The organism is Photobacterium piscicola, assembly GCF_900166965.1.
Classification (GTDB): Bacteria; Pseudomonadota; Gammaproteobacteria; order Enterobacterales; family Vibrionaceae; genus Photobacterium; species Photobacterium piscicola.
Window position 1 is genome coordinate 403,701 of sequence record NZ_FUZI01000001.1, and the last position, 115,343, is coordinate 519,043.

Consider the following 115,343-nt stretch of genomic DNA (forward strand, 5'->3'; position numbering starts at 1 on the left):
TGTTTATTATTCTCGCTATTTTTCTTGAAGTGAGATTAGCATTTTGGGTAATACTTGGGTTACCTTTTTGTTTTCTTGGCACGTTATTATTTATGCCATTTGAGATGATTAATATCTCCATTAACTTATTGTCGTTATTTGGGTTTATTCTCGTACTTGGGATCGTGGTTGATGATGCAATTGTTGTTGGAGAAAGTGTTTATTCAGAAGTAGAACAAAAAGGGCAAACAATTAATCATGTTATTCAAGGGGCGAAGCGAGTCGCTATTCCTGCAACCTTTGGGGTATTAACGACCATGGCTGCATTTGTGCCAATGCTGTTGTCAGATAGTCCTCGCACTGAATTTTTTAAGGCCATTGGATGGGTGGTTATTTTATGTTTAACTTTTTCCCTGATTGAATCTAAATTAATTTTGCCCGCCCACTTAGCCCGATCGCGTTTAGTACAACAACGATCTTGGAACAATCCCATTGTGCGAATGAAACAACGCTTTAATCAGGCGGTAAATAAGTTTATTCATGTCCATTATCGACGTTTTATTGGTTTGGCCATCGTGCATAGATATAGTGTCTTAGCGACATTTGTTGGTGTGTTGTGCTTAGCATTGGCGTTAGTGTTCAGTGGACAATTACGGTGGGTGTTCTTTCCTAAATTACCCTCTGACTATATTCAAGTCTTGGTAGAAATGAATGATTCTAATTCAAAAGCAAATAATATTAAGGTTATTAATCAATTAGAACAGGCGTTGTATGCAACTGATGAAGAAATTTATCAGCAGCAGGGCATGCATGTCGTGAAGCATAGCTTTGTTAATATGCGAGACAATAACAATATGTTTGTGTTAGTTGAATTAGAAAAAAGCGAAAGTTTACCTATAAGTAGTTTTGAGATTTTAAATAAATGGAAACACCATATTCCACCATTAGTTGGCGTCAAAACTATTGCTTATGAAGCGTCTATTGACCGCCAGAAAAGTGATATTCAATACCGTTTACAAGGTGAGAATAGTCAGCAACTTTTGCAAGCAGCTACAAAATTAAAGCAGCAACTTGAACGTTATCAAGGGGTGTTTAATGTTGAAGATGATTTATCTGCGCCAACGCAAGAGATTAATATTAAGTTAACGTCAATTGGGAAAATATTAGGTTTATCCGTCGCGAATCTGACCAATCAAGTTCGACATGCTTTTCATGGTATTGAAGTTCAACGTATTTTACGCAATAACGAAGAAGTGAAAGTGATGGTACGTTATCCTGCTGATGAGCGTCGTAGTGTCGGTTATTTACAAAATATGAAAGTGGTTTTATCAAATGGTACGTTGGTGCCATTTTCTGAAGTGGCAACCATTGATTTTATTTCAGCATTAAACAGTATTAATCGGGTAGATAAACGTCGAACATTGGTCGTTAGTGCAAATGTTCACAAAGGTAAAGCTTCTCCATCTGAGATATATACCATTATAAATAAAGATTATTTACCGTTATTACGTCAGCAATATCCAGCAGTTAACATTCAACTTGATGGGCAAGCAAAAGAAGAGTCTGAAACGAAAGTTAGTCTATTTCGTGATGCGGTATTAGCACTGGTTGCTATTTTTGCATTAATGGCGATTCCATTGCGATCATACAGCCAACCGTTGATCATTATGTCAGTGATCCCCTTTGGTATTATTGGTGCCATTGCTGGACACTATTTTGCGGATATTTCACTTAATTTACTGAGTGTGTTTGGTATTTTGGCATTGTCTGGTGTAGTGGTGAATGATTCTTTAGTGCTGGTGGTATTTATTAACCGTGCTTTGGAACAAGGTACTTCTCTTTATGATGCCGTTATTGATGCAGGGTGCTGTCGTTTTCGTGCCATTGTACTAACGTCACTAACCACCTTCTTTGGCTTGGCGCCTATTTTACTTGAAACGAGCTTGCAGGCACAAATAGTGATTCCAATGGCAACATCATTGGCATTTGGAATCTTATTTGCAACAGTAGTTACTTTACTATTAGTGCCTGCTCTGTATTTAATTTTGAATGACATTAAACAAGTTTGTCGTCGTTTATTTCATTATTGGTGGCGTCCACAATTGGATAAATAATGTCTTGTTTAAAAACCAAATCCAACCCCAGCAGCAATACCTGCGTCATGTTGGCTATCATCAGAAGCGGCTAAAGTGACAATACCGTGCTGACCGACATCGAATTTTCCTCCAATAGCCATTGCCGATTGGTTATCATAATTAGCGACACCCATACCAAGAGTATAGTGATAACCTTGTCGCATTGGGATTGATGTCATCGCCATTGCACTTGCAATACCCGCATTGGCTTGATTATGTACTTTTTCAATATTGTGGGAAAGTAAGTCGACTTTTTGATCCGTATATTCATTCGCGGCAGATAACGTAGCCGCTGATTTATTATTAGTATAAGTATTGGCTTGTTGTACGGCGTTGATACTTTGCTGATGGCTGTATTTATTTGCAGTGGTGAGTGTTGTTGCGGATTTATCATTAGTATAACTATTGGCTTGTTTTACCGCATTAACACTTTGTTGCTGGCTATAATTATTCGCAGTGGTGAGTGTTGTTGCAGCTTTATTATCAGTATAAGTATTAGCTTGTTGTACTGCGTTGACACTTTGTTGATGACTATATGTTTTTGCTTCGGTTAGTGTTGAGGCTACTTTTGTATTAGTATAATTTTCTGTTGCTTTTATACCTTTATTTAATTGACTGACATTCACCGCATCAGTACTCGCGATACCTGAATTTACATGCTCTAAACGACGTTGGATTTGATTATTACCAAAGGAGACTTGACCATCAATTGATTGTGATTGGTTACCTATTGCAATTGAACCTCGAGTACCTGTGGCATGGGCATAATTACCAATAGCAATATTGGAGGTTGATGAACGAGCGTTTGTACCTAATGCGGTAGAATAGCTACCATTAGCTTGGGCGCCAGAGCCAAAAGCAACGGCTGCATTACCAATCGCATGTGCTGTTGATCCAAAGGCTTCAGCTTGAATGCCTTTAACAATAGCCCCTGAGCCAAAAGAAGATGAACTATTACCGTGAGTATTTGCGTTTGAGCCAAAAGATGCAGATTGATCGCCGACAGCCGTTGCGGCAACACCTATTGCAACCGCAGCATCACCTTGAGCGATAGCTTGATAACCTTCAGAAACACTTGAATTACCCTGAGCACTGGCGTTAGGACCAACTGAAATAGACGTTGTACTGTTTTTTACATTGGCGTCATTACCAATAATGACATTATTTGATTGAGCCGTTGGCGTTTCAGCCATACTTGATGCAGATAAAGTAGCAAGTATTAAATAGGCTAAGTGATGTTTTTTCATAATAGAGCCCCTTGTTTCTATATAGAGATAGTAGAGCAAGAGGATGTATGAAAGTTAGTAGCAGAATTTAAATAACAGAAACCAAAACTGAACAAATCATAATCAATGGCAGAATGTGATTTTTTATGCTTTTAAAAACGGTATAAAACGTATTTAAATGGGTGCTTATGCATTTGTTGCGGGTTGATTTGTAATTTTTTCAGTATTAATAAATATTACTTGTTTCTAATTGTGGCTATTTAGTGCTCAAGGTGACTAATTATTGTTGTTTATCTTGTTGTGATGCTGATGCTTTTTTTTCGCTGCGTTTTTATGTGATAAACACTCACTATAATCATTAAAACCTTTTTGTTGGCATTCAATAACTTTATTTTTCATTTGATTTAATTCAGTATTATTACGGACTGAATAAATATTGCCGTTAGTACAAGTAATTGAAATTATACCATTGGGCTCAAAATGATAGCCTTCAATGTCACTTCCACAGGGGTTAAACCCTATATCTGCTTTTACGCTGACTTTAGTTGGAATAACTCGCACACTTTCAGTTACACATCCTACTAATAATAAACAAAACAAGGTTGTAATAATAAATTGTCTCATGTAATGAAAAGCTTTTTAAAGGTAATGAAGATGGCAATTATAAATGAAAAAAGTATGAATATCATGTTATGAAGAGCTAATTGATCACAGTAAAGCATACTAATATATTTGTCAGTATGCTTTAGTCTGCTGAAGAATAATTATTCTTCGTCACTATTAATGATAGTAACGGGACCATAATAATGATGGTGATGATGCGTTGTATAATGGTGATGGTGAGTATCTTTATGTGCGGTACCAACACCACCATGGATATGATGTCCATGTGATGGTTCATGTTCACGATATTGTTGGTGATCTTTATCATGTTTGTGTTTTTCATTATCAGTATAATGATGTTTCATTGTTTCATGCGTTGATTCTTTTGTTTTTTGAGTTGCCATAAATACCTCTATTTTATGATATATCTGGACTCAGTAAGCGTAGTTCATTTTTAAATAGAAAGGGTTGTTTGGCTTTTTTTTATGCACTTTTGCTATATAAATAAAATAATCTTAATTTCATTTTTAATGTAATTCATTGATTAATAATATTTTTCAAGTTTATTCGTGGTTATATTTAAAAGAGATAGTTATTCTTTATTATTTAAAAAAGAGCATTAATTAATATTGTTGCTATATGGAATTAATGTTTTACATTCAAATTGTTCGCAGAGTCACACGGTAAGTGCTATAACGTTGGCTGTTTAACGATGCGGAATACAACATGAATCTCGATGAATTTAAAATATTATCAGTAGTGCTGATTTTTATAACTACTGTACTTGCGGGATTGTATCCGTTTTTACGTAAATTTAAAACGACCCGACCATTAGAATCTCCGGCAGCAGAAGCCTTAGCATCAGGTGTTTTTCTAGGTGCAGGTCTTATTCATATGCTGGGTGATGCCTCTAAATCATTTTTAGATCATGGTATTGAATATCCAATTGCCTTTGTATTAGCCGGCAGCGTGTTCTTATTATTATTATGGTTTGAACACTTAGGTCGCCGTTTAGATGAACATGGCGACAGTAACAGTCCTGCATTCGCTATTTTAGCGATGGTCATTCTATCTATTCATTCGTTACTTGCGGGTACGGTGCTTGGATTAAGTGGTTCAATTACAATGATGGTTATGATCCTCATTGCTATTCTAGCGCATAAATGGGCAGCAAGTTTTTCACTGGCTGTGCAATTAAGTAAAAGCCGCTTGTCGTTGCGCCAATCTTTAACTATGTTTGCACTATTTACGATAATGTTGCCGCTTGGTGTGGGGTTAGGATCGGGTATTTTAGACTATACCGAAAACTATCCATTATTAGAGCCTATCTTTTATTCATTAGCTGCTGGTACATTTTTGTACCTTGGTACATTGCATGGTTTAAAACAGTCAACCATGGTTGATAAATGCTGTGATTTAAAGAATTTCACTTTTGTCGTTATCGGTTTTGTTTTAATGGCCGTGGTTGCTATTTGGGCTTGATTGTTTTATTACGCTAAATTCCACCTTATTGTCCGCGTTAGTTACTTCTAGCTAACGCGGAACTGCTTTATCTGGGTAATACCCTAACGTCATTACATCATCTTGTCTTTGAGTTAGAAACTGATGTGCTAATTATTTAAAAGTTGATCCCCCTCACGTGCAATGGGACAAATGTCCTCATCTTAGATAAAGATACCTTTTACAATTGCTTCAAATTATTAATAAGAACAAAAGGATTAACGGATGGACTTTCTTTCTTGGTTTGATATCAATAACACCCTTGTTAATTTTCCAATCGGTGACGGTTATGCAATGTCATGGATTGAAGCAATTGGTACTGTCTTTGGTCTGCTGTGTATTTGGTTTGCCAGTAAAGAAAAAACCATAAATTTCTTTTTTGGTCTTATTAATGTCACCTTGTTTTGTATTATTTTCTTTCAAATTCAATTGTATGGGTTGTTGCTATTACAAGTATTCTTCTTTGTTGCCAATATTTATGGTTGGTTCGCATGGACAAGACCAACTAGCGAGGGAGATAACTTAGAGGTTCGGTGGTTAAGTAAGCCAAAATTAGTCATGACCGTGACATTAAGTGCAATTGCGATTGGGTTACTAACGGTTTATATCAACCCCGTGTTTTTTGCTTTAGCTAATTTCGCTGTAGATATATTGAATGTTTTCGGTGCTAATTTAGCGGCTCCAACATTACAACCCGGCGCGTTCCCATTTTGGGATGCTACCATGACGGTACTGTCTATTGTGGCACAGATTCTAATGACACGTAAGTATGTTGAAAACTGGATTGTGTGGGTAGTTATTAATATCATCAGCGTCGGTTTATATGCAGTACAAGGCGTGTATGCAATGTCTATTCAGTATGCAATTCTACTCTTTGTTGCGGCAAATGGTGCCCGTTGCTGGATTGCAATTGCGAACAGAAATAAACCACAAGCTAAGAAGGTTATCGCATGAATCAACAACCTCATTTATTAATTAGTCACGGTCAAATTGCCACGAGTATTTTAGTCTGCGGTGAGCCTGATAGAGTAAATCGAATTGCGGAACGTTTTTTAACAAATAGTGTGTTAATTGCTGAAAATCGTGAATACCGTATTATTAATGGCGACTATCAGGGTAAACCCGTTACATTGTGTAGTACGGGGATGGGCGCACCATCAATGATTATTGCTTTGGAAGAACTTAAGCGATGTGGTGCTGAATATATTATCCGTGTTGGCTCAGCAGGGGCACTGCAATCAAATATTGGTTTAGGTGAACTCATTGTTGCCGAAGGTGCAGTGCGAGATGAAGGTGGCTCTAAAGCATATATTCCAAGTGAATTTCCGGCTATTGCTGATCATCAATTGGTTCACTTATTAAAAACAGATTTATCGCAACAGAATATTAACTATCATAGTGGCATTGTACGTTCTCACGATAGTTTTTATACCGATGAAGAAGATAATATTTGTGAGTATTGGCATAAAAAAGGCGTATTAGGGGCTGATATGGAGACTTCTGCCTTATTAACGGTGGGGCGTTTACGTCAACTAAAAACAGCCGCAATTTTGAATAACGTGGTGCTTTATCAGCAGAATGTAAGTGAAGGGATTAGTGCTTATGTTAATGAAGCTGAAGATATGATTAAAGGGGAACAGTTAGCTGCCCATACTGCGCTGAATGCCCTTATTAAGGTTGTTTAAGTCTATTTAATCACCAAATTAATAGCCCGATTGTTATAAATTGGGCTATTTTAATGTGCACTATACATTTTCCTATTCAGTGCCATAAAAACCCGCTATCTTGATTTAAAATGAAACAATAGTGATATGCGCAATGCAATTGACTCCTTCCTCCTCAACCCGTTTTAGTGATTACCTAACCCAACATTATGCGAGTTTTCGCCAAGCACTATATAAGTGTCAAATCGGCAGTAAACGCTACCAAATCGGCGATGCTATCATGCAGCAAGGTCAGGATATTACTCAGTTAATGATTGTGCCTGTTGGACGAGTGTCGATGCATATTTGTGCTGTTAATGGGCGTCGTTTTCAATTGGGAGAGATGGACTGTAACTATAATGTCTTTGGTGAAATGGAGTTCTTTACTAAAACATCATGCCAATGGTCGGTTATTGTTGAAGAAGCGATAGAAATTGACATTCTTGATATGAAAAAAGTAGAGAAATTACTGTTAGAACGCCCTGAGTTTAGTTTGTTTTTTGCTTCTGCATTGGCGCTTGATTACCAAGATTCGCTTGATATTTACACCTACCGTTTATTACATCCCATTACTTACAATATTGCATTTGATTTACTTCAGCACGCCCGTAATTCGATGACCCTTGGTCGATTTAATAAAGCAGATAAAGAAGCTGAACGGTTTGGCACATCAAGCCGTGTTTATCGACGCGCATTAAAGACATTGATTCAGCAAGGATTAGTTGAGAAACAAGGTTCTGAGCTTATTATTGTGGATCTGGCTGGGTTACAGAAGTTTGTAGATCACTTTGAAGATTATGAATTATCGTAAGTTGTTTCTGAGTTTTTAAAATAACAATGGCGACTGATTAAGCCGCCATTGTTTGATGTTATTACTTGATATTTATGATTACGCATAATGTTATGCGTTGATAACTTATTACGGTTCAGCTAGATTAATTTCTGTTCAGCCAATAGATCAATAAAGAACGCGTATTCAAGTGCATCTTCATGGAGAGCCTTAAAGCGACCTGATGCGCCACCATGACCTGCTTCCATATCTACTTTAAACAACAGACGGTTATCGTTCGTTTTAACATCACGCAGCTTAGCAACCCATTTCATTGGCTCGAAATACTGCACCTGCGAATCATGTAACCCCGTCGTCACCAATAGGTGAGGGTAGTCATGAGCGGCAATGTTATCGTAGGGTGAATAGCTCAACATGTAGTCGTAGTACTCTTTGTGGTTAGGATTTCCCCACTCATCATACTCGTTAGTTGTTAGTGGAATTGATTCATCAAGCATGGTGGTAACAATATCAACAAACGGTACGTGAGCTGCAACGCCACAGTAAAGCTCAGGGGCTTGGTTGATAATCGCGCCCATTAATAAACCGCCCGCAGAGCCACCGACAGCGAAGATCTTGTCTTTTGCGCCATAGCCTTGTTCTACTAATGATCGGGTAACATCAATAAAGTCATTAAAGGTGTTTTGCTTGGTGAGTTTCTTACCATCTTCATACCAAGGGCGGCCCAACATTTCAGAACCACGAATATGCGCAATCGCATACACAAAACCGCGATCTAATAAGCTTAAACGAGTTGATGAAAAGCTTGGGTCAATGATAGCGCCGTATGATCCATAACCATATTGATACAACGGGTTAGTGCCATCTTTTTTAAAGCAATCTTTACGATAAACCAGTGATACCGGAACGGATTTACCATCACGAGCGGGTATCATAATACGTTCAGAACGGTAATTATTCGCATCAAAATCACCGAGAATTTGTGCTTGCTTGAGTACTACATTACTGCCATCGTTCAGATTAAAATCGTAGTGAGTACCTGGTGTGGTCATGCTTGAGTAATACAGGCGTAATTTGTCTGAATCAATCTCTTTATTACCGTAAAGATAAAGTGTGAATGCTTCATCGTTGAAATGTAATTGTTGCTGCTGTTGAGTGTGCAGATCACGCACAGTAATGCGAGTTAAGCCATTCTCACGCTGCTGATATACTAGATAATCATTAAAGATCTCGTAATCTTCCAACATTGCGCCTTCTTGCGCAGGGATCACGTCTTGCCAATGATCTTTATTGGCGATATCAGTTGTAGCCACTTTCATTAAACGGAAGTTAACCGCTTCATAGTTAGTGTGAATATAGAACCAGTCATCAAGCTTAGAAATACTGTATTCCAAGCCAACTTCACGATCTAAGAACGATACAGCTTGCGCATTGGCATCGTTAGCATCAATGAAAGAAACGGCGCTAGTTTCAGTACTTGAATGCCAGATGTAAACCAGAGAGTTGTCTTTGCTTTTACCGATTGAGGTGTAAAAAGTCTGATCGGTTTCCTCAAAGATTAACTGATCGTCAGCTTGTGGTGTACCTAAGCGGTGACGATAAACCTGATAACCTAATAAGGTTTGTGGGTCTTTGTGAATATAGTAAAACGCTTGGTTATCATTTTGCCAAGCAACAGAGCCGCTAGTACCTGTAATTTCATCAGCAAGGTACTGACCTGTGGTGAGATCTTTAATTTTAATGGTGTAAATACGACGGCTTACCGTGTCTTCACCATAAGCTAATAAGTTTTCGTTAAGGCTAATGCTGACACTGGAAACATCATAGTAATCATGCTCAGATGCGAGTTGGTTTAGATCGAGTAAGACTTGCTTATCGGTACCCGAAAAATCAGTAGCGCGCACTGAAATAGGGTATTCATTATCGCCAGAGACTTCACTTGAATAGTAATAACTGCCTTGCTTTACAGGGACGGTATTATCATCTTTAACAATACGTCCTTTTAGCTCATCAAATAATGTTTGCTGTAATGCAGTGGTGTGTGCCATTACTGCATCTGTGTAACTATTTTCAGCATTTAGATGCGCGATGATCTCAGGATCTGTGCGGCTGTCATCTCGCATCCAATAGTAATCATCAATACGCGTATCATTATGGATGCTCATCTCATGGGGGATTTTCTTAGCAACAGGGGCGCTCACGGCCTGAGTGTTGCTATTATCATGAGATGTCGCTGATGCTGATGTTGTGTCGTTCAAAGTGTTGTCCTTTTGTGGCTACTGGGTGAGATAAACCACTGAGTAAAACCAATAGATACAGCAATATTATTTGCTTTGATGGTAATAACCTTGGGGCTATTGGTGGCTTTTTCAATCCTTCGTTTTACAAAATAGAATGACTAATGGCTACATGAATTGAAGATGCTTATTGAGAGGAGAAAGCAGAACAGTAATTGATGTTTTCATTATTGAGTTATCTAGCTGAAGTTATTGGTTTTTATGTGATTTATAAAAGAGGGCTACATTTCTATTCTTAACATATAAGAATGAATAAAAACGGCCAATCAAGCGTGATAAAGATCACAAAAAATACAGGGTAACTATTTATGATGAAATAAGATTATGATCGAATAAATTGTTATTAAATGAAAAAAAGACGTGTTATTGCAGTAAGTGTACTGATTTTTGCTGGGCTGATTGGTGTAAGAGATCTGTATATGACGTTAGAACCTCAACATGAGGTTAACGTTAATGGTAAAACACTACATTTAGGTCAGGTATATTCTCAACATTTATTGTCGACGGTTGTTATTACGAGTAATGAAGAAACACTGCTAACGGTAACCGCACCGATTACAACGATCGTTAAACAACTCACAACCGAACTCAATAATGATGTAAATGAGGCAAATAAAACGCTTTCTGCTGGTGAAAAAATGCAGTTATCAACAGCGTATTTTAATACCAATATTACTCTTCATTTATCAACCGTAGTGACTTATAACACTCAGCATTATGCGTCAGTTTCAATGCCATTAGAGACGGTAGCCGTTAATTATACCGTTAATGATGCAGTGCAATTTAATGATATTATTGAGTTAGTGCAACGTTATCAAAAGAGTACTCAGAAGATATTTAATAATAATTATGATTTTATAAACTAGAGATTTACAAGCAATCATAATAGGAATCAAATACCGTTATTAAATTGATTACCAGTAAAATTGTGATGATCGTTTGATTCTGAAATTTTATGATTGTTTGTTTTTAAAGACTATAGATACTTTCATTTACTTTTGATTTTAATTTAAAGAAAACATATGAAAGTAACTAGACGTTCATTTATCCATTATGCAGCTTCAATGTCTGTGTCTGCTGCAGCATTAACCAGTATGGGAGTGATGGGGCAACCGATAGCGCCTAAAAAGAATAATGTGTTGTTTATTGCCATTGACGATCTTAATGATTGGATTGGTGCTTTAGGTGCGCATCCACAAGCAAAAACGCCTAATATTGATCGTTTGTTTCATCGTTCAACTGCGTTTACCAATGCTCATTGCCAAGTGCCAGTGTGCGGACCTTCGCGTACAGCTTTATTAACGGGAATGAGCCCAACGACAACAGGGCTATACACCAATAAAGAGCTAGGTATCAAACCGTTTTCGCCTGTTGCTGAGTCTGTTTTAGGTAGTTCTCCCGTCTTACCACAGCACTTTAAAAGTAACGGCTATTACACCATGGCATCAGGGAAAATATCTCATCATGGTACTGCGGATTTTCGTCATGCAGAGCAGTGGCATGAAGAAGTTCCACTCTATGTTATCGGCCCTCGTGATGCGCATATTTTTGCCAATGGTTACGGCTATGGTTCATACGGTAAAGATGATCATAAATATTATCCATTCCCTGTTGGTGGGGGACAAATTATTCAATCTGAACACTACGGTCCAGGTACACCGGGTATGTCTTTGTGCAGTGGTGCGTTAGAACGACGGGATATTCCTAATGGTGGTGTTATGCCTGATGAATATTTTGCTGATTGGACGGTTGAACGGCTTAAGAAAACCTATGATAAGCCGTTTTTTATGGCGTGTGGCTTTATTCGTCCACATGTACCTTACACTGCCCCAAAAGAGTATTTTGATTTATTCCCACTTGATGATGTGATTGTGCCTGACACAATAAGCAAAGAAATGGCTGATGTTCCATTATACGGTAAAGCGTTAGCATTGGGGATCATTCCAAATGGTGATGCGGCAGCGGTTGAAAAAACCAAAATGCGTAAAGAGTTAGTCCAAGCTTATCTCGCCTGTATTGCCTTTGTTGATGCGCAAGTGGGAAAGTTGCTTGATACTCTAGAAGCTAGCCCACATGCAAATAACACCACCGTCATCTTTTGGGGCGATCACGGCCAGAACTTTGGTGAGCACATGAATTATCGCAAGCAAACCTTATGGGGAGAATCAACGCGAGTGCCGCTATTAATCAGCGAAGCAGGGCAGAAGCAAGGTAAAATATGTCGCCAAGCGGTAAGTTTGCTTGATGTTTATCCAACTCTGGTTGAGATGTGTGGTTTACCGAACGTTGCCACTAATGAAGGTATTTCACTGGTGCCATTACTTAGAAACCCAAACTTTGATCGTAAAATTCCTGTCGTCACCACTTATGGTTATCAATGCCATGCGATTCGTGATCAGCGTTACACTTATATTCGTTATCGTGATGGGGGTGAAGAACTTTATGATCGTAGCGTTGATGCTGACGAACATCATAATTTAGCCGCCGATAAACAATACCAAGCGATTAAAACCAAGATGGCGCAGTGGTTACCCAAAAATGAAGTATTACCGTTTGGAATGAAAGACTTTGATAATGAGAGCGGTGATTTTATTACCAAGATCCTAGCTAAATTTGAAAACAACGGTATTCCAGCATACTTACAGTAATTCCAAATTATGAAAAGCCACTGTGTTGTTGAAGCGGTGGCCTTTTATTTGGGGACAGCCATAACTTTGCATATTAACTATGAGCTACTACAGTTAAGCTTCAAGTTGCTTATGGTGAAACGAATGACAATCTCAAGACGAAAATTGATAGAACCTCAAATCACGCCCTTTTATCATGTGATTAATCGCTGCGTGCGTCGTGCTTATTTGTGTGGAGATGACCCATACAATGGCAAAAAATATCACCATCGTCGTGGTTGGATAGTAAATAAAATCAAACAATTAGCCTCTGTGTTTTGTATTGATGTTTGTGCTTATGCGGTGATGAGTAACCATTATCATTTAGTGCTTAAAATAGACACCGAACAGCAGCAAAAGCTAACGCCAGAAGCGGTGATATCACGCTGGTTACAGTTATTTAATGGTCATCCTATTGCGGTCGATTTTTTAAAAGAGGGTCAAATTGGCTCGGATAAACAACAAGCATTATCAAATTTAGTGGCTGAATGGCAACAACGATTAGGCAGTATTAGTTGGTTTATGCGCTGTCTTAATGAAGAAATAGCACGAAAAGCCAATAAAGAAGATCAATGTAAAGGCGCGTTTTGGGAAGGGCGATTTAAGTCTCAGGCACTACTGGACGAGCAAGCGTTATTATCTTGCATGATGTACGTTGATCTAAATCCAATTAGGGCTGGCATTACACCTTCATTAGAGCAGTCTGATTTTACCTCTATTCAACAACGTATTCGTGAATACCATCATGCTAAAGCTTCCAGTTCAAAGAAAACGCCATCAAGTACTAATCATTTTACATTATTACCTTTTGTTGGTGCTGAACATCAGGCAAAAAAAGCGGGGATAAACTTTGCTTTTGCTGATTACCTTGAACTGATTGACTGGACTGGTCGGTGTATTCGAAATGATAAAAAAGGCTTTATTGCACCTAATCAACCCAAGATTTTACAGCAAATGGGAATAACACCAGATGCTTGGCTTGAACACAGTGAACAATTTATGGAGCATTATGCCAATGTAAGCGGGAAATGGTCCCGAATGTGTGCATTCAAACAACATGTTGGTGGGCATTGGTGCAAAGGGAAGTCAGCGAGTCACCAGTTACATCCTAATTAGATATAGTTTCTTATTATCAGATGAAAATACCGCAATAACTGTCAGGATTGTGGGCTTTTTTGATCCTGAAATATGCTAACAGAACCGATTTAGTGATGAATTATAAACAATAAGCTGTAATTTTTAGAATTGAGAATTTATTGCTGGTGGAATGGTTTGTTTTTGGGGGGCTCTATTTAAGAGCTAATATATTTGGCTGTCCAGCATAAAGCACATAAACAAAAGACAACCCCTAAAATAGCAGGCTGTCTAATATTATTTTATTTTGTTGTTGAGACTAAGCCATACCGCTAACGCTTATAAACCCTGAACATATTGGGCATTAGTTGAGATAGGCACTAAATTATCCAGTTCAGCTTTAGCGTCATCATTACCAGCAAGTAGTGCTTCAAAGTGTTTGATTAGTTCTACTTTGTCTTGTTCTTGCTTTGAACCTGCACCGATGTTGGTTAAATCAATAAAGAACTCGTCAAACAAATGCGAGAAATCATTCACTGCATCAAAGTTTAGGAACTGCTCATGATTGTAAATACTTGGGTAGCCACCTTTTTGTTTATCAACCGCAAATGAAATACCTTTTACATTAGTAATGGTGGTCGCTTTTTCGCATTTCAGCATACAGCCAGCTTCAATGGCCGGTTTCTTACAGCCAACGGTTTGTTGGAAGAAACATTGACGGCTGGTCATCATCAGGATTGGATGATAAATGCTGTAACAGAGCTTAAAGTTTTCTGGACGGGTAATATTTCTGATTTGACCACGGTTGATCTCGTTAGAAATAAAGGCACCAGCACAGTTTAATTCTTCTTTTAACGTAAGAAGAGCGTGTGAGTTGGTGGTATTTAAGAACGGTCCTGCCACCCACTCGATACCCATTTCATAAGCTTTATAAGCAATACCCGTATTGTTAGTTACGATACGCTTAGGTTTCACTTGCTCAAGGATTTTGACTGATTCTAAATAATCTTTACCAATTAATACCGCTGGGAACCAAGGAATCAAACGAGGGTTTTCTTGTAATAACGTAATGTGCTTAAGACAGTTCTTTTTCAAGCTTTCAGGAAGTTTGAAGTAGATATCAGCATCTGTTACATCAGTAAGGTGTAAATCTTTTTCATTGGCAATCAGTAACGATAGTTTAGGTGTTGATGATACTTTATCGTGTTTAGGTAAAGCGGGTACATCAACATGCTTAATTACCTCACGAGAGCCATTTAATAAAAATGCTGCTTGGTTTTTTAGAACCGTAATTTCTTTAAACGGCACCGTTAAGTTAGCATCAAAGTTGTCAAAGTTCATTGGCGCTAGATCAAACGTTGCATTATTAAAACTACGGAAGCGTTTATCTAGCGTTTCTGATGTAATGGCAATTTCATCTGCTATGCGTAATAACGAATCAGTTTTTACTTCAAATGAGGTGTTACCTGCTATGATATTAAGTGTTAGCGGTGTGTTTTCTTTGGCAGTAAAAGCCAATGTTAGAGCAACTTTATCAATGCTTAGATCTTTAATCTTATCGGCTAGTTCAGCACCTAATGCATTTTTTTCATTATAAAGATCTTGTTTTACATCATGGATTTGAACAACAGAAATAGCATTGTTTTTTTCAACCGCATAATTAACACTGTTATCACGCGGGTTATCGGTAAACATTTTCTTGTTGAGATCGCCCTGTAAAAATGAGTTAGTGAAGCTACGGTTAAAGACTTTATGTAAATTGCTATCGTCAGCTAATAACTTACCTGATTCAATAAAGTTATTGATCTGTTTGCGCCATGTATCAACCACAGTGTAAACATAGTGGGCGCCTTTAATACGGCCTTCGACTTTTAATGAATCAACCCCTGCATCGACCAGTTCAGGTAAATCAAAGTAGGCTGAATTATCTTTTAAGTTAAGCGGGAAGCGATGACCTTCAGCGGTCACTTCGTATTCGTCACGGCAAGCTTGGCTACAACGACCACGGTTACCTGAGTTACCGACACTGACTGAACTTGAGTAACATTGACCAGAGAAAGCGATACATAATGCGCCATGGACAAAGACTTCAGTTAATACATCATGATCATGAGCGACGGTTGTTAATGCTTTAATCTCACCAAGGTTGAGCTCACGCGATAAGTTAACTCGTGTAGCGCCGATTTTGTGTAAGAATAAAATTTGACCTTCGTTGTGGGTTGTTAACTGAGTAGATGCATGGATATGTAATGATGGGAAATGCTTTTTAACAATGTTGAAGATACCCAAATCTTGTACGATGATGCCATCAATGCCACTGTTAACCAGTTTATTTAGCAAGCGTACCAAGCTAACAACCTCGTGTTCTAATATTACGACATTGAGCGTTAAGAAGACTTCACAGTTGTGCTCATGTGCCAGTCGTAATACGCCATTTAGCTCATCATATGAAAGATTGGAGGCGCGGTTACGGGCATTGAACATATCTAAACCACAGTAGACGGCATTTGCACCAGCAACAATCGCCGCTTTAATTGCTTCTACGTCACCACCCGGTGCCAATAATTCTATTTTTCTACTCATGCGAAATAACCTACTCAATGCTTTTCTTGTAATTTTTGAGAGGGCATTCTATCTGTATCTGTAGGGTAATACCATAAAATAGGCTTTTGTTGATATAAATCAATCAAAGAAATGTAAATGTATGCATGTAAAGTTAGATGAGAGGGTCGTTATAACGTTACATTACAATTGTGGATGATTACAGCAACATCAAGGTTACTTATAGCTGATGAATTACAACATATGGGTGTCCAATTATCTTAATCATCTTTTGGCTGTCCCATGATTTGTCTTTGATTTGTCTTTGATTTGTCTTTGATTTGTCTGCCCATGATTTGTCTATGATTTCCTGATTAACCATATTTAAAGCTTAAAGTTACTGGTGGTAAACGTACTAAAATATATGGCTGTCCAAGCTTCTTTATCAGCGAATGCTAAACATAATCAACGTAGAGATATTAAAACCATTCAAGATCAAATATTAACTGAGTTTGGGGTTGAGATTGAATCGATAGTTAATCAAAAGTATTTGAAATGTTTATTTGAATTAAGATCTTATGCTCGTAATGAAACAAAAGAATTAAAATCGCCAATAATGCGATTATTTCAAATTGAAGAGTATTTATTAAAACATATAGAGCGATTAGAGCGTTAAAAATTGTATAATAAAAATGATATTTAAATAAATTGTTGAAATAACCTCAGGCTATTTCAACAATTAATATTAGTGGTGAATTATTTCACATGTTAATCAATAACGACTAAACAGTTAGGTAATTCATTTTTTTCTTCCGTGTACGGTAGGGCGTTAGTTAATAATTTACCAGATTGCTGTAAACACTGAATAAAGCCTTCAAACGTTTTTCCTGCTTTAACATCTTTGGTGAAATCTCGGACTATGCTTTGCCATGCTTCATCACTGATACAATCATTAATGCCATAATCTGTTAAAATTTCAACATAATGCTCAGCTTCGCAAACAAAGATCATTACCCCTAAATGCTGTTTAGTACGATGAACACCATTGGCTAAAAACTGCTCACGAGCAACCAGACTTGCACGGCGATGTTTAACTACTTTTGGTAATAAACAGTACTTAATGGCTGGAATACGAAAGATCAATGTTAGAACAACAAAAGCAGCTAATTGCACTAATAGAATATCCGTTAGCTCTAACCATAATGGAGTAATGATTAACAGTGCAGGAACAAATAGCGCAATAATGGCAGCCCACAAGGTTGGAACAAAGTAATAGTCATCCGCTTTTGTTGCCATCACGGTAATTAATTCAGCATCGGTGGTTTTTTCCATATCACTGATGGTTTGGCTAATTGTTTGTAGTTGTTCATTTGTAAATAATTTCATTACCATCCTCCTGATGCACCGCCGCCGCCGAAGCCACCGCCGCCACCACTAAAACCACCACCGCTGCCGCCACTACCTCCTCCGAAACCACCGTCAAAGCCACTAGAGCCGCCACGGTGTGATCCAAAACCACCACTGGTGAAGACATCACCATCGCGGCCATAATAGGTTGAACGGTTGCGACGACGACGGCTAAAGGCAACAATTTGAATGATCACTACAAATAAAATAAACAAATAGAAATCGTAGGGTGGTTTATCTTCTGTCACAACAGGTTTGTATTCACCATGGATAGCAGCAATGATAGCTGTTACACCATTATCGATTCCCGTTGCAAACTTACCGGCTTTAAAAGCGGGTTTAATGTGATTATTTATAATATTAATCGCAATCGCATCAGGTAATGCACCCTCTAAACCATAACCGACTTCTATACGCATTTTTTTGTCATTTTTAGCGATAATTAATAATACGCCATTGTCATGTTGTTTCTGTCCAATTCCCCAAGTACGACCGAGTTGATAGCCATAATCGGCAATTGGAATGCCATTAGTTGACGGTACGGTTACTACCACCACTTGGTTGGACGATGATTTTTCTTCTGCGGCAAGCGTTTGCTCAAGTTGCTGAGTTTGAGCTTCATTTAGCATATGAGCGTCGTCGACCACTCTCCCTGTTAATTCAGGGAAAGTGATTGCAGCCAATGCACTTTGGCTGATGAACAACAAAAGCCCACAGATAAGTAGGACTTTTTTCATTTAGAATTCAACCTTAGGCGCAACATCAGCGTTAGGTGTTGTTGCTGTAAAGTTAGGTTTGATTTTTAGATCGCTATACATTGCCCAGTGCCATAAACGGCCAGGGAAAGTACGAATTTCAGTATTAAAAGCTTTTACTGCATTGATGTAATCGCGACGCGCAACAGCGATACGATTTTCTGTGCCTTCTAGCTGTGCTTGAAGTGCGATAAATTGTTGGTTAGCTTTTAGATCTGGATAGCGTTCTGATACAACCATCAATCGAGATAACGCACTGCTTAATTGACCTTGAGCGGCTTCAAATTTTTTAAAGGCTTCTGGGTTATTTAATGTTTCAGGCGTGACTTGCATCGATGAAACTTTTGATCTTGCTTCTGTCACTGCCGTCAACGTGTCTTTTTCGTGAGCAGCATAACCTTTAACCGTTGCGACTAAATTGGGGATTAAATCTGCACGACGTTGATAATTATTCTGTACTTGGGCCCAATCAGCATTGGCTTGTTCATCGAGAGTAGGGATGGTATTGATACCACAACCTGTTAATTGAGTAAGCAGTAATGCGATAAATAGATATTTGATTGATTTGAGATACTTCACCATAAGATTCCTTTTTTTATGCTTTCAAGTGATTATTATTACTCAAGTAAAGCATACATTGCACCATTGTTGGTAAATGATCACTGATAATTGTGACTAACTGATGGCAAATAGTCTTTTTTTTGTACAATGTTCGTTGGAGTAAGGAAATGGTGGGAATGTTCACATACCTTGTAAGAATGCGAGGTTTATCAACAATAACCCATGCTAATTATTAACTTCGCATGGGTATTGTGATGGAGGATAACTTAATGGTTAATCGTGAATAAGACGTACAATTAACGCCCCTGCGTCACGCAAAGCATCAGTATTGTGGCTTAATACAATGCCATCACGAGGAGCGGTATAACGTTTAATTTCATTACCAAACAGGTCATATTGTGTTGCGATAATATCGCCCTTACTTACAGGTGCTAGCATCTCAACATTTGCGAGTGTTAGCCCACCGATATCAGCGCGAATAGATGTCACGTTATCCGCTTCTATCGCACAAGGCGTCAAGGTCGCTGTTGTTAAATGGTGTTGGTTTTTAATAATTTGCATAACCCCTATAACAGCACGATTAATTAACGTTGGTTGAGTAATCTTACCACTACCCACTTCAATGGTGATCGCGCTAACGCCATGTTGATTCCAAACAGTTTCTAATACTCCCTGATCGCCAGGATCATTTAAGATCGCATCTGGTGTCATTAATCGTGCCATCGCCAGCGCTGATTCAATCCGGAAATCAGCAAACACATACAATGGGTAACAGGTTCCCGTAGTTTGAGTATGAAGATCTATCGCAATGTCGGCATTGGGTAATAATAAATATTGCCACAATTGAGCAAGGTAACGTTCAGCGGCATTACCTTGATTGTTACCGGGGAAATAGCGATTAAGATTCACAGTAGATAAATCTTGATCCGCGCCATGAAAATCACGATGGTGGTGAACAATACCCGATAGATTAATCGCTGGAACAATAATCACGCTGCCACAAATGTCAGTATGTTGTAGCTGACGGGCCAGTTGTTGCGCGGTTAAAATGCCATTGAGTTCATCACCATGAATGCCTGCGGTGATCATTACTTTCTTGCCCGCTTGCTTGCCTTTAAATACCCATACGGGTAAATGTTGATCTTGATTTAAGGCGTTAGTCGCAACGCTGAACCAAAACTGATGCTGACCAATGGCGAGATCGTCCACATTTAATGCTGAAATCACCGCAATATTATTAATAATGTCACCCGTGAGTTGGGTCGTGCTTGTCGTTGTCATGTGATTAATTAAATCCAGCTAAGTGAGCACAAACAACCGTCACACTTGAAGTAACGAACAATAGCAACATAAAGCGCCAGCTAAAACGGATCCAATCACCCCAATCAATACGACATACCCCTAATGTTCCCATTAATGACGCTGATGTTGGTACCACGATATTGGTAAAACCATCACCTAATTGGAATGCCAGCACTGTTACTTGACGAGAAACGCCCGCAATGTCGCCTAAAGGTGCCAGTAATGGCATGGTGAGTGCGGCTTGGCCTGATCCTGATGTCACAAAGAAATTAAACACAGATTGAAAGAGGTACATGATCCAGACTGCCGCTACATCAGGAATGCCACTGATTGCACCGCCAGCACTGTTTAAAATACTATTAAGTACACTGGGTTCTTCAGCAGAACCATCACCTAGAATTAATAATACACCTTTGGCACAACCAACAAGTAGAGCCGGAGCAAGCATGACGCCAGCACCTTCTTTAAATGAGGTCGCAATATCATTTAGCGTCATATTATTAAGTTTAAAAATAATACCGATAATACCGGCAATAAAGCCCATAGTGAAAAATTGCGATGCGATTTCAGGAATATACCATGCGTGTGCAACGACACCCCATACAACCCAACCTGTTGTGACTGCAACGGTAATGATCACTAAGGTATAACCGATACTCCACTGTGATTGTTTAACCTCTGCCGTTTTATCACGTAAAAATTGATCAGTTTTAAAACTATAAGATAATTCGGGATTGCGTTTGATTTTCGCCGCATAACGCATGGTAAAGATAACACCCATTAAAGTGAAACCCACCCATAATGGAATGCGAACCGTCATACCTGAAAGTACAGGGATGCCTGCAATACCTTGAGCAATAGCAACTGAGAAAGGGTTCATCCATGATGATGCAAAACCGACTTGAGTGGCGACATAAGTGACCATGACCGTTGTAATGCCATCGTAACCAAGTCGTAACATGAGTGGTGCGATAATAATTGCAAAGGCAATCGCTTCTTCACCCATACCAAAGACAGCACCGCCCAATGAAAACAAGACAAAGAGAACGGGAATGAATAAAAAGTCATTGCCTTTTGTTTTATGAATGAGGGCTAAAATACCAGCATCGATGGCGCCAGTACGCATAACAACACCAAAAGCGCCACCAATAACCAGCATGAACATAATCACGCCAACAGCTGATCCCCATTTATCACCAGAAACTAAGCCTTCGAACATAAAGTTCATTAAGCCAATACCGCCGCCGGCACTAAAAAATCCAACCGTGTTATAGATTTTTTCACCATTAGCATCAATGGCATATTTAAAAGATGCTGGATCAATGACAGCACGTGTTTTTTCTACACCATCAGCAATAAAGCTCACTGCATGTTGAGTAAAACTGCCTGCCGGAATGAGATAAGTGAGAATAGTTGCTAATACGCCAACGATAAAAATGATGATTAATGTGTCAGGTATTTGCCATGATTTTTCAGTATCAGCTGTTTTAGGATGATCTATTGAATTGTGCAAAATATAATTCGCTATAAATTGATAAAGTATGCACAAAATATCAATTATTATGCGTTATTTATCAATTTGATCTTTTTTTTATAACGATAAAAAATATTGCGTTATATATATGTTGATGGAATATTTATTAGTAATAAGAATAATACAAGGTTTTAATAAAGAATTTTTTATAAGAATATGATTATTAGTTGGTTTTTTATTATAGATATCCTATTTTCTCCATTATATTTAACTATAAACAGCCTGTTTAATTTTGTAATCTCAGCGAAATATCACGATTGTTCATGAAAGTTGCAACATAATAAATACGAATTTGACGATATAAATAACAAGACGTCTTTGCTATGACTTTTTAGGCGCGGTATCGCGTTATTAATTTGACTTGAAAAAGAGATTTTAGAATGAAAAAAATATTAATGACAGGTTTTGAGCCTTTTGGTGGTGAGTCCATTAATCCTGCATTAGAAGCGGTAAAATTATTAGATGGTGTGGTTCTCAATAACGGCATAATTGTTGCTCACCAAGTGCCCGTGACTCGCTTTAAAGCAATTGAAGTCGTGATTGAGGCAATTAAATACCATCAACCTGATTATGTTATTACTGTGGGACAAGCAAGTGGACGTGCTGCAATCACTCCTGAACGTATTGCGATTAATATGGATGATTTTCGCATCGCAGATAATGATGGGAATCAACCTATCGATCAACCAATTATTATGAACGGGCCCAATGCTTATTTTTCTACATTACCCATTAAAGCGATCACTCAAGCCCTTCAGCAACAAGGGATACCGTGTCAGGTATCAAATACAGCCGGCACTTTTGTATGTAATCATTTATTTTATGGTGTTCAGCATTATCTACGTTATACCCAGATTAGTCATGGTTTTATTCATATTCCTCTGTTGCCACAGCAAGCAACATTTGGGGATCAGCCGAGTATGTCGTTAGATCTGATCGTTGCAGGGTTAAAAATAGCCGCACAAGCGGTCATTGATAATGCTTTTGACATACCATTAAGCGGTGGCTCTATTTGTTAATGAATTAACTATAGTGGTAGATCTTCCTCAATAACATCTGGATAACGTTTCTGAATCAGTGTAACTTTATTGAGTGAATGTAAAATAGCATCAATACAAAGAGGATCAAACAGTGTTCCTGAGCCATTGATTAAATACAGTTCAACATCTTCTATTGACCATGGTTGCTTATAAGGGCGGTGGCTTAATAGAGCATCAATAACATCAGCTACTGTAACGATACGCGCTTCTAATGGTATATCGGTGCCTTTTAGTTTATCTGGATAACCATTACCATCATAACGTTCATGATGATGACGAATAATATTAAGGATGGTATTGAGTTCTTGGTTATTATCGTACTTAAAGGTGGTTAAAATATTCGATAAAAGCTGGCAGCCTAGATCTGGGTGCTGATTCATGACCGCTCTTTCTTCATCGGTGTAAATCTCTGTTGAATATAAAATATCTTCAGGGATTAAAGATTTTCCTATGTCATGCATATCCGAGAAATGATAAACAGATTCAACAAAATCACCATTACATTTTCCTCTTCTAGCTAAGTAAAGCCCAATTAAACGGCTATATTCAGCAACTCTTTTTAGATGATTCTGGGTTTCAGGATCTTTATGATGACTTAATAACAAAACAGTTTTTACAATCGAATGAAACGCTTTTTTATTATTAAAATTATCAGTAATAAGCAACGTGATCAAAATTGAGAAGGTGGTGAAATAATTAACTTTTTCACTAAAAAAATCTTTTACTTTAGCATTGATAAATAACACACCAATAAAGGTATCATTAGTATAAATTGGACATGCCATACTTGAAATACAATTACTTTGTAATAATCGTAAATGAATTTTTTTCACAGATGATTGATGAGAAAGCATATTATCAATAATACTTGGTTCTAATGATGAACGCATTTTGTTTAAACGCGGTGATCGACTTATTGATGAAATAAAAGTTGGAAAATTATCACCATAGTCAGGGCTACGATAAACAGAATAAAGATTATCGTCTTCATCTATTCGCGTAACTGCGATCCCAATAATTTCAGGATAAAGATTTTTAACAGAAGCTGTAAATAGATTTAAGCGTTCATTAAGAGTATGTGTTGAATTTAAAAATGAATACATCAATAAGTCCCATTCATAACTATATGCATATTGGTTTATATTCGATCAAATATAGTATCTTGTATAGTTATTTATTGATTTTTAATTTTAGTGTTTTTTAAACGGTTATTAACAAATAAATGAATAACCAGATTAACAAGTGAATTAATATAAATTATTGCCATTTCATTATTGTTAAACTGATCATTTTTAAGTGTATAAAAAATAAAAAGCGGATCAAAAGATCCGCTTTAATAGTTGAATTCGTGTATTCATGGTTATTATTACTTTTCTATATAACTATCAATACTTGGGCAAGAACACACTAAATTGCGATCTCCAAATACGTTATCAACTCGATTAACACTTGGCCAGTATTTGGCATTTTTAGTATGCACAGATGGGAAGCAAGCAATTTCACGGCTATAACAATGTGTCCATTCAGCGGCTCGTAAATCAACTTGGCTGTGGGGTGCATTGACTAATGGGTTATCTTCCAAAGACCATGCTCCGGTTTGTACCTGATTAATCTCTTCGCGAATGGCAATCATCGCGTCACAAAAACGATCTAACTCGGTTAAATCTTCTGATTCTGTTGGTTCAACCATTAATGTGCCAGCAACAGGGAACGACATTGTTGGCGCATGAAAGCCGTAATCCATTAAGCGTTTAGCAATGTCTTCTTCTGATATACCAGAAGCGGCTTTAATCGGACGAATATCAATAATACATTCGTGGGCGACGCGACCTTGTGTTCCTCGATATAACACTGAGTAATATGGGCGTAAACGTTCCATCACATAGTTGGCATTTAAAATGGCTAACTCGGTCGCTTGTTTTAGTCCTGCTTCACCCATCATTGAAATATACGCGTATGAAATCGGAAGAATGGATGCTGAGCCTAGTGCTGCTGCCGATACCGCATATTGATTGTTCTGTGGCTGTTGGTTATCAATATGTCCGGGTAAGAATGGGCTAAGGTGAGATTTCACTCCGATAGGACCCACACCAGGGCCGCCTCCGCCATGTGGTATGCAGAAGGTTTTATGAAGGTTTAAGTGAGAAACATCTGAGCCAATAAATCCAGGACTGGTTAATCCCACTTGAGCGTTCATGTTAGCACCATCAAGATACACTTGACCGCCAGCGGCATGGACACGCTCACACACTTGCTGTACGCCTTCTTCATACACACCATGGGTTGAAGGATAGGTGATCATAATGCAGGATAAATTATCACGGTGCTGATCAATTTTTGTTTGTAAATCATTAAGGTCGATATTGCCTTGTTCATCACAAGCGACCACAACCACTTTCATTGACACCATTGCCGCAGAAGCAGGGTTGGTACCGTGGGCTGAGCTTGGAATTAAACACACATTACGGTGATTATCGCCATTTGCTTGGTGGTAACGCTGAATCGCAATTAGGCCTGCATATTCTCCCTGTGCGCCTGAGTTAGGTTGCAGTGATACGGCATCGTAACCTGTGATGCTACATAACATGGTTGATAGCTTTTGGGCTAATTCTTGATAACCCAATGTTTGAGAATCAGGAGCAAATGGGTGTAACTGACCAAATTCAGACCATGTAACAGGGATCATTTCAGCGGCAGCATTAAGTTTCATGGTGCAGCTACCGAGCGGGATCATGCCGTGGGTCAATGAATAATCTTTATTTTCAAGTTGCTTCATGTATCGCATCATGTTGGTTTCACTATGATAGCGATGAAAAACAGGGTGCGTTAGGTAATTACTTTGGCGTTGGCAGCGTGTTGGAATTGCAGCAAATTCGTCATCGGCAATTAGGCTACTGTAATGATCAATCGATAAGGCTTTGCCAGTTAATAACGTGAGTAACACTTCAATGTCATCGGCTGATGTGGTTTCATCAATACTAATGCCGAGTTTATGCTCATATTTACGAAGGTTAATACCGGCATCTAATGCTTGTTGATAGAGGTTATCTGTGTTCTCAGCGGTGAGTAAAGTCAGGGTATCAAAAAAGGTGTTATTTTCAATGATAAAGCCATTATCACGTAAACCTGCGGCTAATATAGCGGTAAGGTGATGTACCCGCCGTCCTATTTTTTTAAGGCCTTCAGGTCCATGATATAACGCATAAAAAGCCGCCATGTTGGCAAGTAAGGCTTGGGCAGTACAAATATTAGAGGTCGCTTTTTCACGGCGAATATGTTGTTCACGGGTTTGCATTGCCATTCGAAGTGCACGGTTACCTTTGGCATCTTTAGATACCCCAATCACACGGCCTGGCATAGTGCGTTTGTACTGATCTTTGGTTGCCATAAAGCCAGCATGTGGTCCACCAAACCCCATTGGAACACCAAAACGTTGTGCGCTGCCAATCACCACATCGGCACCCATTTCACTGGGTGGGGTTAATAGCGTTAATGCAAGTAAATCACTGGCAACGGTAATTAAGGTTTTGTTGTTATGTGCGGTGGCAATAATATCGGTTAAATCATCAATTTGACCGTTGGTGGCGGGGTATTGTAATAAACCACCAAAGACATTGTGATCATTTAATTGTTGAGGTTCGCCAATAATGATTTCTACCCCAATAAAGTGCGCCCGTGTTTTAACAACATCAATAGTTTGCGGATGAACATTAGCGGCAATGAAAAATTGCGTGCTTTTACTTTTACCAGCACGAAGGCACAGTGTCATTGCTTCTGCGGCGGCGGTTGCTTCATCAAGTAGTGAAGCATTCGCCAGATCCATGCCCGTCATATCCATGACTAATTGCTGAAAATTAAGCAATGACTCTAAGCGGCCTTGTGAAATTTCAGGTTGATAAGGAGTATAAGCGGTGTACCAACCTGGATTTTCTAGAATATTGCGTAAAATTACATTTGGCGTATGGGTATTATAATATCCCTGTCCAATATAGCTTTTATTAACAATGTTTTTAGCCGCAATTTGCTTGAGTGATGCAAGCATATTCGCTTCGCTTTGAGCGGGTGGTAATGTTAATGGCTGGGGTAATGCAATGGCCACTGGCAGAGTTTGCTGAATGAGCTGTTCTATACTAGATGCGCCAATTGTCGCTAACATTTGCTGTTGTTGCGATAAGTTTGGACCATTATGGCGCTGAGCAAAATGAGTATCATCACTGAGAGCATTGAGCAGTGTGGTAGAAGTCATCTTTCTTTCCTTGATGTTAGTCTTCAGCAATGGAAGCAAGGTAAGTATCGCTGTCTATTAACTCGCTAAGTTGCGATAGATCGTCTACTTTAATTTTAGCAATCCAACCTTCACCATACGGGTCGTCATTAATCAGTTCAGGGCTATCATCAAGTGAGCTATTGGTTTCAATGATTTGACCACTCACTGGCGCATAAATATCAGATGCAGCTTTAACTGACTCGACTAATGAAAAAGTAGAACCAGCATCTGCGGCATCACCAATATCGGGTAAATCAACAAAAACGACATCGCCTAACAATTTCTGGGCATGATCTGAAATGCCCATTGTAATTGTGCCGTCACCATTATCACGTACCCATTCATGGCTAGTTGTAAATTTTAATGTCGTTTCCATGTATATACTCCTTACGTGGAATGTTTTATGAGCAAGACAGTTAATTTATCGTCTTATTGTTCGTTTAAGAATCTGCAATGTTAATTTATTGATATGAATACTACGTATTCGTTTGCGTATTGTCATGCCTATTTAACAATATTGCGGATTCGATCAAGATCTCTACCATTAGTTTTTCTGTTCTGGTGGTGTTTTTGGTAGGGTGAAATAATCATTGTTTAACTGCTGTTGCTTATTGGGAGTCAATCATTATGTCTCAACCTTTATTACGTACTCCGCTGCATGATCTACATGTCAATATGGGGGCGAAAATGGTGCCATTTGCTGGGTATGAAATGCCAGTACAATATGCATTAGGCGTTAAAAAAGAGCATTTACATTGTCGTGCAGAGGCCGGATTGTTTGATGTTTCTCATATGGGGCAGTTACGGTTACGTGGTAAAAATGCAGCTAAAATGCTCGAAATGTTAGTGCCTGTTGATATTGTCGATTTACCTGAAGGAAAGCAGCGTTATGCTTTTTTTACCAATGAAGCAGGGGGCATTGAAGATGACTTGATGGTAACGAATTTTGGCGATCATTTATTCATTGTGGTCAATGCAGCCTGCAAAACAGAAGATATCGCACACTTACAGGCACATTTATTAGCTGATGTAGAACTTGAAGTTATACACGATCGAGCACTGCTGGCATTACAAGGGCCAAAAGCGGTGGATGTTTTAGCAACATTAGCACCTCAAGTACGTGACATGGTATTTATGGATGCTGTGCGTATACCGTTATTAGGTCAAGAATGCTATATCAGCCGTTCAGGTTATACGGGTGAAGATGGTTTTGAAATTTCAGTGTCCACCTCACATGCAACCAGGTTAGCAGCCACATTACTTGAAGATAAACACGTTGAATGGATTGGACTCGGTGCTCGCGATTCACTGCGTTTAGAATGTGGATTGTGTTTATATGGTCATGATCTTGATAAAACGACCACGCCAATAGAAGCCAGTTTATTGTGGGGGATCAGCAAAGTACGCCGTACAGAAGGTGAACGCGCTGGTGGGTTTATTGGCGCTGATGTTATTCTTTCCCAAATTGAAATAAAAGCTGTAGATCGTAAGCGAATAGGGTTGATTGGCCAAACGAAAGCACCAGTACGAGAAGGAAGTCTATTATTTAATGCCGATGGTGAGCAGGTCGGGGTTGTGACCAGTGGTAGTTTTGGCCCTTCAGTATCTATTCCTGTTGCGATGGCGTATGTAACACCGCATTATAGTGCTATTGATACAGTATTATTTGCCGAAGTACGTGGAAAAAGATTGCCGATGACGGTAGCAAAAATGCCCTTTGTTGCTCAACGTTATTTTCGAGGTAAATAAGGTTTATGATTAATAAGAATAAGAGTTGAGAAAACGTCTTATTGAGGCGTATTAGGTACGCCTCATTATTGAGCTAAGCAACATTTATAATATTTTTTATACTTTATAAGTATTGTTAATATCTTTATAGACAGATCTAAACATTAATTGAAAACCTTCTTTTGTCAGTTCCTTTGCTTCAATTTTTGCAGCTGTTAATCGTCGGTAACATTCTGCTAATGCCTTAATAAACACATCTTTTTCTTTTGGAGTTAGGTGCTGGATATCCATCTTTCAAATCTTCTTTTAAGGGTATTGCGCTCTATATCTGAAATAAATTTTTGATAGTTGGATATAGAATTAAGTCATAGTATTTTATTGCTTAGTAACTGTAATAATATGAACTTCACGGAGTATATGCTATTTAGATTTGTTCTGATAGAGGCTGATTTCAACAATATTAGAGAATGAATTGTTAATAATTTTAATTTATTATTTAGTTTGATAGGTGTCTTTTTAAATACAATGTCTCACTTATTGTTACAATTAATAAAAATAAGAAAGACATTGTAGTGGATTTGTTTAACGCTGTTATATTCGTCTAATCTGCTAGTTATTACTGCATAAAAAAGTGTACATAAATTCAGTTATTTTAGTCATGTCATCAATAGTAATAAATTCTTCAGTTGTATGAACTTTACTCATTCCCGTCGATAGATTGACTGTTTTTAAGCCTTTGCCATTAAATACGTTAGCATCACTACCACCACCGGTTGACTTTGTGAATGGAGTTAGACCGTTTGATTTAAATGCCGCCATAATACTTTGTACGTGCGGGTCATTATCTTCAATGTGATAAGCGTTGTAAGAACGACTTGATTCAATATTGATTTGAGCACCATGCTTGGTCGCAGCGTGTTCAAATGTCTCAATCATGTGTGCTGTTTGGTGTTCAAGCTTAGTATCATTTAAAGAACGTGCTTCTGCAGCAAGGAACAGTGAAGGCATTACAATATTGGTTACTTGTCCACCTTGAACGACACCAATGTTAGCTGTTGTTTCTTCATCAATACGTGATAAGCGCATATTAGTAATAGCATCTGCAGCAACGGTAAGTGCATTAATGCCTTCTTCTGGCGCTAAACCAGCATGAGCGGGTTTACCTGTAATAGTGATTTTTAAGCTCTGCTGACCTGGAGCTGTCGTAACAATGGCACCAATAGCGCCGCCTGAATCTAAAACAATCGCTTTATTAGCCGTAATATAGCTCATATCAAATAGTTTTGAGCCTTGCAGACCACCTTCTTCATGCACAGTGAAAGCCAGTTCAATGGTTTTATGATCACGGTTATCAGCTTGAATGCAACGTACCGCTTCCATTATTGCTGCAATGCCTGACTTATCATCACCACCGAGAATGGTGTTGCCTTTTGAGCGAATAACGCCATTCTCAATAATCGGTTCAATATCATTACCTGGATTTACCGTATCCATATGACAACTAAGCGCAATAGTGTCGTTAATGCTGCCATCTAAACGCGCATAGATATTAAAGCCATTAGAGATTGCTTCTGGTACGGGAAGGCGATGAACACTGAAACCTAATTCACCTAATTGTTCTGCCAGTGTTTCGGCAATAGCTTTCTCATTACGTGATTCGCTATTGATTTTTATCAGTTCAATGAAATGGTTAATAAGGCGTTGCTGATTGATTGTAGACATAATTTAGCTTCAAGTGGACATTAGATGTTATGACTGTAAACGTAAACTGGCGATTATGGCTTGGGGCTAAATCAAATTTAATGGGAATTTATTAATAACAATATCAAATTATGTTAGCGGTATCTTGTTTTAAGGGAAGGATTTAGGTGTGAGGTGTGAGGTGTGAGGTGTGAGGTGCGAGGTGCGAGGGAGCGCAAAAGAGGTGAGTGGATACGGAATGATACAATGGACTTGTTATTAGCAATAAAAAACCACCGCTATTATTAGTAACGGTGGTTTTTGGTACTATCTACAAGCGAGATAGCAAAGATCTGTTAAGGATTAACCCCAAACGATCAGGCTGTAGTTCTTCTTACCACGACGGATAAGTGTGTAACGACCAAACAGTTTGTCAGCATCGTTAAACTTATAGTAAGCATCACTTACTTTCTCACCATTAACCATGATAGCGTTTGACTCGATGTGAGTTTTAGCTTGGCTACGAGATGTTGCAAGTTCAGCGTTAACAAGTACTTGTTGAAGATCATCTTCATTAGATGCTTGTGCAGTTGGCATGCCATCTTGCGCTAGTTGTGCAAAATCAGACTCTGATAAGTGCTCAAGGTCATTTTCAAATAGGCAGCGGGTGATGTTTTGTGCTGCTTCTAATTGTGCTTGACCGTGTACAAGTGCTGTTGCTTTTTCTGCAAGAATACGTTGTGCTTGAGGTGCTTTGCCGCTATTACGGTCATCTTCTTCGATCTGTTGAATTTCTTCTTCAGAAAGGAAAGTAAAGAAACGTAAGAAACGGTATACGTCAGCATCAGCAGTGTTCATCCAGAATTGGTAGAACTTGTATGGGCTAGTTTTGCTTGGGTCTAACCAAACAGCGCCGCCTTCAGTTTTACCAAACTTAGTACCATCAGACTTAGTGATTAGCGGTACAGTCATACCGAATACTTGCTGCTGGTTCATACGACGAGTTAGGTCGATACCTGCTGTGATGTTACCCCATTGGTCAGAACCACCAATTTGAAGTTCCATACCCATGTCTTTGTTCATACTTGCAAAGTCGTAAGACTGTAGCAAGCTGTAAGCGAACTCAGTAAAAGAGATACCTACTTCATCACGGTTAATACGTTGTTTAACAGATTCTTTACTGATCATTTGGTTAACAGAGAAGTGTTTACCAATATCACGTAAGAATGTTAGTACATCCATATTACCGAACCAGTCATGGTTGTTCACCATACGAGCAGGGTTCGTTGCGTTGTCAAAATCTAGGAAAGGAGAAACTTGACGTTGGATTTTAGTCACCCAATCAGCAACAATATCTAAAGTGTTAAGTGAACGCTCAGTCGCTTTGAAGCTTGGATCACCAATCATACCGGTAGCGCCGCCAACCAAGGCTACTGGATTATGACCCGCTTCTTGGAAGCGCTTAAGGCAAAGTAGAGGTACCAGATGACCTAGGTGCAAACTATCTGCCGTTGGATCAAAGCCGCAATATAATGTAATCGGACCTTTTGCTAAACGTTCGCTTAAAGCTTCTTCATCCGTAATTTGAGCGATCAGACCGCGATCTTTAAGCTCCTGAATTAAATTCAAATGATTCATGTGTTCTCCAATAATCATTTTATTTACGTTTAATTAAAAATAGGTACGGCATTATTCAATGTCAGTATCTGGTTTATTATGACTTGTAGACCAATAAATCCTACAACAAACAACGCCATATTATTTGTTGCTACATTATATTCAATTTGATGTTGTTTACCACGAAGTTTTCTAAGGGCAAGCACAGGAAAAAGAATTGCTAGGATTGTTAAGAAAATTGCTGCGGCACCTAAAGCTGGGACAAAGCCATTAGGATACACAAGAGTGAAAACCAAGGGTGGCAAGTAGCAAAGTACAGCAGTCATTAATCTGTCTGTTGTATTATTACCACGTTTGAAGGTACTTGCCAATGAATCAAATAACCCTAATGAAACACATAGATAGGAAGTGAACATCGCGATGGACGAGAATGCACCAATTAGGTAAATAATGTTGTTATTTTGAATAAATATTTGCATTTGTTGAAGCATTACACCAACACTTGAACCGTGTTGTGCAACATATTGAAAACTATGGTTACCAAATCGAGGTAATGAACCTAGCATGCTGATTTCCCATATAATATAAACAATCAATGGGATTAAACCACCCGCAACAAAAATATTACGTAATGTTTTTGGTTTATCACGACCAATATATTTCACCATGCTGGGCACACTGCCATGAAAACCAAAAGCAGTAATAAAGACAGGAATAGCGGCAAAAGCATATTTAACTGAATCGTGGTGACTGACTAAAAAGTGACCATGAAGATAAGGAATTATCGTAATAACAAGAATAAAGAAAATAACAATATTACTGGTAAATAAGACACGATTAGCAATATCTACCGCTTTAGTACTAATAAATACAATAGTTGCAATGATTAAAGTAAATATAATTGCGATAGTATGAGAAGGTAGAGTTATATTAAAATAATCACTGAAATCATTTTTATATATAGAAGAGGCACCCGCAATATAAGCACAAGATAATGCATAAAGTAATAATAATAGCGATATGTTAATCACCCATTTGCCTGATTTTCCAAATAAATCATAGGCAATTGCTTCAAGTCCAGTTCCTTCTGGGTAGTTAAGACAGATCTCTAATAACATTAGCCCTGTATAGGTCATGGTAGCCCATAAAAAAGCCAATAATAAAATGGTATTATAAATGCCCAACCCAGCAGAAATTAAGGGTAAAGCAAGCATTCCTGCGCCAAGCATTGTTCCGGAAATAAGCAGTGTCGCGCCAATAGATTTTACATTCATGACGTTTCTCCTGTAAATATACTGAATCGTTACCTAGGTTTTAGGTAATAATAAAATTAACCATCAATAATAAATAATCGACGGTAATTAATAGAAATATGGATTGCTTTCATTATTATAAAAACGCCAGTCATGAAGACTGGCGTTGGATTCCTTATTAAGCAGCAGTGTGTGCTAATTTCTGTTTGTTTTCTTCATCAATAATTTCACTAAGAAGACTTGTGAATACATCGCGAAGGTTATTCCAGTAATTATTAAAACGAATTTCATCACGTAGGAAGTGAGTCATTACCGCTGAACGAAGAATATAAACAGAACCGACAGTGTTCCACTCATTTTCACTAAAGCCACGGTTTTCAGCATAGATACGTGGAGTTTGACCATATTCTTCTTCTGATAGAGAAGTAGAAGAGGTTAAGAAGTCTTTAGTGTAGGTACGACCTGTTGCGTAAGAACATAATTCGTAAATGCGTTGGTTAAGTTTATTGTGAGCTTCTAAGCTGTCATTGCCAATTTCTTTGAAAGTAAAATCAACCATATGAAAGTCAGGGTGCATAAGAGGGCGAACCTCAAAGCGACGGCCATCAACAACAAAAGGTTCTGCTGTAGCAAGTTTTTTCGCAAACCAATCAGCGGTCACAATACCACGACCAATAACATGGCCGTAGCCACTGATATTTAGTGGAACAAGACGGTGTGCAGCCCAAACTGCTGCTGCCGTTGCACCTGCTTTAGAGCCTTCCATAATAGAAGATCCAAGCACGACTTGTTTATTTTCTTCATTATCATCGTCAGCTTCTTCAAAAACATAAGCTGCGTGGTAAGAGATCAAATCAACAATACGCTTATCTTTCATCGCAACAGCGCCAGCCGCATATTGAATGAAACCCACTTTATGTGGATCGACAGTGATAGAATCTGCTTCAGACATTGCCGCAAATGCATCATAAACGGCACGCTTAGGCCATACTACACCTTCTGGAATCACATCATCGTTACGATAACGTTCAATCAGTGCATCGTATTCCATGAATTGATTGTTATCATCAAGGAACATTGAGCGTACATAACCGCCGTATGCTGCATCAATATGAACGTAGAAAGAAGCACCGTATTTTTGTTCACATTCTTGACGAAGTTTCATCACTTCATGAACTGCATCAATAGAACCTTCTTCGGTTGTACCGACAACAGATACCATACCAAGAATAGGTGTACCTTCTTCCATAAGCTTAAAGGTGACTTCACGCATTTTTTCAATATCAGTACGGTAGTTACCATCAACATCTAGGGGAACAATGTGCTCTTGACCTAGGCCAAGGACATCCATTGCTTTCATCCAAGAGTAGTGTTTAGAACGAGGCACTAAGAACTTACCTAGTTTACCCGCATCAACCCCGACACCACGAGCTGTTAACGCCCTTACTTCTTCAAAAATACCGCGTTTTTTCAATTCATCAGTTAGATCAAGAATATCTTTAGACTTCATGTTAAGTAACTGATGTTCAGTCATGTCAGCGACAAGATCTTTTGATTTTTCACAAGCGGCAATAGCAAGAGGCATGGTTTTAAGGTTACGTGCAACCCAAACACCTTCATAGTTAGCAACCGTACCACCAGAAGTAATGTGTGCCCAAGATTTGTTAACATCGTAGCCAAACATGCGGCATAGGTCATGACCTGCAGCTAACTCAAGTTCTGTTGTCACAGGAGAAGCTTCGTGTGCACAGTTATTTGGGTTGTAAAGCATGGTCATCACGTATGCAAGGTTTGACACCATTAACGTATCAGCGTTCATGTGGCCAAGGTAACGAGGTGAGAACCAAGGCACTGACTGTGTTTTAAGGCGTGCTGATAAATCTTGTAGAATACCTTCTGTACGGTAAAGCGTATCGCGAAAATCTGGTTGGTGTTGAGTCACCGGTGTCATTAATGGTGCATCTTCTGGATGGAAATCTGAACGCCAGTGCATATGTTCACTGATTGCATAATCCATCATTTCTTTGAAAAATACTTGGTTTTCTGATTTTGGACCTAAAAATAGGGCATCCACGTTCATTTTGTCGCTCATAATAAAACCTATTTACTTATCAATAAACGCAACTCAAAAGACCGTTTATCAGTCGTAATGAATATCTTGTTTTAGTAGTTAATTTAATAATTTTTGGTCTGAGACCGCTAAATCGATTGTGATAAGAGGAACAGCCATTGCTGGTAAATATGAATGGTGATGGCTGTTCTCTTTATTTCCTGCGATAGCGTCGATAAACGTTAAGGAGGTTTAACTTAATTAGTGTGCTTTAACAGCGGCTTTAGCTAATTCTGCTTTGTTTGAGCGTTTACCCCATGCGTATACAATAATTGGGATAATAATCATGATAACTAAGCCAAAGAACTGGAAGTTGAAGTAGTCATGTGCTGTACCGACATAACTTGATGGTGGTTGGAAACCGAAGTAACCAGCTAATAGACATGTTGCGATACCAAGACCTGAACAAATCCACATACCGATATTGCCACCAGGAACCGTAAAGCTACGTTTGATATCAGGGCGTTTGTAACGTAAGTAGATAGCAGCAGAGAACATCAATAGGTAAGCAACGATGTAAACAAGAGACGTTAGACCCAATAGCATAAAGTAGAATGAATCTACGTTAGGCATTACACAGATAAGCACACCAACAATTGAGATTAGGATAGCTTGTAGGTAAATAAGGTTAACAGGTACGCCTTCTTTGTTAGTTTTTTGCAGTACTTTTGGTAGAGCGCCAGCGTTAGCTGTTGCTTGTAGACCACGAACAGGACCTAGCACCCAAGAGTTAACTTGACCCGCTAGACCGATAGCCATACAAATTGCCATAATAGGTGTTAACCAGCCTAGATCCCACATATTGAAGTACGTTTGGAAAGCTTGGATAAGACCCGCTGTCATTGAGATGTGCTTAGTTGGAATACCAATGAAGATAGCAAATGAACCAACAACAGACACGATAACAACAAACAGTGCGACTAAGAAAACTGCAATAGGGTAGTTGCGTTCAGCATTTTTAACATGAGATACGTTAGATGCTGATACTTCCATCCCCATTACTACGAATACGAAGCCAATAAACAGTGCCCAAGTACCTTTGTCTGAAAAATCAGGAATAAGGTTAGCTGTAGTTAATGAAAGATCAGTAACAATAGGGTGACCGCCAACAAGGTAAGCGACAGCACATGCTACAAGGACGAAGAATGGTAAAAACACACCCAAGATTACACAAAGAGTGGATACCCAACCTAGTGTTTTAACACCACGCATATTACCTAGCGTACATGCCCAATAAACCACTAAGATGACGGCAAGAATGTACATCTTGTTTTGTGCTAATGCAGGATCAAAAGCATACGCAAATATTGCACCGACAATCATCAGAATTGATGTCATGCCGAAAACCATTTGAATCCATTGCATCCATACTGCAACGAAACCCATACGTTCGCCAAATGCTTCACGAACCCAAATAAAAATACCACCATCTTCAGGCCAAGCTGTTGCAAGCTCTGCCGAAACAAGTGCCGTTGGAATCATGAAACAAATTGCTGCAGCTAGCGTTAAGAATATCGTCATCATTCCGGGCTGGGCTGTCATTGGGAGTGTACGTACACTCATAACAACCGCAGCGGTAATCATAACGAAACTAAATACGCCAATTTTAGCGGGTGAAGAATTGGAGTTAGCCATTATAGACCTCAAAATCTGTCAGTTAAGCAGTAAAGACTTAAAAAACGATACTCTGTAAGCTAATAAAAATATCGATATTTAAACTGTCTGTCCGTAAAAATCGATTTTATCTTAATGATCGATTTTGCATTTGTGAAGTGAATTAGCCGCACAAATAGTGATAGTTTAATTTGCATTTTTAAGCATTTGTGGTTGTGACTGTTGAGGTATATCGCAGCATGCTTTTATGGTATTAGCGCGGGAATAATCATGCGTTAACGTAATAGGCGGAAAATAAGAAGCAGAATAATACTTGCTGTAAATGCGCTAATAGTCGCAATGAATAGCGTAATTGCAGGAGATAAAATATACAGGGAAATATAATGGCTATTGGTATCACTGATAATGTTGATAACATAAGGCATTGTAATTGAAAAACATATACAAGTTATCCATGAAAAAAAGAGTACCCAAGCAGAGTATGATCGAATTTCTGTAAGGACTTTGTTATGGAAATATTCATATTGCTTAATAATATAATGAAATCCAAATAGTGGAATTAATGCCCACAAAATGATGGATAGGCTAAATATACCGTGTTGGTTATGCCAATTGAACATGATGATATTAATGATAAATATGCTAAAAATAGAATAAATACGGTAATTCATAAATAATAGTTAGTTAGACATCAGTGTCGAGTATTATATTTTTTATACGACATAAATAACGCTATATTGCTCATGAAAAAGCACGAAAGCGACTATTTCTAAATATTGTGGTTATAAATATAATATTTAGAGTATTTTAGTCTACATATAGTATATTAAGATGTCGCTATGGTATTAAAGTGTGTCGTAATGAATAGTTTAAGCTCTTAATTTTAAAGGCTTGCGTTCATCTCTGCATCATAAACTATCATTGTTGATTGAAAAGCTTGAGTGTTGTAGATAATTAACTATCTGTATTGAATGGTGCATTAATGCGCTACTAAATGGACGAGTTGAATTTTACGTGATTAGTTATTCACTTTAAGCGTATTAAATTAATAATGACATAGATAGAAACTGCATGTCTTTTCGTAGTATGTAGTGAGAATAATCATTCGATAATGATAAGTAATTGGCTTTTTTAAAGCTGTGTTTTGTATTTTATTGTATGTAATGAAGACTAGATAGTTGATATGAACAAAAACAACTTTGCAACCATAAGTGATAGAGTAATGTGTCAAATTCGGCATGACATTTTATGTGGTGAATTTGAAGCCGGACAGAAACTTATTCTGAGTGAGTTAAAAGAACGCTACCAAGTTGGTGGCACCCCTTTGCGAGAAGCAATGGTGCAATTGTCGTGGCAAAAATACGTTACCATGAAACCACAGAAAGGGTTTTGGGTAGCGAATGTTTCTCTCGATGAATTACGAGGTATTTTAAAAACGCGGTTAGCATTAGGTCATGTGGCGCTGCAAGATGCGATTAAAAAAGGTGATGAAGCTTGGGAATTGCAGATTTTAACGGCTTTTCATAAGCTTAATCGCTTAAATCCAGAATCTGCTTTATTTGATTATGATGAATGGGAATTGCGTCATAAAGAATTTCATTTATCGTTAATTTCATGCGAAGGCTCTGAATTTATTCGTGGCATGATTTCACATATTTATGATCAGCAAGAACGCTATCGCCACTTCTTATTGAATGCCCGTTTATCGCCAGAAAAACAGTATCATGATAACGGAGAGCACGAAGCACTAATGAAAGCCGTGTTAGCACGTAATGTTGAGCTCGCATGCCAGTTATTACAAGAACACAGTGAACGTTTATATTCTTTACTTGAAGCGGCACCATCGTTACAAGCATTATTACATTTGCCTAATGACAAAACCATGTGGTGATACAGTAATATTTTGATGAAGTAATAAGGGGAATATTAACGATGAAAGGTAAACATTGCTCTATTATGGTTGAGTTAATTGTTGCGTAAATTTCATCGTAATAAAGTTTACCTCTTATAATGACATTATATGATGTTGGGCGATGTTTAAGGACGTTCGTCGCCATTACATTAAAAATATTGATATTTAGATGATTTATGAATATCAAATGGTTGAGTCATTATACTCAAACTCTATAGTCAAACCTTTAATGATTTATCATTCCTATATGGATGGTTATTCTTAAACAAAGTGAGAATTATCATTTTTCTAATGACGGCTTGAAATTGAAATGCTAATTTAAATTCATGCCTCTATAAACGGAATTTGCTTAATGTTTTCACAACTTTCTCCCGCACAACCCGATCCCATATTGTCATTATCGCTAATTTATAATGCTGATCAGCGTGATCATAAAATGGATCTGGGTATTGGTGTTTATCGTAATAATCAAGGCCAAACGCCTATTATGGCCGCGATTTCTCAAGCAGAACAACGCTTACTTCAAACTCAAACGACAAAATCATATGTTGGTCTTGCGGGGAGTGAAGTTTTTAATCAATGCATGATTGATCTTTTATTAGCTGACACTTCGGCTCATAGTCGTACTGCGGGTGTTCAAACCCCTGGTGGTAGCGGAGCATTACGTATGCTTGCAGATCTGATGCACGTAGCTAATGAGAATACTACCGTGTGGTTAACTGATTTAAGTTACGTTAACCATCGACCAGTAATGGAAGCTGCTGGGTTAAAAGTGAAATATTATCCTTATTTTGATCGTGATACTAAACAAGTAAACACCGATGCAATGCTATCAGCGCTAGCACAAGCAGGGGCGAATGATGTGGTATTACTGCATGGTTGTTGCCACAATCCAACGGGTGCGGATATTAATTTCGAAGCTTGGCAAGCGATTACCGCATTAGCCAATAACAATGGTTTTATCCCCTTTGTTGATATGGCCTATCTTGGCTTTGGTGATGGTCTTGAAAAAGATGGCGCAGGCTTGAAATTCATGGCTGATAACATTGAAGAAATGATGATCGCCACTTCATGTTCTAAGAACTTTGGATTATATCGCGAGCGTACCGGTGCCGCCTTATTGGTGGGTGATACGTTGTCAAATGCGCAAAAAGCCAAAGGTCGAATTTTGACGTTAGCACGAGCCAGCTATACCATGCCGCCGGATCACGGTGCAGCATTAGTAGCTGATATATTAACATCCAGTATGTTAACCGCGGTGTGGAAGCAAGAGCTGATTATGATGCAACAACGCATTATTGGTTTACGCCAGAGCCTTGTAAATACATTGGCTGCTAAAGGGTGCGATCAATTTAGTTTTATTGCTGATCATAAAGGTATGTTTTCAATGACAGGTTTATCACCTGAGAAAATTATGCGATTACGTGATGAATTTGCTATTTATGCGGTGGGTGATGGCCGTATTAATGTTGCAGGATTACAAGAACAACAGATAGATGCTTTAGCGACAGCATTAATGACGGTTTCTCAGTAACGTTATTCTTGTGTTGTTAAAAAATAATAGGCTAAATATAACAAGAGGCACTCAATAGTGTGCCTCTTCGTCTTGCATTACAAAGTAAGGGGTTATTTCCCCGCGATCTTAGCGGCTAATTGTCCCTGCATTGTATAGATATTAGTTTTGCCATTAAATTCTAAGCTAATTGGATCATGTTGGCCTGAAATCCACAATTTTAATTCTGCATCTAGATCGAAATGGCCTGTGCTTTCAATTGTATACATAGTGATTGACTTATAAGGCACTGAGCGGTATTCCACTTTTCTGCCTGTCATTCCTTGCTTATCAATCAATATTAAACGGCGATCTGTTAAAATGATCATGTCGCGAATAAGTTTATAAGCTAATTCGATGTGCTCACCTTGACCAAGAATCGTTGATAATTCTTCAGTTGCCTCTTCAAGATCCATCTCGCCAGCATTACCTAAGATAGCATTAAAAAATCCCATGAATGATTCCTTTTAAAATAACAAAATAAGCACTAATTTATATCTTTAGAGTGTAATCGAATTGCGTTTTTTATACTAGTCACGATTTGAGCCTCCAGTTTGCTTTGCACATCAAGGTTTTTATTAACAATTATGTTTATTATGGCGTTTTGTTATTAATATGTGTGCTAATGCTTATGAAGTTATCCTATCTACATGCTTTTCGTGCTGTTGTTGAATGCCAAACAGTCACTGCAGCAGCAGAGTTATTGAATATTAGTCAGCCAGCCGTAAGCCGTTTATTATCCAGTTTAGAAGAACAATTAAAATTTAAACTGTTTATTCGTCAACGTAATCGATTGATATTAAGTGACGAAGGCCAAGCTTTTTATTTAGAAGTGGCCAAAGTTTTTGATGCAGTGAATGGATTAGACAGCGCAGCGGAAGCGATTCGAACCCATCATTTAGGATCATTAACTATTGCAGCTATGCCTGTGCTTTCTCATGCTTTTTTGCCGCGTATATTAGCCAATTTCTTACAACATAATTGTCAAACTAAAATTGGTCTCAAGACGTTCCGTTCTGAAGATGTTGTACGCCAAATTCAAGCACAAACCACAGATATTGGATTTGCGTTTACAACTGAAGATGTAGCTGGGGTCAATAGTCAGACAGTGACATGCGAGTGTGTTGCATTAATTCCAGCCTCATCGCCATTAGCACAAAAAACAACAATATCCGTGACCGATCTTGGTAATGAATGTGTGATTAGGCATGAAAAAGACATGATTCAGCGTTGTATTGATAATTTATTACGCCGTCACGATATTAAAATTAATAAGCAAATTGAAGTTTCACTAGCTAGTACTGCTGCCGCTTTAGTCGCAGAAGGGGTTGGAATTGCTATCACTGATCCGTTTACCGCGTATTTAGCTAATGAAACTCGTGATGTGGTGATGCGCCCGTTAGCATTTAATTTACCGTTTGAGTTTACTATTTTGTATCCAGGCTTAAGACCTATTCATCGTCACGCAGAACGGTTTATTGAACAGTTTATGTTAACCGCTGACAGTATGGATATTTACCTAAAAATAGGTCCTATGCATAGCTTGGCATAATGCTAACAAGGAACAGATCACATTGTATTGCAGATAATGGTTACAATGTTTTTTGTTTTAACTTGTTGTATTTTAGATGCTTATTTTTGTTTTATTGATGAGCTATAACTTAAAGACATAGCCTATTTAGATTACAGTATTATTTTTTAGTCATCATTTTTCTTAATGTGATTTTGTCTTATAACATCATCTTAAGGAATAATCATGACAACGCGTGTTGCTATTATTGGGTCAGGTAACGCAGGGCTGACAGCAGCATATCATCTGACACGACAAGGCGCAGAGGTGTGTTTATATGGTGCAGCAGGATTTGATCAACCACTCACAGACATAGAAGCGCAAGGTGGAATCACGGCATTAGCCTCGTGTAATGATGTTGAATTATCTTTTGCAGGTTTTCAAGCTATTGATACGATCACGCGTGATTTAAAACAAGCGGTTGATTACGCAGATATATTGATTTTACCCGTCCCTTCTTTTGCTCAAGAACCTTTGTTTCGCTCAATGCTACCGTATTTAAAGAGTGGGCAGTTAATCATGCTAATGCCAGGGAACTATGGATCGTTGGTGTTAAATAAAATCAAGTGTGATGAAGGCTACCAAGATGTTGATATTACCTTCGTTGATGCGATTTCTATTCCATGGGCGACACGTATTGTTGGTCCTGCCGAGCTGGCTATTTTAGGCATGAAAACGCATCTTCCTGTTGCAGCTTTGCCTGGCAGTCGCACCCAAGCAGCCATTGCACGTTTACAACCATTGATGCCATTACCATTAACGGCTTTAGAAAACGTGATTATGGCGGGATTAGAAAATATTAACTTCGGCGGTCATCCATTGCTCACCACTTTAAATATGGGGCTACTGGAAAACTTTGACGGTCAATTTAACTATTACAAAGACTGCTGTTCAGTATCTACGGCGCGCGCTGCTGCGGTAATGGAAGCTGAGCGATTAGCCATTGGTCAAGCATTGGGCTTGAATTTAAAGACTGAATTAGAGGCGATGAATGCACTATATGACATGGAGTGTAAAACAGTTTACGACGTTAATCGTACTTCTGAAACCCACGGTAAATTAAACAGCGCACCTAATTGTTCAAGTAATCGCTATATCACTGAAGATGCCGCTTACTTATTGGTTCCATGTTATGAATTTGCGCAATTAACAGGCATTGAAACACCGATTATTACTGCTTGTCTACATATTGATAATGCCTATAACAATGCTGATTATTTTAAAGATGGTCGTACATTAAAACAAATGGGGCTCGATGGAATGCCAACTGCTGACATGATGGCTTTCGTTGCATAACAAGAAGATGGCCTAACCATCTCTAGATGGGACGCTGGGAATAGCGTCCCAATAATTTAAGGATATCTGTATGAAAACGCTTAAATTTCCTTCAGCCTACACAATTTTAATGTTACTTACCGTCTTAATGGCTGCATTAACATGGTTGATCCCTGCGGGTCAGTATCAAATGGTCAATAATGAAACCTTGGGTAAGATGGTGCCGTTGGTTGGCTCTTATCAAACCGTTGAAGCAAATCCTCAAGGCTTTCTTGATATATTAATGGCACCGATTCAAGGGTTTTATGATCCCGCCAATTATATGGCACGAGCGGTTGATGTTGCTTTATTTGTACTGGTGATTGGCGGTTATCTTGCCGTGGTTACTCAAACGGGTGCCATTGATGCCGGTATTGCGAAAACCATGGCTCGCTTAGGGGGCAAAGAGCGTTGGATGATCCCTATTTTAATGGGGTTATTTGCGCTAGGTGGCACTGTTTATGGTATGGCGGAAGAGACCATTCCATTTTATGCCTTACTGATTCCGGTGATGATTGCAGCAGGTTATGATTCCGTTGTCGGGGTTGCGATTATTATGGTGGGCGCCGGAATTGGGTGTTTAGGTTCTACCATTAACCCTTTTGCAACGGTGATTGCCTCTAATGCTGCTGAAATTAACTTTGTTGATGGTATCTGGCTACGACTGGCTATCCTTATTATTGGCTGGCTTGCGTGTGTGATTTATGTGATGCGCTACGCCGATAAAGTAAAACGCGATCCATCACAATCTTTAGTTGCAGAGCAAGGTGAAGCGAATAGAGAATACTTTTTACATGGTAGTGGTGAAAGTGCACCTGAATTAACCTTAACCCGTAAAATTGTGTTAGCTATTTTTGGATTAACTTTTGCGATTATGATGTGGGGTGTTGCATCCCAAGGCTGGTGGATGGCTGAGCTTTCTGCATTATTTATTGGTTCAAGTATCGTTGCTGGTTTAGTCGGCAAATTATCTGAAGTGGAAATCACCGATAGCTTTATTAATGGTGCGCGAGATTTATTAGGTGTCGCGTTAATAATTGCTATTGCTCGTGGGTTAGTGGTGGTGATGGACGACGGTAATATCACCCATACTATTTTAAATTTCGCGGAAGGATTATTAGTTGGTTTGCCACAAATTTTATTTATTAACGCTATTTATTGGATAGAAGCGGTATTGTGCTTAGTTGTGCCTTCTTCTTCAGGGTTAGCGGTATTATCAATGCCTATCTTGGCACCATTAGCTGACTTTGCAGGTGTTGGGCGTGAGTTGGTGGTGACGGCTTTTCAATCTGCTTCTGGTTTACCTAACTTAGTAACGCCGACATCGGGTGTTGTGATGGGGGGCTTGGCGATTGGGCGTATAGGTTACTCAACATGGCTACGCTTTATTGGGCCATTGTTAGGATTCCTAACGGCAATGGTCATGGTGTTATTAAGTGTGGGCGTGATGCTAGGCTAATTTTTATTACAGTTTATTAATTTATTATGATGAATAGACTAGCAAGGGTATTGAGATCACCCTTGCTAGTTTTTTTATGTTTTTTAATTACGCATCATGATAATTTTTTTAGTGTAATCAATCACAAATTGCTGACAATCAACAGCTGTTTGTGGATCAAAATCTTGGTTGTGTAGATCAGTATTAGACAAGATACGAATACCAATAAAAGGCACTTTATAAGCTTGAGCGACTAATGCTGCTGATGATGTTTCCATTTCTTCAACTGAGGTATTGTATGTTTTATGGAGCCAGTTAATGCGATCAACTTCGCGATTCCATTCATCTGCGGTACCAATGACACCCGTCACCACTTTGCCTTTTGTGTAACTGTTCGCCATGGTGGTCGCGATATGCAGTAAACCTTTGTCGGCAGCAAAATTATTATGCTCAACTAACTTACCTTGCTCACGTAAACGCATCGTAACGCTAAAATTTTGCCATTTTGTCGGTGCAATACCTTTTCCTTGTGCGGTAAATTCTGATTTATATGCGCCCATATTGAAGCTGGTTTTGCCTATTACGATATCACCACGTTGTAATTGTGGATCATGACCGCCAGCTGTGCCTTGGTTAATGATTAAAGCAGGTTTAAAGCGTTCAATGGCAAGTGTTGTTGCTGCGGCAGCATTGGCAATTCCGACTTCTGTTCTTGAAATGATAACAGGGTAGTCGTTAATGGTTCCTTGCCAAAATGACCATGACCCCAGAGTGACTTCAGACTTTTCTTTTAAGGCGGCAATAAGTGTTGTGGTCTCTATATCCATGGCACCTTGAATTAAGATTGGGCCAGAAGTAGGCGTAGCAGCCATACTCATCGGTGAGAGCATGATGCAGCAAAGTAGAAGACCACGTTTGAGTAATAACATTAATGTTCCTTAAAGAAAGTAAAGAGAATAACTCTGTGCAATGTAAGCAAAGCAAACGTTTGCGTCAATGATTTTATGTAATTTAATTTAATATACATGGCTATGTTGTGATCTTTGTTGTTTATGCTTTTTGGGGGGAGGTTGCTATTTTTGATTAAATTTGAATAAAAAAAATCCCTCAACCGTTTAAGGAGGAGGGATTTTTTAATATCGGGTTAAAAATTAAAAGATAAATTGGTAAATAAATCCAGCACTGATAGCCATGCCAAGAATTACCACTAAGAATGCGATAATCATTTGATTCTTAAAAATTGATTTAAGTAAGATAACCTCGGTTAAACTTGCCCCCGCACTACCAATGATCAAGGCCATTACCGCGCCTAATCCCATGCCTTTTGCAGCTAATGCAGCACTTAATGGAATAACGGCTTCTGCACGAATATAAAGTGGAATACCAATTATGGCTGCAATGGGAATTGCAAATGGGTTATTTTCACTGGCAACTTTAGCCACAAATTCTGTTGGCATAAAGCCATAAATCATCGAACCTAAAGCGATACCGCCAATCAAGTAAGGCAACACTTTTTTGAAATCAGCCCATGTCGAGTGCCAAATTTTAAGCCATTTGTTTACTGGTTTTGGGATCGAACTACAGCTTGATCCACAGCATGATGGTTTTGGCTCGCTATAGGCTTCATCTTTGATGTATTTTTCAAAACCTAATTTTTCCAGTAAATAGCCTGCAATAATTGAGACACCCATCGCCATTACAAAATAAAATACAGTGACTTTTATGCCAAAAGTTACCGCAAATAAACCAACAATAATGGGATTAAGCAAAGGACTGGCAAATAAAAATACCATCATAGTGCCAAATCCTGCTTTTGCTCGCAGTAATCCTTTTAAAAATGGAATAGTTGAACATGAACAAAAAGGAGTAATAGCACCAAGTAAGCCTGCAATGAAATAGCCTTTACCATTTTTACCGCTAAGAATGGATTGAATTTTAGCGGGGGGAATATACACCTGTAATATGCCAACGAGGTAACTAATTGCAAGAAATAGTACTGTAAGTTCAACGGCAAGAAAACCAAACATTTGTAAGGTATTGGTTATCATCTCGGATGTTATTGTAAACATATTAATTCTCTATATTTCTAGTATTGTCGAAATATAAAGGTAAACGAGAGTGTTGTCAAAATTATATTTCTATAAGTGTGGAAATATTTTCATTAAGAAAAATATAAAATAATTAAGATATTGAAAATTAGGATTTTAGTTACTATCGTTGTTCGTCAATACAACATTCATCTTGTAAAAAACTGATGACACTGGTTAAAGCATCATATTGTGCGACACAAAAGAGTGTACGTCCTTCACGACGTTGGGTGAGTAACCCAGCCGAAGCAAGGCTAGAAATGTGGTGAGAAAGGGTTGAGCCTGGAATAGCCAGTTGCTGTTGAATATCCCCGACAGCAATGCCTTGATAGCCCGCTTTAATGACGCGCTTAAAAATGGCTAAACGGGTTGGGTGGCCTAATTCTTTAAGTGATTTAGCAATTTGGATGGTATCTATTTGATGACACGTCATAGTAAAGCTGACCTTTTATATTGGTTTTTATTTCTATTATTGTGGAAATATAGCGAATTCTGATAAAAAAAGAAAGCGAACAGAAGCCGCTATTTATCTACAATTATCACAGTAACAATATCAACAGTCATTTATTCTATCTTAAATCACTCATAATCGTTGCTATATAGATGTAATAGCATCAATCAATAGAGCTAATAGAAGATATAATGCCCAAAAAAATCATATTAGATACCGATCCTGGAATTGACGATGCGATGGCAATTTTATTTGCTGAAGCACATCCTGATATTGAATTGGTTGCACTTACTACTGTTTTTGGTAATGCAACTATTGAAAATGGTACTCGTAATGCGTTGTATCTTAAGCACCGCTTTAAGATGACGGCAGATATTGCTCAAGGGGCGAGTCAACCTTTGGTTCGTAGTCCTGTTGGTCCGACGGAAGTTGTTCATGGCATTACAGGCTTAGGCGATTTCCATGTGCCTGATGATTTTGTTGGTCATCCTGATCCACGTCCAGCTTACCAATATATAATCGATACTGTAAAAGCCCATCCTCATGAAATTACGTTGGTGGCTGTAGGTCCACTAACCAATCTTGCTTTAGCCCTACAAGCAGCACCAGAAATAGCTCAATTAGTTGGTCAAGTTGTGATTATGGGGGGAGCATTTGGTGAAAATGATCATCGCGGCAATGTCACTCCTTATGCCGAAGCCAATATTCATGATGATCCTCATGCTGCCGATATTGTGTTTTGTGCGCCTTGGCCTGTAACTATCATTGGACTTGATGTTACTGAAGAAAGTTTCTTTAGTGCTTATTATCTTGACCAATTACGCCATGATGCTGCTGATATGGGGGAATTCATCTTTACTATCAGTCGTTATTATTTACGTTTCTATTCACAGAAGGTAGGGCTTGATGGTTGTCATGTACATGATCCGTCAGCTATTGCTTATGTGATTGATCCTGAATTATTTATAACTCGAAAAGGGGCTGTACGTGTTGTTTGTGAAGGGCCTGCAAGTGGTATGACAATTCAGAAATTAGATACAAAGCAATACCAAACTGATGAATGGTCATCAATGCCCGCTCAAGAGGTAGGTATTAGTGTTGACTCCGCACAATTGTTAGACTTGTATCAAAAGACCCTTATTGATTATTCTCATAACCAATAAGATAAGCTGGGATATTAGTATAATAATAAAGGCTATCTATGATTGATAGCCTTTAAATTTATAAGGTGAGATATTACAAATGATTGTTTTTTTCGTAAACAAAAACTGTAGCAGGAGGGAAGTTAAGCCATACTTTTTTCATGTTGGTTTGCATCAGTTTATTTTCGCGAAGATTATCTGTACCAAATGGACAACGATTTAGATAAGTATATTGAATTAGTTTTCCACCATGTTCTAAAACGGCACTGATATCATTTAACGCCTTCGCTTTAGTTTCAGTTGAAAAATTAACAAAGGGAATACTAGAGATAACGGTTTTAACTTTTTGGTTTTGATGGCGTTGTCTCATTGTAAACAGATCTGATACACAGATAGTCTTATTAATTTTTACTAATGATTTGTGAAAAATAACGTTATTTTCATAGGTATAAATAGTCTCAATGGCTTGAATTTCTGCGAGTTTACGTGTGATAACACCAGAGCCTGCACCCAACTCAATAATCGTATTTTCTGGTGATATGTGTGAAATCATTTCTTGAACTAAAAATTGACTGCTTGATATAACAGAATCGGTATTTTTAGGGTTTCTTAAAAATTCAATTATCACTATAGGTAAACACCATAAAAAAAAGATAGTGCATAGTTACACTATAAATAGAAGAAAGCGGTCAAAAATGTGATGTTTTGTGAAATAGGCAATGAAATATCAACGAGGGTTTACATTAAATGGGTGAAGTCAGCCTAATAAGTGATTTCATAATAAATATAGTTTCCCATTGTTGAGCTATATTTGGACTCAGCAACTATGATGGCTGCTGAGTATTTAGTCATATTATTTATAGTTCACACTGTATTTTACTTGAATAAAGTTATTCGGAAAAACAATTGCTTGTGTTTGTTCTAATTCGATATCCTTGTGGGTTTCACCGAACAGTGAAATACCACTGCCTAGTAATATAGGAGCACGAGTAATAGTGATATGATTGATTAATTGCTGATTAATAAACGCTTGAATAGTCATTCCACCATCGACGTAAGCATGTTGATAGCCTTCAGTACTTAGTTTCGTTATTAAAATCTTAATATTACCAGCATACATTTCGACTTTGTCACGTAAGTTATCGGGAGCTTGGGTGATGGTTGTGCTCAAAACAATGATTCGAATATTGCCATAAGGCCATTGTTCTGGCGGTAGATCCATACTTGAGATAGTTTCCATACATTTACGTCCCATGATTATACAGTCAACTGAAGCGAGATATTGATTGAACCCCATATCAGCTTGATCGCTCATATCTGCATTTTTGTTACCTGCAGTCTGTAACCAATTGACTGAGCCATTTTTTCTTGCAATAAATCCATCAACACTAGTAGCGATAAATACAGAACATTTCATGGTTTATTCTCTCAAATAGTAAGAATTTTGATTCTATCATGGTTTATTATTGATGAATTGAACAATTAAATGCTGTTTTCTGTCTTTTAATCGCATAATTATGTTGACCTTCCCGTAGGAGGAATGTCTATCCTAAAACCATATTCCATAACGCATTTAGGTCATCGTATGTTTAAAGAAAACGTAAGCACAAGTAATGTAGTAAAAGCACTCATCGGTGGTTTTTTAGGTACATTAGCATTTACTTTAATGGGTAAATTTATTGCACCACATCTTATTGGGCATTCAATGAATGTTGCTGCGATTATTGCTCATATGTTAGGAACCTCTGATAGTGTCGGCTTAATGATGCACTTCGTGGTAGGTACAATTGTATTCCCAATCGCTTACTTATTAATTGGTTATAGTCGTTTACCTGGTTCTGGTTGGTTGCGTGGTTTAGTCTTCTTAATACCTATTTACCTTGGCGCGATGATTGTTGTGATGCCAATGGCTGGTAAAGGTATATTCTTCCATAGTGTGCCAATGTCAATGGTCGCTTTAATGGGGCATATGGTTTACGGTATTATTCTTGGACTTGTTGTTGGTACACCTAAAGATAATAAATAAGTTAGATGGTTATTTATTATTAAAAGTAAAAAGCTGAGAAATTAAATATCTCAGCTTTTTATTGTTATTATTTTGTTGTGTTTTTTGTATGTTTTAGCCATTAATTATTTTTGTAATTGTATCTCTATTATCACGACCATTCGCAAAAATAACTCCACTAATATGGATTAGCATAAATCCTACAACGCCCCACCATGAAAGCTTATGAAATGTTTTACAAGCTGAATATAGAATAAAATCATGTCCTAAGAAATGAATGACTAAACCTGTGATTACAATACTCGCTAAAAATAAATAGAAAGCAATGTATAGCAATCCTTGTAGACGATCATGCAAACTATTTTTTTTCAATGGGTTCGGCATAAATAGACCCACTTTTTTAGAGTAATATAATCGTATAAGCACTAGGATACCAATGAAGTATCCCACAATATAATGCCACTGAAACATTTCATTGCGGATTGATTTAGCAATTGTTATAGCTTGTTGTTGTGATATGGAAATATTATCACTTTGCAATCCAGATTGAAGGATCGTTGCGATATGTGTTTTGTCCATCCACGTTGAGCGTAATACAATAGTTAATAAAATAAATAGAATAGAAAATGCTAATAACCAATGTATTAAACGGTGCAGTTTTGGAAAATGAAGTTGTGAAGTCATAAAACGGCCAAAAGATAAATTTTTATTCCACAATCGTATCATGGATATCCTGAATGTTTAATGAATATTAATCATTATTAAATGCATAGGCATTAATTTGAATATTGAGTTGTTTTTTATTTACATTAAAATCAATGCGTTATGATTATGTTTGTTTTTTTATAATATTTTTAGTGAGTATGTATGAAAAATATTGTGCTGTAAAATACAGTGAAAATAAAATAAAGAATAAGTAAATAGAAGAAATGTTATTTTTCAAAAATATCTATATAGAATATAAATACAAGTAATAAATTAGCATTAATTACAAAATATGATCTTCTATACATAATAATGAATATAATTTATAACTTTTATTATGAATTATAATTTTTTTAGCATGCTATGTTATAGAGTTTTAAGTAGTTAATTGTTTTTTTTTGGTATATATTATAAAAAATATTTTTTAATAAAGAATAGTGATTAATGTATGCATAATGGTATATTTTTTATGTATCAGCCTAAATATCATAATGACATCTTGTTTGGATATGAAGCATTATTAAGAAGTGAAATTAATGGTGGTTTAAGTTGCCCTGATTTTTTAGTTGATAAAAATGTTAACAATATAAAATTTGATTGTTTTGTTATTAACAGCGTCATTGATAGCTTATCTAAAATATCAGATAAAGAGGTTATTAATAATATCATCTCTATTAATGTAAGCGGTGAGTTTATGTCAACGCCTATTTTATTAAGTGACATAAATATAGAGGCGATAAAAGCATTAAATTTACATCTCGAACTTGAAATATTAGAGAGTGATAAGATAATTAACTTCGAACAATGTAATGAAAATGTTAACTTGCTAAATTCTATTGGGATCAGTGTCAGTGTCGATGATTTTGGAAGTGATTATTCATCAGTCAGACGTTTAATAAATCTTCGCAATATTAATTTTATAAAATTAGACAAAATCCTCGTAAATGATATTGAAAACAACCCATCATTAATACAATCAATCAAAATTCTGTGTGAGTTTATTTGGAGTTTAAATTTTAAAATTATTGCTGAAGGTATAGAAAAAGAAACGACATTAGTATTATTAAAATCGATTGGTATTGAGTACTTTCAAGGCTTTTATTTTTCTAAGCCATTACGACTAGAAAGTGAGGTGTATCGATTAGATCTTTGATGAAAAACTGGCATAAAACGATAACTAGTTAGAAATAACGCCTATTTGTTGCGTTTATTTTGCACTAGCGGTATAAATATGATGCATATCATGTCAGTATGTAATAAATCAATTGATAAAAAATACAACTAATTGATAATGGAAGATTAAATATACTATATAAGAATTAATTGTGTGATTCAGTCCAACATATCTCTTAGTAACCATGCAAAAATCATTTATCCTGATAGTTTAGCTGGTAAATACTCACCATTATGGCGCTATCGAGTAAAATTTATTCTTCGTGCGATGTACTACCATAAAGCTTTCCAGCATATCACCTCTGAAATAGATCCTTCTTTGCTAGATACTTTATGTCAACGTAACCTTCGTTTTTTAGAAAAGCCATTCCGTCCTTATGTAATTTATGGAACAAATTCTATTGAACGCGCAAAATTTGTTGTAGAGCATTTTAAGTTTGTCTCTCAATTACCTGAACATATTCGTAATGGTATCTACAAGGATAGTAATGGCTTAACATTATGTAACTTTACTGTAGATGATGTTGATTACTGTTTTAAGTTAGCATATTACTCTCGTTATCAAAAAGAGGGTGATATGAGCTTAACGCTCTTTAATGATGTTGATGAAAATTTTTATACCCTCACATTTGCGATTCGGAATGTAAAAGGGAAGCGTCAATTAGTGATAGGTGGTTTGCAAGGCCCTGCGAGTAGCCCTGAAAATAACCAAAAAATAAAATTACTGACTAAAGCATTATTCGGGCAACGTCCAAAAGATTTAATGATTAAAATGGTCACACTGCTTGCTAATGCTTGGCAGGTAGACACACTGCTTGCTATAAAGAATAGTGCCCATACTTATTCAGCAAAACGTTACGCTACTGGAAAAATCAAGATGGATTACGATAAGCATTGGTTAGCATTAGGCGCAACTGAGTTTGATGAGCATTTATATCAACTAACGCTTGAAGATATTCGTCGTAATCCCGAAGATATTTCACGTCCTAAACGTGCGATGTATCGTCGACGCTATGAATGGCTAGATAATACAAAAGTGCTGATTGAGCAGAATCTTAAATAATTAATTGTATAACATTCTAATTTTAATAAGAGTGAGACAGTGTGTCTCACTCTTATTATACGGTCCTAATCTATTGTGTTATTTTTACATATTTGATGTAAGCATTGCGTAAATGTTGGATGTTTGCATTAAAATAGGCTTGGGTTAAGCGGTTTTGGCCTTGATATTGACGAGCGATGTTGTGTTGTAAATCATTTGAACCACCAAGCCCAGTATTAAGGTAATTAGCACCATCACCAACACGAGTTTGTAGCGTGTAAGTAAACTGATCAATACCTCGAACCTGAATATAGTTAGGCTTCATATCACGCCATGGTGTTAAAGGTATAGAGATACTTAAACTTACAAAATCTTCATAATCATTAGCACCTTGTGCTTTGGATGTTAGATAGCTAGCACTTAAACGAGCATCACCTAACCAATGGCTAGACGTTGCTTTGAAACCGGTATCACCTTGCCAAAATTCACCTGCTTGTAATTCAAGCTGCCAATCCCATTGCGGTTGAGAATATAAATAATGAGCTAAACGAACACCTTTATCTTTAGTATCTGGTAGATCATTATCTTCTGTTCTAAATTGGCTGAGTTTAAAGCCTACACTGTGCTGACCGTTTGGTGTAAACCAATTTGTTTCATTCATTCCCCCCCAATAATCGCCATATATATAACCGCCACTAAATTGGGTCATAATATTTTGTGGCAATTTAAAGGCTTGATGTAAGAAGATACGATCTATCTGAGAGTCATAAGCTGAGTTTTCCCAAATTTCACCCGACTTAAAGTCATCACTTTCGCTAATCGGTAACGTATGACGAATATCAATCGCAGCACCTTGCCATAGTGGGGTATAGAGGTTAGTGCTTAATGCTAATGAGTAATCAAAAACGCCGTATTCTGTCGCGGTTCTATGTGCTAATTGTGGTGATAGGATAATTTGACTGCGACCAAAGCCATTACTTTCTTTGTTGGTCAACCATTCTGTTCGTGTAAATGCAATCCGAGCATTATAACTACTGAACCACATTGAATCGCAGTTATCACCTGTTTCTAAAAACGCACGATAGCATCTCATATCACTATTAATGGTAAACATAGGAATACCATTTGTTAGCATAATTAATTCAACTTCTTGTTGTTTTGTTGACGGTGTGATCTTGGCAGTATCTTCAAAGTCAGCGAAAGTATCTGCACCTGTATTCGCCGCAATAATACCTAAAGCAACCCCAACTCCATCCATTGGATTATGATTATAACGACGGTTTTCAAGTGTAATGATTAACTTATCATGGCGTTTCCCCACTTGAATATTAAGGAATCCATCATTTTTTAATGCTGAAATTAAGCCTTGTAAGCTACTATTTTTATGATTATCTAACTGCTGGGTAAGAGCTTGCTGTAACCGTTGTTGCTGCTCAACAGAGAGTTGTTCTCGTTTGTTGGAACCATAGCCAAAGAGTGGAATCGTAGCATTAAGCCCCCAAACTGTTTGGTCACTATTTTGATGTCCAGTATAAAGCTCGTAATCTAAGCTTAATTGAGCGCCATAGGGGAGTAATCCTTCTGGTGTGAATAATTTAGCATTGGCATTAAATTCACTGGCATCATACTCACCGGTAATTTGCATGAATGATAATGGCTGCCATTCAGCGCCAGCAAAAGGTCCATCCATGATTCCAAACTCTAAATTTGATTGACCATAACCCGCACTTAAACGCAGCTTTAACGCATCAAAGGTTTTATCTGCAACAACATATTTAGTTTCAAAGTGATTACCTGTACCACCAAGATCTTGAATACCGACTGCGAGATTAAGCCCAGTGTAATCATAAACAAACGGTAATTGATATTTAACCGACATCGATAGATCTCTAATACCACAGTTATTCTCAAGATAGCTATTACAGTCATAAGACTGGGTAACAATACGCCCGCCAGCTTCTAGGCCTTTAAAAACGCCAGCACCAAAGAACCAATCATCGATACTGGCAATGCTATTTTGATGGGGAACACCTTGATGAAATGAGAGATTAAAACCCCCAGTATCAATAACTTGAGCATTGGGAATAAACATTAATCCGGTATAGCTTTGGCTTGAGGGTAAATTATCAACAGATGATGCCTGAGCGATAGAAGGCAAACTAGCAGCAATGGCTATCGTTAATAATGATAAAGGGCTAGCTATATGAAGAGGCATAATCGACTTCCATGTTTATACGATAAAATGATGAAAGGCACCTGACCAAAGGTGCCTTTTATTGAGTACAATATATTAAAAATAACGATTAATTAATCCGTTGCGCCGCCATCACCACCGCCAGTACCTGGAGTTGGTGGTGTTGGTTCTACTGGTGGATCTTCTGGATCGGGTAACTCAGTTTCTGGTTTTGTTGGCGGTTTTGTCGTTATATCTCCGATTACAGGTGGTACCTCACCGCCAGCAGCTTGATCAAAGTTATCTTTATCTGTTAATTCGTCACTAACATCGATAATGATGATATCGTTTGAGCCTTCAGAGGCTTTTGGATATGCTGGATTTTTATCAATAATATCTTTAGCAATCGTTTCGGTTACTGCGGCGATATCAGCAACAGTAACTGTTTCATCATCTTTTTGTGAGACTAAAACATCAGAAAGAACAACAGTTTTAGCGACGATGTCTTGAGCAATTGTTTTATCTAATTTCGCTAATGCTTGTTGTGGATTAGCTAATAATTCATCTTTTTGATCACTTGTTAATGAGCTGTCTAAGCCAAGAGAAGTAAAAACTGAATTTTTTGCTGTTGTGATGTCAGTATCACCCGTTTCTTTCATCGTTTTATCTATTAACGTAGTAAACGGTGTACCTGCTATATCCTTCTGGCCATTTTTGATTAGGCCTTTAGGAATGGAGTAGGATACTTTACTCATGTCTTTACCATTTGACATATCTACAGCTATGCCATCTTTAGGTACCGAGAATAGAACAGAACAAGATTCTGGTTTATCTGCAAAGGTATCGCTAAAAATAGTAACCTTGCCATAACCATCAGTTTTTGCTTCTGTTGTCCCTGTTTGATCACCATCACAAAGATATGTTGCAACCATGCCATTAATTGCACCATCAAAAGCCAGTACCGTCGTGGGCTTTTTATTTTTATCTGTGCCAGTGTCATCACTATCACTTCCACACCCAGCAAGAAGTATTCCTGCAATGATGGTTGAGATTAATTTAATTTTCATAGCTATCCTTAAATGTTGAATGTTATATTTGAAGGCTTTTTTTAATTACTATTAGAATAATAGTAAGAGCATTTTTATATTAGTATCAATCTTGTCAGTATATTTGTAATCTCTTAGCTTTTCTTTTGTTATATGTTCAATATAAACAGAACTCTTAATTATAAAGTAATAGCTGATAGAGTAATAAATAACACTGTATTGATGATTAATAACTAATAATGTGATGATACATGAAAGAAGTATATGTATAGTTAGTTATTCGTACTTTATTTATAAGGTATAAATTATATTTGTGACCAGAAGCGACATTATTTGCTATTTGATATTCACTGTTACATAAGGGAAAAATATCAATTATATCGACATTAAAGAACTGTCACAGATGGGGTTCTTATATCCTATTGTTTATTCTATCATTTAGTTTGTGGTGGCTCATTATAAGTGTGAACCTTGTCGCATATGTTATCTTAATGGCTTCTAATAAATAGATTGCTCTGTAATTATATTACAAAGTATTAAAATATATAATTTATAGAATAAAAACATATTTATTCTATTTTTTACACATCTTAATTTATATTAAAGCAATTGAGGGGCTGTAACCTTAGGGCGGTAGCATAATTAATTGATTATGTATTGATAATGAAACAACATTACTAAGATGTTCATTATTTACTAAGTTAATAATAAATAGAGTGTGTGTTTTTCCATGTGTATACCTATAAGTAGTCATTGATTTGGATTTATAATTTTTATGAGTGAAATACAAAAAACACCAATAGCTGCCAACCATAAAGTAGATGATATTGATTTTGGTAAATTGTTTGGCAGTCTGGTTGATGCCAAATGGTATATTGCTGGCATTACCGTATTATTCAGTATTATAGGTATCATTGTTGCTTTGTTATCTACGCCAATCTATAAAGCCGATGCGTTAATTCAAGTTGAGCAAAAACAAACAGGGGGGATTTCAACCCTTGTGAGTTCTAATATGGGGGAAATGTTCGATCAGGGTTCTTCTTCCAGCACTGAAATCGCTATTATCGGTTCTCGAATGGTATTAGGTGAAACTGTAGATGATCTTGATTTAACCACTGTCGTTACCCCTAACTATTTACCTTATGTGGGCAAAGGATTAGCGCGATTACGGAACCAACAAATCAGCATCAATGTTAGCCATTTTGTTATCCCAGATAATATGAGAACGGCAACTGTTACGTTAGTGATCACCGATATTGATTCAAATAATTTCACGAAAGGCCGCTATGAAGTAACCAATGCCCAAGGCAATATTTTGTTTAAAGGCAAAACGGGGCAATGGAGTGAAGGCCATGGCTACCGTTTATACGTTACCGATTTAAATGGCACAGTGAATGATAGCTTCACGGTAACTAAACGTGCTCGATATAGTGCGATTCAACAGTTAAAAGAAAACTTAACTATCCGTGAGATTGGTAAACAAACCGGTATATTAGAACTAACTTTTACTGGTGAAAACCCCGTTGAGATTGAACAAATCATTAATAGTATTAGCCAAAATTATTTAATGCAAAATGTTGAGCGTAATTCAGCTGAAGCAGAAAAAAGTTTAGCCTTTCTTGAACAGCAATTACCGAACGTCAAAGATAAATTGACTATGGCGGAAGATAAATTAAATGATTACCGTTCAAAAAATGATTCAGTAGATTTAGATCTAGAAGCGAAAGCGAAACTGACAGCGATGGTGCAATTAGATGGTCAATTGAATGAGTTAGTGTTTAAAGAAAGTGAAATATCACAACGCTTTACGCAAGAACACCCAATGTATATCGCGTTACAAGATAAGCGTGGTATTTTGAATGATGAGAAAAAGCGTTTAGAAAAACAAATTCAAAAATTACCAGAAACTCAACGTGCCGTATTACGCTTAATGCGTGATGTGCAGGTTAGCCAGCAAATTTATTTACAAATGCTCAATAAATCCCAAGAACTAAGCATTGTAAAAGCAGGTACGGTCGGTAATGTGCGAATTTTAGATAAATCTCAAGATTATTTTTCGCCAATAGCGCCTAAAAAATCATTTATTATAACTTTATTTATCATTTTTGGTTTTATACTAGTTGTCACGGTTATTTTTGGTTTTGTATTATTTAAACGTCGTATTGAAAGCCCTGCAGATATTGAAGCGATTGGTTTACCTGTCTATGCATCGATTCCTTTATCTAATGACCAAGTAGCGTTAGATAAAAAACAAACAAGAATGGATGAGGTTCATAAAAAGTTACTGTCAGAGGTTAACCCTGCTGATTTATCGATTGAGGCATTGCGCAGTCTACGTACTAGCTTGCATTTTGCGATGATGGAAGCAAAAAATAATATTCTGATGATTTCAGGACCAAGCCCAAGTGTTGGTAAAACCTTTGTAACTGCCAATATTGCGGCGATTATTGCCAATGCGGGTCATCGAGTATTAGTAATTGATGCTGATATGCGTAAAGGCCGCATGGGATATCAATTTAGTAAGAGCCAAAAGTTAGGTTTATCTGATTATTTAAGTGGTCAAAAAACGATAGCAGAGGTTGTTAAGCATCCTGCTATTGATAATCTGGATTATATTTCACGGGGTGATATTCCACCTAACCCGTCTGAGTTGTTAATGCATCCTCGTTTTAATGCATTAATGGAGTGGGCTGCTGAACATTACGATATGGTGTTAATTGATACGCCACCATTATTAGCCGTAACCGATGCTGCCATTGTAGGCGCTCATGCAGGAACGACTTTATTAGTGGGTCGCTTTGGTGAAAATACCGTTCGTGAAGTCGAAATTACTAAACAACGCTTTGAACAAAACGGCATTGAAGTGAAAGGCTTTATTCTTAATGGCGTATTACATAAAGCGAGCAGTTATTACGGTGGTAACTATGGCTATTATAACTATAGTTATGCGAGTGATAAGAAGTAGAGAGTAGTTATTGAGGGGCGAGGGTTTAGTGTCGAGGAAGAGCTTAAACTTTCGTTATTCCCTATAGCAAATGTACGAACTAACCCCGTCATTCCCTACAGTGAGGTTACGAACGAGATAGGGAATCTACTCACCATTGTCGTAGAATTGATAGTTTTGTTTATTTGAATATTAGGGGATGGATAATTCTCACCTAGACCCTAGACCCTAGACCCTAGACCCTAGACCCTAGACCCTAGACCCTAGACCCTAGACCCTGATTAATAAAAAGCATTAGTCTTAACGGCTAGTGCTTTTTTGTGCCTTAATTTTAAAAATAATGGAATATAATGATGGATCTTTCTGTAGCGAATGCTCGTATTGGTATTATTGGCTTAGGTTATGTCGGCCTGCCTCTCGCCGTTGAATTTGGTAAAAAACAGCAAACATTAGGCTTTGATATTAATGAAACACGCGTAGCACAATTGCGTGATGGCATTGATTTTACATTAGAATGTTCATCTGAAGAATTATCAGAAGCAACGTTTCTAGAATACAGTGCGAATATTGATGATTTAAAAATATGTAATGTTTACATTGTAACGGTTCCTACGCCAATTGATCAGCATAAGCAGCCAGATTTAACACCATTAGTAAAAGCGTCTGAAACATTAGGAAAGGTTCTAAAAACTGGCGATGTTGTTATTTATGAATCGACTGTTTACCCAGGTGCAACCGAAGAGGTTTGTATTCCTGTATTAGAGCGTGTTTCTGGCCTTACGTTTAACACTGATTTTTATGCGGGTTATTCACCAGAGCGAATTAACCCTGGTGATAAAGAACACCGCGTGACAACCATTAAAAAAGTAACGTCGGGTTCAACCTCAGAAGTCGCTGAATATGTTAATAGTATTTATCGTCAAATTATTACAGCGGGTACCTATAAAGCATCATCAATTAAAGTCGCTGAAGCTGCTAAGGTCATTGAAAATACTCAGCGTGATTTGAATATTGCGCTTATTAATGAGCTTGCAGTGATTTTTAATAAATTAGATATTGATACTGAAGAAGTATTAAAAGCAGCAGGTACAAAATGGAACTTCTTACCTTTCCGTCCGGGTCTTGTTGGCGGTCATTGTATTGGTGTTGATCCTTATTATTTAACTCACAAAGCACAAGCCGTTGGTTATCATCCAGAAGTAATTTTAGCGGGTCGTCGTATTAACGATAATATGGGTGCTTATGTCGTTTCTCAGTTAGTAAAAGCAATGCTACATAAATCCATTCAAGTGAAAGGTGCTAACGTATTGATCATGGGATTAACGTTTAAAGAAAATTGCCCTGATCTTCGTAATACTCGTATTGTTGACATTATTGCAGAACTGGCTGAATACAACATTGCTGTTGATATTTATGATCCTTGGGTTAGCCCAGATGAAGCCCAACATGAATATGGTGTTGCAGTATTAACAGAAAAACCTCAACAGCAATATGATGCAGTGATAGTGGCTGTTGCTCATGAGCAATTCAAAGCGATGAGTGCTGAAGAATATAAAGCCTTAACAAAGCCTGCGTCTATTATCTATGACCTGAAATATATACTTGAACCTCAAGTGTCTGATCTTCGTCTGTAGTTAACTCCTATACTTAATTTGGAAGCCACCTGTGTAAATAGGTGGTTTTATTTATATGACTCAATATCAAAATATTCAACAGCAATTATTAAATGTACCTAAAGTTTGGTTAGTGACAGGCGTTGCAGGTTTTATTGGTTCTAACTTATTAGAAAAATTATTATTACTTAACCAAAAGGTTATTGGTTTAGATAATTTTGCTACAGGGCATCAATATAATCTTGATGAAGTAAAAACACTTGTTGATGAAGCTCAATGGGATCGATTTACTTTTATTGAAGGTGATATTCGTGATTTTACAACGTGCCAGCAAGCAGTAAAAGGTGTCGATTATGTTCTGCATCAAGCGGCATTAGGCTCAGTTCCTCGTTCAATTAACGATCCGCTTACTACTAATGCGGCCAATATTACAGGCTTCTTGAACATGTTGACTGCCGCAAAAGAAGAGCAAGTGAAAAGCTTTACTTATGCCGCATCAAGTTCAACCTATGGTGATCACCCAGCACTACCAAAAGTAGAAGAGAATATCGGTAATCCACTGTCTCCTTATGCTGTGACTAAATATGTTAATGAGCTTTACGCAGGTGTTTTTGCTAAAACTTATGGATTTAAGACCATTGGCCTACGTTACTTTAATGTATTCGGCAAGCGTCAAGATCCAAATGGTGCTTATGCTGCGGTAATTCCAAAATGGACATCAGCCATGATTAATAATGAAGAAGTATTTATTAATGGTGATGGTGAAACCAGTCGTGATTTTTGCTACATCGATAATGTTGTGCAAATGAACTTATTAGCAGCGACAGCAAAAGATGAAGAAAAAGATGAGGTTTACAACGTAGCGGTTGGAGATAGAACAACACTAAATGATTTGTTCTATGCAATTAAAAATGCGTTAAAAGAAAATGGTATGGAGGTAGATACAGAGCCTAAATATCGAGACTTTCGTACAGGAGATGTGAGGCATTCACAGGCTAACATTTATAAAGCTAAAGAAAAGTTAGGTTATATAGCTAATTATAATATTCATACAGGATTGCTAAAGACAATGGCAAATTATGTGAAAGGGTTTTGTAATGGTTAAGTCAATAAATATAGTTATGAATCATAGAGGGAGTGTTAATACTGGTAGTGTAAGAATACCATTTTTAGCACTAGGCAATGCTTTAAGGCAATTGCCTATGGTCAATCTCCATATAAATGATTATGAAAACTATAGAAAGTATGATGTTGCAATATTTCATACTGACGACGATGACATATTTTCGGCGAGGAATGACAACCCTAATTTAATTATTGGTTTGGTTAAACCACATCATGAAAGAAGAATTGAACCACTATTTAATAGCCTCAAACTTAGAAGTTTAGTATATCAATCTAGATTGTTTTTTAATGATAAGCTTTATCCATATATAAAGAAGAGAAATGAAAAGCTAAAAGCGTCTGACTTTTTAATTGCAGATACTATAGATTTAAGAAATAAGTTTGAGTTTGAAGGGTACAAAAGTATATATTTGAAATTGGTCGAAGAGTTTCCTGAAGGGTTAACTCCAGATAATGGACTGAGCGAAAAGAGTGAAAATAGTATATATTTTGGATATCATGGAAATTATAGACATTTACTAGAAAGTAAAAGTTATATATTTCCCGCCTTAAACAAATTAAACGAAAAATATAATGTTAAACTGAAAGTTGTGACTAATTTAGATCATGTCCAAAAAAAATTGGGAAATGAATTTGATATAGAAATGTTCGAATATTCTTATCCGGAAATATATGATTTTTTAAGTGATGTAGATATTGGATTAGTTCCAAATAACATTCCATACAGAGGAAGAATATCCAAGTTTTTAATTTATGATGCTGGTTGCTACTTATGGATTACAGATAGAAAACATGATATGCAGTTAAGGTTTAAAGAAAGTGCAAATGCTGGAAGGGCTTATATTTTTGCGCAATTAAATATTCCTTTTATATCATGCCCAGTTCCAGAGGTTTCTAGTGTGTTTGGTGGGTTTATGCCTGATTGTATACCTGTTGGGGAAAAGTCTTGGTATATGTCCATAATAAAATTAGCAAATAACAAAAAAAGACGATTAGAAATATCCAAAAAATTAAATAAGCTAGTATTCATGGAGCTATCTCCAAAATTTGAAGCATTAAAATTAGTGAAATATATTCAAAAAGAATTTTATGAAAATAAATAGTCTGAGCATTAAAAGTTTTTTACTAAAAGATACTTTTTGGGTTGTAGTGTCTAATAGTGTTATTGGACTATCAACACTAACTGTACTATCTTTGATTGCTAGGAATATAAGTATTGAAGAATTTGGAATGCTAGCTATTTCACAGTCTTTTATTTTTACTATTAATGGATTACTTAATTTTCAAACTTGGCAGACGATAGTAAAGTACTTTGATAAAGTATATGGCGAGTATGAAAGATACTCTTTATATCGGATTAGTTTTAGTATTGATATTATTACTGCACTCTTGTCAATTATCGTATTCATATTATTGCTCCCTGCTCTAGAGTATTTTTACCCAGAGGTTAGCAATTATCATAAATTATTTTATCTTAATGCATTTATACTAATTTGCACTATTGAAGGTACATCATTAGGTTATTTTAGAGTAAATGGTGACTTTTCAATTATTGCATTTGTCGATATTTTTATTTCATTTTTCAAAGTGATACTATGTTACTTTTTGATTTTTAATAATTTATATTTAGATAGCATTGTATTAGTATTTATATTTTCTGCTTTATTAAGAACGTTAATGCTTAACATCCTTTTTTTTATGAAGGTGGGATTTAACGCCATATATGGAATAATAAAGTCAAAAAGAAGACAGGAGGTAGTTGCACTAAAAGGTGCTTTAAGTTTTTCAGTATATACAAGTCTTACAGCATCTTTTGATGTGGTTTTTAAACAAGCTGATACTTTAATTATCGGAGTGCTGTTTGGGTCTTCTTCTGCAGCAATGATAAAAGTATTAAAGTCTATATCAAGTATATTCCTTCAAGTAATAAGCCCTCTTTATGTTGTTGTAGCTCCAAGAGTTGGAGCTATTCAAGATGATAAAGTAGCGTTAAATAATGTTTTAATAAAGAGTGTAAAAATTCTACTCCCATCTCTACTTTTATTATATGGGATAATTTTCGTATTCAAAGAGTTAATAATATACAGAACGTTTGGTGAGAATTATGTGGAATATTCGAATTATTTAATGTTATATCTTGTTCCAATAATTATTAGTGGGGTGTTTACGGTGATACATCCAATATTTAATATTTGTGGTTTTCATAAAGAAAATTTATTATTGATTGTTTTTTCTGTGTTGTTGTATTTTTCTGGAATTTATTTCATTAAAGATACTTACGGTTTTATTGGCATTTTATTTATGCTGATTTTACATTCTTTATTGATTGTTTTGTATAAGATAATTCGATTTAAAACTTCAGGAGGAGTTAAATGAACGTAGCAATGATGATATTTTCCAATGGGATTGGAGGTGCTGAAAGTGTAGTAAAAGAAATATTAAAAAGAAGTGATAATACTTATGTTATTACTAATGATGAGATAAAAATAGAATTTGTTAAACTCATTGGGAGTGAACGTGTTTTTAGTATTGGACCAATGTTTTCAGTTAAAGGAGGTCGAGCTATAAATAAAATTGTTTATCTACTTAATTTACAGTTTGGTTTCTTAAATTTTCAGAAGAAAAGAGTATTAAGATCTTCTTTGTCAGTTGAAGGGTTTTTATTAAAAAATAATATTTCAATTGTACATAGTCATCTAGAGTTGGATATGTATCTAGCTTCTATATTAAAGGTAAAAATGAAAGACAAACTTCGTGCAGTTTATACAATGCATGGGGCTCTAGGTTTAGATCCTAATGATCATTTTAACACTTTTCTCTCTAAGAAAGATAAAATAAATGCTTTAAAACAATTTGACCAAATAACATCGGCGTGTCAGTATTTTTTTAATATCCTTGATAATTGGATTGGTCCCTATAATAAAATAGTAATTACTAACGGAATAGATAGTGACTCTATGGACTTGTACTGTAACAGGGATGAAGTAATAATTACTAACTCTTTTGTATATTTAGGAGGTGAGAGAGAAATAAAAGGTCCGGATCTGCTATTGAAAGCGTTACATGAGTTGGTTCATAAAAAAAACATACAAAACGTTAAGTTAATTGTCCTTAGAGAGGTTAGGAATAACTCTAAGTTTAGACAATTAGCTCAAGATTTAAGCGTGGAGGAAAATATTGATTATGTTGGTTATGTGCCATCTCCGCTACATTTGAAATATATGAATTCATCATTTTGTTATATTTTACCATCTAGAAGTGAAGGTGTTGCAAATACTCTGATGGAAGCAGTAGGTATGGAGAAAGCTATAATTGCTACATCTGTTGGTGGAACTCCGGAAATTGTAGTTGATGGCTTTAACGGGTTGCTTTGTGATGTTTGTCATCTATCGATAGCAGAAAAAATGGAAGAAATTATAAAAAATCCAGACTTAGCGGAAATGTTTTCAAACAATAACGCTAAGATTAAAAATGATTTCTTATGGAATAATGTAGTAGAAAAATATAAAGAAATGTATGAGGTATTATCATGAAGTATGATGTTGTGATCGTTGGTGCTGGTTTGGCTGGAATTATATTTGCTGAAAGATTTGCAAACCTAAAAGATAAGAAGGTATTAATAATTGATAAAAGGAATCATATAGGTGGTAATCTATATGATTATTATAATTATGAAGGTATATTAATTCATAAGTATGGGCCTCATATTTTTAGGACTGATAAGCGTGATGTCTGGGATTATTTAGGTAAGTTCACTGATTGGCATTATTATCAACATTCAGTAGTTGCTAATGTGAAAGGTTTTCAAGTTCCTTTTCCAATAAATTTAGATACTTACAACATACTATTTAATACCAACCTTTCTCAAGAAGAATTTCAAAGTAAATTAGATGGTTATAAGTTTACAGATGATCCTAAAAATGCAGAGGAAGCAGTTGTAAATCAAGTGGGGCATTATCTATATGAGACCTTTTTTAAGGCGTATACTATAAAACAGTGGGGGACTGATCCTAAAGAATTACATGCAGATACAGTATCGAGAGTTCCAGTTAGAACTGATAAAGAGAGTCGATATTTCTATCATAAATATCAAGGTTTACCTTTACTTGGTTATACTGATATGATGATGAGTATGATTGATTCAAAAAATATTTCTATTATGCTTAATACTGATTATAAAGATATAATCGATGGGGTTGAATTTGATGAGTTAATATATACTGGACCTCTTGATTACTATTTCGATTATGAGTTGGGAGAGCTGGATTATAGAAGTTTGATATTCGAGGAAAGAACATTTGAGCAAGAAAGCTTTCAAAGTCACTCAGTTGTTAATTACCCCAATAATTATGATTATACAAGAATTACGGAGTATAAGAAGCTTACAGGGCAAAAACATCACAAAACTACTGTTCATTTTGAGTATCCAATGGAGCATAATGAAGCAAATGAACCATATTACCCAATACTTAACGAACGTAATAAAATACTAAAAAATAAATATTTAGAAAAGGCAAGAACTCTAAATAATATTACATTTATAGGTCGCTTAGCTGAATATCGTTATTATGCTATGGATGAAATAGTCGAAAGTGCGTTAGATTCTTTTAATAAAAAATTTAATAGATAATTAATATGCCATATTTAATTTCCATCTTGTTGATATATCCTTTTAAATTGAGTTTTTTCCCAAGTCTATCAACTTTACTTCTACTAAGTATGTGTGTGTTTTTCTTTATAAGAATAGGAGTTTATAATAGGGGATGGAAAATAAATGCATATATTATAATCTATATTAATATATTGCTGATTCTAGTTGCATTAAATGTAATGTCGATTATATATAATGGTACTAATGATTTGAGCTATATAAATATGGTTTTTAAATATTTGACTATTATTTTTATAAGTATAAATGTAGTTTGTTATTGCATCATAAAAAATATAGATCTATTTGATTTCTTAAGAAGTTTTATAGTTGTAAGTGCCATTTTAGCATCTTTTTGTATCGGTGAGTATTTTTCTCCTTATATTAAACATATGATATCGACATATTTTATTAGCACTGATAATATCATTTACTCTGAAACATTTAGGGTTAAAGGGTTTGTATCTGGTGGCGGTGCAAAGTTATCCTTTTGCTTAGCTTTGGCTGTTATGTTTAGTCATGCTTTATATGTAGAAAAAAAAAATAACTTACTTATATTACTGTCTTTAATTATATCTGTAGGTGCCTTGCTTGTTGGAAGGACTGGAATGGTACTTACTTTTATTTCTTGGTTCGCGCTGCTGGCAATCACTATAGGGAAGCCAACGATAAAATCTGTTTCTATTTTAACTTTAGTAATTGTTATTATTTTGGTGGGAATTAATAATTTGGATTTTTCTAGTGATGAATTAAAAATGGTTCATCAATATTCATTCGAATTGTTATATAATTATCAAGAAACTGGTAAGTTTTCTTCAAAAAGTACTGATGCTATATCAAATATGTATATCATGCCAAATTGGAATGTTATATTATTTGGTAACGGAACATTTTCATACGATGGCATTATTAATGTTATAGATGTTGGATATTATAAACAATTGTTTTCAACTGGAATTATTGGTTTCTTTTTGTTTTATTTTTCAATTGGTTGGGGGCAATATGTTTCTTATAAATATATTTGTTTGAATGTCAATAAAGTATTTTGTTTTATTATCTTTGTTAGTTTTTGGGTTGTTGAGGCTAAAGAACCTATTTTTTTACATGGATATTCATCTAGAGTTTTATTGATGGTTTTTTTGTTTTCAGTTTTAGATGGTAGAATAATTAATAATGAAAAAAAATAACAAAAGAATAATTCATGTTATAACAGGTTTGGGTAATGGCGGTGCAGAAGGTGTTTTGTTTCGTTTGATTAATGAAACAAATAAGGAAATAGAACATGTGGTTGTTTCTATTACTGGTGAAGGTAAATATGGAAAATATCTTAAAGATATTGGTTGTGATATATACACTCTAAATGCAAAAAGAAGTATTTTGGCATTATTTATTTCGTTACCTAGATTAATTAAAATAATCTATATAAGTAAACCAGATGTTGTACAAACATGGATGTATCATGCAGATATAATAGGAGGCGTTGCGGCCAAGTTTTGTCGTGTGAAGAAAATATATTGGGGGTTGAGGCATACTGATTTAACCCCAACAGTTAACAGTAGAAGTACTTTGATTGCTGCAAAAGTTTGTGCGTTATTTTCTTATTTCATTCCAAATAAAATAGTTACATGCTCTTTAAACGCCGTCAGTAATCATATAAAAGTTGGCTATAGAGATATTTTTCATTATATCCCTAATGGGTTAGATATAAACAGGTATTCATCGTCTGAAGAAAAAAGAAATATCGGACAACGGCAACTTAAATTAGACAATAGTAAAATAATATTAGGATGTGTGGCAAGGTATCACCCTCAAAAAAATCACGTTGGCCTTATAAATGCATTCAGCAATCTTAAAAATAGTAATATTCAACTACTTTTAGTCGGTTCTGGTTGCACAGAAGATAATGAAAAACTAGTTTCTTTAATTAAGTCGAACGAAGTGTCTGAAAAAGTTTCTCTAGTAGGAGAGCAAGATGATATCTCAATGATTATGAATGTAATTGATATTCTTATTCTTTCATCGTTTGGAGAAGGGTTTCCTAATGTTATTGCTGAGGCCATGTCCACTGGAAAAATTATTGTTACGACAGATGTTGGGGATTCAAGGCATATAATTGGGAAAATGAACGTTGTTTGTAAATCTATAAATGATAATTGTTTGTATGAAGGAATGAAAAACGGGATAGCTATGTATGAAAATATGAATACTAGAAAAGAAATACAGAAGTATAATGAATCTAGAGTTAAAGAAAAATACTCTTTGCCTAGAATGTGTGATTCTTATGTCGCACTTTGGAGAAGCAATGAATAATACCAATCTGGAAAATTAACTGGTCAGGTTAATTCAATCTCTTGAACACATTTTAGTAATGCGTGAAGCCGATTCAATGCAAGACAGACCTTATCGACAATGTCGTTATAATCAGCAAAACTTTGATTACCGAGATAGTGTTGTCGTAACCAACTCCACACTTGTTCAATTGGATTAAGTTCAGGGGGAATAGGGTGGAAGTTTGATGATACTGAGATTATTAAACGGATTGGCAATATCGCCAGCCAGCCTGCACCATCCATCACCACAATAGCATGACTTCGTGATATTTGAGCAAGGTGCTCAGTCATTATTTCTTTATTTACCCAAGGTACCACTAACGCCTCACCAATTCCTCTTGCTGGGCACACCGAACCAAATAGATAAGCATATTCAAACTGCTGTTGTTTTATCGCTCTTGGTCGAGTTCCTCGCTCAGCCCAAAGACGGGTAGTGGTATTTTGTTGTCCAAACCTTGCTTCATCTTGAAACTATACATCGACCTTATCGAGCCCTATATGCCCTGGGATCTTAAGGATCGTTTCAATTTTAAATTTTTTAAAATTATCCTGAGCTTGTTGTGATTGTTTTGACCGTGACGTTATCCACGAAAAGCCCATACGCTTAAGTAGATGATAGATAGAATCTGGATGGTAGTTTTTATCAAATTCATTGAGAATGTAAGCATGAATATCCGCTTCTATTAATCGCCTACCAGAAGAGTCTTGAGCTTTAAGTTTAATATAATTGGATAGCTGCTCACGTTGTTTAGGTGTGATAAATGCAGTACGACCACTACGCGGTTTTTCTTGAAGTCCTGCTAAGCCTTCTTCAAGAAAGACACTAATCGATTTATTAACACTTGTTCGGCTAACTTTGAGATATTTAGCAATTTGAGTACGAGATTGACATTCCTTGAAGTGCTATAAGGCAAGTAATCTCATTTTCATTTGAATCGTTTTTTGTTGGCGAGTAAGCTTTTTAAAGTAGGTATTGTTTAGGCTGTCCATGGCGAATATCATTTAAAAATGATGGTTTCAATTAGATCATAATTTTAGTTAGATTGGTATAAAGCATTAATTATGCCACTTCATTGGAGGAACTACGGAGTCATTATTAAAGATACTTAGCAGATATTATCAAAATATTAAATTATGAGTCATGATATCACCACAAACTAGGTGACTAAATTTACTATTTCAATCTAGGCCAATTAAATTCAGTGTTGTCGGAAAGTAGAAACGCTGCATGATGAATACTTTAATGTTAGAAGCAGTGTTGAGCGCCGATTTTATAGCAATGGTAAAAAATAAGCACTTATGCGGTCACACTCTATCAATAGTTGGTTGTTTTTTGATGTTGAATATATTTGGATTATTAGCTTTTTATGGTTGATTGGATAATATAACAAAGAATTTTTCTCACAAACTTCAGCACTTAGCATTAGAGGGTAATCGATTGTTTATGTGGTTTTATGTCTTAATTGCGTGGGCGATATTATCAATGACAACGGCTAATTTTGGTATTTCCATGCGTCAGAAATGGATGTTTACGCCAATATTTATTTATATCAATTATTGCGGCAAAAGAAAAAAGGGATTTTAATATAACTAATGCAAACTAAATTTTTATTGATTGCCTCCTTTCCTGATTCTATTTTAACTTTTCGTGGTGATTTAATTAAGGCATTACAGTATCAACAATTAGAAATACATGTTGTTGCTCCAGATATCACTAGATCTTTAAAAAACAAATTAACAGAGATGGGAGTTGTTGTTCATGATATTTATTTAGAACGGACAGGTACTAATCCTGCATCTGATTTTAAATATTTATTGTCATTGTATAAATTAATAAAGGAGATTAAACCTAAATATACATTAGGCTATACGATTAAACCCGTGATATATGGTTCATTAGCCGCTAAATTAGCTAATGTTAATAATCGTTTTTCTTTAATTACCGGTTTAGGTTATGCCTTTACAGGCGAGGTAAGTGGTAAACGTCAATGGCTACAAAAGGTATTGCAGACTTTATATAAAGTTGCCCTTACTGCAAATAAAACAGTTTTTTTTCAAAATAATGATGATAAAACGTTATTCGAACAATTAGGCTTAGTTAATAAGCAACAAAATATAATTGTTGTTAATGGTTCAGGCATTGATATAGATAAGTTCAAAGCTGTTGATTTACCTGAAGTACCATCTTTTCTGTTAATTGCTCGTTTATTAGGAGATAAAGGTGTTAGAGAATACGCACAAGCTGCAGGAATGCTTCATAAACAATGCCCTGATATTAAATGTAGTCTTGTTGGCTGGATTGATAATAACCCCGATGCTATTTCTCAAATGGAATTAGATGAATGGGTAAAAAGTGGTGCGATTGAATATTTAGGAAGACTAAGTGATGTGCAGTCTGTGATTCAGGATTCATCTATATATGTTCTGCCGTCTTATCGTGAAGGCACGCCAAGAACAGTATTAGAAGCAATGGCTATGCAACGAGCAATCATTACAACCGATGCGCCTGGATGTCGTGAAACGGTTATTGATAAAGAGAATGGTTTGTTAGTACCCGTTAAAGATTCACATGCTTTATATGAATCTATGCTGTATTTAGTTGAGCATCCTGAGGAAGTAAAACGAATGGCTAAAGCTTCACGTTTAATGGCAGAAGATAAATTTGATGTACATAAGGTAAACAAAGTTATGTTAACAGGGATGGGGATTATTGAATGATAAAACGCCTATTTGATATAATAACCTCAACTCTTGCTTTAATCTTATTATCTCCAGTCATTATTATCACAGCATATTTTATTCATAAAAAATTAGGCTCTCCGGTTCTATTTCGTCAGGTTCGTCCTGGTTTAAAGGGGAAGCCATTTGAGATGATAAAATTTCGCACTATGAAAGATGCGGTTGATAAAAATGGGCAGTCATTACCAGATAGTGAAAGATTAACATCTTTTGGAATGAAATTACGCTCTACAAGTTTAGATGAATTACCCGGGCTATGGAATGTTTTAAAAGGGGATATGAGTTTAGTCGGTCCTCGTCCTTTATTAATGCAATATCTACCGCTTTATAATCAAGAGCAAAGTCGCCGTCATGATGTTCGCCCTGGTGTCACGGGCTGGGCGCAAATTAATGGTCGTAATGCGATTGGTTGGAATGAAAAATTTAAACTTGATGTGTGGTATGCCGATAATCAATCCTTGTGGCTAGATATTAAAATATTACTTTTAACCATAAAGAAAGTGTTTATTAAAGAAGGGATATCGGCTAACGATCACGTTACGATTGAACCATTCAAAGGTAATACTCATGGCTAAGCTTGCTATTTTAGGTGCGAGTGGTCACGGTAAAGTACTTGCAGATATTGCATTATTAACGGGATGGGATGAAATTGATTTTTTTGATGATCGTTTTCCTGTTTTAAGTCAATTAGAACAATGGGATGTTGTTGGTAATACGGAACAGTTATTACAGCAACTATCTAATTATGATGGTGTCATTGTTGGTATTGGTAATAATAGGATTCGGTTAGAAAAACAAAACAAATTATTTAAATTAGATGCTCCTTTAATAAGCTTAATTCATCCGAGAGCCATTATTTCCACAATGAGTGAAATAGGCATCGGCTCGGTAATAATGGCAAATGCGGTTATTAACTCATTTAGTAAAATAGGCCAAGCTTGCATTATTAATACAGCAGCAACAATTGATCATGATTGTAAATTAGCTGATGGAGTTCATATTAGCCCTGGAAGTCATTTAGCTGGCGGTATTTCTATCGGTATTGGCTCTTGGGTTGGTATTGGTGCGAATATTGTTCAGTTAGTAACTATTGGTGATAACGTTATTATTGGCGCTGGCTCTACCGTTATTCATTCTATTTCATCATATCAAAAGGTTATTGGCTCTCCTGCAAAACCGATTTAATATTAAATAAGGATTTTTATGTTAAATACTCCATTTTCTCCTTGGCCTTGTTTTACAGAGCAAGAAGCCGAAACAATTAGCCGTACGCTTTTATCAAATAAAGTGAATTATTGGACCGGCAATGAATGTCGTGAATTTGAAAAAGAATTTGCCACATGGGTTGGGTGTGAATACGCAGTTGCATTAAGTAATGGTACTCTTGCGTTAGATGTAGCATTAAAAGCAATGCATATAGGTCAAGGCGACGATGTTATTGTTACTTCTCGTACTTTTTTGGCCTCTGCATCTTGTATTGTGACTGCGGGGGCTAACCCTGTATTTGCCGATGTTGATTTAAATAGCCAGAATATTACCGCTGAAACAATTAAAGCGGTATTAACCCCAACAACAAAAGCAATTATTGTGGTTCATTTAGCGGGAATGCCAGCTGAAATGGATGACATTATGGCGTTGGCTGAAGAATATAATATATATGTTATCGAAGATTGTGCTCAGGCTCATGGCGCGAAATATAAAGGCCGTAGTGTGGGTTCAATTGGTCATATTGGCGCATGGTCATTCTGTCAAGATAAGATCATGACCACGGGGGGCGAAGGTGGCATGGTAACGACTAATGATAAAGCATTGTGGAATATTATGTGGTCTTATAAAGATCATGGTAAGAGTTATGATGCTATTTATCATCAAGATCATGCTCCTGGTTATCGTTGGTTACATGAAAGCTTTGGTACTAACTGGCGGATGCTTGAGATTCAAGCCGCTATTGGTCGAATTCAATTAACTCGTATGGTTGACTGGACTGCAAAGCGTCAGGCTAATGGAAAAATGATAGATGAATCGGTTACCGGTTTGTTTATTGTTCGTAGTGTTATAGTGCCTGATTATATTGAGCATGCAGAATATAAGCATTACATGTTTATTCGCCCTGAATGTTTAAAACAAGGATGGAGCCGCGATAAAATTATTGAAGCAATTAATGAGCAGGGGGTCGCAGCTTATCAAGGTAGTTGTTCTGAAGTCTATTTAGAAAAAGCATTTGATAATACCCCTTGGCGTCCTGCTGAACGTTTGAAAAATGCGGTTGAGTTAGGTGAAACAAGCTTAATGTTTTTAGTTCATCCAACATTAGAAAAAGATGAAATAATAAAAACATGTACAGTTATTCGTGATGTGTTACAACAAGCTTCAAAGTAATTGTTATTTAATATTAAGTGTTGTATTTTTTCTTCTAACCTTTTCTTTATTTCATCTTTTTCATTTTAGGCTCAGCTATGAAAGGATATGAAAAGATACTTTTTCTTTCTCGTCCAAAGAAACGTATTATTAGTTGTTTATGTGATGCTATATTTATAAGTGTAGCTTATTTTTTCGCGTTCTTTATTCGCTTAGATCATCTGAATGTTATTTATTCGGTTGAATTATGGAAAGCGTTAGTTCCTTTAATCTTATTAACCATATTTATATTTTCGCAATTAGGTTTATATCGAGCCATATTACGTTATTTAACATTTCAAGCATTATTCGTTATTTGTATTGGTGCGTTACTTTCAATGTTCGCTTTTTATGGGCTACGATTATATATTGATGATTTAGTTCCTCGGACTGTTCCTATTATATATGCTTTGTTTTTAGTGTTATTTTCGGGTGGCTCTCGTATGATAATGCGTAATTACATTTCAAATCGAAATTTATTTAAAGCTTATCGTAAAAATGTGATTATTTATGGTGCGGGTTCAACAGGGCGTCAATTGTGTTTTACTTTACGATCAAATCAAGAATATAAGGTGGTTGCTTTTGTTGATAAAGATCCAACCTTATTTAATACCAATATTATGGGAATTCGTGTTTATAATTCTTATGATATTACAAAGGTTATCGATAAAAAAAATGTTACTAAAATATTATTAGCATTACCGAGTGCAAGTCGCTCAGAAAGAAAATCGGTATTACATGCATTAGAGCCGTTATCTATTGAAGTGCAAACTGTTCCTGATGTTGATGACATTTTAAGTGGTAAGTCTCGCATTGATGAATTGCAAGATGTTGCTATTGAGGACTTATTAGGTCGAGATCCTGTTACTCCTCACGTGGACTTATTTACTGCAAATATCACAGGTAAAGTCGTGATGGTAACAGGCGCTGGAGGATCTATTGGAGCTGAATTGTGTCGGCAAATATTAAATCAAAAACCTCTTAAGCTTTTGTTATTTGAAGTTTCTGAATATAACTTATATGCGATAGATAAAGAGTTATCAGAGATTGTAAATAAACAAGGATTGAATGTTGAGATCTATCCATTATTAGGTAGTGTTCAACGAGAAAATCGGTTGCAAATTGTAATGGAAACATTTCAAGTACAAACGATTTATCATGCTGCTGCCTATAAGCATGTGCCAATGGTTGAATTTAACGTTATAGAAGGTATACGTAATAATATTTTTGGTACGCTATACACTGCTCAAGCCGCAATTGCTGCGAGCGTAGAGACGTTTGTTTTAATATCAACAGATAAAGCCGTTCGGCCAACAAATGTAATGGGGGCGACTAAGCGAATGGCGGAGTTGTCTTTACAAGCATTATCTCAAATATCAACGAATACACATTTTTGTATGGTACGTTTTGGTAATGTTTTAGGATCTTCTGGTTCAGTTATCCCATTATTTAAGCGTCAGATTGCTGAAGGTGGGCCTTTAACTGTTACTGACCCCAACATTATTCGTTATTTTATGACGATTCCAGAAGCGGCACAATTAGTTATTCAAGCGGGTGCTATGGGTAAAGGGGGCGATGTATTTGTTCTTGATATGGGAGATCCAGTTAAGATTGTAGAGCTAGCTCGAAAATTAATAAATTTATCAGGGTTGGAAGTGATTGATGACGAAAATCCTAATGGTGATATTGAAATTCAATTTACAGGATTACGGCCAGGTGAAAAGCTATATGAAGAGCTCTTAATTGGTAATAATGTTGCTCAAACTCAGCATGAGCGAATTATGACGGCTGATGAAGATTATTTACCATGGGCACAATTAGAACCATTATTACTTCAATTAGATTCGGCCTGTCATGAATTTCATCATGAGCGAGTGAGAGAGATATTATTGACGGCTCCAACGGGATTTATACCAACAGATGGTATTTGTGATCTGGTCTGGAGTAATGATATTAAACCAGAGCTTAAAGTTGTCAGTTTGTAATTTAAAATTGAGTAAGTTTACAGTATATTTTTATTATTAATGGCCACTCTGATTGAGTGGCTTTTTTTTTGTATTTTAATACGGCTAGAGGATAAAGAGAAAAAAACAAAACGAGAAAAAAGGGCAAAAGAAAAAAAAGAAAAAAGGACAGCCATAAAGTTTCATTAAATGTGATGGCTAATAATAGCGTTATTTCCTACAGTGAATACCCACAAAGATGATAGGGAATCTACTTACAATGAGTTAAAATTTTAAAGAGTAAAGTTATTATTTGCTGTGTATGCCTGCAAGGGCGATAGGGAATCTACTCACTGTGTGTGGAAATCTTAAAGAATAAAGATATGGGTGTCCTGTATTCTTTAATGATGATTTTATTACTTGGTTGAATACCAGCAGTCTGGCATTATGCGCCCAAGAATACCGTCGTCAGTAAACGGTACCGAGAGTGTGAAGGTAGTCAGTGATAGAAAACAACCAACAATTAAGTAATCTTTATGATGAACATGGTTACTTTGTGATTAGAAATTATTTCGACGAAGCTCAGATTTCATTGCTTAGAAAAGTGGTGCTAAAGTTCCATGAATTGTGGAAAGCAGACAACACAGAGTTTTATCATGAAGAAGCGTTTAACTCGTCTTTAATTACGGGTAGCGAATATCTACCCATTGATGATAGAACGGTACTTTTTGACTTCATCAGCTCCAAAAAGATCATGGACGTTGTTGATGCAGTGATACCTGAAAATCCTGCATTTATGAATACACAATTGTTCTTCAACCCCGTAAATCCGCAACAAAAAGACTTTTGGCATCGTGACTGTCAATATGACTATGATCTTGAAGACCAAATGAAAGTCATATTAGAAACGCAAGTGTTACATCTTCGAGTGCCTTTATTTGATGAACTTGGCATGGAAATCATCCCCGGCACACACAAACGATGGGACAACGAAGAAGAGCACAATGTTCGCCAAGAAGAAAATGGTAAAGTCAGCAATGACAGCATCTCTGGCGGTAAACAAATTGGGTTAGCTGCGGGTGACTTGTTAGTGTTTTCAGCTGATATGATTCACCGCGGATTGTATGGCTTAGATCGTTTAGCATTGGATATTTTGATCTTTGACTCAGCGGCTGATTATGTCGATTACGTTGATGATGATTGCTTACCGCCCCAATCAATATTAAATAAGATTGCCGACCCAAGGCTATTTCTCAACACCTTGCACCTGAAATCAATGGTGTGTGCTTAAAGATAAAAAGGCAGGACAACCACAAATTTCCAACTACTAATCTAAAAAAACGGCCACCCCAAAGGCAGCCGTTAATATTATAAGTAGCAATAATCGTTTTAACGAAGATCATCAGTAACAGCAAGTACTGCTGCTAGGGTGTCGTGACCAAAGCCGATACTACGCTCTGGAGACCAGCCGTATAGGCTATCTGGGTGTTTATTATGATCTTTAAATGGCATTTCAACAGTGTAAGATAAGCAATTGAATTGCTCGCCCACCCAGTTTGATGCCACTGTTAGGTTAGCTTCGCCTGGCTTATCTTTGCCGTAGCCGTGTTCGTCTTGGAATTCTGGCGTTACGGTTAATAGCGCTTGTTTGAATTTATTTTCAAGATTTTCAAGGCGCGCATCGTATGATGGAATGCCTTCAGAACCCGCAACGAAGTTAAATGGAATTGCTTCATCGCCGTGAATATCAAGGAACATATCTACGCCAGTTGCTAGCATTTTTTCACGTACATAGAAAACTTCAGGGCTGTTTTCTAATGATGGTGTTTGCCATTCACGGTTAAGGTTCACACCAATCGCATTTAAGCGTAGATGACCACGTGCGCTACCATCTGGGTTCATGTTAGGCACAACATAGAATACCGCTTTATTTAATAGGGCACGGCCAACAGTGTCAGTTTCATCTAACAAGCGTTGTACTAAGCCTTCAACAAACCATTCTGCCATGGTTTCACCTGGGTGCTGACGTGCAATAACCCAGATTTTTTTCTTTGGTGCTTCTTCGCTATCTGCGGCGTGTTCATCACCGATCACTAATAGGCTTACATCGCGATTATCAAGCGTATGACCTAATGTTTCTAGGCGGCAGTTGTAATGGCTTTGTGCAAGGTGCAATAGATCTTGATGACGATCGTAACTGTACGGTGCAAAGTAAGCGAAGTACATTGATTCATTTTCAGGAATAACAGTGAACGTTAAGTTGTCACCATCAAACTCTGAAGGGACACGGAACCACTCTTCACGATCATAAGAGGCCACAACATCATAACCATTCCAACCTTCAGGGTAGGCTGAGTTAGCTAGATCTAATAACGTAATAGTATGAGGCTGTTGAGCTTCTGATTCTAAACGGAAGTGAAACCACTGATGAAGTTCAGATTGGTTATCGTTAGGAATACTGAGTTGAATGTCGTCTTTGCTCTCTGCTTTAACAACATTAATGCTACCGCTTTCGAAGTTACTGAAAATTTTCATGAGGGTTACTCGTTATCTTTATAAGTATTGAATTAGGCTATCACAAACCACCACAATCGATAATGATTTTTGTTCATCAAAATAAGGTTTCATTGTTAGGTTGAGTGAATAATCATCAATGGCGCTGTGTGGTGTGATACATCGATAAAGATCGTGGTGATAAGTTGATTTTAAAAAATGCATAGATTGTATTAAAACAGCTATTAAAGAACATTGATGTGATTAAGTTGGCTTTTGCAGTGATAACTTATGCACTGGTGGTTGCTAGAGTTCATTTTGTGCTGCTGGTGATTTTGAAAACCATGTGTTATTGATATTTGTTTTAAACATGTGTGTGGTAGCTACACCAAATGAAAACCTTACACCAACAGATCATTAAGTACATGCGCTTGTTTCATGTACTGCGTATTATTATCGCTTGTATCATTGCTTTTTCTATCGATATTATTTTTAAATTACCCTATGGCACATGGGCGCCAATTACTATTATTGTGGTGATGTCGGCCAAGTATTCAGGTGAAGTGTCAGATAAAGCCAGTCAACGAATACTTGGTACCACTATTGGGGCAATTTTAGGCCTGTCGTTGTATTTTTTCCCAGTAGATAATGTTTATTGGCATTATGGCTCATTGATTGTAATGCTCAGTGTATCGCTTTACTTTACTCTAGGAAAATACGCCTACAGTGCGATTTTAACTTCAGTGACATTGGTGCTGGTTGCGGGTAGTGGTCCTGGGGATTTACATATTGCATTATGGCGTACGACTAATGTGCTATGGGGTGGGTTAGTGGCGATCATTGCGAGTCAATATTTGTTTCCGGCTAAAGCGACCGATCATTTCAAATTAGTGTGTGGTGATTTTTTGCGTGTGTTTCATCAAAACTATTCTGAGCATAATGCACTGGTTAATAGTGATGATGCTTACCGCGAAATACCGTTATCTCAGTTACGCCAAACATTAAATAAGATCACGTCATTAGAATCGAGTATTGGTCATGAAACACCGGCAATGAAACAGCCAGTTAAAAAGGCAATTGCTTGTCAGGTGAGGATGTTCAATTTATTAGAAAATATTATTCAGACACAATGGCGACATCAATACAGCAAAGAAAAAGTACAAGAAATACGGGCTTTATCACAAGCAAAAGAGCAGTTATCGCTGATGTGTAAACAATGTGGTGAAGATTTATTATCACCTCAAAATCCATTAATGGTGATCAATAAAAGTCAGCTTGAGATATTGGCGTTATATCCCAAATTAGCCCCAAGTGCAGATAGCCGAACCGATATTAGTTATTACGGCTATTTGTGGCTTAATCGAGAATTGGCACGTCAGGTTGCTGAGCTTTCCGAATGGTTGTGCCAATTTGAAACGATTAAAAATGATGCACAGTAATGGCTATTTCATCGCTGAATAATAAGCCGCAATATCAGCCAGATCTTGTGTGCTTAGATTTTGTAGCTGACCTTTCATCATGCTTGCCATTGGGCCTTTACGCATGTCATTAGTGTAAGCCAGCATTGCATCATACAGGTATTGCGGTTGTTGGCCTGCAAGGTTGGGGTAACTTGGTTGCGGTGCAATACCATTGCTACCATGGCAGAAACGGCAACTTGGGGTTTTAATTTCCCCTTTACTGGCATCACCTTTTGGCATTGCGTAAGCGTTAGTGCTCATTGCGCTAATAAGTAATATAGCGGTTGTTAGGGTGCGAAAACCGTTAAATAGGTATGTCATTATAAGCCATTCGTTGTAAACATTATGATTGTTAGTACAAAACGATACCATAACTAATCAATGACTTAATCTGTATTTTAAGGTAAATAGTGTAACAATAAATGTCATAGAAAATTACAATCTATACCTTGGTGTTGATTATAATATTAGCTGTCAGGGTTATCACGTACTCGAATAAAGCGCGCAAAACGAGGGATCCCACGGTCGGTATAGCCGTTGTAGCGATATTGAATGGTGGTGCCTATCGCTGGTGGAGACAGGCGCTGTTGGTCGTTAAAACCTGATCCTATTTTAAAGGTGTTATTGGTGGCTGTTTTTACCCACACCGAGCCCATCATGCCTTGATATTTACCATTGCCTTCTTCATAGCCAATAATGATCGCTTCTGCATCATGATGATTTTTGAGTTTTAGTAGATGCTCAGTGCGACCGAAAGTGTAGTTATTGGATTTATGGTGCAGCATTAAGCCTTCACCATCATTACTGCTAATAATATCGAGCCATTGCACTAAGATTGCTAAATTATCGAGTGACTTGTGCTCAACCCATTGTAAATGTTTTAGTGGTTGGTTGTTTTGATCTCGTTGTTGCTCTATTAATGCTTGTAATTGGCGATAACGATCGCTAAATGGCGCGCTGTTATGGGGCAGATCAAACGCCATATAATTGACTTTTTTCCATGCTAAATTATCAGGCTCATTATCAAGTACAATACGCGTTAATGCTTGAAACTGGCCGCGTTCAATCCACAGTTCGCCATCTAATGGTGTGCTCGGAAAGTTGGCATAAAACCATGTTGGTGCATGAATAATATTGCCTGTTTTTGTCAGCAACTGTTGTCCATTCCAATAGGCGCGAATGCCGTCTAATTTTTCGCTTACCAAATAATCAGTAACAGTGAAAATGTCGTGAATTTGATTGTCATCACTATAGTGTGCTGCATTTAATTGATCGCTAGGTAAACTTTTAGCCAGCATCAGTTGTGGTTGCTCTGCTGCAAGAGGAAAACTTAATGATAGGCCAATTAAAGCTGCTATTGGGGTTAAATGCTTATTAAAACATTGAAATTTAGAACTATCATGACAATGTGACAGCGGCTGATATTGTAATAAAGGCATGATACGTATTCCTAGTAAGCACAAGAGGTATAACAGTAAATAAATGCCATTAATGGGTAAATTATAATGATCTATTTTTGGTGATGTTTGTGCTGATGTTAGAGTTACGTAATGTGAATTAAGTTACAGTTACATGATTTATGTGCCAAAGGTGCTAAATAGGAATGTATTATGTGAGTGTTAATTATGGCTAAAATGATAAAAAAAGTAACTTATTAACTGTGTTTATCGACAAGCTAAGGTAAAATTCTGTCACTATCGAACTCTTTATGTGGTCTTTGTTGTAATGCAGTCTTCTTTGTCTCGCTTTTTTATTCGTGTTAATCAGTTCCTTGTTTCTAAAAATATCACTCTTTCTTTTCATTGCTATTTTATTCATGCAATGAGCTTTATGGCGCTAGGTTTATTTTCATCACTATTGATTGGCTCTATTTTAAATACGATTGGGATTAAATTTTCGATCCCACTATTAAGTGATGTCTTGTGGCCAATAGCAAAGCAAATGACAGGGCCAGCTATTGGTGTGGCTATTGCTTATGCATTAAAAGCGCCGCCATTAGTTTTGTTTTCATCAACCATTGCTGGTGCTGCGGGGGCGGCAATGGGGGGACCTGTTGGGGCTTATGTCGCCAGTATTTGCGCTGCCGAATGCGGTAAATTGGTCGCCGGTGAAACTAAAGTTGATATTTTAGTGACGCCAGCAGTAACGGTATTAGTTGGCGTTATGGTTGGTAGTTGGATTGGTCCATTAGTGGGGGCGGTGATGACCCAGTTTGGACAATTGATTATGTCTACCACTCAATTACAACCATTATTGATGGGCGCATTAGTCGCGGTATTAATGGGCATGGCATTAACTTTACCTATTAGTAGTGCTGCAATTGCAATCATGTTGAGTTTAAACGGTTTAGCTGCGGGGGCGGCGACAGTAGGTTGTGCTGCACAAATGGTAGGTTTTGCAGTTATGAGTTATCGCGTTAATGGTTGGGCGGGTATTTTTGCTCAAGGACTCGGTACTTCGATGCTACAAATGCCAAATATTGTTAAGAATTATAAAATTTGGATCCCTCCGATTGTGGCTTCTGCAATACTTGGTCCCATTGCGACAGTTGTGTTTCACATGGAAAATACGCCACTTGGCGCTGGAATGGGGACATCAGGATTAGTCGGGCAGATTCAAACAATAATCGCAATGGAACAGCCAGGAGTGAGTAGTGGTTATATTTACGGATTAATTGTATTAATGCATTTTATTCTACCTGCGTTAATCACTGCTATTGTGGCATATATTATGCGTTGCCAAGGTTGGATTAAAGACAGTGATATGGTATTAAAATTAGGCTAATTGTAGCGGTGAGTCATAACTAATATTCTTGTTCGTGATGTTGTTGATTAACGTTTCGCTAAGGTTGTGATTTGTTGTTCTGCACATCTAAAAAAAGCATCGGCTTGGCGTTGACTAGCGATAAAAGCCAGAGGATTCAGTCCTTTAATATGTAATTTTGTACGGTAACTGTGTGCTTTGAATGCTTCGGTAAATTGTTGTGGGCTGATATTGTTAGCATCATTGGCAATTGTGGTGGTATAGATGACGGTTTGGTCGTCTATACGCTTAAATAAATTGTGATCAACAATATAATTAAGTTTTTGATTTTGTTCGATGTTATCAATTGAGTGTTGGGTTAGTTCACCTCTGGATGGGGCTTGCAGATCGTTAAGGTGGTAAATTTTAACGTCATAGTGATTATTTTTATTGGTCGACATGGTTAACACAATATTATCTTGCAGCCGTTGTTCTTTTACGGTGAGTGTGCAATGTGTCTCGGTTTGGCTATAGGTTGAGTTTTCAAGCAAAGGTATTGAAAATGCCGACACAGCTAAAAAAAAGAGTGGTGTGATCATAAAAAAATACCTTTGGTTATTTTGTGAATTAAAACCGACTAAATTAATCCTAGTTTGGTTGGCTTGTTTTTATTGAATAATCTCACAAGATATTATGGTTGAAACACATTCTTAATATTGAGAATCAACCGATAAATCATCTGAATTTATTAATTATTAACGTGTTTTTCCTAAGACATAACATTATTTGATAGAGAGTTAACAATTTATAATCAGTAAAATGTTAATCTCATCAATAGTTAAAAGTATTAGTTGTTCTTAATCCGAAAAATAAAATGGAGAAAGTGATTATGTCTACTACAACAAGCAAAAACCCTTTGTTATTCTCTCTTTTAGCGCTTATTGCTGGTGGTGTTATCGGCTGTGGTGTTGGAATGAAAATAGAAAAAAGCGCAAGTGCTCCGAACTTATTGACTTGTCAGCAGCAAGTACAAGCTCAAACGGAACAAATTAAAAAGAGTGAACAGCAATATCAATTATTGGTAGCAAGTAATGAGAAACAAAGTCATCAATTAGAGCAGACAATAAAAGATCTAACTGTAATGACAGAATTAGTGGATAAGCAAAAAAAGGAGTTTTCAGCTCAGTTAGCATTGCTTACACAGAAAAAACAAAAATTAGTGGCAACCAAACAAAAGTTAGAAGTGACGAAAAAGAAATTGAATACTGAAGTGGTAAAATTACAAACTACCACCACCAAGCAACAAGTGGTGATTGATAAATCTCAGCAGTATTTTAAACGCCAAGCAGAAATGCAGGCTAATGTTAAAGCAACCCAAGCTAATATTACAGAGTTAAAACAAGCGGCAAAAGGCTTTAAAAAAGCATGTGATGAGTTTAAGTCAGGTAATAGTTGGAATTGGGTTTCACAAAAAGATTGCGATAATTATGATCAGCAATTGGGATTATTAAAAGATAAACAAGCATTATTAGGTGCTCAACAGCAGGCACTAGCTGTTATTAATGCTGAAATTGGTAAGAAATAAATTGAGTTTGGGTAATTGATAATAAAAGTAGCTGCCATGACAGCTACTTTTATTGTTATTCGTGATTATTTATATTGTGATCAATAGGGCGGGCAAGAGAGGTAGGAAAACCCCGCTCAGCGGCTAATTTTTCAGCATACGTAACAACATCGTGTAGGCTTAATTGTTGAGATACTGGAAATTCATTTTCACGGGTTTGCAGTGTCGGTTGTGGAATTAAATCTAAAGCGGCTAGCTGATCAATAATAGCATCAGCAACAGATAATGCAGATGATGCTTTCACAATTTCAGAACGCGCATAACGTTGATGTGAATAAGAAACATCGGCCGCGCGTAATGTTGGATCATTGCCTGGAATTTGTTGCGCGCCAAATAATGGTTTCCCACCGACAGTTGCTTGTTCAAATTTACCGACAAACTGCGCCATATGATTAATTGCGCGCTGAGTGCGTTGTTCAATCTCTGGTTGTGACCAATGTTGCTGCAATTTCTCTTTAAAAGACGCATCTAATTGTGGCTGAGCACTGGTTGCATTTGATGACACTAATCCATTTTTAAACAGTGTAATGTCTTGTGTCATACCATGCAGTTGAAAATAGCCATCAGGGTATGGGGTTAATTGTGCCATACCATTAGGGGTGCCACGCTCACCATGGAAAATGACTTCTGGCCATTGAGCATCACATTGTGACCAGTGAGTAATATAAGCTGCTTTAAATTCAACCATGCGTTGACGTGGAATATGCGCTAAGTCATCAATGGTTCCTGTACGGTAACCGCCAGCATTTACTAAATAATCAACATTAACTTGGTGTTGTTGATTAGTTGAATTTTGATAGTTAACTTGCCAACCTGTGCCTTGTTCTCGTTCAGCTAAAGAGATCACTTTGCTATTAGTATGTACATGGCATTGTGTCAGTTTGTCTAATGCTAAAGTCAAGGTTGCAGCAATTCTAAAGACACTTAAACCATATTCTTGCACCATGACTAATGGGAATTTGAATTGATCTAAATTAATCGATTTAGCGACAGGGATCATCCATTGATCTGGCGTTAGCGGATGTTCAGGATTAGCTTGTAATGCAAGAGACTCTAAGTCATGGCGTTGATACAATTTAAAGTAATCTTTTGGCTCACCAAGAACACGGTTTTTAGAATCCTGTTCGACAAGTGTTTGGTAAGTTTGTTGTAATAACGTTAGGCGGGGTAATAAGTCACTGGGGTTGCCTGCATCATTACAAGGAATTGCAATAACGGTCGGTCTGATATTGGTGGTGTGACGGTAAACGCGTAACGTATCAATAGATTGCTTGAGTAACGTTATGCATTGTTGATCTGATATTTCACGATAAAGATTACCGCCTGCATGCAAGTGGCAAATTGGAGGACCATTAACTAGGCTTTTTCCTTCCTCAAAAAGTTGAACATGAATACCTTGTTCAGCTAATCGAAGTGCAATAGTTGATCCTGCTATACCACCACCAATAATACCCACAGTTGTTGGTAAATTTGAGTGGGGCAAGGATGTTATTTTACTTTTAATTAAATTCATCATACTTGAACACGTAAATCAGCTAAAAACAACAAAAGGATTTATTTAATATAGACATGCACAATAAATCCTTTGAATGGATAAGTTGAACTATTTTACGTTGTAATAAGGTAAAGAGAAATAGCAGTGAATTAAAATCCCATTAAAAGGCTATTTATAGCATTGTTATAGGATTTTTTTTGTTGATGCTATGTTTAATTCTTTATTGGTATGGCAAAATTTTTAATTTTATTGTGTTGGTTTTGTTATTTTATTTAAGTATGTTTACTGTGTTTTATAATGATGGCAGCAATATTAGTTATGTTCTTAAAAAATATTTTTTGTTGATTTTGAATAAATATAGAAAAACAATATCCTAATAAAGTCTTTATTATCAGTTAGTTGTGGTTTTTATCTGTTTGGGGTATTTATTTATTCTGGATTTTTATTTTTTCTTTTGCTAGATTTAATTTTGTTTTTTGAACTTAAAGATAAAAATATGGTCGTGAATTATATTTTTATGTTGAGACATCGAAAAATAGCAGTAGTAGTGGTAACAAATATAATAAAGGATAAATAATGTCTAAAATTAATCTAGTGGTTTTACCTCTTGCACTTCTTGTTTCAGGTGCAGTAAACGCAGCAACAGAAAACCCATTCTATGCGGGTGCTCGTGCTGGTGGTGTTCATTATTCTGATTTCGATGCGAAAGCAGGTGATCTACACTCAAACCCAAATCAATCTCTTTCAATCGACAAAGATGATTTTGCTGGTGGTATCTTCATGGGTTACAACGTAACACCATGGTTTGCTGTTGAAACTGGTTACACTTGGTTAGGCGAAGTTACTCTTAAGAATGATGACCATCATGACGCTGGTAAAATTGAACAGCAAGTTATCGATCTTGTTGGTAAATTTACTTACCAAGCGACAGATTCTTTAGATGTTTACACTAAAGTCGGTGGTGCATGGCAGTTCTCTCGTTACAAAGATAACAACATCTCAGATCGTGACGATAGCTTAATCGCTACAGCGGGCCTTGGTGCTGAATATCATTTCACAAAAGACCTTTCTGCTCGTGCTGAATACCAGTACTACCACGATATGGAAGTGAAGCCTGCCGATACTAAACTAAATTGGGATGCACACTACTACGGTGTGAGCCTTGTTTACGGTTGGGGTGCAGCAGCAGCTGTTGTTCCTGTCGTTGCTGAAGTTGTTGAAGCATCAACAGTTCAACTTGAGCCAATCTCTGCTGTAATGCCATTTGCATTTGATAGCAACGAGCTATCTGAGCAAGACATGCAGCGTCTTGAACCAATTGCACAGCGTCTCGTGAACTTCCCTGAGTCACAACTTGTTGTTATTGGTCACACTGATAATTCTGGTGCAGAAGCATACAACCAGAATCTATCTGAAGAGCGTGCACTTACAGTTGCAACGTACTTAACTGAGCACTTCAACATTGACCCAAGCCGTGTATCTGCCGAAGGTCGTGGTGAGCTAGATCCAGTTGTATCTAACGATACTTCTGAAGGTCGTGCTCAAAACCGTCGTGTTGATGTAACGACTCCTGGTTTTGAAATTGAACAAGCAGCTGAAGAAGCTATTGCTCAATAATATTGTTTATTCAATATTAATCGATAAATAACTGTCGATACTATTACAAAAAAGCGCCTGAAGGGCGCTTTTTTTATTCCTTAATCTATTGAAATTTAAATATTTAATAGTAGCTGTTGTCAGTGCTATTGTGCTTAATATTTTTATTTGTTCGTGATATCTGCATAACAATAATAAAGTATCCTTTTTCTGACTTATGTTGAGAGTGGTATCATGGTTATTAAATAAAACAGTAACTGCTATACATAATAAATAAGCGGAGAATATTATGGCGATTTGGCAACGACCGTTTACGTTAGATCTTTTTAATCAGACCTCTAAAAATACATTAGTTGAGCACTTAGGGATTGAATACGTTGCTGTTGATGATTCATCATTGTCAGCGACGATGCCTGTTGACTCACGCACACATCAACCATTAGGTATGTTGCATGGCGGCGCCTCTGTAGTATTAGCCGAAACGTTAGGTTCATTGGCAGCAAACTTTGCCGTTAGCAGTGAATACTATTGTGTGGGCTTAGATATTAATGCGAACCATATTCGTGCGGTTCGTAGTGGTTTTGTTACTGGTAAGGCGACACCGTTGCATCTTGGCGCCACTACACAAGTATGGCAGATTGAAATTCGTGATGAACGTCAGCGTTTAGTGTGTACTAGCCGTTTAACGATGGCTGTTTTGAAACATAAAAGCAGTAAATAGAATGATAGTTACTTTTTCTCAAGGCAAAATTATCGCAACACAACATGAAGTTGTTGTTCGAATTGATGGTAATTGTCGAATAATGATGCAAGCACAAGTTGATGAATTAACATTAATTGGTGGTGCTAATGTGATCACAGCTGTCGGCAGTGGTTTGAACTGGTCTGTGAAATTAGACACTGATGAACAACTGCAACAGATCGCGACTGAAATAGGTATCGCTATCACCCAATATTAACCGATTAGCTTATTTTTATATTGAATGAGCGAATGGTGATATTTAATGCAACAGAATGATTTTATTTCTATTTACGTATGACAATGAAATGCTATTTTGGCATTATTGGCTGAGTTTGCAGATCATTGCATTCAAACTTATTCAATATTAATCACGATAAAGTAAATAGTATGTCTAATAAATATTTTGCACTGTTACCATTGGCTGTTCTTATTTCTGGTGTAGCTCAGGCTGCACCTGCTAACCCTTATTATGTTGGTGTTCGCTTAGGTGATGCTAATTACTCTCATTTTGAACAAAATAATCATGCATCTAACCTTGGTCTAAAGCAAAACGATCTTGGTGCTGGTATCTTTGCAGGTTATAACATTACGCCATGGTTTGCAGTTGAGACGGGCTATACTTGGTTAGGCGATGCACAAGTTGATCATCAAAATATTAAGCAACACGCGTTTGATTTAACAGGTAAAGCAACATGGCATGTTAATGATAGCTGGGGCTTATTCGCGAAGGCGGGTGGTAGCTACATGCTAACGGCTTACCATGGTAATGGTGTGAATGATACTGATGATCATCTTGTTGGTACAGTTGGTGCTGGTGTTGAATATCAATTAACCGATCATCTATCAACGCGCCTTGAGTACCAGTATTATCATGATTTATCATCAAAGCCTCGTGGTACTGATTTAGCGTATAACTTTGATACTAACTTCTATGGTCTAAGCCTTGTTTACAACTGGGGTGCGGCACCGGTAGTTGATACGATCGCGCCAGCAATAGCGCAAACAGTGACTATTGAACCTTCAACATTATCATTAGATTATGGTGTTAATCAGTATAAATTAACGGCGGAAAATGAGAGAGCACTACAGCCAATGGCTAAACGCTTAACTCGTTACCCAAGTGCAACGATTGTGGTAACTGGATATACCTCTAATACGGGCACAGCAGCTTATAACCAAGCATTGTCTGAAAAGCGTGCTCATGCTGTGGCATCTGAGTTAGCAAAATACGTGACAAACCCAACTCAAGTGACAGCACAAGGCATGGGTGAACAGCACCCAATCGCAACCAATGCAACAGCAGAAGGTCGTGCGCAAAACCGTCGTGTAGAAATTACATCGCCAGCATTAAAAATCGCAACTGAAGCCGCTTCTGAGCGTTAATCTGTGTTATTAAAACAGGCTGTTATTGAAGAGTCTGTTATTTAATAAAAATTGCAGTAATAAAAACAATAGTAATAAAAAGGCCAGCGATATTGAAATAAGCATCGCTGGCTTTTTTTATCAGATAATCTGAGTGTTAATGACTTTATTTACATGGCGCACAAATAGACTTTTTACGCAGACAAAGTGACATGATCATGCCAAATATTGCCCCTTGCGTAATAATGGCAGAACCACCGTAGCTAAAGAAAGGCAGTGGACTTCCCATTACTGGCAACACGCCACTCACCATGCCGATATTAATGAAGCTATAAAGAAAAAAGCTTAATGCAAAAGCAGCACTGACTAAACGTGCAAATGGTGACTCTGATTGATTTGCTAACCAAATCACTCTAAACGTCATAAAGGCGTAAATCCCCAATAGCAAAACGCTGCCCCAATATCCCCATTCTTCAGCAAAAGTTGAGAAAATAAAGTCAGTATGGCTTTCTGGAATAAACCCTAAATTACCTTGAGTTGCATCAGTCCAGCCTTTACCACGAATACCGCCAGAACCAATGGCAATTTTTGATTGGATGATCTGATAACCAGAACCAAGAGGATCAGATTCAGGATCAAGGAACTGTAATACACGCTTTTTCTGATAGGTTTCCATCACGAAATACCACGCTAGCGGTATAGTTACGCCTATAATACCTAAAACAGTTGAAATTAACTTCCAGCTCATACCCGCATAGTAAAGTACAAATAATGCATACAAAATAGTAAAAATAGCACCATCAAGGTCGGGCTGAATAAAAATGAGCCCCGCAGGAATGGCGGTTATCATCAGGCAAACCAGTACTTTTTTAAGCGTTGGGCGTCCTGCTTCTGCAATTAATACCCATGCAATCATTAATGGAACGGCAATTTTAACTAATTCTGAAGGTTGAAAGCGAATTGGACCAAGAGCTAACCAGCGTCGAGAGCCATTAGTACTGTCACCACTAACAAACACACCTAGCAAAAAAATCACAGTAATAACAAATAAATAAGGAGCATAGCGTTGGTAAGTGGCCGGAGGAATGGCGGACATTAGAATCAATACACCAACGGCGAGTATGCCTCGAACAAGGTGACGCTCAATAATAGGTACACTAAAGCTACTAGCACTCCATACAGTTAATGAACTAAATGTGATCAAAAGGAGAATTGATATACAGAGTGGTAGATCAAGATAAGGGCGGTATTTATTCATTAAGTACTACTGTAAACCACGCGTAATTGCGCATCGATGATAATTACCGCTACTTTAAAATATTATCGCTTAGCTACAAGAGATATTTTGCAAGAAAATGTATTTCTGTCGCAATGGGCGAATAAATAGACAAATTATTGTTTTAAATAGGGCTAATAATCACTGTTGTTGAGTGTTTTTTCGACAGCGTCGCAGTATTTAATACTATGCCTCACGTATAATTACTGAAAATAATACAATCGCAGTGGAGTAGAAATGGATCGTTATTACTGGGGTGTTGATTTAGGCGGTACTAAAATTGAATGCGCCGTTATTGAGCGTAGCACGGATAAATGTGTAGTAAGAGAGCGCATAGCAACAGAAAGCGATCAAGGTTATGCCCATATTTTAAATCAGATTAAATTACTGATTGATAGGTGTGTTGAACAATTAGGCCAACGACCTATCGCGATTGGCTTTGGCACGCCAGGCACGTTAGATCCTTATTATGGTGTGATGAAAAACTGTAATTCAACGGCGCTTAATGGCAAACCGCTTGATAAAGATCTTTCCCAGTTATTAGATGCACAAGTGGTATTGGCGAATGACGCGAATTGTTTTGCGTTAGCTGAAGCCCATTTTGGTGCGGCTAAACGTGTAAAACCGAATGCTGAAGTGGTGTTTGGTATCATCATGGGTACAGGCGTTGGATCGGGTATCGTTGTTAATGGCAAAGGCTTATATGGTTGTCATGGTATTGCCGGAGAGTGGGGGCATAACGTGATTGAGCCTAATGGCGCCCTTTGTTATTGCGGTCAATCAGGGTGTTTAGAAACCGTTATTTCAGGTAAAGGTTTAGAACGGTTCTACTTTGAACAATCTGGCGTTGAATTATCATTACCAGAAATTGTGGCACGCACGGCTGATGATGAACATGCTCAAGCAACGATGGCTAGAATGTCACATTACTTTGGTATTGCTGCGGCACAGATTATTAATGTGCTTGATCCTGATGTGATTGTTATCGGTGGCGGTGTGGGCAACATTGATGCCTTATACCAACACGCTCAACAAGCCATATTGCCACATTTATTTAATGGCGAATTAAACACCCAGATTGTGAAACCAGATTTAGGTGACAGCGCAGGTGTCTTTGGTGCTGCGGCATTAGTGAAGTAAATTGTAAGTAATAATAAAAAGGCGTAATAGCAATGTCGCTATTACGCCTTTTTAATAGGGTATGATTATACTTAGCTTGCCAATACTTGAGGCTTGCGTTGTAAACTTGCAAACAGCATATAAATAGCGGTTGCCAGTAGTACGATAAAGAAGAAGTCCATCAAGCCATTTTGTTCCGCCATGAAGCTATTCGCACCAATTGGACCTAATGCAGAACCAATGCTGTAACTAAATAGCATTACTTGAGTGGCAGCTACAATGTAAGATGAATCTAAATTATCACATGCTAACGTAATCGCAATTGGGTATAACGCAAATGCTGACATACCCAATAATGCTAATGCACTGACTAGCATGATGTAATCTGACGATAAGTAGGTTAATCCCATAGCAAATACACCTAATAATGACATCAATGCCAATAATAATGTTTTACTCATGCGAATAGATAACTTACTAATAATCGGCTGAATAACCATGCCACCTAAAATAATCGCGGCCATTAACACCCCAATTTGGTTGGTTGTTAGCTCACTCTTTTTAAGCGCAAGTGGCATTAAGCCATAAATGCTACCCATTACTACACCAGAGGTAATACAGCCAATAATTGCTGGTTTACTCAAGCGTGAAATTTGTTTTAGAGACAATATCTGATGGCCACTGCTATCAGGTTGACCTTGCTTGATCAGTAATGGCGGTAAAATAGCAATTAACAGTAGTGCCATAATAACAGCAAACGGAATAAACCCTTTCACACCAAAATAACCAACAGCCAGCTGGCCTACTGTTGTGCCACCGTATAATGACGTCATATAGAAGCCAAGACGTTTAGCACGCTCTTTTGCGCTATCGCCAATCAATAACCATGATTCAACAACAACAAAAATACCCGCTACAGCAATACCCGCGACTAAACGCGCAGATAACCATAATTCTTTATATGGAAAGAAAGGTAACACAGCAACCGTTGACGCTAATAATGCAAGAAAGCTAATAAAAGCAATACGGTGACCTATTTTGGCTATAACAGGTTCAATCATTAATGATCCTATTAATAAACCAATATAATAGATACTTGCTAACCAACTGGCATAACTACTATCAATGTTAAAGTTCGCTAATGATAGCGGGATCAAGCTCATTAAGTAGCCTGAAGCAATTGCAAATACAGTTAGTCCCGCAACTGGCACCAACATGCCATTGCTTTTGTGACAAGTAGTAGTTTGTTGCACTACCGTACTCTCCACATCCAAATTCGGTTTAGGTTATCTGTCCCTTTTAATAAAGGAATACTCTTTAAGAGTCGTCAAAACTCACCTATCAGAAAAGAGAGGAGAGTTAAATAAGAGACAGCGCTGTTTAAGTTACTTTCGACTGAAAGCTGAGCGATTATTCACGTAATATTGGCATGAGTAAAATGAGAAAAACTAATCCGAAATGATGTTTTTATTTATAATTTTGTCGATATGAAATAAATGATTAGAGGTAGGTTTAATTGTATATTGTCAATAGTGTTGTTGGTGGTGGAAATTAGTTATTATTGAATGGGTTATAATCATTATTGTGCTGAATTAATGAATGAATAACAGTAAAATCATTAGTGCTGTAACTGAGTTGAAACGTAGGGTTTTATATTATTAACACGAAAATAATTAATGATGACCAATAAAAATTTTTTTGTAGTGAAAGATTTGTTAGAAACATAAAAAAAGTCACTTTATCAGATATAAATTAATAAACAGATAGAAGTGACTATTAAAACTTATGTAAAAAAATATTGTTTTATTACTTAGCGCTTATTTTTAAGGTAACGCTTGCGACGTTCTTCTTTTTTCTTGATTTTTTCTTCTGTTTTACGTTCTTCAGCAATCGCAACATTGATCAATTCTTCAGTGATCATTTCAGGATGTTCAAGCGTGATATTACCTAAAGTACCATTACGTAATTCATTAATTAAAATCACAGAGGCTTTGTGTAAATCAACACGCCCACCGCCTTTTAGGCAGCCACGCTTACGGCCGATCTCTTCGATTAATTCAATTGCAGACTCAGGTAGATCATCGTCAAGGTTGTAACGCGCTTTGATCAAATCAGGGTAAGCTTTAATTAGATATTCAATACTAAAGAAGCCAACATCAATATAATCCATGGCTGTATCTTTAATCGCACCTGTTGCCGCTAAACGAAAACCACTGTGCGGGTTCTCTACTTTAGGCCACAAAATTCCAGGGGTGTCAGACAGTAAAATACCATTATCTAAATTAATCCGTTGCTGCTGGCGCGTTACGGCAGGTTGGTTACCTGTAATTGCAACAGTACGACCCGCAAGGGCATTGATAATAGTTGATTTACCTACGTTAGGAATACCCATGATCATCGTACGAATTTTCTTACCCGCTTCTTCACGCTGTGGCGCAAGCTTACGGCAGAGATCCATGATCTGGTTTACTTCGTTTAAGTTCTCGGTAGTGATCGCAATCGCTTTTACACCTTGTTCTTTTTCAAGGTGATTGATCCAAAGTTGGGTCATTTCAGGATCAGCTAAATCACGCTTGTTAAGTACTTTAACAACTGGTTTGCCATCATTAGTTTCACGGAATGATTTGATCAGCGGGTTTTCACTACTAAAAGGAATACGGGCATCTAGCACTTCGATGATTACATCGACTTTCGGCATCGCCTCTTCAATTTCTTTACGGGCTTTGTGCATATGGCCCGGGAACCACTGGATACTCTGACTACTCATTTGATTTATATACTCTTTATTTTTGCTAGTAGCCCCATGGGGTACATCAGGGGGTACTAAAAACTTTTGTAAAAGATAGCAGTGGACATCATTTTCTATCCACATTGATAATGCTGCTATCGCTTACATACAAATACTTATCACTGAGTTTACCATAACTGCTAGTGGATGCTTGCCCGTTAATGTATTTAGACGTTACAGCGCGGTAAGCATGATTAGTTATTGTGCGGTTAGCTTGGGTTGAGAATGATATTGAGCTATGGGTGACAGAGAAAGTGGCAGAAAGAACTACATAATGAAATGTAATGCAGATAAAACGAGTCATCACTAATGTTTTTGTTGAATTTAAATGGCAAGTGACTTGAGTTACGGTATTATGCAACAGTATTTTTATAAAGTTATCAATAAAATAAGTCTCAAGCTAACAGGAACCGTTTAATTGGCGAGTTAGAAATAGAGATAAATTCATTTTTAGATATGGGCATAGATTTGAAAAGAAAGCTGTCTTTGATATTTTGATGTATATATTGCAGCAATACGATTTCACTTATCCAGATGAGAAGTTATTAGAACTCGCCAAGCATATGAAGATAATTGTTGATGATAAAGCCCAATACCCAGATTAAAGCCAACGAGACGATATTAAAGCCTCATTAAAAGTAGAGCTTATCGTATTATTGCATGAGTTTGGTTATCCGCCAGTCACCTGTGATGATGTGTATATGGGCGTGCAAGAGCAGGCTGAGGATTTTAAGAAAGGAAAAAGTTAATGAGCAGTAACAACTCGCTATTACTAGATAAAATAAATAGTTTTAAAAAGGATATTGAAAAGGTTGAGAAGAAAAACCACAAGAAGCATATTACTACTAGAAGGTTGTCTTTAATTTCCTTGGCCGGTTTTTTATTCAGCTTTACGGTTCTGTCTCTTAACCAGTTGTATGGTGATAAGGGCTTTCTATCTAATGATTGTTTGTTGATTCAGTTGTTAGAAAATGGAGAGATAATTACTGATTTCATGACGACGTTAATTGTAATCACAATACCAGCTACGCTCTATCTTATTGTATTTTCATTATATGAAAGTACTAAGAATGAGCCTGGAAATCAGAATAATGTTAAATTTTACCTGTACTTATTCGTAATATTTTCTTTGGTCATTACTACTTTTTCTTCGGCATTATTCTTCATGGCAATGTGTAGTTTTGGTGTGACGCTACTGGTATTGAATTACGGGGCTAATCGATATTATGGATACACCAAAGCGTGGGTTCGTAATCGAGCTGTTCGCTTTCATATCGATAAAATGATATCTGAGCATGAATTAAATGTATTTGGCAAAGCTCGTTTCATGGTGGAAATTGAAGAGCAATCGTTGCAAAAGAAATTTTATGCACTAGTAGATAAAAATATTGATCAGCAACAAACCGATATTGTCGGTGATCATATTAGCGTGGGTGACGCGACAGTTAGTTGGATTAAAGGGTTAAAGAAGTAGGCTAGTTATGACAAATATTTTAAAATTAAATTACACAAAAGCTGAATATAGAGATGATTATTCAGATTCAAGTGGTGAGTTTTGGCAGTGTGAGGCGCAAGAAAGTTTAATTAATAAACTTGAAATTACATTGCGAGAAGCTAAAGAGTATAAAGAGAATAGAAAACAAAATAATAACAAAACATGGTTATCTCACAATGCAATTCTTGTTTCTGGTCAGAGAGGTACAGGAAAAACTGTATTTTTGAGGAATTGTGAGAAGTTATGGAGCAAAGCTTGTAAAAAAGAAAATCCAAACAATATACAGGAAGAAGAACTTAAGTTTCTAAACGTAATTGATCCAACAATGCTTGTAAATAATGATCATTTTTCTAATGTAATAATTGCTCAAATTTATTATGTAGTTGAAAAAAAGATTAAAATTTCAAGTGGATGCAATGGTGTAAGTTCTGTTAGTGAACAAAAAAAGATGCATTTTTATAATTCATTAAAAAAATTAGCAGATGCACTCGGAAAGAAAGATGATTTTAATGGACATTCAGGAATTGATAAAATTCTACAATATAATTCTGGTATTCAAATTGAAAATTATTTCCATTTATTTATAGAATCGGCAATTAATTTATTGGGGTGCCAAGCTTTGGTGCTACCAATTGATGATGTGGATATGACACTTGGGCGAGCATTTGAAGTTGTAGATGATGTGCGTCGTTTGCTTGGTTGTCCATATATAATCCCTATTGTGAGTGGTGATATGCGTCTATATGAACAAATGACAAATGTTCATTTTGATAGCAATGCTTATAATAATGAAGCTAAAAATGATGGTCTAATTGCAGAAGGGAGCTTAGTGTCTAAAGAGCTGACGACATCTTATTTAACAAAAGTCTTTCCTAATCAAATGAGAATTGGTTTACGACCGTTAACACAAATTATACAAAAGCTAAATATTGTAAATCATGAAAATGATACTGGATTGAAAATATCAGAATATTATAGCCTGATATTTAACAGGTTTTATTTTCTATGTTCAAATGAAGAAGTGATAATTAATTGGCCGGAACCTGAGTCTGCACGAGAACTAACCCAGCTAGTACGTTCAATTAATCCTGAAGTTTTACGTGATAAAAGTATTAATACTGTATGGATGGCTTACCAAAGTTGGGCTACACAAAAGAAGAATGGTGTTTCTTTTACTAACGCAATGTCATGGTTTTCGCTTAATAATTTAGATAATGGTTCTTCTTTTAATATTGAATCTCTAATTGCATTTAACCCTAAAATGCAAATGAGCAAAGATCGATACCCTTGGGCTAACAAAGATTTTTTTGGTTCTCAAATAGATTCTTTAAACTCAATGTTTTCATTACAACCCAAGCAAATGTCAGCTCAATTAAATGGCAATTTATCTATTCTGGAGAGTGCATATAATAAAAAAAGTTATACTTTACGAAGTATGCCACCCTATGAATTTTTTGATGACAAAAAATATATTACACAAGGTTCGATAAAAAACACGAATTCTTTCTTGTCTGAAGAAAGTAAAATTAAAGCTAATATATTACTCGATGTTTACACATATGGTGACTATTATTCAACACTATCAAATACATATCAGTATGTATTTTGTAGTCGTGCATTTGAATTGATTTTATTTTCATTCGTAAACAAATCTCTAGATGTTGAGAAAGATATTTATAATATTCTTGGGCGTAGACCATTCTATTCAATATTTAATGCGAATCCAACTAAAGTTATTCAGGATGGCGATGATGAAGAAGAGGTTGAAAAAGAAAGTGATTCTAAGCGTTCTTCGGCAGAGATTCTGGCAAGTAAAATTAATGAATGGAAAATAAATAATAGAGAGTTCTTTGATGAAATAAATTCAAGTGATCTTATATCTATATTTTCATTTATGTTTAATAAGACATTTTCTGCACTAAATTTATATAAATCTAAAAAAACTTATTCCGATGAGTATTTAACAGATTTAGCAAGACGTTTTGAATTGATTCTTATTAACTCAGCAATGACAGCATCGATTAAAGGTCATGCAATTAATGCTAATGTTGCTCAAACAGATAAGTATAGTACGTTAAGAAATTATAAGGCATTTGAGAAGTATGACCGAACAATTACTAGAAATAATGAGAAGTTAAGAGAAGAAAACATTCCTGGTGGTTTTTGTATGCGTTTTATAGATGTACTTTGGGATCATCCAATATTTGATATTAACAACTCAAAAGGAACTTTAGATTCACTATTTTCTTTAGGTAAAGTAGATCTGGAAAATAAATTAGTGAAATTGAGGGATGATTTAAAACTTAGAACGATTAAGCAAGTATCAACACTGAAGAATAAATTAAAAGAATTAAACGAAATAGATAGGATTATATTAGAAACTTTCATCAAAGAAAATAAAATAACAAACAAAACTTTATTAGTTGATCCAAAAGAGTTAAACGCTAACTTATTAAGAGCAATACAGTTATATATAGAGGGTGATGATGCTTAAAGTTAGTGATGAGAGTATCGCTTATGCTTCTTTACTTACTTCTGATCGTTTGTTATTTAATGAGGTTGGTATTGACAAGAAAAAATTTCTATTACAAGAAAAGAGTATTTTTGACTATCAACCATATATATCAAGAATGCTAAGAAATGAAGATGTTACGGCTCTTATTCGTTCATTGAATCTTGATAAGATTAGTTTGAAAAAACTATTATCATTATTGGCTAAAAAGTATTTAATTTGGCAGGGTGATCGTTTCGACGTTAAGTTAAGTTATCTTGAGGAGTGGTTAGAACTAGCCTCTTTAATTGATGTTAGTTGGATTATTGCAAAAGCCTATAGTGATTTAACTTACGATTATGATATTAGTGAGCAGGATATTATAACATGTATTAAAGATAACCAGTGTCCTACAGCTCTTCAACAATTAAAAGGAAAGAAAGGTTTTGCTGATAATCATGTCCACCTTGGTGGGCATGGACATACTGGCCCATCTCTACTAAGTTTTTCATTATATGGGGTAGAGGTTACTGGAAAAATCAAATGGCCAAGAAGACCTGAAAGTACTTTATTTGAGAGTGAACGATATAAAAAGAATGATTTACCTAAGTGGGGCGCTTTATTAGGTGATAATTTGGCAGCTTTTGCGTTTGATCATGATTATAAACGTGTGAATAAATTGCATATAAAGCCTCATATTAATGTTGAGTTCAAAGGTGATGCGATTTCATATATTGAACGTGGTGAGTGTAATAATTTTTCTCAGCATTGTTTATCACAATCTCATTGTTTACTAATTCCATCAGCTAATCGTTGGCTTTTATTTTGTACTGGCTTAATTTCTTTAAATAAAGAAGCAGATAATGCTCTAGATACTTATATTCGTATAAGCAATATTTTGCGTAACTATATGATTGTAATGGGGGCTGGATTAGGTCAATTTGTAGAATCTTTTCATTTTCCACTTCGTAAGAGTAGACATTTAGGCTCACAAGATATTGTCGGTTTGGATGCTTTCAAATCGGATATATCAAAAGATACAGTAAGAGAATTTAGAGTGTCACCAAATATTGCTATTGGGAGTAATAGTTTTCCAGCAGATCCGAAGGATTTAAAGGCTAGTTTAGAGGCTCTCTATAAAGAATCATTAGCAGAAAGGGTCCACTTTGTTTTGCATTTTACCAGAAGCGGCAAAAGGGAAGACAGAAGACAGTCTAAGTTTAGGGCTAATATTAAGAATCAAGTTAGACTTCTTCAGCAATTTCATGGTTCTGTTTCTTTTTCTGATACCGAGATAAAAGCATTTCAAATTGAAGATGAATCATTACGAGTTGATTTGCGTAAAGCAATACGCGGGTATGATGTAGCAGGTAATGAAAACGAACTACCAATTGAGGTATTTGCTCCTGCTCTGCGGGTTTTGCGTTTAGCTAAACATTCATCACAGAGTCTATTTACAACTCGTCATCAGAGACCTTTTTTAACTATTCATGCAGGTGAAGATTATAGTCATTTACTTTCTGGATTAAGAGCAATCGATGAAGCTGTGTATTTTTGTGATTATCAGTCAGGAGATAGAATAGGCCATGGACTAGCACTAGGGGTATCGCCTATTTCGTGGGCTCAAAGACAACAAACGGCTTATGTCACAATAGGTGAACATTTAGATAACCTTGTTTGGTGCTTTCAGAAATCACTTGAAGTTATTCAAAAAGTGCCGAAATTTACTGGTGTTTTACATTTACTGCAAGAGAAGATTAATTTCTGGTCAGGCTATCTTTACGAAGAAGAACATTCATGTCGAAGTTTATACGAAGCTTGGAAGTTGAGGCGAAATTGCCCTTATGCGTTAAATCTTGATGAGTTATCTAGTGATAAGCCACCAGTTATAGATGGTAAGAACCCGTTATATCGTGATTGGATAATAGATTTTGACCAAATCCAATGTAACGCTAGTAGCCAAAAGGCATTCGTACTTTGGCAAAAATACATACTAGCTGAGTTAGATGTCCACTTTTTTAAGAGACGTGAAAAATCAGTAATTATTCATTGTAATCCCAAGCAAGGTTTTGAACCTTTTGGTTATAAGCATGGGACATACTTTGACTCTATATCAGCAGCAGAATTAGAGTTGTACGAAGCAATCCAAGATCTACAAATAGAAAAGTATGGGTCTCAAGAAATAATATTCGAAGCTTGTCCAACGTCAAATATCTATATTGGGCGCTTTGAACATTATCATGAACATCCTATTTATCGTTGGAATCCACCTATTGAATCTTGGCTCAATGCAGGAGAGCGTTTTAACAAGTTTGGTTTAAGGCGCGGCGCAATTTCAGTATGTGTAAATACAGATGATTCAGCATTAATGCCAACATCAATTCAGAATGAGCATAGAGTATTACAACGAGCAGCTGTTGAGTATTATGGTGTCGGATCAAATAAAGCGGAAGATTGGATTGATCGTATTCGTCAAAAGGGTGTCGAGGTATTTGAAGAGAATCATTTAGATTGGGTTAACTGAGTATTAGAAAATACGAATATAAGTTATAGCTACAGAATAGAATAGTTATTCTATGACTTTCTTTTAACAACTTTATTATTTCTGATGGTGACTTAATCCTGTAGATTATGAATTGCCGTTAGCGTGGGCGAAGTTAATTTTAGATGGGCTGTCACCGCAAACGATGAAAGGTGATCATCATGCAGCTTCATTATTGTTTCCAATGGAGCGTGTATTTGAGGACTATGTTGCTCAATCATTCAGTAAAACTTTGAAACAAACTCATCGTTTGAAAGCACTGATACAGAGTAAGAGTTTAGTTACCCACAATGGTTCAAGCTTAAGCCCGATATGGTAATTGAGCATAATAGTAAAGTTGTGACGGTATTAGATACTAAGTGGAAATTACTCGATTCAGCAAAAGCCAATGGCACTGATAAATATGGCTTATCACAAAGTGATTTTTATCAGATGCTGGCTTATGGTCATCACTACTTTGATACTGAGGTAGAAAGCTCAGAAATGTTCTTGGTATATCCCTCACACTCAGGCTTTCAGCAGGCGATACCACATAGTTTTGATTTTCCGATTCAAGGCGAGAAAACCTTAAAACTGTGGGTTGTCCCTTTTGTTATTAGTGATAAAGATGATGAGAAGGGAATCAAGTGGCCAGTAGGGACGAAGACTGAAAAGCACTTTAGTCAGGTGAAGTAGTGTTAGATATATGACTCTAATTTATCACAAATAGTTGAGGTATATAGTTCACTAATTACACGTAACCTTGCTTCTAAAATCGACTTGCTTGAGCTGCTTAAATGCTCATAGTCAAGGATTGATGCATTACGTTTTAATTGCCTATAAGAACCATTTAAGTTTAATTTTACGCCTTTATTAATATCAGTATAAATAGAGCAATAATGGCGTATATCATGTTCCTGATGCCTTATTTGAGTTAAAACTGATGCGTTATGGTTACGCAGCTCTTTATTCGTAAGCTTATCACCAATTAAACCTCTTTTTGACTCTGCTTGTGACCATGATGGTAATAATAAGGCCTCTGCTTCTCTGTATAGAGTGTGCCATTTAGAGCGTTTGAGTCTTTCATGAAGTGATTGAAACTCATATTGTTTAACATAACGAAGTAGTGATTCACGCTCTAACTGAAGAGCATAAAGATCTGTTCTATTTTTCTCTCGTTTTCTTATTGCAGTATTAAGTAACTCTAATTTATCTGTTAATAGATCAAACTCGAATGTAAGTTTTGCATCGGCCTCTGATTGAAATACGCCAAAAATCTGCCAGTAATCATGAATAAACTGCTTGTAGGAAGATTTATCTGTGTAGTGCAGATACGATAAATCACTCTCAATAGAGCAGTCAGGGCTATCAAGATAAACGTTAACCTTTCTCGTATGTTCTTGTGCATCTTTGGATTGTAAACATGCTAGGTCAAACTTTTGCATTACAGAACCATTGCTTTTTTTTAGACTTTGCAATTTAAGGTAGAGTTCATGAAGTCCTTCAATTGAAGTTATGAACTCTTTTTTTAGACCATTTATCCTTTGTAATTTTTCTTCTTGTATTTTTTGCGCATTAAATAACTCTTTCTCTTTAGTGACTAAGGTTGTAACAATATTAATATGATTCTTTATCGACACATCTAACGAGTTTCTAAGACGAATATAGGTGGGTTTTGATGCGTTATGGCGGATATCAGAGAGTTGGCCTTTAGCACGGTTTAATACTGTTTCTAAGCTACGCAATAATTGGAGATCTTGAGTTATTTCACTTTGGTTCATTAGCTCAATAGCATCTTCAGACAGTGAATTAACGCCATTACTAAAGGTATGGAACAATGAACGGATTTTCCTAATATCACTAGCAAGATCATAACGTAATGAGTGAGTAATAGCAGCATCTATTTTTGCATTTAAAGAAGCAACAATGATTGATGTTCTGGTGCTTACTAATGTGAAATCTTGCTCAGATCTCAACTCATTAGTTTTATTTATATGCTCTTGTGGTAGATATTCATAACAACGAACACGGCGCTCCAATTTGCGTAGTTTTAATAAATTGTACGAGATTTTCGTTCTGTGTTGTGTTAACTGATTTAATCCTTCGAGCCTGGCGTTGAGCTCTGCGTAAAATTGCTGCATAGCAATAAATTGAGAGGTGATCTTTAAGCTAGGAATACAATGACCTAACTGTTTTAAATTATCAAAATCAACTTGCTTAAACTTTCTTAATGGTACGATTTTTAGCTTGCGTCGAAGATCTCCTGCTGTAACTAAATTAGCTGCGGCTTTAGATCGGGAATGACTTACGTTATATCCAGCTCTTGAAAAATAACTCTGTAACCGTAGAGAGTATGTCTTAACTCGCTTTTGGGTTCTATAGCTTTCAAAGTCAAAGCTATCTAGCCTGTCTCTGACATCTTTTAGTGCAATCACTATTCGGCTAGAGACATTTTTGTAGGAAAGATGTTTTTTACAGTAAGAGTAAGCCTTTCTAAGTCGTACTAGCTGATGTGCCACGTCATTTCTATAACTTATTAAGTTTGGCTTGGTATCAATGGCAAAAGGTAGTCGTTCATTTGGAGACAGTGACATTTCGAAAATAGAGACTTCCTTCGTTTTAAACTCAACGTCAAATTCAGTATTATCTAATTTATTAATAATTGGGTATTTCGCTAAAACTGTCAGCTCATGTTTCTTTTGTGTCGCCGTTAATTGTTGCGCGCCAAAGTAAAATACATTATTGGCTGCTCTGTGTTGTTCTTTAATAGATAAGTATGAGTTATTAGAGCCAAACATGATGTAATCTTCAATGGCAGCACTATTAATTCCATTGTCGACAGGGAATAGCCATAGGAGGTTAATGCCTTGTTTTCTGAAAAAAGTCTCGCGGTTATAAGCAACATAAGTCGTTATCCAACTACGATAAAATTCTACCACCCATTTGTTAGATTGTTGGTCCTCAAAGTAGATATCTGGCTTACGGCGGGTGTTAACTTCATCATCATTAGAAAATATGAAGTGACTATTGATAATACTCTGAGATAAGACAAGCTGACTGCGCTCCAATTCTGAAATTACATCATATTTGCTATTTGTTCGCCATTCATTTTCTTTATCTGAACAATAGCTATTATAGAGCTCATTTGCGCCGCTGGTATAGAAAGGGCAAGATTCAATCTTTTTGATATTACTGTCTTTGGCATTTTTGTTATGGCAAAAAAAATAGGTGAATTGTTCCTTATTTCCATTATCACCATTACGTCTTCTGCCAAAGAGCGGAGAGTTACAGAAAGAGCAACGTAGATAATGATCATTGTGGTCATGTTTTGCTTTATTGATGTTGGCTAGTATTTCCTGATACTGAACGTCAGTCGGCTTGAATGGGTTTTCTAATAGTCGTCCAACAGTAATTACTTTCTTTTGGGCACCATAAAATACCTCCCATAGAGGTCGGCTTACTACGCTACTCACTGACACCGTTTTACTCCTGAAATGACACAATACACATTGCATCTACACACTTATAATCAAGTAGGTATTTTATTCCTTAAAAGTGAAAAGTTAAATAGATAGCAACATTAATGAAGCTTGTATTGTGAACTACTTAAACCGTAGCCTTGTTATCTTTACTAACTCTTAGAAAATCGTATATTTAGATACTTAGGTGCATTATTAATAACAATATTTTTTTGTATGTAAGTCATTACCGAATAAATACAGCGTATAACTCTATTTGTGCTTGCCTGAAGTTTCAATAAACTCACTTCACCAGATCATGATTTCTCTACGCTGTTCTGAATAATTAGAGCGGTTGTAATTAGCCTTACTTCATTTTGATCTGCGTGTAATAAACACGCTTCATTAAGCAAATTAAAAAGCCTTGTTCAGGAAGGGCGACAGAAGCGACTGAGTGAAGTCCGTGAGCGACTAATTTAGCGTTATTCGCTATAATAGGCTTACATGCTATTCGTGTCACGTTCATCTGGAAAGACATAATTATATTGCTTAACGAGTTGTTGTTGCTTCTTTGAGTCTAGTCATAGTATGTAATTGCCCAGAATGAGTAATTTGGTTTTATGTTCAGTGTTAACTAAGGGTTTTAAACGGTTAAATTGGATTCTTAGTATTTCGTTGCACATACTGAGTTAATCGTAAATCAACCAATTCTTTTACAGCTTCATGTAAATTTTGTTTATCCTCTTGAGCAACATTGAAATTCGCAATAAATCGATCATTAGTGATTGAGAACCACTGCTCTCCATTTTTATTTGCTGTTGTGTATGCTTTGATTGGATTTTTTAGCCAATATTGGTGCCATCGAGAATCAGTCGGCTTGCACTGTTGTTCGGCTTTAGCAACGTCTTTTATTTTTAACTCAGGGTAACGATTAAGTATGAGTAAGCTTTGTTCTGCTAATATTTCTGTTGTTGGTGGTGCTGTGAAGCCATCTAAATGTAAAAACGCCTCAAGTAAAATAGCCTTAAAGCATTTTGTCATGGCCGTTTGGGCTATACCATTATGCAGAAATTTACCATAGTTATTAACCAAATGGGTTAACTCAGGTATTTGTTCTTCCGCGGCGACTAATGAGAACCAACTTCCATGTTGTTGTTTAACTTTATCTAATCGGTAATTAGCTTGCATAAATTCGGTTGCAGTAGGGCGATGATCCAAAAGATTTTTTAGTTCTTTGTACTCATCAATGCTGGTGGTTTTGTAGCGATTGGCAAGCTCTTGCCAGAATTGTGTTAATTCCGGATCGAAATTGATAAAACAACCGTCAGTAAGCATAATTGGTTTTGCTGAGCGTTGAGCAATTTCTCGTGTGCTTGATATATCAAGTAGCGCTGAAGGTTTGGTCAAAAATGATTGGTGATTACCAATAAAATCTAACACTAATAACTTATCCTTTTGGGTGTTTTTTGATTGTCGTAACCCTCTTCCTAATTGCTGTAAGAAGAGAATTTTTGATTCTGTTGGTCGAATCATCAATATAGTGTCTATTGATGGGATATCAGTTCCTTCATTAAACAGATCAACTGAAAAGATAATATCAATAATGCCATTTTGTAATGCTGATAAGGCTTCATTACGTGGCATTGCAGAATCACTGTATACGGCAGCTGCGTTGTATCCTTTATTGCAGAAAAACTTCGCCATATAGTCCGCGTGTTTTTTTGAAATACAAAAGGCAAGAGTTCGTGTCAGTTTCTTTGCTTCCCAGTGTTTCAGAATGTGCTGTGCACGTTGTTGAGTCGCAAACGCTGTGTCTAATGCTGTGGGATCGAATTTACCATTTCGCCACGGTATTTCTTGGTAATTAACGAATTGATCGTAAATGCCGTAATAATCAAACGGTACTAATATTTTATTATCAATACCATGAACAAGATTTCGCTCAAACACTAAATTGTTATCGCATAATGAGAGAATATCCGCTTGATCTGAGCGCTCAGGCGTTGCAGTTAATCCTAGTAAAAAAGCAGGTTCAAAATAGGCTAACAGTGCTTGATAGGTCGATGAACTAGCATGATGAAATTCATCCACGATCACATAATCAAAATGATTTTTATCAAATAATGCCAGATGCTCTCGGCGACCAATAGTTTGAATCGATGCAAAAAGGTAGTCGGTCTCAGTATCTTTTGATGTGCCATTGTAGCGTCCCGTTCTTATGTTCTCATTAAGCTGAAGAAAAGTGCGTTCAGCTTGTAATAAGATCTCTTCTCGGTGAGCGACAAATAATACTCTTTTGGCGTTCATTTGTTTGGCGTCAAAAGCTGATAGCCAAGTTTTTCCCATGCCCGTAGCTAATACCACTAATCCCCGCTGATAACCATTTAGGCGAGTTTGTTTTAAGGCTATGAGCGCTTCAGCTTGAATATTGTTAGGTACAAAAGCGTCTAATTCTGGCTCTGTTTCTGTTGTTATTAAGCGTATAAAATGCGGGTTCTGTTTCTTATAGCGTGTGTTATAAGTATCGATCCATTCATGTGATAATGAATGTGTTAGGGCGTTCGAGAATAGATATTCAAACTGTTGACGAATATGATGAAATTCAAGCGCAGCCTTTGAATTATCAGGTTTTTCATAATCGAAACGTAATGCCCATTCATGGCCTTGAGTTAAGGCCATTTTGCTCATGTTATTAGAGCCAATCCATGCACAGCCTTGGTCAATTTGGTTATGATGAGATTTAATTAATATGTAAGATTTAAGGTGAAAGCTGATATTGCCTTCACACTGAAATACTCGAATATTTGCGCCTTTACCAACTAATAGCATCAGTTCTCGAAGGGCGACAGGTTGTGTTACAGATAAATAGTCTGAGGTCAATAAACGTAGTTCAGCACCACGATTAAGAGCATCCAATAAAGCATTAAAAAGTAAATCAAGACCTGACTTCATAATGAATGAGACCGAAATCTCAATAATTGAAGCATGATTAATTGCAATAATCAATTTGTCTAGCAGTGGATCTTGATAAGAGCCAACGGTTAGATTATGGCCTGTATAGAGAGAAATGCTATCAGTCACGATTTTTCTCCAAAATAACATTTAGCCATTTTTCATCTTCACGTCCTGGGCGTAAGTCACCAGTTATCCATGTCTCTTTGATAAAAAGCGGTGTATTTACGATAAATTGGCTTAACCGTTTTTCATCACAGTTAGTAAATGAACGTCCATTTCTTTCTATATCATCGTTACCGTACTTAAATGAGCAATAGAACACGCCTCCATTAACTAAACAGTTTGATAGTTTTTTAAAAACGTCATTTAACTCATGTGATGGAACATGTAAAAGTGATGCACATGCCCAAATAGCATCAAACTTATCCGTCGTTTCAAAGTTTTGAAACGTTGTGATTTCTACAGGTTGCTTAATTAAATTTTCAGCCCTTTTCCCTAACTCTATGCTGGCATCTATGGCCGTTATTTGAAAACCTTGTTTGAGAAAGGCTTTGCTATCACGACCTGAGCCACACCCAGCATCGAGTATATGTGCTGATATTGGTAGATAAGGAATAAATCGACTTAGTAATGGGCTTAAATCAACGTTGACAGTAGATTGGTAAAAATCATCAGCGTGAGTATTGTAGAAATCAATCGACATGGAAATCCTAATGGGCATCAACTATGGTAATCAGCTAATAATACGCCCAATTTTTGAGAAATATGGGCGGCATTGTAAAGAAGCTTATCAAATAGCGAATTTATGTTTTATATCATATTATACTGACTATTATACGGTGTTTTTTCTAGTTAATATTGAATGTTAATTGAGTATGAGTATGGCTATTTTGATTCTTGTATTATCCTGACTTTATCATATTGTACACTGAGCGTGGTTTGCTTTTCCTTGAAGTTAAAGATTGAAAATTTTAATCAATTTCTAATCTTACTAGCCCTCAAGTTATGTTACATACGAATAAAAATTAGAGTTAAAAACTAATCTCTTAGAGCAGGCTAGGCTGTGCGTCTACATGGTATGAAGAAATATTACTCGTAAACAATTAGATGATACCATTTCCTGCATTAGCGTATAGGAATTATGACAGGCTTAGTTATGTCCCGAGCGCTTGAGGTAATATCACTGACAGGAAGTCGCTGTCCAAATCAGCAACCTACTGTGCGATGAAAGAATTCCACCAATATAGAGATGAGGAAATGCGTGATTAGTGATTCGATCTTTTTAGTTTACTTGGCAAGTGCATTACTAATATTGTCGTATGTGTTAGTCGGTTTCGGTATTGTAAAGCGTATTGCGCAGTGGAGCTCAAATTCACCAGATAAGCGTGCGATCTCCTTGGCGGTGATTTTTATCTATCTATTATCGGTTTTCGAGGTGATAGATATAGTTAATGACTTATTTCACCTAATCAGTTAGTTCGAAATATCTTTATCTACTTAATTATATTTATGAAAATGAGGTGTGTAATGGAAATATTATTTTTGATTGCTTTTGTTATTTCGCTGTTAAATGTGGTGTACGCGTTAGCTACAAAAAATATATTCTTTTCCGGTGGTTGGATTAGTTATTATGATAATAAGCTAAATTTTTTTGCCGGTTTGGTTACTTTTATAGCATTTATTTTTTTCTATGGTGGTTTTTACTTTTTTATTTTTCCATCATTATAATCTTCATACGCTAATGAAGTTTACTTTTTGCTATCTCCAGCAGTTTGCTTAGCTCGTTGTATATTAATATAAATGTTTAAACTAAGTGTTTTATTAAAAATACTATGTCCTTTATACTTACGCTATACATAAACAATAAATCAGATCCTTTCTACTGCGAAGGATATCTCGTTGAGTAATAGTTTTGCTTTATCACTTTTCAGTTGTAATAACGTCATAAAAAGTAGGTCTGTAATGACATTTTGTGCCGTTCGAGAAGAAATAGAAGAACTGCGAAACTGTTTTTCATCAGCAATGGTATCAATCGTGTAGTGGGCTAATTTTCGTAAGGGGCTTTTTTTAATATTGGTTAACGCAATAATTGTTGCGCCTTTATCATAGGCAGATTGAGCCGCAACAAGTATTTCTCGACGTGTGCCTGAAAATGAAATCGCGATGAGTATATCGTCTTTAGTGAGTGTATTTGCTGTGGCAACTTGGACATGCGTATCTTGTTCGTTGAGTGCTGTAATCCCGATTTTTAACAGTTTAAAAGTAAGATCTTTCGCTGTTAATGCGGAACCACCGATGCCGACAATTTGAATACGGTGCGCTTGATTGATCTGCTTAACAATAGCCTCAAACTCAGAAAAATCAATAGCATTGGTTGTTGCAATCATAGCGTGGGTTTTCTCTTGAATTAACTTTTGGGCAATGGTTAATGAAGAGTCATCGCTATGAATTTTGTTATGAATGGGTCTTTTGGGCTCTAGAATGGTCTTTTGTTGAGCAAGATCTTCAATAATGGCAAGTTTAAGAGCCGTAAAACCTTTAAATCCAAGCCGTTGGGCAAATTTGATGATACCTGATTGAGAAACGCCAACTTTGGCGGCTAAATCTTGGCTAACATAAGCGCTTAATGATGCTGGATCTTCAAGAATAAAGTCTAATATTTTCACACCATTGCTCGATAAACCACTTCTCTGGTTTTGCATCTTCTCTAAAATACTCATAATCCCCTCATTTTTTTGAATTAATTATTCAACATTGGATAAATATTATTCTTTTGGTAATTTTTTGTTATCTTATTAAAAATAAAGGGGTAAGTTTTGTTTTTCGATCTGTGTCTAGATATTACTAACCCTATTTATTCTCTAATTTTGGCATAAAATGAATAATTTTAGTTGTGATTATTGTCACTTAATTGAATTTTTTATTCTATATGATTTCTCTCAAACCTAATATTTAAGCAAGAGAGCAGATTATGAAGATCGACCTAACAACCTTAGTGACTGAAAGCCGAAATGCAGTGAGTGAGAATATCGATATGCTTCCAACAATTGATATGTTGAAAGTGATTAACCAGGAAGATCAGAAAGTGGCTTTAGCGGTAGAAGCTATTATTCCTGAAATAGCGAAGGTTGTTGATCTTATTGCAAATGCTTTCCAATCTGGCGGTCGCTTGATTTACGTAGGCGCTGGAACGTCAGGTCGATTAGGTATTTTAGATGCCAGTGAATGTCCTCCCACATATGGCTCAAACCCTGACGTAGTGGTTGGACTAATCGCGGGGGGACATCAAGCTATTTTAAAAGCGGTCGAAAACGCAGAAGATAATCTTGAACTTGGTGCTGCGGATTTGCAAAAAATTGGTTTTAATAACAAAGATATACTTGTGGGGATTGCTGCAAGTGGGCGTACGCCTTATGTACTAGGGGCGATGAACTATGCAACAAGCGTTGGTGCAACGGTTGCGACATTAAGTTGTAATGCCAATAGTCCAATGACGCAGATTGCAGACATTAATATGACGCCTATTGTTGGACCTGAAGTCGTAACGGGTTCTTCAAGAATGAAAGCGGGTACCGCGCAGAAGCTAGTGCTGAATATGTTAACCACTGGCGCAATGATTCGTACCGGAAAAGTATTTGGAAACCTAATGGTTGATGTTGAAGCAACCAATGCCAAGCTTATTCAGCGTCAGCATAATATTGTGGTTGAAGCGACGGGATGCTTAGAATCACAGGCAGCGGCTGCATTAGCCCAATGTAATAATCACTGTAAAACCGCCATCTTAATGATTTTACTTGATATTGATGCAGAGTTAGCAGCTGCAAAACTGAGTAAACATAATGGCTTTATTCGTCATGCACTTTTAGACCAAGAATGATTAAACAATAGGTTTTATTAAGGAGCATAAGATGGCCAAAATAACCGCTTCAATGATACAAAAAATACTCACGGCAATCGGTGGCAAGGGAAATGTTATCAAATGTGGTAACTGTATGACGCGATTACGTCTTACATTACAAGATGATAACTTAGCTGATCGAGATTCAATTAAGCGCATTGCTGGCGTCATGGGATTAGTTGAAAGTGATGATCAATTTCAAATTGTTTTAGGGCCGGGTAAAGCACAAACGGCGGCTGAAATGATGAATAGCATGCTTGAGAAAGAACCGGGAGAGTCAGGGGATATATCAAACCAGCAAAGTGATCTTAAAGATGTTGCTTCTGCGCATAAGCAACAATTAAAGAAAAAACAAACCAGTGCAGCACAGCGTTTTCTAAGTAAGTTTGCGACTATTTTTACGCCTTTAATTCCAGGTTTTATTGCCGCGGGTTTGCTACTCGGTATAGCAACATTATTAGAACAACTTTTTGTGCTTGGTCATGCAACACCTAATACCCATTTACTTGATTTAATTGCGTATATGAAAGTCTTTAGTAAAGGGTTGTTTAGCTTTTTAAGTATCCTAATTGGTTATAATGCTCAGCAAGCGTTTGGTGGCTCAGGCGTTAATGGTGCCATATTAGCGTCTTTTTTTGTATTAGGTTATAACCCAGATGCAACCACTGGCATTTACTCGGGAATGACGGATTTTTTTGGTAACGGTATTGATCCTCGTGGCAATATTATTGGGGTGTTAATTGCCGCCATTATTGGTGCTGGTGTTGAGAAAAAAGTCCGTCAATTTATTCCCGATAATCTAGACATGATTCTAACCTCTATGATCACCTTGTTGATTATGGGAGCGGTAACCTTTGTGATCATCATGCCGATTGGCGGTGAGTTATTTAAAGGTATGTCATGGTTATTCATCAACCTTAATGGTAATCCATTCGGCAGTGCGATTTTAGCGGGATTATTCTTAATCTCAGTAATGTTTGGTATTCACCAAGGTTTTGTACCTGTGTATTTTGCGTTGATGGATGCTCAGGGCTTTAATTCACTTTTCCCCATTTTAGCGATGGCAGGAGCGGGGCAAGTAGGGGCAGCATTAGCGTTATATGGTAAAGCTAAAAAAGATTCGTTGCTACGAACGCAAGTCAAAGGCGCAATTATTCCGGGTTTCTTAGGCATTGGCGAACCACTTATTTACGGCGTTACGCTACCGCGCGTTAAACCTTTTGTTACTGCTTGTGTTGGTGGTTCGGCTGGTGGTTTCTTTATTGGATTAGTCTCTTACATGGGGTTACCAATTGGTTTAAATACGGTATTTGGCCCATCAGGTATTGTTGCCTTGCCATTAATGACATCAAGCTCAGGTATTTTTGCGGGTATGGCAATATTTACAATTGGCTTGCTGATTTCATATCTTATGGGATTTGCAATGACTTGGTTCTTCGGTACCCAAAATGTTGATTTAAGTTAAGACCATATTATTGAGAAGCCGATTTAATAAGTAATTCCTAATTCTTGGACATTTCGGTTTAGTGGCTTAAGGCCTGATTTCGATATTCAATCGGAGTCAGGCCTTTTTACTGGTTCTTACTACGTTTTAGGCTGTGTTTACACTTTAACATAGGACACCCATAATCTTCCCTTTAGAAAACAGATAAGAATTAGCGCTATTGTCAGGGTTGGTTATTGTTATGTCACTATAGTGAATGCTCTCGTGAGAGCGATAGGGGATCTATTCACATCGCGTCGAAAGATATGGCTGTCCAATGCCCCGATAATAAACTATCAAGCCGCGTACATCACGGCACACTTTATAATCGTCGTATGTTTTCCATGACCAGTACTATCAAGCCGCGTACATCACGGCACACCCTTATATCAGAGATGAGTCAGGCGGCTATGACTATCAAGCCGCGTACATCACGGCACACGGTTTGCGACTTGTCGCCGCACTGGCTGGTGTCTATCAAGCCGCGTACATCACGGCACACGATAAACTTCTTCTGAATATCAGTCATGTCTTCTATCAAGCCGCGTACATCACGGCACACATTAGTGCGTGCGCTTACTGCTAGGTGTGGGTCCTATCAAGCCGCGTACATCACGGCACACGTTTCTTATTACCAACCCAACAATTTACAAGTCTACCAAGCCGCGTACATCACGGCACACAAAGATGCTCTAATTGGTTTCGATAACCTAAACTATCAAGCCGCGTACATCACGGCACACAAGCTAATAATTCACGATTCGGAGCTGGATTACTATCAAGCCGCGTACATCACGGCACACTTGCAGAAGGATCAATAATGGCGGTATTTTCTCTATCAAGCCGCGTACATCACGGCACACTATGGCTGAAAACCCAAGCAATGCCCGCTGTTCTATCAAGCCGCGTACATCACGGCACACTTCTGGCGCGGTAACAACGAGCCAGCACTCCTCTATCAAGCCGCGTACATCACGGCACACTTGGCAATTGGGTACCCGTAAATATCCCCGACCTATCAAGCCGCGTACATCACGGCACACAAACGGGTTCCCCTGAATTAATGGCTGCATTACTATCAAGCCGCGTACATCACGGCACACTGAACGTATTTTATTAAATTCACTATATTTTCAATACCTTATCCTAAATATGTCATTTTACCCATTATTTTTTGCATCATGCTTTCAATATTTAAAATCAATGACTTATAAACACCTTAAATAAAAGGGTCTAAGATAACAGGTAGGGCAATAGCATCTTGTGCTCTCGACATGCCGTAATTATTGGGAGTGTTCGTCTTATACTCATCATGCTTTTTATAGTCAATATAAAGGAAGAAGCCTCGATCTTGAGTTGAGCTGGTTGCACGAATATGAATAACATTTTTGTCGTTATCTTTCTTTGCAATATTTTCCAACATGTCTTTACGTCGCTTAAATACATCCTCAGCACTTTTTAAGCTTTTATTCTTTCCTTCCATTGCACGCTTAATAAGTTTCGCTTCTGTTTTGGCAACATATGCCGGCGTGTTTCTTTCATGCGATCGGTTGCGGTGAAAAGAGTAGTACCCATGTTCGGTTGATATGGGAGCAGGGCGAATAGATCTTACAA

The 115,343-nt window shown here is 36.8% G+C and carries 93 protein-coding genes, 2 pseudogenes and 1 CRISPR repeat array (2 of these 96 cut by a window edge); of the genes and pseudogenes, 51 read left to right on the top strand and 44 right to left on the bottom strand.

The features are described 5' to 3' along the window. Positions 1–2,093, top strand: the 3' portion of a protein-coding gene (locus CZ809_RS01885; RefSeq protein ID WP_080155746.1) for an efflux RND transporter permease subunit. Its footprint begins 1,030 nt before the window's first position; the window shows 2,093 of its 3,123 coding nt (coding positions 1,031–3,123); its start codon lies beyond the left edge, outside the window; it ends in the stop codon at positions 2,091–2,093. An 8-nt stretch (positions 2,094–2,101) separates the two neighbouring features. Here CZ809_RS01885 and CZ809_RS01890 read toward each other — a convergent pair whose 3' ends face one another. From CZ809_RS01890 to CZ809_RS01900, 3 genes are all read right to left on the bottom strand, one after another. Then, the gene (locus CZ809_RS01890) at positions 2,102–3,361 is read right to left on the bottom strand and encodes a YadA-like family protein (RefSeq protein WP_080155747.1); all 1,260 of its coding nucleotides are present in this window, start codon (positions 3,359–3,361) and stop codon (positions 2,102–2,104) included. A gap of 255 nt (positions 3,362–3,616) precedes the next feature. After that, on the bottom strand, positions 3,617–3,964 hold the full coding sequence (locus CZ809_RS01895) for a hypothetical protein (protein ID WP_080155748.1): 348 nt from the start codon (positions 3,962–3,964) through the stop codon (positions 3,617–3,619). A gap of 140 nt (positions 3,965–4,104) precedes the next feature. After that, positions 4,105–4,347, bottom strand: a complete 243-nt coding sequence (locus tag CZ809_RS01900) for a hypothetical protein (RefSeq protein ID WP_080155749.1) — start codon at positions 4,345–4,347, stop codon at positions 4,105–4,107. 322 nt (positions 4,348–4,669) lie between these two features. Here CZ809_RS01900 and CZ809_RS01905 point away from each other — a divergent pair, with 322 nt between their 5' ends. The 4 genes from CZ809_RS01905 to CZ809_RS01920 all read left to right on the top strand — a co-directional run bounded on the left by CZ809_RS01905 (position 4,670) and on the right by CZ809_RS01920 (position 7,957). Further along, entirely contained in the window at positions 4,670–5,425 is a 756-nt protein-coding gene (locus CZ809_RS01905) for a ZIP family metal transporter (RefSeq protein ID WP_080155750.1), read from the top strand. A 243-nt stretch (positions 5,426–5,668) separates the two neighbouring features. Then, positions 5,669–6,397: a nicotinamide riboside transporter PnuC gene (pnuC, locus tag CZ809_RS01910; RefSeq protein WP_080155751.1), complete on the top strand. Its 729-nt coding sequence runs from the start codon at positions 5,669–5,671 to the stop codon at positions 6,395–6,397. Further along, positions 6,394–7,128, top strand: coding sequence for a nucleoside phosphorylase (locus CZ809_RS01915; RefSeq protein ID WP_080155752.1), 735 nt, complete (start codon positions 6,394–6,396; stop codon positions 7,126–7,128). Before pnuC ends, CZ809_RS01915 begins: the two co-directional genes overlap by 4 nt. Before the next feature lie 133 nt (positions 7,129–7,261). Beyond that, a complete protein-coding gene (locus tag CZ809_RS01920; protein ID WP_080155753.1) occupies positions 7,262–7,957 on the top strand; it encodes a Crp/Fnr family transcriptional regulator in 696 nt (231 codons plus the stop codon). Between the two features lie 119 nt (positions 7,958–8,076). On the opposite strand, the gene CZ809_RS01925 is transcribed toward CZ809_RS01920, so the two are convergent. Continuing rightward, on the bottom strand, positions 8,077–10,194 hold the full coding sequence (locus tag CZ809_RS01925) for a S9 family peptidase (RefSeq protein WP_370738009.1): 2,118 nt from the start codon (positions 10,192–10,194) through the stop codon (positions 8,077–8,079). 386 nt (positions 10,195–10,580) lie between these two features. On the opposite strand from CZ809_RS01925, the gene CZ809_RS01930 reads away from it, so the two are divergent. From CZ809_RS01930 to CZ809_RS01940, 3 genes are all read left to right on the top strand, one after another. Then, the gene (locus CZ809_RS01930; protein WP_107276285.1) at positions 10,581–11,099 is read left to right on the top strand and encodes a hypothetical protein; all 519 of its coding nucleotides are present in this window, start codon (positions 10,581–10,583) and stop codon (positions 11,097–11,099) included. Between the two features lie 156 nt (positions 11,100–11,255). Continuing rightward, the gene (locus CZ809_RS01935) at positions 11,256–12,881 is read left to right on the top strand and encodes a sulfatase (RefSeq protein WP_080155755.1); all 1,626 of its coding nucleotides are present in this window, start codon (positions 11,256–11,258) and stop codon (positions 12,879–12,881) included. Positions 12,882–13,004: 123 nt separating this feature from the next. Next, a complete protein-coding gene (locus tag CZ809_RS01940; protein WP_080155756.1) occupies positions 13,005–14,015 on the top strand; it encodes a transposase in 1,011 nt (336 codons plus the stop codon). A gap of 297 nt (positions 14,016–14,312) precedes the next feature. Here the strand turns inward: CZ809_RS01940 and CZ809_RS01945 are convergent, their stop codons facing one another. Then, on the bottom strand, positions 14,313–16,556 hold the full coding sequence (locus CZ809_RS01945) for a peptidase U32 family protein (protein ID WP_080155757.1): 2,244 nt from the start codon (positions 16,554–16,556) through the stop codon (positions 14,313–14,315). A 382-nt stretch (positions 16,557–16,938) separates the two neighbouring features. On the opposite strand from CZ809_RS01945, the gene CZ809_RS01950 reads away from it, so the two are divergent. Then, the gene (locus CZ809_RS01950) at positions 16,939–17,190 is read left to right on the top strand and encodes a hypothetical protein (RefSeq protein ID WP_080155758.1); all 252 of its coding nucleotides are present in this window, start codon (positions 16,939–16,941) and stop codon (positions 17,188–17,190) included. Between the two features lie 92 nt (positions 17,191–17,282). On the opposite strand, the gene CZ809_RS01955 is transcribed toward CZ809_RS01950, so the two are convergent. The 5 genes from CZ809_RS01955 to yfcC all read right to left on the bottom strand — a co-directional run bounded on the left by CZ809_RS01955 (position 17,283) and on the right by yfcC (position 21,998). Further along, positions 17,283–17,900 (bottom strand): TPM domain-containing protein, encoded by a 618-nt coding sequence (locus CZ809_RS01955; RefSeq protein ID WP_045037716.1) that lies wholly within the window; start codon positions 17,898–17,900, stop codon positions 17,283–17,285. Then, entirely contained in the window at positions 17,900–18,658 is a 759-nt protein-coding gene (locus tag CZ809_RS01960) for a TPM domain-containing protein (RefSeq protein WP_080155759.1), read from the bottom strand. The genes CZ809_RS01955 and CZ809_RS01960 overlap by 1 nt, the downstream gene beginning before the upstream one ends. After that, entirely contained in the window at positions 18,659–19,258 is a 600-nt protein-coding gene (locus tag CZ809_RS01965; protein WP_080155760.1) for a LemA family protein, read from the bottom strand. A 252-nt stretch (positions 19,259–19,510) separates the two neighbouring features. Beyond that, positions 19,511–20,518 (bottom strand): succinylglutamate desuccinylase/aspartoacylase family protein, encoded by a 1,008-nt coding sequence (locus CZ809_RS01970; protein WP_080155761.1) that lies wholly within the window; start codon positions 20,516–20,518, stop codon positions 19,511–19,513. A 4-nt stretch (positions 20,519–20,522) separates the two neighbouring features. After that, positions 20,523–21,998 carry a putative basic amino acid antiporter YfcC gene (gene yfcC, locus CZ809_RS01975; RefSeq protein WP_210434270.1) on the bottom strand — a complete coding sequence of 492 codons (1,476 nt, stop codon included), beginning with the start codon at positions 21,996–21,998 and terminating at the stop codon, positions 20,523–20,525. A gap of 455 nt (positions 21,999–22,453) precedes the next feature. On the opposite strand from yfcC, the gene pcp reads away from it, so the two are divergent. After that, positions 22,454–23,092: a pyroglutamyl-peptidase I gene (gene pcp / locus CZ809_RS01980; protein ID WP_080155762.1), complete on the top strand. Its 639-nt coding sequence runs from the start codon at positions 22,454–22,456 to the stop codon at positions 23,090–23,092. 8 nt (positions 23,093–23,100) lie between these two features. Here the strand turns inward: pcp and CZ809_RS01985 are convergent, their stop codons facing one another. The 3 genes from CZ809_RS01985 to gcvH form a co-directional block, all read right to left on the bottom strand. After that, positions 23,101–24,216 carry an HD-GYP domain-containing protein gene (locus CZ809_RS01985; protein WP_080155763.1) on the bottom strand — a complete coding sequence of 372 codons (1,116 nt, stop codon included), beginning with the start codon at positions 24,214–24,216 and terminating at the stop codon, positions 23,101–23,103. A gap of 263 nt (positions 24,217–24,479) precedes the next feature. Beyond that, positions 24,480–27,359: an aminomethyl-transferring glycine dehydrogenase gene (gcvP, locus tag CZ809_RS01990; protein WP_080155764.1), complete on the bottom strand. Its 2,880-nt coding sequence runs from the start codon at positions 27,357–27,359 to the stop codon at positions 24,480–24,482. A 16-nt stretch (positions 27,360–27,375) separates the two neighbouring features. Next, on the bottom strand, positions 27,376–27,756 hold the full coding sequence (gcvH, locus tag CZ809_RS01995; RefSeq protein WP_080155765.1) for a glycine cleavage system protein GcvH: 381 nt from the start codon (positions 27,754–27,756) through the stop codon (positions 27,376–27,378). A 251-nt stretch (positions 27,757–28,007) separates the two neighbouring features. Between gcvH and gcvT the strand changes: the two genes are divergently transcribed. Next, positions 28,008–29,129, top strand: a complete 1,122-nt coding sequence (gcvT, locus tag CZ809_RS02000; RefSeq protein ID WP_080155766.1) for a glycine cleavage system aminomethyltransferase GcvT — start codon at positions 28,008–28,010, stop codon at positions 29,127–29,129. Between the two features lie 96 nt (positions 29,130–29,225). Here gcvT and CZ809_RS21235 read toward each other — a convergent pair whose 3' ends face one another. The 6 genes from CZ809_RS21235 to CZ809_RS02025 form a co-directional block, all read right to left on the bottom strand. Continuing rightward, a complete protein-coding gene (locus CZ809_RS21235; RefSeq protein ID WP_162841588.1) occupies positions 29,226–29,399 on the bottom strand; it encodes a hypothetical protein in 174 nt (57 codons plus the stop codon). A gap of 318 nt (positions 29,400–29,717) precedes the next feature. Continuing rightward, the gene (locus CZ809_RS02005; protein ID WP_080155767.1) at positions 29,718–30,830 is read right to left on the bottom strand and encodes a M20/M25/M40 family metallo-hydrolase; all 1,113 of its coding nucleotides are present in this window, start codon (positions 30,828–30,830) and stop codon (positions 29,718–29,720) included. Between the two features lie 321 nt (positions 30,831–31,151). Continuing rightward, complete coding sequence (gene tyrS / locus CZ809_RS02010) at positions 31,152–32,426, bottom strand: tyrosine--tRNA ligase (protein ID WP_080155768.1); 1,275 nt, start codon at positions 32,424–32,426, stop codon at positions 31,152–31,154. 29 nt (positions 32,427–32,455) lie between these two features. Further along, positions 32,456–33,679, bottom strand: coding sequence for an amino acid permease (locus CZ809_RS02015; RefSeq protein ID WP_080155769.1), 1,224 nt, complete (start codon positions 33,677–33,679; stop codon positions 32,456–32,458). Positions 33,680–33,836: 157 nt separating this feature from the next. Beyond that, a complete protein-coding gene (locus CZ809_RS02020) occupies positions 33,837–35,750 on the bottom strand; it encodes a pyridoxal phosphate-dependent decarboxylase family protein (protein WP_080155770.1) in 1,914 nt (637 codons plus the stop codon). 219 nt (positions 35,751–35,969) lie between these two features. Continuing rightward, positions 35,970–37,403 carry an amino acid permease gene (locus CZ809_RS02025; protein WP_080155771.1) on the bottom strand — a complete coding sequence of 478 codons (1,434 nt, stop codon included), beginning with the start codon at positions 37,401–37,403 and terminating at the stop codon, positions 35,970–35,972. Between the two features lie 1,201 nt (positions 37,404–38,604). On the opposite strand from CZ809_RS02025, the gene CZ809_RS02030 reads away from it, so the two are divergent. After that, on the top strand, positions 38,605–39,273 hold the full coding sequence (locus CZ809_RS02030; RefSeq protein WP_235865758.1) for an FCD domain-containing protein: 669 nt from the start codon (positions 38,605–38,607) through the stop codon (positions 39,271–39,273). Between the two features lie 373 nt (positions 39,274–39,646). Then, the gene (locus tag CZ809_RS02035) at positions 39,647–40,828 is read left to right on the top strand and encodes an amino acid aminotransferase (RefSeq protein ID WP_080155773.1); all 1,182 of its coding nucleotides are present in this window, start codon (positions 39,647–39,649) and stop codon (positions 40,826–40,828) included. A gap of 92 nt (positions 40,829–40,920) precedes the next feature. Here the strand turns inward: CZ809_RS02035 and CZ809_RS02040 are convergent, their stop codons facing one another. Next, positions 40,921–41,301 (bottom strand): PH domain-containing protein, encoded by a 381-nt coding sequence (locus CZ809_RS02040; protein WP_080155774.1) that lies wholly within the window; start codon positions 41,299–41,301, stop codon positions 40,921–40,923. A gap of 176 nt (positions 41,302–41,477) precedes the next feature. On the opposite strand from CZ809_RS02040, the gene CZ809_RS02045 reads away from it, so the two are divergent. The 3 genes from CZ809_RS02045 (at position 41,478) to CZ809_RS02055 (ending at position 45,189) form a co-directional block, all read left to right on the top strand. Next, on the top strand, positions 41,478–42,398 hold the full coding sequence (locus CZ809_RS02045) for a LysR family transcriptional regulator (RefSeq protein ID WP_080155775.1): 921 nt from the start codon (positions 41,478–41,480) through the stop codon (positions 42,396–42,398). A gap of 204 nt (positions 42,399–42,602) precedes the next feature. Continuing rightward, entirely contained in the window at positions 42,603–43,712 is a 1,110-nt protein-coding gene (locus CZ809_RS02050; RefSeq protein WP_080155776.1) for an NAD/NADP-dependent octopine/nopaline dehydrogenase family protein, read from the top strand. 70 nt (positions 43,713–43,782) lie between these two features. Next, positions 43,783–45,189 carry a YfcC family protein gene (locus CZ809_RS02055; RefSeq protein WP_080155777.1) on the top strand — a complete coding sequence of 469 codons (1,407 nt, stop codon included), beginning with the start codon at positions 43,783–43,785 and terminating at the stop codon, positions 45,187–45,189. Positions 45,190–45,272: 83 nt separating this feature from the next. Here the strand turns inward: CZ809_RS02055 and CZ809_RS02060 are convergent, their stop codons facing one another. The 3 genes from CZ809_RS02060 to CZ809_RS02070 all read right to left on the bottom strand — a co-directional run bounded on the left by CZ809_RS02060 (position 45,273) and on the right by CZ809_RS02070 (position 47,688). Then, entirely contained in the window at positions 45,273–46,097 is an 825-nt protein-coding gene (locus tag CZ809_RS02060) for a 5'-methylthioadenosine/S-adenosylhomocysteine nucleosidase (RefSeq protein ID WP_080155778.1), read from the bottom strand. 222 nt (positions 46,098–46,319) lie between these two features. Then, entirely contained in the window at positions 46,320–47,237 is a 918-nt protein-coding gene (locus CZ809_RS02065) for a permease (RefSeq protein WP_080155779.1), read from the bottom strand. 142 nt (positions 47,238–47,379) lie between these two features. Further along, positions 47,380–47,688, bottom strand: a complete 309-nt coding sequence (locus CZ809_RS02070) for an ArsR/SmtB family transcription factor (protein ID WP_369925431.1) — start codon at positions 47,686–47,688, stop codon at positions 47,380–47,382. A 209-nt stretch (positions 47,689–47,897) separates the two neighbouring features. Between CZ809_RS02070 and CZ809_RS02075 the strand changes: the two genes are divergently transcribed. After that, the gene (locus CZ809_RS02075; RefSeq protein WP_080155780.1) at positions 47,898–48,869 is read left to right on the top strand and encodes a nucleoside hydrolase; all 972 of its coding nucleotides are present in this window, start codon (positions 47,898–47,900) and stop codon (positions 48,867–48,869) included. Positions 48,870–48,942: 73 nt separating this feature from the next. On the opposite strand, the gene CZ809_RS02080 is transcribed toward CZ809_RS02075, so the two are convergent. Next, complete coding sequence (locus tag CZ809_RS02080) at positions 48,943–49,476, bottom strand: class I SAM-dependent methyltransferase (RefSeq protein ID WP_080155781.1); 534 nt, start codon at positions 49,474–49,476, stop codon at positions 48,943–48,945. A 225-nt stretch (positions 49,477–49,701) separates the two neighbouring features. Further along, positions 49,702–50,265 (bottom strand): dihydrofolate reductase family protein, encoded by a 564-nt coding sequence (locus tag CZ809_RS02085; protein ID WP_080155782.1) that lies wholly within the window; start codon positions 50,263–50,265, stop codon positions 49,702–49,704. A gap of 168 nt (positions 50,266–50,433) precedes the next feature. On the opposite strand from CZ809_RS02085, the gene CZ809_RS02090 reads away from it, so the two are divergent. Further along, entirely contained in the window at positions 50,434–50,874 is a 441-nt protein-coding gene (locus tag CZ809_RS02090; protein WP_080155783.1) for a DUF6789 family protein, read from the top strand. A gap of 93 nt (positions 50,875–50,967) precedes the next feature. On the opposite strand, the gene CZ809_RS02095 is transcribed toward CZ809_RS02090, so the two are convergent. Then, positions 50,968–51,537: a cytochrome b/b6 domain-containing protein gene (locus CZ809_RS02095; RefSeq protein WP_159447924.1), complete on the bottom strand. Its 570-nt coding sequence runs from the start codon at positions 51,535–51,537 to the stop codon at positions 50,968–50,970. A gap of 469 nt (positions 51,538–52,006) precedes the next feature. On the opposite strand from CZ809_RS02095, the gene CZ809_RS02100 reads away from it, so the two are divergent. Both CZ809_RS02100 and CZ809_RS02105 read left to right on the top strand, forming a co-directional pair. Beyond that, positions 52,007–52,711: an EAL domain-containing protein gene (locus tag CZ809_RS02100; protein ID WP_080155785.1), complete on the top strand. Its 705-nt coding sequence runs from the start codon at positions 52,007–52,009 to the stop codon at positions 52,709–52,711. A gap of 174 nt (positions 52,712–52,885) precedes the next feature. Then, complete coding sequence (locus CZ809_RS02105) at positions 52,886–53,794, top strand: VirK/YbjX family protein (protein ID WP_370738010.1); 909 nt, start codon at positions 52,886–52,888, stop codon at positions 53,792–53,794. A 70-nt stretch (positions 53,795–53,864) separates the two neighbouring features. On the opposite strand, the gene CZ809_RS02110 is transcribed toward CZ809_RS02105, so the two are convergent. Both CZ809_RS02110 and CZ809_RS02115 read right to left on the bottom strand, forming a co-directional pair. Next, the gene (locus tag CZ809_RS02110; RefSeq protein WP_080155786.1) at positions 53,865–55,988 is read right to left on the bottom strand and encodes a YjbH domain-containing protein; all 2,124 of its coding nucleotides are present in this window, start codon (positions 55,986–55,988) and stop codon (positions 53,865–53,867) included. A 92-nt stretch (positions 55,989–56,080) separates the two neighbouring features. Then, on the bottom strand, positions 56,081–57,013 hold the full coding sequence (locus tag CZ809_RS02115; RefSeq protein ID WP_080155787.1) for a hypothetical protein: 933 nt from the start codon (positions 57,011–57,013) through the stop codon (positions 56,081–56,083). A 754-nt stretch (positions 57,014–57,767) separates the two neighbouring features. On the opposite strand from CZ809_RS02115, the gene CZ809_RS02120 reads away from it, so the two are divergent. The 9 genes from CZ809_RS02120 (at position 57,768) to CZ809_RS02160 (ending at position 69,632) form a co-directional block, all read left to right on the top strand. Beyond that, positions 57,768–59,957, top strand: a complete 2,190-nt coding sequence (locus CZ809_RS02120; protein WP_080155788.1) for a polysaccharide biosynthesis tyrosine autokinase — start codon at positions 57,768–57,770, stop codon at positions 59,955–59,957. A gap of 332 nt (positions 59,958–60,289) precedes the next feature. Continuing rightward, positions 60,290–61,570 (top strand): Vi polysaccharide biosynthesis UDP-N-acetylglucosamine C-6 dehydrogenase TviB, encoded by a 1,281-nt coding sequence (gene tviB / locus CZ809_RS02125; protein ID WP_080155789.1) that lies wholly within the window; start codon positions 60,290–60,292, stop codon positions 61,568–61,570. 55 nt (positions 61,571–61,625) lie between these two features. After that, a complete protein-coding gene (locus CZ809_RS02130; RefSeq protein ID WP_080155790.1) occupies positions 61,626–62,654 on the top strand; it encodes an NAD-dependent epimerase/dehydratase family protein in 1,029 nt (342 codons plus the stop codon). Beyond that, positions 62,647–63,777: a hypothetical protein gene (locus tag CZ809_RS02135; RefSeq protein WP_080155791.1), complete on the top strand. Its 1,131-nt coding sequence runs from the start codon at positions 62,647–62,649 to the stop codon at positions 63,775–63,777. Before CZ809_RS02130 ends, CZ809_RS02135 begins: the two co-directional genes overlap by 8 nt. Continuing rightward, complete coding sequence (locus tag CZ809_RS02140; protein WP_080155792.1) at positions 63,764–65,050, top strand: lipopolysaccharide biosynthesis protein; 1,287 nt, start codon at positions 63,764–63,766, stop codon at positions 65,048–65,050. Before CZ809_RS02135 ends, CZ809_RS02140 begins: the two co-directional genes overlap by 14 nt. Further along, on the top strand, positions 65,047–66,207 hold the full coding sequence (locus CZ809_RS02145; protein ID WP_080155793.1) for a glycosyltransferase family 4 protein: 1,161 nt from the start codon (positions 65,047–65,049) through the stop codon (positions 66,205–66,207). The genes CZ809_RS02140 and CZ809_RS02145 overlap by 4 nt, the downstream gene beginning before the upstream one ends. Further along, positions 66,204–67,304, top strand: coding sequence for a UDP-galactopyranose mutase (gene glf, locus CZ809_RS02150; protein WP_080155794.1), 1,101 nt, complete (start codon positions 66,204–66,206; stop codon positions 67,302–67,304). The genes CZ809_RS02145 and glf overlap by 4 nt, the downstream gene beginning before the upstream one ends. A gap of 5 nt (positions 67,305–67,309) precedes the next feature. Next, a complete protein-coding gene (locus CZ809_RS02155) occupies positions 67,310–68,509 on the top strand; it encodes a hypothetical protein (RefSeq protein ID WP_080155795.1) in 1,200 nt (399 codons plus the stop codon). Next, positions 68,496–69,632, top strand: coding sequence for a glycosyltransferase (locus tag CZ809_RS02160; protein ID WP_080155796.1), 1,137 nt, complete (start codon positions 68,496–68,498; stop codon positions 69,630–69,632). Before CZ809_RS02155 ends, CZ809_RS02160 begins: the two co-directional genes overlap by 14 nt. A gap of 23 nt (positions 69,633–69,655) precedes the next feature. On the opposite strand, the pseudogene CZ809_RS21350 reads toward CZ809_RS02160, so the two are convergent. Next, positions 69,656–70,111: pseudogene (locus tag CZ809_RS21350) on the bottom strand (transposase); the annotation flags it as partial. 12 nt (positions 70,112–70,123) lie between these two features. After that, positions 70,124–70,525: a helix-turn-helix domain-containing protein gene (locus tag CZ809_RS21520; protein ID WP_306341421.1), complete on the bottom strand. Its 402-nt coding sequence runs from the start codon at positions 70,523–70,525 to the stop codon at positions 70,124–70,126. A 720-nt stretch (positions 70,526–71,245) separates the two neighbouring features. Between CZ809_RS21520 and CZ809_RS02170 the strand changes: the two genes are divergently transcribed. From CZ809_RS02170 to CZ809_RS02195, 6 genes are all read left to right on the top strand, one after another. Further along, on the top strand, positions 71,246–72,370 hold the full coding sequence (locus CZ809_RS02170) for a glycosyltransferase family 4 protein (protein WP_080155797.1): 1,125 nt from the start codon (positions 71,246–71,248) through the stop codon (positions 72,368–72,370). Next, positions 72,370–72,966 carry a sugar transferase gene (locus CZ809_RS02175; RefSeq protein ID WP_080156530.1) on the top strand — a complete coding sequence of 199 codons (597 nt, stop codon included), beginning with the start codon at positions 72,370–72,372 and terminating at the stop codon, positions 72,964–72,966. The genes CZ809_RS02170 and CZ809_RS02175 overlap by 1 nt, the downstream gene beginning before the upstream one ends. Then, positions 72,959–73,576, top strand: coding sequence for an acetyltransferase (locus CZ809_RS02180; RefSeq protein ID WP_080155798.1), 618 nt, complete (start codon positions 72,959–72,961; stop codon positions 73,574–73,576). Before CZ809_RS02175 ends, CZ809_RS02180 begins: the two co-directional genes overlap by 8 nt. A gap of 18 nt (positions 73,577–73,594) precedes the next feature. After that, positions 73,595–74,770, top strand: coding sequence for a DegT/DnrJ/EryC1/StrS family aminotransferase (locus CZ809_RS02185; protein ID WP_080155799.1), 1,176 nt, complete (start codon positions 73,595–73,597; stop codon positions 74,768–74,770). Positions 74,771–74,847: 77 nt separating this feature from the next. Further along, positions 74,848–76,773, top strand: a complete 1,926-nt coding sequence (locus CZ809_RS02190; protein ID WP_080155800.1) for a polysaccharide biosynthesis protein — start codon at positions 74,848–74,850, stop codon at positions 76,771–76,773. Between the two features lie 460 nt (positions 76,774–77,233). Further along, positions 77,234–78,022 (top strand): phytanoyl-CoA dioxygenase family protein, encoded by a 789-nt coding sequence (locus CZ809_RS02195; RefSeq protein ID WP_080155801.1) that lies wholly within the window; start codon positions 77,234–77,236, stop codon positions 78,020–78,022. Positions 78,023–78,120: 98 nt separating this feature from the next. Here CZ809_RS02195 and CZ809_RS02200 read toward each other — a convergent pair whose 3' ends face one another. Continuing rightward, positions 78,121–79,266, bottom strand: coding sequence for a M14 family metallopeptidase (locus tag CZ809_RS02200; RefSeq protein ID WP_080155802.1), 1,146 nt, complete (start codon positions 79,264–79,266; stop codon positions 78,121–78,123). Positions 79,267–79,616: 350 nt separating this feature from the next. Between CZ809_RS02200 and CZ809_RS02205 the strand changes: the two genes are divergently transcribed. Further along, positions 79,617–80,663, top strand: coding sequence for an FUSC family protein (locus CZ809_RS02205; RefSeq protein ID WP_080155803.1), 1,047 nt, complete (start codon positions 79,617–79,619; stop codon positions 80,661–80,663). A 3-nt stretch (positions 80,664–80,666) separates the two neighbouring features. Here the strand turns inward: CZ809_RS02205 and CZ809_RS02210 are convergent, their stop codons facing one another. Beyond that, positions 80,667–81,005, bottom strand: coding sequence for a c-type cytochrome (locus CZ809_RS02210; RefSeq protein WP_080155804.1), 339 nt, complete (start codon positions 81,003–81,005; stop codon positions 80,667–80,669). Between the two features lie 146 nt (positions 81,006–81,151). Next, positions 81,152–82,123: a DNA ligase gene (locus CZ809_RS02215; protein WP_162841589.1), complete on the bottom strand. Its 972-nt coding sequence runs from the start codon at positions 82,121–82,123 to the stop codon at positions 81,152–81,154. Between the two features lie 286 nt (positions 82,124–82,409). Here CZ809_RS02215 and CZ809_RS02220 point away from each other — a divergent pair, with 286 nt between their 5' ends. Beyond that, a complete protein-coding gene (locus CZ809_RS02220) occupies positions 82,410–83,468 on the top strand; it encodes a PTS sugar transporter subunit IIC (RefSeq protein WP_080156532.1) in 1,059 nt (352 codons plus the stop codon). A 47-nt stretch (positions 83,469–83,515) separates the two neighbouring features. On the opposite strand, the gene CZ809_RS02225 is transcribed toward CZ809_RS02220, so the two are convergent. After that, on the bottom strand, positions 83,516–84,025 hold the full coding sequence (locus CZ809_RS02225; RefSeq protein WP_080155805.1) for a hypothetical protein: 510 nt from the start codon (positions 84,023–84,025) through the stop codon (positions 83,516–83,518). A gap of 290 nt (positions 84,026–84,315) precedes the next feature. On the opposite strand from CZ809_RS02225, the gene CZ809_RS02230 reads away from it, so the two are divergent. Beyond that, positions 84,316–85,011: a hypothetical protein gene (locus CZ809_RS02230; protein WP_080155806.1), complete on the top strand. Its 696-nt coding sequence runs from the start codon at positions 84,316–84,318 to the stop codon at positions 85,009–85,011. A 55-nt stretch (positions 85,012–85,066) separates the two neighbouring features. On the opposite strand, the gene CZ809_RS02235 is transcribed toward CZ809_RS02230, so the two are convergent. Next, the gene (locus CZ809_RS02235) at positions 85,067–86,563 is read right to left on the bottom strand and encodes an NAD(P)-binding protein (RefSeq protein ID WP_080156533.1); all 1,497 of its coding nucleotides are present in this window, start codon (positions 86,561–86,563) and stop codon (positions 85,067–85,069) included. A gap of 558 nt (positions 86,564–87,121) precedes the next feature. Between CZ809_RS02235 and CZ809_RS02240 the strand changes: the two genes are divergently transcribed. The 4 genes from CZ809_RS02240 (at position 87,122) to CZ809_RS02255 (ending at position 90,266) form a co-directional block, all read left to right on the top strand. Continuing rightward, positions 87,122–88,162 (top strand): OmpA family protein, encoded by a 1,041-nt coding sequence (locus CZ809_RS02240; RefSeq protein ID WP_080155807.1) that lies wholly within the window; start codon positions 87,122–87,124, stop codon positions 88,160–88,162. 268 nt (positions 88,163–88,430) lie between these two features. After that, positions 88,431–88,862, top strand: a complete 432-nt coding sequence (locus CZ809_RS02245; protein ID WP_080155808.1) for a hotdog fold thioesterase — start codon at positions 88,431–88,433, stop codon at positions 88,860–88,862. A gap of 1 nt (position 88,863) precedes the next feature. Further along, on the top strand, positions 88,864–89,100 hold the full coding sequence (locus CZ809_RS02250) for a DUF3389 domain-containing protein (protein ID WP_080155809.1): 237 nt from the start codon (positions 88,864–88,866) through the stop codon (positions 89,098–89,100). 170 nt (positions 89,101–89,270) lie between these two features. After that, positions 89,271–90,266 carry an outer membrane beta-barrel protein gene (locus tag CZ809_RS02255; RefSeq protein ID WP_080155810.1) on the top strand — a complete coding sequence of 332 codons (996 nt, stop codon included), beginning with the start codon at positions 89,271–89,273 and terminating at the stop codon, positions 90,264–90,266. 145 nt (positions 90,267–90,411) lie between these two features. Here the strand turns inward: CZ809_RS02255 and rodA are convergent, their stop codons facing one another. Continuing rightward, on the bottom strand, positions 90,412–91,503 hold the full coding sequence (rodA, locus tag CZ809_RS02260) for a rod shape-determining protein RodA (RefSeq protein WP_080155811.1): 1,092 nt from the start codon (positions 91,501–91,503) through the stop codon (positions 90,412–90,414). 255 nt (positions 91,504–91,758) lie between these two features. Between rodA and CZ809_RS02265 the strand changes: the two genes are divergently transcribed. Continuing rightward, positions 91,759–92,661, top strand: a complete 903-nt coding sequence (locus CZ809_RS02265) for an ROK family protein (RefSeq protein WP_080155812.1) — start codon at positions 91,759–91,761, stop codon at positions 92,659–92,661. Between the two features lie 71 nt (positions 92,662–92,732). Here CZ809_RS02265 and CZ809_RS02270 read toward each other — a convergent pair whose 3' ends face one another. Then, positions 92,733–93,893 carry an MFS transporter gene (locus CZ809_RS02270; RefSeq protein WP_235865759.1) on the bottom strand — a complete coding sequence of 387 codons (1,161 nt, stop codon included), beginning with the start codon at positions 93,891–93,893 and terminating at the stop codon, positions 92,733–92,735. A gap of 557 nt (positions 93,894–94,450) precedes the next feature. Further along, positions 94,451–95,407 (bottom strand): ribosome biogenesis GTPase YlqF, encoded by a 957-nt coding sequence (ylqF, locus tag CZ809_RS02275; RefSeq protein ID WP_080155814.1) that lies wholly within the window; start codon positions 95,405–95,407, stop codon positions 94,451–94,453. Positions 95,408–96,084: 677 nt separating this feature from the next. On the opposite strand from ylqF, the gene CZ809_RS21585 reads away from it, so the two are divergent. The 5 genes and pseudogenes from CZ809_RS21585 (at position 96,085) to CZ809_RS02305 (ending at position 102,631) form a co-directional block, all read left to right on the top strand. Continuing rightward, entirely contained in the window at positions 96,085–96,177 is a 93-nt protein-coding gene (locus CZ809_RS21585) for a DUF3387 domain-containing protein (protein ID WP_235865760.1), read from the top strand. Continuing rightward, positions 96,177–96,902 carry a hypothetical protein gene (locus CZ809_RS02285; protein WP_080155815.1) on the top strand — a complete coding sequence of 242 codons (726 nt, stop codon included), beginning with the start codon at positions 96,177–96,179 and terminating at the stop codon, positions 96,900–96,902. Before CZ809_RS21585 ends, CZ809_RS02285 begins: the two co-directional genes overlap by 1 nt. Positions 96,903–96,909: 7 nt before the next feature. Next, positions 96,910–99,417, top strand: a complete 2,508-nt coding sequence (gene rdrA / locus CZ809_RS02290) for an antiviral RADAR system adenosine triphosphatase RdrA (RefSeq protein WP_080155816.1) — start codon at positions 96,910–96,912, stop codon at positions 99,415–99,417. Then, on the top strand, positions 99,407–101,938 hold the full coding sequence (gene rdrB, locus CZ809_RS02295) for an antiviral RADAR system adenosine deaminase RdrB (RefSeq protein ID WP_144396135.1): 2,532 nt from the start codon (positions 99,407–99,409) through the stop codon (positions 101,936–101,938). Before rdrA ends, rdrB begins: the two co-directional genes overlap by 11 nt. Positions 101,939–102,101: 163 nt before the next feature. Then, positions 102,102–102,631: pseudogene (locus tag CZ809_RS02305) on the top strand (5-methylcytosine restriction system specificity protein McrC). Between the two features lie 2 nt (positions 102,632–102,633). On the opposite strand, the gene CZ809_RS02310 reads toward CZ809_RS02305, so the two are convergent. The 4 genes from CZ809_RS02310 to CZ809_RS02320 all read right to left on the bottom strand — a co-directional run bounded on the left by CZ809_RS02310 (position 102,634) and on the right by CZ809_RS02320 (position 109,051). Next, on the bottom strand, positions 102,634–105,414 hold the full coding sequence (locus tag CZ809_RS02310) for a competence protein CoiA family protein (RefSeq protein ID WP_080155820.1): 2,781 nt from the start codon (positions 105,412–105,414) through the stop codon (positions 102,634–102,636). 346 nt (positions 105,415–105,760) lie between these two features. Continuing rightward, complete coding sequence (locus CZ809_RS21090) at positions 105,761–105,931, bottom strand: hypothetical protein (protein WP_159447926.1); 171 nt, start codon at positions 105,929–105,931, stop codon at positions 105,761–105,763. A 113-nt stretch (positions 105,932–106,044) separates the two neighbouring features. Next, positions 106,045–108,474 (bottom strand): DEAD/DEAH box helicase family protein, encoded by a 2,430-nt coding sequence (locus CZ809_RS02315; RefSeq protein WP_235865761.1) that lies wholly within the window; start codon positions 108,472–108,474, stop codon positions 106,045–106,047. Beyond that, complete coding sequence (locus CZ809_RS02320) at positions 108,467–109,051, bottom strand: class I SAM-dependent methyltransferase (RefSeq protein ID WP_080155822.1); 585 nt, start codon at positions 109,049–109,051, stop codon at positions 108,467–108,469. The genes CZ809_RS02315 and CZ809_RS02320 overlap by 8 nt, the downstream gene beginning before the upstream one ends. A gap of 824 nt (positions 109,052–109,875) precedes the next feature. Here CZ809_RS02320 and CZ809_RS02330 point away from each other — a divergent pair. Then, the gene (locus CZ809_RS02330) at positions 109,876–110,076 is read left to right on the top strand and encodes a hypothetical protein (RefSeq protein WP_080155824.1); all 201 of its coding nucleotides are present in this window, start codon (positions 109,876–109,878) and stop codon (positions 110,074–110,076) included. A 140-nt stretch (positions 110,077–110,216) separates the two neighbouring features. Here CZ809_RS02330 and CZ809_RS02335 read toward each other — a convergent pair whose 3' ends face one another. Continuing rightward, positions 110,217–111,068 carry an SIS domain-containing protein gene (locus CZ809_RS02335; RefSeq protein WP_080155825.1) on the bottom strand — a complete coding sequence of 284 codons (852 nt, stop codon included), beginning with the start codon at positions 111,066–111,068 and terminating at the stop codon, positions 110,217–110,219. A 251-nt stretch (positions 111,069–111,319) separates the two neighbouring features. On the opposite strand from CZ809_RS02335, the gene murQ reads away from it, so the two are divergent. Then, on the top strand, positions 111,320–112,225 hold the full coding sequence (gene murQ / locus CZ809_RS02340) for an N-acetylmuramic acid 6-phosphate etherase (RefSeq protein ID WP_080155826.1): 906 nt from the start codon (positions 111,320–111,322) through the stop codon (positions 112,223–112,225). A 31-nt stretch (positions 112,226–112,256) separates the two neighbouring features. Then, a complete protein-coding gene (gene murP, locus CZ809_RS02345) occupies positions 112,257–113,711 on the top strand; it encodes a PTS N-acetylmuramic acid transporter subunit IIBC (protein WP_080155827.1) in 1,455 nt (484 codons plus the stop codon). 311 nt (positions 113,712–114,022) lie between these two features. Further along, positions 114,023–114,833: direct repeats of the CRISPR family, unit length 29 nt; unit sequence CTATCAAGCCGCGTACATCACGGCACACT. Between the two features lie 115 nt (positions 114,834–114,948). Here murP and cas6f read toward each other — a convergent pair. Continuing rightward, on the bottom strand, positions 114,949–115,343 hold the 3' portion of the coding sequence (gene cas6f, locus CZ809_RS02350; protein ID WP_080155828.1) for a type I-F CRISPR-associated endoribonuclease Cas6/Csy4. The gene runs 262 nt beyond the window's last position; only the last 395 of its 657 coding nucleotides appear in the window; the start codon falls outside the window, past its right edge; the stop codon is at positions 114,949–114,951.

Excerpts from the sequence above, each read along its gene's own strand:
- CZ809_RS02030 (WP_235865758.1), top strand. The coding sequence starts at position 38,605 with ATGTGTCAAATTCGGCATGACATTTTATGTGGTGAATTTGAAGCCGGA.
- CZ809_RS01900 (WP_080155749.1), bottom strand. The coding sequence starts at position 4,347 with ATGGCAACTCAAAAAACAAAAGAATCAACGCATGAAACAATGAAACAT.
- CZ809_RS01920 (WP_080155753.1), top strand. The coding sequence starts at position 7,262 with ATGCAATTGACTCCTTCCTCCTCAACCCGTTTTAGTGATTACCTAACC.
- rdrA (WP_080155816.1), top strand. The coding sequence starts at position 96,910 with ATGACAAATATTTTAAAATTAAATTACACAAAAGCTGAATATAGAGAT.
- CZ809_RS01935 (WP_080155755.1), top strand. The coding sequence starts at position 11,256 with ATGAAAGTAACTAGACGTTCATTTATCCATTATGCAGCTTCAATGTCT.
- CZ809_RS02130 (WP_080155790.1), top strand. The coding sequence starts at position 61,626 with ATGACTCAATATCAAAATATTCAACAGCAATTATTAAATGTACCTAAA.
- CZ809_RS02100 (WP_080155785.1), top strand. The coding sequence starts at position 52,007 with ATGCATAATGGTATATTTTTTATGTATCAGCCTAAATATCATAATGAC.
- CZ809_RS02120 (WP_080155788.1), top strand. The coding sequence starts at position 57,768 with ATGAGTGAAATACAAAAAACACCAATAGCTGCCAACCATAAAGTAGAT.
- CZ809_RS01895 (WP_080155748.1), bottom strand. The coding sequence starts at position 3,964 with ATGAGACAATTTATTATTACAACCTTGTTTTGTTTATTATTAGTAGGA.
- murP (WP_080155827.1), top strand. The coding sequence starts at position 112,257 with ATGGCCAAAATAACCGCTTCAATGATACAAAAAATACTCACGGCAATC.
- CZ809_RS01955 (WP_045037716.1), bottom strand. The coding sequence starts at position 17,900 with ATGAAATTATTTACAAATGAACAACTACAAACAATTAGCCAAACCATC.
- CZ809_RS02230 (WP_080155806.1), top strand. The coding sequence starts at position 84,316 with ATGTCTACTACAACAAGCAAAAACCCTTTGTTATTCTCTCTTTTAGCG.
- CZ809_RS02185 (WP_080155799.1), top strand. The coding sequence starts at position 73,595 with ATGTTAAATACTCCATTTTCTCCTTGGCCTTGTTTTACAGAGCAAGAA.
- murQ (WP_080155826.1), top strand. The coding sequence starts at position 111,320 with ATGAAGATCGACCTAACAACCTTAGTGACTGAAAGCCGAAATGCAGTG.
- CZ809_RS02035 (WP_080155773.1), top strand. The coding sequence starts at position 39,647 with ATGTTTTCACAACTTTCTCCCGCACAACCCGATCCCATATTGTCATTA.
- CZ809_RS01890 (WP_080155747.1), bottom strand. The coding sequence starts at position 3,361 with ATGAAAAAACATCACTTAGCCTATTTAATACTTGCTACTTTATCTGCA.
- CZ809_RS02085 (WP_080155782.1), bottom strand. The coding sequence starts at position 50,265 with ATGAAATGTTCTGTATTTATCGCTACTAGTGTTGATGGATTTATTGCA.
- CZ809_RS02155 (WP_080155795.1), top strand. The coding sequence starts at position 67,310 with ATGCCATATTTAATTTCCATCTTGTTGATATATCCTTTTAAATTGAGT.
- CZ809_RS02090 (WP_080155783.1), top strand. The coding sequence starts at position 50,434 with ATGTTTAAAGAAAACGTAAGCACAAGTAATGTAGTAAAAGCACTCATC.
- CZ809_RS02245 (WP_080155808.1), top strand. The coding sequence starts at position 88,431 with ATGGCGATTTGGCAACGACCGTTTACGTTAGATCTTTTTAATCAGACC.
- CZ809_RS02225 (WP_080155805.1), bottom strand. The coding sequence starts at position 84,025 with ATGATCACACCACTCTTTTTTTTAGCTGTGTCGGCATTTTCAATACCT.
- CZ809_RS02170 (WP_080155797.1), top strand. The coding sequence starts at position 71,246 with ATGCAAACTAAATTTTTATTGATTGCCTCCTTTCCTGATTCTATTTTA.
- CZ809_RS21235 (WP_162841588.1), bottom strand. The coding sequence starts at position 29,399 with ATGGATATCCAGCACCTAACTCCAAAAGAAAAAGATGTGTTTATTAAG.
- CZ809_RS02140 (WP_080155792.1), top strand. The coding sequence starts at position 63,764 with ATGAAAATAAATAGTCTGAGCATTAAAAGTTTTTTACTAAAAGATACT.
- CZ809_RS02020 (WP_080155770.1), bottom strand. The coding sequence starts at position 35,750 with ATGAGCGACAAAATGAACGTGGATGCCCTATTTTTAGGTCCAAAATCA.
- CZ809_RS02220 (WP_080156532.1), top strand. The coding sequence starts at position 82,410 with ATGCAGTCTTCTTTGTCTCGCTTTTTTATTCGTGTTAATCAGTTCCTT.
- CZ809_RS02335 (WP_080155825.1), bottom strand. The coding sequence starts at position 111,068 with ATGAGTATTTTAGAGAAGATGCAAAACCAGAGAAGTGGTTTATCGAGC.
- CZ809_RS02145 (WP_080155793.1), top strand. The coding sequence starts at position 65,047 with ATGAACGTAGCAATGATGATATTTTCCAATGGGATTGGAGGTGCTGAA.
- CZ809_RS02050 (WP_080155776.1), top strand. The coding sequence starts at position 42,603 with ATGACAACGCGTGTTGCTATTATTGGGTCAGGTAACGCAGGGCTGACA.
- CZ809_RS02045 (WP_080155775.1), top strand. The coding sequence starts at position 41,478 with ATGAAGTTATCCTATCTACATGCTTTTCGTGCTGTTGTTGAATGCCAA.
- CZ809_RS02235 (WP_080156533.1), bottom strand. The coding sequence starts at position 86,563 with ATGAATTTAATTAAAAGTAAAATAACATCCTTGCCCCACTCAAATTTA.
- CZ809_RS01970 (WP_080155761.1), bottom strand. The coding sequence starts at position 20,518 with ATGACAACGACAAGCACGACCCAACTCACGGGTGACATTATTAATAAT.
- CZ809_RS02055 (WP_080155777.1), top strand. The coding sequence starts at position 43,783 with ATGAAAACGCTTAAATTTCCTTCAGCCTACACAATTTTAATGTTACTT.
- tviB (WP_080155789.1), top strand. The coding sequence starts at position 60,290 with ATGGATCTTTCTGTAGCGAATGCTCGTATTGGTATTATTGGCTTAGGT.
- pcp (WP_080155762.1), top strand. The coding sequence starts at position 22,454 with ATGAAAAAAATATTAATGACAGGTTTTGAGCCTTTTGGTGGTGAGTCC.
- CZ809_RS01985 (WP_080155763.1), bottom strand. The coding sequence starts at position 24,216 with ATGTATTCATTTTTAAATTCAACACATACTCTTAATGAACGCTTAAAT.
- CZ809_RS02115 (WP_080155787.1), bottom strand. The coding sequence starts at position 57,013 with ATGAAAATTAAATTAATCTCAACCATCATTGCAGGAATACTTCTTGCT.
- CZ809_RS02250 (WP_080155809.1), top strand. The coding sequence starts at position 88,864 with ATGATAGTTACTTTTTCTCAAGGCAAAATTATCGCAACACAACATGAA.
- CZ809_RS02040 (WP_080155774.1), bottom strand. The coding sequence starts at position 41,301 with ATGGGATTTTTTAATGCTATCTTAGGTAATGCTGGCGAGATGGATCTT.
- CZ809_RS02320 (WP_080155822.1), bottom strand. The coding sequence starts at position 109,051 with ATGTCGATTGATTTCTACAATACTCACGCTGATGATTTTTACCAATCT.
- CZ809_RS01930 (WP_107276285.1), top strand. The coding sequence starts at position 10,581 with ATGAAAAAAAGACGTGTTATTGCAGTAAGTGTACTGATTTTTGCTGGG.
- CZ809_RS02070 (WP_369925431.1), bottom strand. The coding sequence starts at position 47,688 with ATGACGTGTCATCAAATAGATACCATCCAAATTGCTAAATCACTTAAA.
- CZ809_RS02190 (WP_080155800.1), top strand. The coding sequence starts at position 74,848 with ATGAAAGGATATGAAAAGATACTTTTTCTTTCTCGTCCAAAGAAACGT.
- CZ809_RS02135 (WP_080155791.1), top strand. The coding sequence starts at position 62,647 with ATGGTTAAGTCAATAAATATAGTTATGAATCATAGAGGGAGTGTTAAT.
- gcvT (WP_080155766.1), top strand. The coding sequence starts at position 28,008 with ATGTCTCAACCTTTATTACGTACTCCGCTGCATGATCTACATGTCAAT.
- rdrB (WP_144396135.1), top strand. The coding sequence starts at position 99,407 with ATGATGCTTAAAGTTAGTGATGAGAGTATCGCTTATGCTTCTTTACTT.
- CZ809_RS02005 (WP_080155767.1), bottom strand. The coding sequence starts at position 30,830 with ATGTCTACAATCAATCAGCAACGCCTTATTAACCATTTCATTGAACTG.
- rodA (WP_080155811.1), bottom strand. The coding sequence starts at position 91,503 with ATGAATAAATACCGCCCTTATCTTGATCTACCACTCTGTATATCAATT.
- CZ809_RS02205 (WP_080155803.1), top strand. The coding sequence starts at position 79,617 with ATGAAAACCTTACACCAACAGATCATTAAGTACATGCGCTTGTTTCAT.
- CZ809_RS02265 (WP_080155812.1), top strand. The coding sequence starts at position 91,759 with ATGGATCGTTATTACTGGGGTGTTGATTTAGGCGGTACTAAAATTGAA.
- CZ809_RS02075 (WP_080155780.1), top strand. The coding sequence starts at position 47,898 with ATGCCCAAAAAAATCATATTAGATACCGATCCTGGAATTGACGATGCG.
- CZ809_RS02285 (WP_080155815.1), top strand. The coding sequence starts at position 96,177 with ATGAGCAGTAACAACTCGCTATTACTAGATAAAATAAATAGTTTTAAA.
- CZ809_RS21090 (WP_159447926.1), bottom strand. The coding sequence starts at position 105,931 with ATGTCTTTCCAGATGAACGTGACACGAATAGCATGTAAGCCTATTATA.
- glf (WP_080155794.1), top strand. The coding sequence starts at position 66,204 with ATGAAGTATGATGTTGTGATCGTTGGTGCTGGTTTGGCTGGAATTATA.
- CZ809_RS02240 (WP_080155807.1), top strand. The coding sequence starts at position 87,122 with ATGTCTAAAATTAATCTAGTGGTTTTACCTCTTGCACTTCTTGTTTCA.
- CZ809_RS01950 (WP_080155758.1), top strand. The coding sequence starts at position 16,939 with ATGGCTGTCCAAGCTTCTTTATCAGCGAATGCTAAACATAATCAACGT.
- CZ809_RS02065 (WP_080155779.1), bottom strand. The coding sequence starts at position 47,237 with ATGTTTACAATAACATCCGAGATGATAACCAATACCTTACAAATGTTT.
- CZ809_RS02330 (WP_080155824.1), top strand. The coding sequence starts at position 109,876 with ATGGAAATATTATTTTTGATTGCTTTTGTTATTTCGCTGTTAAATGTG.
- CZ809_RS01960 (WP_080155759.1), bottom strand. The coding sequence starts at position 18,658 with ATGAAAAAAGTCCTACTTATCTGTGGGCTTTTGTTGTTCATCAGCCAA.
- CZ809_RS01905 (WP_080155750.1), top strand. The coding sequence starts at position 4,670 with ATGAATCTCGATGAATTTAAAATATTATCAGTAGTGCTGATTTTTATA.
- CZ809_RS02210 (WP_080155804.1), bottom strand. The coding sequence starts at position 81,005 with ATGACATACCTATTTAACGGTTTTCGCACCCTAACAACCGCTATATTA.
- gcvP (WP_080155764.1), bottom strand. The coding sequence starts at position 27,359 with ATGACTTCTACCACACTGCTCAATGCTCTCAGTGATGATACTCATTTT.
- gcvH (WP_080155765.1), bottom strand. The coding sequence starts at position 27,756 with ATGGAAACGACATTAAAATTTACAACTAGCCATGAATGGGTACGTGAT.
- CZ809_RS02015 (WP_080155769.1), bottom strand. The coding sequence starts at position 33,679 with ATGAATGTAAAATCTATTGGCGCGACACTGCTTATTTCCGGAACAATG.
- CZ809_RS01945 (WP_080155757.1), bottom strand. The coding sequence starts at position 16,556 with ATGAGTAGAAAAATAGAATTATTGGCACCGGGTGGTGACGTAGAAGCA.
- CZ809_RS02200 (WP_080155802.1), bottom strand. The coding sequence starts at position 79,266 with ATGAAAATTTTCAGTAACTTCGAAAGCGGTAGCATTAATGTTGTTAAA.
- CZ809_RS01965 (WP_080155760.1), bottom strand. The coding sequence starts at position 19,258 with ATGGTGAAGTATCTCAAATCAATCAAATATCTATTTATCGCATTACTG.
- CZ809_RS01940 (WP_080155756.1), top strand. The coding sequence starts at position 13,005 with ATGACAATCTCAAGACGAAAATTGATAGAACCTCAAATCACGCCCTTT.
- CZ809_RS02025 (WP_080155771.1), bottom strand. The coding sequence starts at position 37,403 with ATGGCTAACTCCAATTCTTCACCCGCTAAAATTGGCGTATTTAGTTTC.
- CZ809_RS02060 (WP_080155778.1), bottom strand. The coding sequence starts at position 46,097 with ATGTTATTACTCAAACGTGGTCTTCTACTTTGCTGCATCATGCTCTCA.
- CZ809_RS02160 (WP_080155796.1), top strand. The coding sequence starts at position 68,496 with ATGAAAAAAAATAACAAAAGAATAATTCATGTTATAACAGGTTTGGGT.
- CZ809_RS02180 (WP_080155798.1), top strand. The coding sequence starts at position 72,959 with ATGGCTAAGCTTGCTATTTTAGGTGCGAGTGGTCACGGTAAAGTACTT.
- tyrS (WP_080155768.1), bottom strand. The coding sequence starts at position 32,426 with ATGAATCATTTGAATTTAATTCAGGAGCTTAAAGATCGCGGTCTGATC.
- CZ809_RS02255 (WP_080155810.1), top strand. The coding sequence starts at position 89,271 with ATGTCTAATAAATATTTTGCACTGTTACCATTGGCTGTTCTTATTTCT.
- pnuC (WP_080155751.1), top strand. The coding sequence starts at position 5,669 with ATGGACTTTCTTTCTTGGTTTGATATCAATAACACCCTTGTTAATTTT.
- ylqF (WP_080155814.1), bottom strand. The coding sequence starts at position 95,407 with ATGAGTAGTCAGAGTATCCAGTGGTTCCCGGGCCATATGCACAAAGCC.
- CZ809_RS02110 (WP_080155786.1), bottom strand. The coding sequence starts at position 55,988 with ATGCCTCTTCATATAGCTAGCCCTTTATCATTATTAACGATAGCCATT.
- CZ809_RS02095 (WP_159447924.1), bottom strand. The coding sequence starts at position 51,537 with ATGACTTCACAACTTCATTTTCCAAAACTGCACCGTTTAATACATTGG.
- CZ809_RS01915 (WP_080155752.1), top strand. The coding sequence starts at position 6,394 with ATGAATCAACAACCTCATTTATTAATTAGTCACGGTCAAATTGCCACG.
- CZ809_RS02215 (WP_162841589.1), bottom strand. The coding sequence starts at position 82,123 with ATGCCTTTATTACAATATCAGCCGCTGTCACATTGTCATGATAGTTCT.